Origin of the sequence: Terrirhizobium terrae (genome assembly GCF_030323265.1) — a bacterium.
Classification (GTDB): Bacteria; Pseudomonadota; Alphaproteobacteria; order Rhizobiales; family Rhizobiaceae; genus Neorhizobium.
The window spans coordinates 3868690-3984032 of record NZ_CP104992.1 but is presented as its reverse complement, the minus strand read 5'-3'; the positions used below and the strand labels follow the sequence as shown (position 1 = coordinate 3984032).

82 protein-coding genes, 1 tRNA gene, 2 other RNA genes and 28 pseudogenes (2 of these 113 only partly in view) are annotated in these 115343 nt (G+C 61.5%); 73 read left to right on the top strand and 40 right to left on the bottom strand.

Going from position 1 to position 115343, the window contains the following annotated elements; all coding sequences use genetic code 11:
• Positions 1 to 349, bottom strand: partial view of a BtaA family protein gene (locus N7E02_RS27685; protein WP_286581052.1) — the beginning only. 917 nt of this gene lie to the left of the window's left edge; 349 of the gene's 1266 nt are visible here — the first part of the coding sequence; it begins with the start codon at positions 347 to 349; its stop codon lies beyond the left edge, outside the window.
• Positions 350 to 1686: 1337 nt separating this feature from the next.
• On the opposite strand from N7E02_RS27685, the gene N7E02_RS27680 reads away from it, so the two are divergent.
• Positions 1687 to 3027, top strand: a complete 1341-nt coding sequence (locus tag N7E02_RS27680) for a serine hydrolase domain-containing protein (RefSeq protein WP_286581051.1) — start codon at positions 1687 to 1689, stop codon at positions 3025 to 3027.
• Here N7E02_RS27680 and N7E02_RS27675 read toward each other — a convergent pair whose 3' ends face one another.
• The 3 genes and pseudogenes from N7E02_RS27675 to N7E02_RS27665 all read right to left on the bottom strand — a co-directional run bounded on the left by N7E02_RS27675 (position 3028) and on the right by N7E02_RS27665 (position 6099).
• The gene (locus N7E02_RS27675; RefSeq protein ID WP_286581050.1) at positions 3028 to 4086 is read right to left on the bottom strand and encodes a transglycosylase SLT domain-containing protein; all 1059 of its coding nucleotides are present in this window, start codon (positions 4084 to 4086) and stop codon (positions 3028 to 3030) included.
• A gap of 112 nt (positions 4087 to 4198) precedes the next feature.
• Positions 4199 to 4834 (bottom strand): hypothetical protein, encoded by a 636-nt coding sequence (locus N7E02_RS27670; protein WP_286581049.1) that lies wholly within the window; start codon positions 4832 to 4834, stop codon positions 4199 to 4201.
• 54 nt (positions 4835 to 4888) lie between these two features.
• A pseudogene (locus N7E02_RS27665) lies at positions 4889 to 6099 on the bottom strand (pyrophosphate--fructose-6-phosphate 1-phosphotransferase).
• Positions 6100 to 6491: 392 nt separating this feature from the next.
• On the opposite strand from N7E02_RS27665, the gene N7E02_RS27660 reads away from it, so the two are divergent.
• The 17 genes and pseudogenes from N7E02_RS27660 (at position 6492) to N7E02_RS27580 (ending at position 24763) form a co-directional block, all read left to right on the top strand.
• Positions 6492 to 7235 carry a J domain-containing protein gene (locus tag N7E02_RS27660; protein ID WP_286581047.1) on the top strand — a complete coding sequence of 248 codons (744 nt, stop codon included), beginning with the start codon at positions 6492 to 6494 and terminating at the stop codon, positions 7233 to 7235.
• Entirely contained in the window at positions 7232 to 7996 is a 765-nt protein-coding gene (locus N7E02_RS27655) for an N-acetylmuramoyl-L-alanine amidase (protein WP_286581045.1), read from the top strand. Before N7E02_RS27660 ends, N7E02_RS27655 begins: the two co-directional genes overlap by 4 nt.
• A 264-nt stretch (positions 7997 to 8260) precedes the next feature.
• Positions 8261 to 8896, top strand: a complete 636-nt coding sequence (locus N7E02_RS27650) for a lytic transglycosylase domain-containing protein (RefSeq protein ID WP_286581043.1) — start codon at positions 8261 to 8263, stop codon at positions 8894 to 8896.
• An 89-nt stretch (positions 8897 to 8985) separates the two neighbouring features.
• Positions 8986 to 10176 carry an FAD-dependent oxidoreductase gene (locus N7E02_RS27645; RefSeq protein ID WP_286581041.1) on the top strand — a complete coding sequence of 397 codons (1191 nt, stop codon included), beginning with the start codon at positions 8986 to 8988 and terminating at the stop codon, positions 10174 to 10176.
• Between the two features lie 61 nt (positions 10177 to 10237).
• Positions 10238 to 10639: RNase P RNA component class A (gene rnpB, locus N7E02_RS27640), an RNA gene on the top strand.
• 451 nt (positions 10640 to 11090) lie between these two features.
• Positions 11091 to 12115 (top strand): annotated as a pseudogene (gene rsmH, locus N7E02_RS27635) (16S rRNA (cytosine(1402)-N(4))-methyltransferase RsmH).
• 1 nt (position 12116) lies between these two features.
• Positions 12117 to 12581, top strand: a complete 465-nt coding sequence (gene ftsL, locus N7E02_RS27630) for a cell division protein FtsL (RefSeq protein ID WP_286581039.1) — start codon at positions 12117 to 12119, stop codon at positions 12579 to 12581.
• Positions 12581 to 14329, top strand: coding sequence for a peptidoglycan D,D-transpeptidase FtsI family protein (locus tag N7E02_RS27625; protein ID WP_286581037.1), 1749 nt, complete (start codon positions 12581 to 12583; stop codon positions 14327 to 14329). The genes ftsL and N7E02_RS27625 overlap by 1 nt, the downstream gene beginning before the upstream one ends.
• A gap of 57 nt (positions 14330 to 14386) precedes the next feature.
• The gene (locus N7E02_RS27620) at positions 14387 to 15847 is read left to right on the top strand and encodes a UDP-N-acetylmuramoyl-L-alanyl-D-glutamate--2,6-diaminopimelate ligase (RefSeq protein WP_286581035.1); all 1461 of its coding nucleotides are present in this window, start codon (positions 14387 to 14389) and stop codon (positions 15845 to 15847) included.
• Positions 15844 to 17277, top strand: a complete 1434-nt coding sequence (locus tag N7E02_RS27615) for a UDP-N-acetylmuramoylalanyl-D-glutamyl-2,6-diaminopimelate--D-alanyl-D-alanine ligase (RefSeq protein ID WP_286581033.1) — start codon at positions 15844 to 15846, stop codon at positions 17275 to 17277. The genes N7E02_RS27620 and N7E02_RS27615 overlap by 4 nt, the downstream gene beginning before the upstream one ends.
• Before the next feature lie 31 nt (positions 17278 to 17308).
• A pseudogene (mraY, locus tag N7E02_RS27610) lies at positions 17309 to 18410 on the top strand (phospho-N-acetylmuramoyl-pentapeptide-transferase).
• Between the two features lie 7 nt (positions 18411 to 18417).
• Positions 18418 to 19823, top strand: a pseudogene (gene murD, locus N7E02_RS27605) (UDP-N-acetylmuramoyl-L-alanine--D-glutamate ligase).
• Positions 19824 to 19826: 3 nt separating this feature from the next.
• Positions 19827 to 20981, top strand: coding sequence for a putative lipid II flippase FtsW (gene ftsW / locus N7E02_RS27600; RefSeq protein WP_286581032.1), 1155 nt, complete (start codon positions 19827 to 19829; stop codon positions 20979 to 20981).
• 6 nt (positions 20982 to 20987) lie between these two features.
• Entirely contained in the window at positions 20988 to 22127 is a 1140-nt protein-coding gene (gene murG, locus N7E02_RS27595; RefSeq protein WP_286581031.1) for an undecaprenyldiphospho-muramoylpentapeptide beta-N-acetylglucosaminyltransferase, read from the top strand.
• Positions 22124 to 23532 (top strand): annotated as a pseudogene (gene murC / locus N7E02_RS27590) (UDP-N-acetylmuramate--L-alanine ligase). The gene murG and the pseudogene murC overlap by 4 nt, the downstream one beginning before the upstream one ends.
• 2 nt (positions 23533 to 23534) lie before the next feature.
• Positions 23535 to 24509, top strand: a complete 975-nt coding sequence (gene murB / locus N7E02_RS27585) for a UDP-N-acetylmuramate dehydrogenase (RefSeq protein WP_286581029.1) — start codon at positions 23535 to 23537, stop codon at positions 24507 to 24509.
• Complete coding sequence (locus N7E02_RS27580) at positions 24509 to 24763, top strand: hypothetical protein (RefSeq protein WP_286581026.1); 255 nt, start codon at positions 24509 to 24511, stop codon at positions 24761 to 24763. The genes murB and N7E02_RS27580 overlap by 1 nt, the downstream gene beginning before the upstream one ends.
• A 187-nt stretch (positions 24764 to 24950) precedes the next feature.
• On the opposite strand, the gene N7E02_RS27575 is transcribed toward N7E02_RS27580, so the two are convergent.
• The gene (locus tag N7E02_RS27575) at positions 24951 to 26255 is read right to left on the bottom strand and encodes an MFS transporter (protein ID WP_286581024.1); all 1305 of its coding nucleotides are present in this window, start codon (positions 26253 to 26255) and stop codon (positions 24951 to 24953) included.
• Between the two features lie 388 nt (positions 26256 to 26643).
• Between N7E02_RS27575 and N7E02_RS27570 the strand changes: the two genes are divergently transcribed.
• From N7E02_RS27570 to recN, 7 genes and pseudogenes are all read left to right on the top strand, one after another.
• The gene (locus N7E02_RS27570; RefSeq protein WP_286581022.1) at positions 26644 to 27570 is read left to right on the top strand and encodes a D-alanine--D-alanine ligase; all 927 of its coding nucleotides are present in this window, start codon (positions 26644 to 26646) and stop codon (positions 27568 to 27570) included.
• On the top strand, positions 27567 to 28481 hold the full coding sequence (locus tag N7E02_RS27565; protein ID WP_286584063.1) for a cell division protein FtsQ/DivIB: 915 nt from the start codon (positions 27567 to 27569) through the stop codon (positions 28479 to 28481). The genes N7E02_RS27570 and N7E02_RS27565 overlap by 4 nt, the downstream gene beginning before the upstream one ends.
• Positions 28478 to 29810, top strand: a pseudogene (ftsA, locus tag N7E02_RS27560) (cell division protein FtsA). Before N7E02_RS27565 ends, ftsA begins: the two are co-directional and overlap by 4 nt.
• Before the next feature lie 87 nt (positions 29811 to 29897).
• Positions 29898 to 31639 (top strand): annotated as a pseudogene (gene ftsZ, locus N7E02_RS27555) (cell division protein FtsZ).
• 320 nt (positions 31640 to 31959) lie between these two features.
• Positions 31960 to 32921 (top strand): annotated as a pseudogene (gene lpxC, locus N7E02_RS27550) (UDP-3-O-acyl-N-acetylglucosamine deacetylase).
• A 214-nt stretch (positions 32922 to 33135) separates the two neighbouring features.
• Positions 33136 to 33981: pseudogene (locus tag N7E02_RS27545) on the top strand (outer membrane protein assembly factor BamD).
• A gap of 40 nt (positions 33982 to 34021) precedes the next feature.
• Entirely contained in the window at positions 34022 to 35695 is a 1674-nt protein-coding gene (gene recN, locus N7E02_RS27540; RefSeq protein ID WP_286581021.1) for a DNA repair protein RecN, read from the top strand.
• A gap of 24 nt (positions 35696 to 35719) precedes the next feature.
• Here the strand turns inward: recN and N7E02_RS27535 are convergent, their stop codons facing one another.
• Positions 35720 to 36289 (bottom strand): cytochrome b, encoded by a 570-nt coding sequence (locus tag N7E02_RS27535; protein ID WP_286581018.1) that lies wholly within the window; start codon positions 36287 to 36289, stop codon positions 35720 to 35722.
• Positions 36290 to 36494: 205 nt separating this feature from the next.
• On the opposite strand from N7E02_RS27535, the pseudogene ligA reads away from it, so the two are divergent.
• Positions 36495 to 38661 (top strand): annotated as a pseudogene (gene ligA / locus N7E02_RS27530) (NAD-dependent DNA ligase LigA).
• Positions 38662 to 38664: 3 nt separating this feature from the next.
• On the opposite strand, the gene N7E02_RS27525 reads toward ligA, so the two are convergent.
• The 3 genes from N7E02_RS27525 to N7E02_RS27515 form a co-directional block, all read right to left on the bottom strand.
• The gene (locus N7E02_RS27525) at positions 38665 to 39207 is read right to left on the bottom strand and encodes a GNAT family N-acetyltransferase (protein ID WP_286581015.1); all 543 of its coding nucleotides are present in this window, start codon (positions 39205 to 39207) and stop codon (positions 38665 to 38667) included.
• Between the two features lie 220 nt (positions 39208 to 39427).
• On the bottom strand, positions 39428 to 39862 hold the full coding sequence (locus N7E02_RS27520; protein WP_286581012.1) for a type II toxin-antitoxin system VapC family toxin: 435 nt from the start codon (positions 39860 to 39862) through the stop codon (positions 39428 to 39430).
• A gap of 8 nt (positions 39863 to 39870) precedes the next feature.
• On the bottom strand, positions 39871 to 40128 hold the full coding sequence (locus N7E02_RS27515) for a type II toxin-antitoxin system Phd/YefM family antitoxin (RefSeq protein WP_286581009.1): 258 nt from the start codon (positions 40126 to 40128) through the stop codon (positions 39871 to 39873).
• 143 nt (positions 40129 to 40271) lie between these two features.
• Here N7E02_RS27515 and N7E02_RS27510 point away from each other — a divergent pair, with 143 nt between their 5' ends.
• Together N7E02_RS27510 and N7E02_RS27505 are read left to right on the top strand one after the other, a co-directional pair.
• Positions 40272 to 40862: a 3'-5' exonuclease gene (locus N7E02_RS27510; RefSeq protein ID WP_286581007.1), complete on the top strand. Its 591-nt coding sequence runs from the start codon at positions 40272 to 40274 to the stop codon at positions 40860 to 40862.
• A gap of 84 nt (positions 40863 to 40946) precedes the next feature.
• Positions 40947 to 41450, top strand: a complete 504-nt coding sequence (locus N7E02_RS27505; RefSeq protein WP_286581005.1) for a CreA family protein — start codon at positions 40947 to 40949, stop codon at positions 41448 to 41450.
• Between the two features lie 111 nt (positions 41451 to 41561).
• Here N7E02_RS27505 and N7E02_RS27500 read toward each other — a convergent pair whose 3' ends face one another.
• On the bottom strand, positions 41562 to 41786 hold the full coding sequence (locus N7E02_RS27500; RefSeq protein ID WP_286581004.1) for a hypothetical protein: 225 nt from the start codon (positions 41784 to 41786) through the stop codon (positions 41562 to 41564).
• 196 nt (positions 41787 to 41982) lie between these two features.
• Positions 41983 to 42450: a chemotaxis protein CheW gene (locus N7E02_RS27495; RefSeq protein ID WP_093001154.1), complete on the bottom strand. Its 468-nt coding sequence runs from the start codon at positions 42448 to 42450 to the stop codon at positions 41983 to 41985.
• A gap of 188 nt (positions 42451 to 42638) precedes the next feature.
• Here N7E02_RS27495 and N7E02_RS27490 point away from each other — a divergent pair, with 188 nt between their 5' ends.
• From N7E02_RS27490 to N7E02_RS27480, 3 genes and pseudogenes are all read left to right on the top strand, one after another.
• On the top strand, positions 42639 to 42797 hold the full coding sequence (locus N7E02_RS27490) for a hypothetical protein (RefSeq protein WP_286580998.1): 159 nt from the start codon (positions 42639 to 42641) through the stop codon (positions 42795 to 42797).
• A gap of 123 nt (positions 42798 to 42920) precedes the next feature.
• Complete coding sequence (locus N7E02_RS27485; RefSeq protein WP_286580996.1) at positions 42921 to 43520, top strand: SCO family protein; 600 nt, start codon at positions 42921 to 42923, stop codon at positions 43518 to 43520.
• 74 nt (positions 43521 to 43594) lie between these two features.
• Positions 43595 to 44472, top strand: a pseudogene (locus tag N7E02_RS27480) (50S ribosomal protein L11 methyltransferase).
• Between the two features lie 181 nt (positions 44473 to 44653).
• On the opposite strand, the gene N7E02_RS27475 reads toward N7E02_RS27480, so the two are convergent.
• On the bottom strand, positions 44654 to 44827 hold the full coding sequence (locus N7E02_RS27475) for a hypothetical protein (protein ID WP_286580994.1): 174 nt from the start codon (positions 44825 to 44827) through the stop codon (positions 44654 to 44656).
• A 262-nt stretch (positions 44828 to 45089) separates the two neighbouring features.
• Between N7E02_RS27475 and N7E02_RS27470 the strand changes: the two genes are divergently transcribed.
• Positions 45090 to 46925 (top strand): aminopeptidase P family protein, encoded by a 1836-nt coding sequence (locus N7E02_RS27470; RefSeq protein ID WP_286580992.1) that lies wholly within the window; start codon positions 45090 to 45092, stop codon positions 46923 to 46925.
• A 6-nt stretch (positions 46926 to 46931) separates the two neighbouring features.
• Here N7E02_RS27470 and N7E02_RS27465 read toward each other — a convergent pair whose 3' ends face one another.
• The 3 genes and pseudogenes from N7E02_RS27465 to pncA all read right to left on the bottom strand — a co-directional run bounded on the left by N7E02_RS27465 (position 46932) and on the right by pncA (position 48808).
• Positions 46932 to 47267, bottom strand: a complete 336-nt coding sequence (locus tag N7E02_RS27465; RefSeq protein WP_286580991.1) for a branched-chain amino acid transport AzlD family protein — start codon at positions 47265 to 47267, stop codon at positions 46932 to 46934.
• Positions 47267 to 47997, bottom strand: a pseudogene (locus N7E02_RS27460) (AzlC family ABC transporter permease). Before N7E02_RS27460 ends, N7E02_RS27465 begins: the two are co-directional and overlap by 1 nt.
• Before the next feature lie 184 nt (positions 47998 to 48181).
• A complete protein-coding gene (pncA, locus tag N7E02_RS27455; RefSeq protein WP_286580988.1) occupies positions 48182 to 48808 on the bottom strand; it encodes a bifunctional nicotinamidase/pyrazinamidase in 627 nt (208 codons plus the stop codon).
• A gap of 169 nt (positions 48809 to 48977) precedes the next feature.
• On the opposite strand from pncA, the gene N7E02_RS27450 reads away from it, so the two are divergent.
• From N7E02_RS27450 to N7E02_RS27435, 4 genes are all read left to right on the top strand, one after another.
• Positions 48978 to 49325, top strand: a complete 348-nt coding sequence (locus N7E02_RS27450; protein WP_286580986.1) for a hypothetical protein — start codon at positions 48978 to 48980, stop codon at positions 49323 to 49325.
• Complete coding sequence (locus tag N7E02_RS27445) at positions 49256 to 50440, top strand: hypothetical protein (protein ID WP_286580984.1); 1185 nt, start codon at positions 49256 to 49258, stop codon at positions 50438 to 50440. Before N7E02_RS27450 ends, N7E02_RS27445 begins: the two co-directional genes overlap by 70 nt.
• Positions 50441 to 50662: 222 nt before the next feature.
• The gene (locus tag N7E02_RS27440; protein ID WP_286580982.1) at positions 50663 to 51886 is read left to right on the top strand and encodes a YeeE/YedE family protein; all 1224 of its coding nucleotides are present in this window, start codon (positions 50663 to 50665) and stop codon (positions 51884 to 51886) included.
• Positions 51887 to 52316: 430 nt separating this feature from the next.
• Positions 52317 to 53702 (top strand): DUF2778 domain-containing protein, encoded by a 1386-nt coding sequence (locus N7E02_RS27435; protein ID WP_286580981.1) that lies wholly within the window; start codon positions 52317 to 52319, stop codon positions 53700 to 53702.
• Positions 53703 to 53733: 31 nt separating this feature from the next.
• Here the strand turns inward: N7E02_RS27435 and N7E02_RS27430 are convergent.
• The 3 genes and pseudogenes from N7E02_RS27430 to N7E02_RS27420 form a co-directional block, all read right to left on the bottom strand.
• A pseudogene (locus N7E02_RS27430) lies at positions 53734 to 54880 on the bottom strand (amidohydrolase).
• Between the two features lie 23 nt (positions 54881 to 54903).
• Positions 54904 to 55236, bottom strand: coding sequence for a putative quinol monooxygenase (locus tag N7E02_RS27425; protein WP_286580980.1), 333 nt, complete (start codon positions 55234 to 55236; stop codon positions 54904 to 54906).
• Positions 55233 to 56048, bottom strand: a complete 816-nt coding sequence (locus N7E02_RS27420) for a helix-turn-helix domain-containing protein (RefSeq protein ID WP_286580978.1) — start codon at positions 56046 to 56048, stop codon at positions 55233 to 55235. Before N7E02_RS27420 ends, N7E02_RS27425 begins: the two co-directional genes overlap by 4 nt.
• A 180-nt stretch (positions 56049 to 56228) precedes the next feature.
• Between N7E02_RS27420 and N7E02_RS27415 the strand changes: the two genes are divergently transcribed.
• Positions 56229 to 57269, top strand: a complete 1041-nt coding sequence (locus tag N7E02_RS27415) for an alpha/beta hydrolase fold domain-containing protein (protein WP_286580976.1) — start codon at positions 56229 to 56231, stop codon at positions 57267 to 57269.
• 47 nt (positions 57270 to 57316) lie between these two features.
• Here the strand turns inward: N7E02_RS27415 and N7E02_RS27410 are convergent, their stop codons facing one another.
• Positions 57317 to 59854 (bottom strand): ATP-dependent helicase, encoded by a 2538-nt coding sequence (locus N7E02_RS27410; RefSeq protein ID WP_286580974.1) that lies wholly within the window; start codon positions 59852 to 59854, stop codon positions 57317 to 57319.
• Positions 59855 to 60093: 239 nt separating this feature from the next.
• Between N7E02_RS27410 and N7E02_RS27405 the strand changes: the two genes are divergently transcribed.
• The 6 genes from N7E02_RS27405 to N7E02_RS27380 all read left to right on the top strand — a co-directional run bounded on the left by N7E02_RS27405 (position 60094) and on the right by N7E02_RS27380 (position 69820).
• A complete protein-coding gene (locus N7E02_RS27405; protein WP_286580973.1) occupies positions 60094 to 61269 on the top strand; it encodes an efflux RND transporter periplasmic adaptor subunit in 1176 nt (391 codons plus the stop codon).
• 23 nt (positions 61270 to 61292) lie between these two features.
• On the top strand, positions 61293 to 64442 hold the full coding sequence (locus N7E02_RS27400; RefSeq protein ID WP_286584062.1) for an efflux RND transporter permease subunit: 3150 nt from the start codon (positions 61293 to 61295) through the stop codon (positions 64440 to 64442).
• A 223-nt stretch (positions 64443 to 64665) separates the two neighbouring features.
• Positions 64666 to 66084 (top strand): FAD-binding oxidoreductase, encoded by a 1419-nt coding sequence (locus N7E02_RS27395; protein WP_286580971.1) that lies wholly within the window; start codon positions 64666 to 64668, stop codon positions 66082 to 66084.
• Between the two features lie 69 nt (positions 66085 to 66153).
• Positions 66154 to 66903, top strand: coding sequence for an AsmA family protein (locus N7E02_RS27390; protein WP_286580969.1), 750 nt, complete (start codon positions 66154 to 66156; stop codon positions 66901 to 66903).
• A 272-nt stretch (positions 66904 to 67175) separates the two neighbouring features.
• Positions 67176 to 69488, top strand: coding sequence for an AsmA family protein (locus N7E02_RS29950; protein ID WP_353622931.1), 2313 nt, complete (start codon positions 67176 to 67178; stop codon positions 69486 to 69488).
• Positions 69485 to 69820, top strand: coding sequence for a hypothetical protein (locus N7E02_RS27380; RefSeq protein WP_286580968.1), 336 nt, complete (start codon positions 69485 to 69487; stop codon positions 69818 to 69820). The genes N7E02_RS29950 and N7E02_RS27380 overlap by 4 nt, the downstream gene beginning before the upstream one ends.
• A gap of 214 nt (positions 69821 to 70034) precedes the next feature.
• Here N7E02_RS27380 and N7E02_RS27375 read toward each other — a convergent pair whose 3' ends face one another.
• From N7E02_RS27375 to ssrA, 4 genes are all read right to left on the bottom strand, one after another.
• Positions 70035 to 70280 carry a ribbon-helix-helix domain-containing protein gene (locus tag N7E02_RS27375; protein WP_286580965.1) on the bottom strand — a complete coding sequence of 82 codons (246 nt, stop codon included), beginning with the start codon at positions 70278 to 70280 and terminating at the stop codon, positions 70035 to 70037.
• Between the two features lie 104 nt (positions 70281 to 70384).
• The gene (locus tag N7E02_RS27370; RefSeq protein WP_286580963.1) at positions 70385 to 70579 is read right to left on the bottom strand and encodes a DUF4169 family protein; all 195 of its coding nucleotides are present in this window, start codon (positions 70577 to 70579) and stop codon (positions 70385 to 70387) included.
• 9 nt (positions 70580 to 70588) lie between these two features.
• Positions 70589 to 71092, bottom strand: coding sequence for an SspB family protein (locus tag N7E02_RS27365; RefSeq protein WP_286580961.1), 504 nt, complete (start codon positions 71090 to 71092; stop codon positions 70589 to 70591).
• 117 nt (positions 71093 to 71209) lie between these two features.
• Positions 71210 to 71574: a transfer-messenger RNA gene (gene ssrA / locus N7E02_RS27360) on the bottom strand.
• Positions 71575 to 71715: 141 nt separating this feature from the next.
• Between ssrA and N7E02_RS27355 the strand changes: the two genes are divergently transcribed.
• The 5 genes and pseudogenes from N7E02_RS27355 (at position 71716) to N7E02_RS27335 (ending at position 77393) form a co-directional block, all read left to right on the top strand.
• Positions 71716 to 72510, top strand: coding sequence for a thymidylate synthase (locus tag N7E02_RS27355; protein WP_286584060.1), 795 nt, complete (start codon positions 71716 to 71718; stop codon positions 72508 to 72510).
• Between the two features lie 104 nt (positions 72511 to 72614).
• Entirely contained in the window at positions 72615 to 73292 is a 678-nt protein-coding gene (locus tag N7E02_RS27350; RefSeq protein ID WP_286580959.1) for a dihydrofolate reductase, read from the top strand.
• Between the two features lie 201 nt (positions 73293 to 73493).
• Positions 73494 to 74608 (top strand): annotated as a pseudogene (gene hflK / locus N7E02_RS27345) (FtsH protease activity modulator HflK).
• Positions 74605 to 75541, top strand: a pseudogene (hflC, locus tag N7E02_RS27340) (protease modulator HflC). The pseudogenes hflK and hflC overlap by 4 nt, the downstream one beginning before the upstream one ends.
• 202 nt (positions 75542 to 75743) lie before the next feature.
• A complete protein-coding gene (locus tag N7E02_RS27335) occupies positions 75744 to 77393 on the top strand; it encodes a Do family serine endopeptidase (protein WP_286580957.1) in 1650 nt (549 codons plus the stop codon).
• Between the two features lie 30 nt (positions 77394 to 77423).
• On the opposite strand, the gene N7E02_RS27330 is transcribed toward N7E02_RS27335, so the two are convergent.
• A complete protein-coding gene (locus tag N7E02_RS27330) occupies positions 77424 to 78008 on the bottom strand; it encodes a GNAT family N-acetyltransferase (RefSeq protein ID WP_286580956.1) in 585 nt (194 codons plus the stop codon).
• Positions 78005 to 78897 (bottom strand): annotated as a pseudogene (serB, locus tag N7E02_RS27325) (phosphoserine phosphatase SerB). Before serB ends, N7E02_RS27330 begins: the two are co-directional and overlap by 4 nt.
• Here serB and miaA point away from each other — a divergent pair.
• A pseudogene (gene miaA / locus N7E02_RS27320) lies at positions 78898 to 79817 on the top strand (tRNA (adenosine(37)-N6)-dimethylallyltransferase MiaA). It abuts the pseudogene before it with no gap.
• Positions 79818 to 80180: 363 nt separating this feature from the next.
• Here miaA and N7E02_RS27315 read toward each other — a convergent pair.
• Positions 80181 to 81878: pseudogene (locus tag N7E02_RS27315) on the bottom strand (ATP-binding protein); the annotation flags it as partial.
• A 386-nt stretch (positions 81879 to 82264) separates the two neighbouring features.
• Between N7E02_RS27315 and N7E02_RS27310 the strand changes: the two are divergent.
• The 3 genes and pseudogenes from N7E02_RS27310 (at position 82265) to N7E02_RS27300 (ending at position 85792) form a co-directional block, all read left to right on the top strand.
• Positions 82265 to 84059: pseudogene (locus N7E02_RS27310) on the top strand (acetolactate synthase 3 large subunit).
• 49 nt (positions 84060 to 84108) lie between these two features.
• Complete coding sequence (ilvN, locus tag N7E02_RS27305) at positions 84109 to 84681, top strand: acetolactate synthase small subunit (protein ID WP_093001181.1); 573 nt, start codon at positions 84109 to 84111, stop codon at positions 84679 to 84681.
• An 85-nt stretch (positions 84682 to 84766) separates the two neighbouring features.
• Positions 84767 to 85792 (top strand): capsular polysaccharide export protein, LipB/KpsS family, encoded by a 1026-nt coding sequence (locus N7E02_RS27300; RefSeq protein WP_286580953.1) that lies wholly within the window; start codon positions 84767 to 84769, stop codon positions 85790 to 85792.
• Here the strand turns inward: N7E02_RS27300 and N7E02_RS27295 are convergent.
• The 3 genes and pseudogenes from N7E02_RS27295 to N7E02_RS27285 form a co-directional block, all read right to left on the bottom strand.
• On the bottom strand, positions 85787 to 86626 hold the full coding sequence (locus N7E02_RS27295) for an aldo/keto reductase (protein ID WP_286580950.1): 840 nt from the start codon (positions 86624 to 86626) through the stop codon (positions 85787 to 85789). The two genes, N7E02_RS27300 and N7E02_RS27295, sit on opposite strands and share 6 nt — an antisense overlap.
• A gap of 66 nt (positions 86627 to 86692) precedes the next feature.
• Positions 86693 to 87175 (bottom strand): DUF2269 family protein, encoded by a 483-nt coding sequence (locus N7E02_RS27290; protein WP_286580948.1) that lies wholly within the window; start codon positions 87173 to 87175, stop codon positions 86693 to 86695.
• 11 nt (positions 87176 to 87186) lie between these two features.
• Positions 87187 to 88466: pseudogene (locus tag N7E02_RS27285) on the bottom strand (SDR family oxidoreductase).
• A 113-nt stretch (positions 88467 to 88579) separates the two neighbouring features.
• Between N7E02_RS27285 and N7E02_RS27280 the strand changes: the two are divergent.
• The 3 genes and pseudogenes from N7E02_RS27280 to N7E02_RS27270 all read left to right on the top strand — a co-directional run bounded on the left by N7E02_RS27280 (position 88580) and on the right by N7E02_RS27270 (position 90292).
• Positions 88580 to 89703 (top strand): annotated as a pseudogene (locus N7E02_RS27280) (ATP-dependent DNA helicase).
• 176 nt (positions 89704 to 89879) lie between these two features.
• Positions 89880 to 90185 carry an ETC complex I subunit gene (locus N7E02_RS27275; RefSeq protein WP_286580943.1) on the top strand — a complete coding sequence of 102 codons (306 nt, stop codon included), beginning with the start codon at positions 89880 to 89882 and terminating at the stop codon, positions 90183 to 90185.
• Between the two features lie 30 nt (positions 90186 to 90215).
• Positions 90216 to 90292 (top strand) — tRNA-Arg (locus tag N7E02_RS27270).
• Between the two features lie 38 nt (positions 90293 to 90330).
• Here the strand turns inward: N7E02_RS27270 and N7E02_RS27265 are convergent.
• The gene (locus N7E02_RS27265; RefSeq protein ID WP_286580942.1) at positions 90331 to 90630 is read right to left on the bottom strand and encodes a hypothetical protein; all 300 of its coding nucleotides are present in this window, start codon (positions 90628 to 90630) and stop codon (positions 90331 to 90333) included.
• Positions 90631 to 90984: 354 nt separating this feature from the next.
• Between N7E02_RS27265 and N7E02_RS27260 the strand changes: the two genes are divergently transcribed.
• On the top strand, positions 90985 to 91593 hold the full coding sequence (locus tag N7E02_RS27260; RefSeq protein ID WP_286580940.1) for a hypothetical protein: 609 nt from the start codon (positions 90985 to 90987) through the stop codon (positions 91591 to 91593).
• A 68-nt stretch (positions 91594 to 91661) separates the two neighbouring features.
• Here N7E02_RS27260 and N7E02_RS27255 read toward each other — a convergent pair whose 3' ends face one another.
• From N7E02_RS27255 to N7E02_RS27240, 4 genes and pseudogenes are all read right to left on the bottom strand, one after another.
• Positions 91662 to 92432, bottom strand: coding sequence for an amino acid ABC transporter ATP-binding protein (locus tag N7E02_RS27255; protein WP_286580939.1), 771 nt, complete (start codon positions 92430 to 92432; stop codon positions 91662 to 91664).
• Between the two features lie 14 nt (positions 92433 to 92446).
• Positions 92447 to 93610, bottom strand: a complete 1164-nt coding sequence (locus N7E02_RS27250; protein WP_374730750.1) for an amino acid ABC transporter permease — start codon at positions 93608 to 93610, stop codon at positions 92447 to 92449.
• Positions 93607 to 94802 (bottom strand): annotated as a pseudogene (locus N7E02_RS27245) (amino acid ABC transporter permease). The gene N7E02_RS27250 and the pseudogene N7E02_RS27245 overlap by 4 nt, the downstream one beginning before the upstream one ends.
• A 102-nt stretch (positions 94803 to 94904) precedes the next feature.
• Positions 94905 to 95928: pseudogene (locus N7E02_RS27240) on the bottom strand (amino acid ABC transporter substrate-binding protein).
• Positions 95929 to 96360: 432 nt separating this feature from the next.
• Here N7E02_RS27240 and N7E02_RS27235 point away from each other — a divergent pair.
• On the top strand, positions 96361 to 97491 hold the full coding sequence (locus tag N7E02_RS27235) for a cystathionine beta-lyase (RefSeq protein ID WP_286580935.1): 1131 nt from the start codon (positions 96361 to 96363) through the stop codon (positions 97489 to 97491).
• Here N7E02_RS27235 and N7E02_RS27230 read toward each other — a convergent pair whose 3' ends face one another.
• Both N7E02_RS27230 and N7E02_RS27225 read right to left on the bottom strand, forming a co-directional pair.
• Complete coding sequence (locus tag N7E02_RS27230; protein ID WP_286580933.1) at positions 97492 to 98655, bottom strand: FAD-dependent monooxygenase; 1164 nt, start codon at positions 98653 to 98655, stop codon at positions 97492 to 97494. It lies immediately after the preceding gene.
• A gap of 24 nt (positions 98656 to 98679) precedes the next feature.
• Positions 98680 to 98925: a zinc-finger domain-containing protein gene (locus N7E02_RS27225; protein WP_286580931.1), complete on the bottom strand. Its 246-nt coding sequence runs from the start codon at positions 98923 to 98925 to the stop codon at positions 98680 to 98682.
• Between the two features lie 195 nt (positions 98926 to 99120).
• On the opposite strand from N7E02_RS27225, the gene N7E02_RS27220 reads away from it, so the two are divergent.
• From N7E02_RS27220 to N7E02_RS27190, 7 genes and pseudogenes are all read left to right on the top strand, one after another.
• A complete protein-coding gene (locus N7E02_RS27220) occupies positions 99121 to 99906 on the top strand; it encodes an alpha/beta fold hydrolase (protein WP_286580930.1) in 786 nt (261 codons plus the stop codon).
• A gap of 138 nt (positions 99907 to 100044) precedes the next feature.
• Entirely contained in the window at positions 100045 to 100869 is an 825-nt protein-coding gene (gene cysE / locus N7E02_RS27215) for a serine O-acetyltransferase (protein WP_286580928.1), read from the top strand.
• Between the two features lie 118 nt (positions 100870 to 100987).
• Positions 100988 to 101197, top strand: a complete 210-nt coding sequence (locus N7E02_RS27210) for a DUF3126 family protein (RefSeq protein WP_093001197.1) — start codon at positions 100988 to 100990, stop codon at positions 101195 to 101197.
• 420 nt (positions 101198 to 101617) lie between these two features.
• A complete protein-coding gene (gene clpS, locus N7E02_RS27205) occupies positions 101618 to 101971 on the top strand; it encodes an ATP-dependent Clp protease adapter ClpS (protein ID WP_286584058.1) in 354 nt (117 codons plus the stop codon).
• A 10-nt stretch (positions 101972 to 101981) separates the two neighbouring features.
• A pseudogene (clpA, locus tag N7E02_RS27200) lies at positions 101982 to 104518 on the top strand (ATP-dependent Clp protease ATP-binding subunit ClpA).
• Positions 104519 to 104611: 93 nt separating this feature from the next.
• A complete protein-coding gene (locus tag N7E02_RS27195; protein ID WP_286580925.1) occupies positions 104612 to 105361 on the top strand; it encodes an AzlC family ABC transporter permease in 750 nt (249 codons plus the stop codon).
• Positions 105361 to 105700 (top strand): annotated as a pseudogene (locus tag N7E02_RS27190) (AzlD domain-containing protein). The gene N7E02_RS27195 and the pseudogene N7E02_RS27190 overlap by 1 nt, the downstream one beginning before the upstream one ends.
• Here N7E02_RS27190 and N7E02_RS27185 read toward each other — a convergent pair.
• The 4 genes and pseudogenes from N7E02_RS27185 to N7E02_RS27170 form a co-directional block, all read right to left on the bottom strand.
• The gene (locus N7E02_RS27185; protein ID WP_286580923.1) at positions 105701 to 106123 is read right to left on the bottom strand and encodes an HIT family protein; all 423 of its coding nucleotides are present in this window, start codon (positions 106121 to 106123) and stop codon (positions 105701 to 105703) included.
• 26 nt (positions 106124 to 106149) lie between these two features.
• Positions 106150 to 107344: pseudogene (locus N7E02_RS27180) on the bottom strand (GNAT family N-acetyltransferase).
• A gap of 112 nt (positions 107345 to 107456) precedes the next feature.
• The gene (locus N7E02_RS27175; protein ID WP_286580921.1) at positions 107457 to 108197 is read right to left on the bottom strand and encodes a glycerophosphodiester phosphodiesterase; all 741 of its coding nucleotides are present in this window, start codon (positions 108195 to 108197) and stop codon (positions 107457 to 107459) included.
• Positions 108194 to 108664: a RidA family protein gene (locus N7E02_RS27170; protein WP_286580918.1), complete on the bottom strand. Its 471-nt coding sequence runs from the start codon at positions 108662 to 108664 to the stop codon at positions 108194 to 108196. The genes N7E02_RS27175 and N7E02_RS27170 overlap by 4 nt, the downstream gene beginning before the upstream one ends.
• Positions 108665 to 108774: 110 nt before the next feature.
• On the opposite strand from N7E02_RS27170, the gene N7E02_RS27165 reads away from it, so the two are divergent.
• From N7E02_RS27165 to rseP, 9 genes and pseudogenes are all read left to right on the top strand, one after another.
• Positions 108775 to 109632 (top strand): cell envelope integrity EipB family protein, encoded by an 858-nt coding sequence (locus N7E02_RS27165; RefSeq protein ID WP_286580917.1) that lies wholly within the window; start codon positions 108775 to 108777, stop codon positions 109630 to 109632.
• Positions 109633 to 109721: 89 nt separating this feature from the next.
• A complete protein-coding gene (locus N7E02_RS27160) occupies positions 109722 to 109916 on the top strand; it encodes a hypothetical protein (RefSeq protein ID WP_286580914.1) in 195 nt (64 codons plus the stop codon).
• 193 nt (positions 109917 to 110109) lie between these two features.
• Positions 110110 to 110883, top strand: coding sequence for a 30S ribosomal protein S2 (rpsB, locus tag N7E02_RS27155; RefSeq protein WP_286580911.1), 774 nt, complete (start codon positions 110110 to 110112; stop codon positions 110881 to 110883).
• Between the two features lie 242 nt (positions 110884 to 111125).
• Positions 111126 to 112053 (top strand): annotated as a pseudogene (tsf, locus tag N7E02_RS27150) (translation elongation factor Ts).
• 120 nt (positions 112054 to 112173) lie between these two features.
• On the top strand, positions 112174 to 112896 hold the full coding sequence (gene pyrH / locus N7E02_RS27145) for a UMP kinase (RefSeq protein ID WP_286580909.1): 723 nt from the start codon (positions 112174 to 112176) through the stop codon (positions 112894 to 112896).
• A gap of 59 nt (positions 112897 to 112955) precedes the next feature.
• Positions 112956 to 113510, top strand: a complete 555-nt coding sequence (gene frr, locus N7E02_RS27140) for a ribosome recycling factor (protein ID WP_093001210.1) — start codon at positions 112956 to 112958, stop codon at positions 113508 to 113510.
• Positions 113511 to 113558: 48 nt separating this feature from the next.
• Complete coding sequence (locus tag N7E02_RS27135) at positions 113559 to 114302, top strand: isoprenyl transferase (protein WP_286580905.1); 744 nt, start codon at positions 113559 to 113561, stop codon at positions 114300 to 114302.
• Positions 114302 to 115135: a phosphatidate cytidylyltransferase gene (locus tag N7E02_RS27130; RefSeq protein ID WP_286580904.1), complete on the top strand. Its 834-nt coding sequence runs from the start codon at positions 114302 to 114304 to the stop codon at positions 115133 to 115135. The genes N7E02_RS27135 and N7E02_RS27130 overlap by 1 nt, the downstream gene beginning before the upstream one ends.
• Positions 115136 to 115175: 40 nt before the next feature.
• Positions 115176 to 115343: pseudogene (rseP, locus tag N7E02_RS27125) on the top strand (RIP metalloprotease RseP) (it continues 953 nt past the right edge of the window).

The following is a 115343-nucleotide window of genomic DNA, read 5'->3' as shown; positions in this document are numbered from 1 at the left end:
CATCGGCATGGGAGGGCAGGTGCTTGAACGCGGCGAGCTTCAGCCGGTTCAGTGCGATGTGGTGGCGGTTGAGGTCGACGACGTCGATCTGCTTCGGGGAGCGGGAGAGGTAGGCCAGCATGTTGCAGCCGCCGGAGCCGATGGTGACGATCGAATGGCCTTCCGAAAGCTCCATCGCTTCCATGTCGACCGCCGGATCCTCCCAGATCTGCGGATAGACAAGGCCGGAGAAGAGGAGGCCGAACAGGCGCTCCGAGAGGCCGTGGGCGGAGAGGGCCTTGTGCTGGAGGAGGGCGTCTTTCAGCTTGCGATTACGCTGCAAACCACGATCTTCGACGATATCTGCCATGACCAATCCTGCCTCATCATGAGTTCGAAGGCGTTTAGCCGCTTCGTGCTACAGCTTCGTGACGCTTGCTGTGACTTGGCTGAGTAAGGGCTGTCGGCGGCCTTTGGTTTAGGGTGATCGTGCCCTGTCATTGTCGCTCCCTTCTGTAGCCGGTTAGCGCAGGACGGAGTCCGCCCTTGGCGATCTTTGGCATTTTCATTTCGGACTTGATCCGAAGTCGGCCGGGGCGCTGAAAGCTGCCTCGTAAGTTTAGTTTAAAGTGACACCTCTCAGCGCCCCGTTCGGCAGTTTTTATCCGTGAACTCCGGTTGCTCTGCGGTGAGCGGGACAGTGGGCACGGGGGCGTGTCTCATTTACGAGTGTCATGCACGCCCTTTTACGGAACCCGGCCCGGGCCATGACGACCTTGAGCCACGTCATCCACCTGCGCCACGGTTTCCGAACATCCGAGAATGTTCGCGAACGCCCCATGGCACCATCCCGCCACCCTCTAATGCCTCACAGGCACGCCCGACGCGCCATCAGGGAAGTGATGCGGGATGTCGGTCCGACTTTCATCCCGCGCCTCCCGGTCGTCGGAGGGCAACCATTTTCTCACGGACCCCGATGAGGAAGGTTCACGTCGTCCCTTCATCACCGATGCCGGCCCCGCCTCGCCGGAACGCCTTCCGGTGTATCCGCGACGGGACGGGGGAATTGTAGGCAGAGTTCGAAAAGACGGGGATGAAGTTTGTTGTAAGGGATTGAAATTGCTCAAAAGGGGTGCCGGAACGTCCCCGGCCTTTCGCTTGGGCTCAAGGCGTTCGTCCTTCGAAACGATTCACTGGATCGTTTCGTCGGCTTCGCCGACCAGTCCTCACCCCGATGCGGGAGAGGAAGAAAAATCAGCATCTTAGCTGACAAGCTAAGTGCTAGATTTTTCAGGAGAGGGGCAAGATCGTCCCCGCCGGCATCAACCCCCTCTCTTGGAGTTTCTAGCACTTAGCCTTTGGCTAAGATGCTGAAATTCCATTCTCCCCCGCCGAGGGGGAGAAAGTGCCAGCCGCACCCTCGGCGCTTTCCCAACCGGCCTTTCGCTTGGGCTCAAGGCGTTCGTCCTTCGAAACGATTCACTGGATCGTTTCGTCGGCTTCGCCGACCGGTCCTCACCCCGTTGGGGGAGAGGTTACAAAATCATGATCTTAGCCTCAGCGAATTCTTAGATTTTGTTGGTGAGGGGCATGGAGGCGGCATTCGACCTCAAGGGAGGAAAACGCGATAACGCGGGATGTGAAAACTACGGGCTTTTCCTCGCGATCGGATTTTGCTTGCATGCGCGCCGAAAGATGGAGGCGTTTGTGGTCAGGCGGATTTCTCGTGTTCTCGTCGTCATCGTGTTGGTGCTGCTGGTCGGTGCCGGGGGCTGGCTCTATTTCGTGCCGCCCGGTCTGCTTCGTGTCGGCAGCGGCTATACCGCCAAGATCGTCTGCTCGAATGTCTTTATTGCCCATCGGGATCCGCAGGAGGTGCTTTCGCTCGACGTGCAGGCGCCGGGCAATCCGCTGTTGCGGCTGATGCGGGTCGATGTGGACCGGGAGACGCAGCATGTCCGGGCGGGGCTGCTCGGCCAAATCGCGCCGAGCGAAGCCATCTATCGCGAGGGCACGGGATGTACGCTGGTGCCGGATGGCACGGCGGCCATCGCCCAGAGGCAATTGCGAGCGCCCGACCTGGATGTGCCGGATGCCTTGTGGCCCGAGGGGCAGAAAATCGAGTCTGCCGAATCCTTTGCGGGCGTGCTTTCAGACGCAACTTTAACCGGTCCGGGCATGCGCGGAGTCGTGATCGTCCACAAGGGCGGCATTGCAGGAGAAACCTATGGCAACGGATTTTCCAAGGATACGCCGCTGCTCGGCTGGTCGATGACCAAGACGGTCAATGCCGCGATCATCGGCCGTTTGCTGGCCGAGGGCCGGATGCGGCTGGACGAGACGGGGCTTTTTCCGGAATGGCAGAATGACGGGCGGGCGCAGATCAGCGTCGCGGATCTTCTCGGGATGGAGAGCGGGCTCGCCTTCAACGAGGATTACGGCACGGTGGCGGACGTGACCCGCATGCTGTTCCTCGAGCCGGACATGGCGCGTTTCGTCGCCAGCCTGCCGCTGGAGGGTAAGGTGGGCGAGGCATTCAAGTATTCGTCGGGGACTGCCATGCTCCTCTCACGGATCTGGATGAACCATGCCGGCAGTCAGTCGGAGGCGATCGCCTATCCGCGCAAGGCCTTGTTCAAGCCGCTCGGCATGACGAGTGCCGTGCTGGAGACAGATGCCGCCGGAACCTATGCCGGTAGCTCCTACATGTATGCCACGGCGCGGGACTGGGCGCGGTTCGGGCTGCTGCTGGCGCAGGATGGTGTGTGGAATGGCGAGAGGCTGTTGCCGGAGGGGTTCGTTGCGCAGATGCATGAACCCGACAGGAGCTCGAACGGTCGCTATTCGAAGATGCAGACCTGGATCCCGAACCCGCGCGAGGGGCTTCCGGGCGACACATTCATCATCGACGGGCATGACGGGCAGAAGCTCTATGTCGTTCCGTCGCTGGATCTCGTCGTGCTGCGCATGGGGCTGACACCACGGCCCATGGGATATCAGGCGATACCGCTGTTGAAGGCGGTCATCGCGAAACTGGAAGCCGGCTGATTATTTCTGCAGGACGTGGAGCATGTCCTTGCGCTTGGCATCATAGTAATAGCCGCGCGCGTAGAGCCGGATCGCGTTGTCGTTCTGGTTGTCTGCGACGAGCCAGGCGCCGCGCAGATATTTTATCGCGTATTTGAGGTTGGTCTCGGCGTCGAGCAGGCCTTCCGGCGGACCTTCGTAGCCCATCGACTTGGCGGTCGAATACTTGATCTGCATGAGGCCCCAATAGCCGTTCTTGTGATAGGCCTTGGGGTCGTATTTGCTTTCGCGGTGGACGACGCGGTGGACCAGCGATTCCGGCACGCCATAAAGGCCGGCATAGCGGTGGATCAGCTTTTTCAGATCGGAAGGCGCACCGTCAGCGGTTTCCGGCATCGGCTCGCCCGGTGCCGGCGGGAATTCCATGCGGTTGTCGATGGCCGAGACGGCAGCGACGGCCTTGGGCTGGGCGGCATAGGCGAGCGTGGTGGTTCCCGAGGACATGCCCGGTACGGCGGGGCGAGGCGTCGGAATAACCGACTGCAGTGCTACCATGTCCGGCGTCAGTTCGGGTTCGTCGAGTGCGATCGCCTGGGCTGCTGCGGGCTGGATCTGGCCGGTCTGGACGGCTGCCGCAACGGGCGGCGATACGAGGCGTCCGGCCTTGGCGGTCGTATGCGGTGCGGTCTGGGCGGAGGCGAGGAGTGTGGACGTGGTTGCCGTCTGAGGGGCAACCGCCGTTATCGCTGGAGCCGAGGGCTGCATGGCGACGAAGGGCGCCATTGTCGTCGATGCCATGGCGACCGTCTGGACTGAGGTCGCTTCGGTTGCGGTGGGAACCGGAATGGGGAGGCGGCTGGTCTTGACGAGGGTGACGGTATTGTCGGCGCCGGCCTGGATGGCGGTGCCGTCTGTCGGCTGGCCTGCAACGGCAACCTGTTCGCCGGCGGTTGCCTCGGTCGATGTCGTGCCGTTCGAGGCCACATTGCCTTCACGATCCACGCTCGAACATGCGGCCAAAGCAGAGGACATGGCAAGAACCACGGCTGCCTTGCGGCCGACAAAACGCATCATCGCCATTGGGTCGCTTTCACTAAAAATCGTTGCCCAGAACGTTAACAAGACCGCCCGGAAATCGCGGAATGTCGATTTCCATTAACCTATCCGGATCGTGCCGACAAGCGGCCACGCATCACGCGGCAATGCGCCGGTATCCGGCGGTGACGGCGCGTCTTGCGATATATAGGGTTTTGGGCTTGTGCGAGGCTTTCCCCGAGGCGGGGCGGCGGCGTCGTTTCCATGTGGAAAGCTTAGGAACGAGCGCATAGGCAAGGGTGGAGGCGAAGGCCGAGGCAGCGAGAATGGCGAGGATCGTGGCGGAGAATGCCAACTGGTCGGTGCCGGGATTGGCGAACTGGCCGATGATGGCGGCGAGAAGGAAGATGTAGCGGCCGCTCCCGAACGTCACCCGGAGGAAATGGGCGAAAACGCGGAGAGGCCGGGTCTCGGGGAGATTGTCGTTGTCGGCGACGCCGCCGCGCAGACGCGGATCCTGCAGGGCATAAAGGCCGTAGATCATCAGGAAAGAGAGGCCGAGCCACGACGCCGCGTCATCGATTGCCGGCATGACGGCGATCAGACAGACGACCGCCGCCGTTGCGATGGCGGAGGCGAGAATGATCGCCACCATGGCCGCCGGGACGGTGAGGAGGGCGCTCTTGCGCCCCCAGGACCGCGCATAGGTGGCGACGGAAATGGCAAGCGGGTGAGGAAGCAGCAGCAGCGCCGATGCGGTCGCGCCTAGAGCCAGCCATGCCTCAATGGTCATCATCACCCTCCCGGACGCCCACAGCGCCCGTCATTGCCAAGAAAAGGACGAAAGTCAGGCCGCCTTGAAGGGCTGCCCGATCGTGTCCATCATGTCACCAAACCATTTTGCCGACATATCGAAAGGTTTTCCACCCTTGATGCGCGGAAATTCGATCGTGCGGAGCCTGCCCCCATGATCCTCGTCATGGCCGGTGACGCCGGATACCTTGTTCAACGCGCTTTCCACGGCCAGATCGACCATGCCCTGGATCAATCTCAAATCATCGGCATTGGCCGGTGCGGAGCGGGCGAAATAACCGGATTTCTGTACCATCGAGCGTTCCGCGTCGAGTAGTGCGGCGAACTGTTTCTGGAACCAGTTGCCGACATTGATCGTGTCGAGCTTGACGTGGCCGAAGGCATCGCGCTTCACCGTCTCGCCGGCGGCTTCGCGCTCTGCGACAATCGCGTCGAGGCAGGCGCCTTCCGAGACGAACAGCGTGACATGGCCGCTTTTGTCCATGATCTTCTTCAGGCGCGCCGCTTCCTTCTGGGCGTCGAAAGCCATTTCCGGCAGGTAGAGGCCGTCTATGCCTTTCATCTCCCTGCTCATCATGAAGCCTTCGACATATTCGTTGGCGTTGGTCTTCTGCATGTAGGCGCGCGCGGTCGCAGCCGTCAGCCAGCCGCAATGACGGCCCATGACCTCGTGGATGACAAGGGTACGAGGCGCGGCGGTCTGTTCGTTGGAGACGTTGTCGAAGAAGGTGGCGCCGACTTCGGCGGCCGTCCAGGCGCCGAGCGACTGGCGGATCGGCACGACGTCGTTGTCGACCGTTTTCGGCAGGCCGACGACGGTGAGGTTATAGCCGTTGGCGCCGAGATAGGCGGCGAGATCGGCTGCGGTCGTGTTCGTATCGTCACCGCCGATCGTGTGGAGAATCGTCACGCCGTCGGCGGCAAGGCGCTCTGCGGCCACCGCCAGCGGGTTCTGGCCTTCCTTGACCAGTCCGCGCTTGACGCAGTCGGCGGCGTTGGTGAGCTTGACGCGGCTGTTGCCGATCGGCGAGCCGCCATAGCGATGCAGAAGATGGGCCTTTTCGCGCATCTGCGGGGTGATTTCGATTCGATCCTGGAGCAGCACGCCCTGGTAGCCCGAGCGGTAGGCGATGAGTTCGGCATCGGGTGCGATGTCGGTATATCGGCTGATCAGTCCGCCGACTGCGGATGACAGGCAGGGGCGAGACCGCCCGCGGTCAGCATTGCAACTTTCTGTTTGGCCATGGATCCTCCGTCGCGCCGATGCGCTCACTATGGACAAGTCATCGAAATGGATGCGTCAGCATATAGGGCGTGTAAAGTGAATTTCTCAAGAAAGCGCGCCGTTGTGTCAATCTGTCTCGCAAGCGCTTAAAGTCGAGCATTTTCAGTTGGTTATTGCGGTGTGCGAAAAGTCTTTCGCACAAGCCGGCAGGCGATTATGATCGGAACATCCAAACTCTGCGATACGATCTTCGCTATCGTGATCGTGGGAACAGGCGATATGTCAGGACGATCCGGAACGCTTGTCGCTTTCATGAATTGGACCGATTGTTCGGATTAGATGAACATAGTTTAATCCGGCGGCGACCCTTCGCCACATTGCAATCAGGCGCGTTATCTGGTCATTTACGGACATGATTTTCGATTTTTCCTGCCTGCATATTTCCTCTCTCTGGGAGCGCCTCGTGAGCGCCGTCGGCGATGTCGCCGGCAGTGCGCTCAGCCGTGTCGTGGAAGCGATCCGCACATTGTTCGAGGGTGACCCGGAGACGCGCAGGCAGGTTTCCTTCTCGGTGGCGATCATCGCGCTGTCGGCCAAGATGGCCAAGGCGGACGGAATCGTCACGGAGGCCGAGGTTCGCGCCTTCCAGCAGATCTTCGATTTTCCCGACGAGGAAGCCCGCCATGTGGCGCGGCTCTACAATCTCGCGCGCCAGGATGTCGCCGGCTACGAGGCCTATGCGACGAAGCTTGCCGGGCTCTGCGGATCCGGTGCCACGGAAAACTGCCCGATGCTCGAGAATGTCATCGACGGGCTGTTCCATATCGCCAAGGCGGATGGGCTGGTGCATGAGAAGGAACTGCTGTTCCTCGGCCGCATCGCCGAGATCTTCCATATCAGCGAGGATCACTTCCGCCGCATCATGGCGCGTCACGTCCATCTCGACGGGCGCGATCCCTATCTCGTGCTCGGCGTTTCGCCGGAGGACGATTTTGCAGCGATCCGCAAGCAGTATCGCCTGCTGGTCTCCGAGCATCATCCCGACCGCCTGATCGCCCGCGGCGTGCCGGCCTCGCTGCATGCGGCGGCCAATGAGCGGATGGCGGCACTCAACGCCGCCTATGAGGCGATCGAGAAAGAGCGCCAGGCGGCATGACCTCCGATTTCGTCGCGGACCATGCGGCAGCCTCGGTCCAGCCGTCTCCGAACCATGGAGAGCGCGTGGGGCGGATGGCGCCCGATACGATCATCCTGCACTATACCGGAATGCCGAGTGCCGATCAGGCGCTGAGCTGGCTTTGCAATCCGGAAAGCCAGGTCTCAAGCCACTATTTCATCCATGAGGACGGCCGTGTGATCCAACTCGTGCCGGAGACGCGGCGGGCCTGGCATGCGGGCAAGAGCGCCTGGGCGGGCGAAGCCGACATCAATTCCTGTTCCATCGGCATCGAGATCGCCAATCCTGGGCATCCCGGCGGGCTGCCGCCGTTTCCGAAGGTGCAAATGGATGCGGTGATCCAATTGTGTCTGGATTGCGGCCAGCGGTGGTCTATTTCGCCCGAACGGGTGCTTGGACACTCGGATGTGGCCCCCATCCGCAAGGTCGATCCGGGCGAAAATTTTGCCTGGGATATTTTGTATGCAGCCGGTGTCGGCCATTGGGTCGAGCCAACGCAGATCTCGAGCGGTCGTTTCTTCCAGATGGGCGAAAGCGGCCAGCCGGTGGAGGCTTTGCAGTCGATGCTGTCGCTCTACGGTTACGACCTTGAGATTACAGGTAATTTCTGCGAGCGCACGAAAGGCGTAGTCGAAGCATTCCAGCGCCATTTCCGCCCGGCTCTGGTGGACGGGATCGCGGATGCCTCGACAATCGACACGCTGCATCGGCTGCTCAAAGCATTGCCGAAATACAGCTAGAAGCAAGGTTCCAGGCGTTGCTTGGATACGGCAAAAGTTAGCGATTGCTGCATTGCCACATACTTTCCCCATTCTCCGGCTTTAACCAGACAGTTCGCGCAGTCACCAGTGTAGGCGGGGATTGCTTAGAAAAACGATCAGGTCGTGTGGCGCGCCGTCTTTCCGGCGACGCGTCCGATGGATGTGCGTATCTTTCATCCTCTTACCTGCCGGGACGATCCCCAATGATGACGGGACGCCCGTATCCGGAGACTGACTGAATTCATGAAAAGACTGGCTGTTGCAGCCGCTGTGGGCATTGCCATGCTCGCCGCGGGTACTGGTTTCGTGCGTGCCGAGGACGGCGGAGAAACGATCACTTACGTCAAGAAGCAGGTCCTCAAACCCTGGGAAACACGCGAGACCGACGCGATGGCTAAGACGCCGGAAGACCGGCTTGCCATTCGGCGCAGCCACTATGAGGCGCTGATCCAGAAATACGCGAATGAATACGATGTGCCGACCGAGCTTGCTCTCGCCGTCGTGCAGATCGAAAGCAGCTTCCGCCCGACCGTGAAGGGTAGCGCGGGCGAGATCGGCCTGATGCAGATCAAGCCGGCGACCGCCAAGCTGATGGGTTATGACGGCAAGGCAACCGGGCTCTACGATCCGGAAACCAACATCCGCTTCGGCATGAAATATCTCGCCGGTGCGAATGACCTCGGTGACGGCAAGATCTGTCGGACGATCCTGAAGTATAATGCGGGCCACGGTGCCAAGCGGATGAACCCTGTGTCGCAGCGCTACTGCAACAAGGTGCAGACGGTCATTGCGACGATGGATCCCCCGGCGCCGGTCGCTACAGCGTCGATCGCCACCGTCTCGCTGGTCTATGATCGGAACTTTCCGCTGCTTTACTGACCTCCTGCCTCTGGTGTTTTGATTCCGGAAACGGCTACAAGTGCTTATCACCACAAAGCATTCAGCCGTCGGAATCAGAGGGGCAGGGCATGGCGCAGCGGTTCAAGTATATCGTCGTCGGGCGGGGCATGATGGGGGCGGCGGCAGCCCGCCACCTTTCGCAATGGGCCGATGGCGTGGCGCTGATCGGGCCTGATGAGCCGGCCGATCCCGTGAGCCACAAGGGTGTGTTCGGCAGCCACTACGATGAAGCGCGCATCACGCGAACCATCGATCCGAACGAGGTCTGGGCGCGTCTCGCCAATCGGTCGATTGCCCGCTACGGCGAGATCGAAGCACAAAGCGGCGTGAAATTCTATCATCCCGTCGGTTGCCTGATGGTCGGGCCGGCGCGCAGTACCGGCCATTCCTATCTGATCGGGACCTGCAACGCCGCTGCCGAACTCGGTGTCGATATCGAGATGCTGGATGATCGCCAGCTGGCCGACAGGTTTCCCTACTTCGGTTTCGAGCCGGGATGTGAAGGCGTCTATCAGGCGAGCGATGCCGGCTACGTCAATCCGCGCGCGCTGGTCGCCGCCCAATCCGTCATCGCTGAAAAACAGGGTGTCAGCCGGATCGGCGAAGTCGTCGTCTCGGTGCGCGAAGGGCAGGGCGGGGCTGTGGTGACCACGGCCGAAGGCAATGTCTACGAGGCGGACCGCGTGCTTTTGGCCGCCGGCGGGTTCTCGACGGCGGAAGGCCTGCTGCCGCGCCGGGTGGAGATGTCCGTCTATGCGCGGACCGTCACCTTCTTCCACATTCCGGATGAGGAACTTGAAAAGTTCTCCGGCATGCCGTCGCTGATCTACGAACCCCGTGATCCGAGCAACCACATCTATCTGTTGCCGCCGGTGCGCTATCCGGACGGCAAGGTCTATCTGAAGATCGGTGGCGACAATAGCGACAAGCTCGTCACGTCCGAAGAGGAGATGCGGGCCTGGTTCCGGTCGGGCGGCCGCGAGACGGTGCGCGATCATCATGCCGGGATCATCGAGACGCTGGTTCCGGGCATCGACCGCAGCCGGATCTCGACCGGCGCCTGTGTCGTCTCCAAGACCGAGACGGGTTACCCGTCCATCGCCTTTACCGATTCTCCGAATATCGCAGTGCTGACCGGCGGATGCGGTACTGCCGCCAAGAGCTCTGACGAGATCGGGCGGCTTGGCGCGGAACTGATCTTCCACGGAGAAATCCAGGACGAGGCCTATAACGTTCCGTTCTCGGCGCGCTTTGCCTGAGGATCGCGCGGCGGATTCTTTGCTGTGGCCTTTGCCGATCAAACCGTCTATGCAGCCGATGCCAGTTGGCCGGGCAGCCGCGCTTTACCAATGCCGAAAGGCGGTAGGGTGAGGAAAGTCCGGGCTCCACGGAAACACGGTGCCGGATAACGTCCGGCGAGGGCGACCTCAGGGAAAGTGCCACAGAAAGCAAACCGCCTCGCTTCACGCGGGGTAAGGGTGAAAGGGTGGGGTAAGAGCCCACCGCGCTTCTGGTGACAGCGGCGGCAAGGTAAACCCCACCGGGAGCAAGACCGAATAGGGATGACGCGGGGCGCGCAAGCGCCTACAGCCTGTTTCTGGGCCAGTCATCCGGGTGGGTTGCGCGAGGCGATGTGCAAGCATCGTCCCAGATGAATGGCTGCCACGTTCCGGTGTTCGCATCGGGGCCATACAGAACCCGGCTTACAGGCCAACTGGCGAATCTCACTTTGATCCAATGGGGAAAGCACTCGGCAAGCGGCCGGGTGTTAACGGCCGCGTGCCGAGTGCTTTTGAAAAGAACTGCCGTGCGGCAATGGGGCCGTTGTTTCAACAGATTGAAAACAAGGCGGAAATCGCAATTCGTTGATGTCTCCGTGATGTCCCCGCGAGTGGCCTTGGTAACGCTTTGTTAAACTTAACGGGTCATAAATAAATGCTGTCTGGGATGGGCTAGCGGAGCCTGTCCCGCCGATGTCCCTGTGGTCCAATGTCGTTCCATTCTTTCGCTGCGCCTGGGCGGTCTTCCGCCTCACAATCGAATGCTTCGATCGGGCGGCGTTTTGTTCGGGTCTCTGCCGGCGATTTGGCTGGTCGGTGATCGAAGGGTCTGAGGTTTCACGGCGACAGGAATGGAGCGCGGGCCTGCGCTCCGATGGCGGCAGGAGTGCAGTATGGTGACGAAATCGGATGGTGCTGACGTCGAGGCCGAAGGCGGCCCGGTGCGCCATATTCCGGTTCTTCTGAACGAAGTCGTCCATGCGCTTCAGCCCGAGGCGGGCAAGGTCATCCTCGATGGTACCTTCGGCGCGGGCGGCTATACGTCCGCGATCCTTTCTGCGGGGGCTTCGGTGATCGCGATCGATCGCGACCCGACCGCCATTGCTGCGGGTCAGGCGCTGGTCAAGCAGCATCAGGGGCGCCTGTCGCTCGTTCATTCACGTTTTTCGCAGCTTGCTGAATTTGCGCCCGAGGGCGGGCTCGATGGCGTCGTGCTCGATATCGGTGTTTCCTCTATGCAGATCGATGAGGCGGAGCGCGGTTTCTCCTTCCAGCGCAACGGCCCCCTCGACATGCGCATGTCGGCCGATGGTGTTTCTGCGGCGGATGTCGTCAATCGCGCCAAGGTCGGTGATCTGATCCGCATCTTCGGTTTTCTGGGCGAGGAAAAGCATGCCGGCCGTATCGCGCGCGCCATCGAGAAGCGCCGCGCCAGTGAGCCGTTCAAGACAACCCGCGATCTCGTCAATCTGATCGAGACGGTCAATCCGCGCCGCGCCAAGGACAAGATCCATCCGTCGACCCGCGTCTTCCAGGCGCTGCGCATCTTCGTCAATGACGAGCTGGGCGAGCTTGCCCGTGCGCTGTTTGCGGCTGAGCGGTCGCTGAAGCCCGGGGGCGTCTTGTCGTCGTCACTTTCCATTCGCTGGAAGACCGGATCGTCAAGCAGTTCTTCTCCGACCGTTCGGGCAAGGCATCCGGCTCTCGGCACATGCCGGCCGTCGATGTTCGCCCCGCGGTTTTCGATTTTCCGGGCAAGCAGATGGTGGCCGCCAGCGAGGCCGAGGCGGAGATCAATCCGCGCGCCCGTTCGGCAAAGCTTCGCATGGGCGTTCGTACCACCGCTGCCCCCGGTGCCGCAGACCTTTCGATCTTCGCGCTGCCCGATCTGGCCAGCCTCGCGACCATGGGAGCCTGAGATGCTGAGGAGTTTCGATCTCGTGCTGATCGGCGTGATGACCGCGATGGCGGTCGTCACCTACAGCATCAAGCATCGTGCCGACGAGAAGCTGACCGAAGTCCGCCGCCTGGAATCGGAGATCAAGCTGGAGCGCGACACGATCGACCTGCTGCGGGCCGACTGGGCGCTTCTGACCCAGCCCAATCGTCTGCAGCCGCTTTCCAAGGTCTATGACGCCGAGCTCGGTCTCATCCCGACCGACCCGACGCAGCTCGCAATGCCGAAGGAACTGCCGATGCTGAAATCGCAGCTGCCGCAGCCGGAAACGACGATCGAAGACATCATTGCCGGCAAGTCGGGCGAAGTGGCTGCGGCGCTGAAGGGCGTCGAAGCCGCCAAGGCCACTCCGGCGCCGAAAATTCCCCTGCCGCTGCCGCGCGGCTGGTCTCCCGACGCAATCTCCACTGGTTCGGTGAATCGCTAATGACTTTTCTTTCTCGGATAATGGTGGTCAAGCGCAGGGCGCATTTCTCCTCCGACCGCAAGGGCAGGGCGATCGTCCCGGGCGCTGCGTTTGAAGGCACCCGCAAGCGGAAATCCTCCCAGGCGCGCAACCGCGTCGGTCTGCTGATCGCGGGCTTTACGGTTTTCTACTGCGTGATCGGCGGCCGTATGGTGCAATACGGGATGGCGATGCCGGAGACGACATCGAGCATTCTGCCCGCCGACCGGCTGATGGCGTCGCGCCCCGATATCGTCGACCGCAATGGCGAATTGCTGGCGACCGACATCCGCACCGTCTCGCTGTTTGCCGAGCCGCACAAGATCGTCGATGCCGACGAGGTGGTCGAGAAACTCTCGACCGTGCTGACGGACCTCGACATCCGCTCCACCTATTCCAGGCTCAAGTCCAATTCGCGTTTCCAGTGGCTGCGTCGTCAGCTGACGCCGAAGCAGCAGAGCCAGATCCTGGCGCTCGGCATTCCCGGCATCGGTTTCCGACCGGAAAAGCGCCGCTTCTATCCGGGTGGTCGGACCGCTGCGCATATCATCGGCTACGTGAATATCGACAACCGCGGTGTTGCCGGCATGGAGCGCTATATCGACACGCAGGGGCTTGCGGACCTCGCAGCCGTCGGCATGACGTCGAACCAGCCGCTCGAGCCGGTGAAGCTGTCCATCGACCTTCGCGTGCAGGCGATCGTTCACGATGTCGTTGCCTCGTCGATCGGTAAATACAATTCGATCGGCGCGGGTGCTGCCGTCATCGACGTGCGCACCGGCGAAATCCTCGGGCTGGCTTCGGCGCCGGATTTCGATCCGAACGACCCTAACGGTGTGGATGCCGAAAAGGGCTGGATGAACCGCATGACGAACAGCACATTCGAAATGGGCTCCACCTTCAAGTCCTTCACCATCGCCATGGGTCTTAACGAAAACAAGATCAACCTGTCCTCAAGTATCGATGCGCGCTTTCCAATCCGCATGGGCGGGTTCACGGTCAAGGACTTTCATGGCAAGGGCCGGTTCCTGAGCGTTCCTGAAGTCTTCCAGTATTCCTCTAACATCGGTACTGCAAAGATCGCAGATATGGTGGGGATACCGGGGCACAAGGAATTCCTGACCAAGCTCGGCCTGCTCACGAAAATGAAGACCGAGCTTCCGGAAATCGCGCAACCGAGCCAGCCGCGTGAGTGGAAGAAGATCAACCAGGTGACGATCTCCTTTGGTCACGGTGTGGCAACCACGCCGTTGCAGACCGCTGTTGCGGGTGCTGCGCTGATGAACGGCGGCAAGCTGATTGAGCCGACCTTCCTGCCGAGAACGAAAGAGCAGGCCGACCTCGTCGCGACGCAGGTACTAACGGCGACCGCCAGCCGCGACATGCGCTATCTGTTCGAATGGAACGGTGCCAATGGTTCGGGTCGCAACGCGCGCGTCGCCGGCTTCGACGTCGGTGGCAAGACGGGTACGGCGGACAAGATCGTCAACGGACGCTATGTTCACGACAAGAACTTCAACGCGTTCCTGTCCGCATTCCCGATGGGCGACCCGCAATATGTGGTGTTGAGCTTCAGCGACGAGCCGAAGACCGACAAGGGCAATGGCGCGGCACTGGCTGCGACATCGGCCGCGCCGATGGTCAAGGAGATCATCAGCCGGGCAGCCCCCATTCTCGGTGTAAAGCCGAAATTCGGCAATGACGGTTCTGCCCTGCTTGTGTCTTATTGAGCGATAACAACTCGGGCAACGATTCGTGATCGTTGCCCGATAAATGGAATACACCCTATGAAGCTGCGTGATCTTGCCGGTCCGGACTTTCCGGAAGTGAATGATGTTCTTGCGGGTCCCGTCGGCGACCTGGAGATCACGGGGCTTTCCTCGGACAGCCGCAAGATCAAGCCGGGCATGCTGTTTGCCGCACTTTCCGGGTCAAAGGCCGACGGGCTCAGCTTTATCGGCGATGCTGCAGCCAAGGGCGCGGTGGTGGCGATTACCGCCGACCCGGTAAAGGCTGGTATTCCGGTTCTGCCCGTATCCAATCCACGGCGTTTCGTTGCCATTGCCGCCGCCCGCTTTTTCGGCCGGCAGCCGGAGACCATGGTGGCGGTGACCGGCACGGCCGGCAAGACCTCGGTCGCGTCGTTCACCCGTCAGATCTGGGCCAAGGCGGGGCTGAATGCGGCGCAGATCGGCACGACGGGCGTCGTGTCTCCGACGCGCAACGATTACGGTTCGCTGACCACGCCTGATCCGGTCGACCTGCAGCAGCTGCTCGCCGAGCTTGCCGACGAGGGCGTCACCCATGCGGCGATGGAGGCGTCGAGCCACGGTCTCGACCAGTCGCGTCTCGACGGCGTGAAGCTTTCGGCCGCTGCCTTTACCAATCTCGGCCGCGATCATATGGACTACCACCCGACGATCGAAGACTACATGGCCGCCAAGATGCGGCTGTTCGATACGCTGATGCCGAAGGGCGCACCGGCAACTATCTTCGCCGACGATGCGTGGTCGGACGAGGCAATTCGTGTCGCGAAGGCATCCGGTCTCGATGTGCGGACTGTGGGGCGCAAGGGGGACTATCTCTGCGTCAAGCGGGTCGAGCATTTCCGCCACAAGCAGATGGCGGAAGTTCATTTCAACGGCGAGATCCACGAGATCGATATTCCGCTGGCCGGCGACTTCCAGCTGGCCAATGCGCTCGTATCAGCCGGTCTGGCGCTGTCGACCGGGGCTGAGACGAAGGCCGTGTTCAAGGCGCTGGAGACCCTGACGGGCGCTTCGGGGCGTCTCGAACTCGTCGGCCATACGAAGGATGGCGCGCTCGCCTATGTCGACTATGCCCATAAGCCGGATGCCTTGGAAAAGGTGCTGACGGCGGTCAGGCCGTTCACCAGCGGCCGCGTCATGGTCGTGTTCGGCTGCGGCGGCGACCGCGACAAGGGCAAGCGGCCGATCATGGGCGAGATCGCCACGCGGCTGGCCGACGTCGTTGTCGTGACCGACGACAATCCGCGCTCGGAAGTGCCGGAGGCGATCCGTTCGGAAATCATGGCTGCGGCGCCGGGGGCGATTGAGATCGGGGACAGGGCCAAGGCCATCAGGCATGCAGTCGGCATGCTGGCGTCGGGGGATACGCTGATCGTTGCCGGCAAGGGACATGAGGAAGGCCAGACGGTCGGGACGACCGTGCTGCCGTTCTCGGACCATGTGGAACTGCGCAAGGCGCTGGAGGAGCGGGTATCTTGAGCATTCTTTGGACATCTGAGGAAATGACGGCCGTCATGGACGGTCGTCCGGTCGGGGCACTGCCGGAAGGCATTACCGGCATTTCGATCGACAGCCGTTCCATCGGTGCGGGCGAGGCGTTCTTCGCCATCAAGGGTGACCGTGTCGACGGGCATGACTATGCGAGCATCGCAGTCGCCAACGGTGCGGCGCTGATCGTCGTTGCCGAAGGAAAGCTGCCGGCGATGGGACGGCTGACCGTGCCGATGATCGTGGTCGAGGATGTGCTCGTGGCTCTCGGCAAGCTGGCGGTGGCTGCTCGCGCGCGCAGCAACGCCCGGATCGTTGCGGTGACCGGATCGGTTGGCAAGACGACGACGAAGGAAATGCTGCGCCAGGTGCTGGCGCCTTCAGGCAAGGTGCATGCCGCCGTTGCCTCGTTCAACAATCACTGGGGCGTGCCGCTGACGCTTGCGCGCATGCCGGCGGATGTCGATTACGGCGTGTTCGAGATCGGCATGAATCATGCCGGAGAGATCACGCCGCTCGTTCAGATGGTGCAGCCGCATGTGGCGATCATCACCACGATTGCCGCCGCCCATCTCGGTCATTTCAAGGACCTGGAAGAGATCGCCGCCGCCAAGGCCGAGATTTTCGATGGTCTCGTCGAGGGCGGTGCCGCGATCCTCAACCGTGACATCAAGCAGTTCGAGTTTCTGGAAGAACGCGCGCAGGAAGCGGGTGTCAAAAAAATCTACACGTTCGGCCAGCACGCCAAGGCGGATTTCCGGCTTGCGGATTTCGAGGGTGACGCGGAGAGCTCGACCATCTGGGCGGTTCTCAACGGCGAGACCCGCGAAGTCAGGATCGGGTCGCCCGGCCGCCATATCGCGGAGAACGCCATGGCAGCGCTCGGGACATGCCTGCTGGTCGGTGCCAATATGGATCTCGCCGCCGAGGCGCTTTCCGGATTGAAGCCGGTCAAGGGCAGGGGCGAGCGCCATCGTCTGGGCATCGGCGAGGGCCACCTGACCCTGATCGACGAAAGCTACAATGCCAACCCGGCCTCGATGCGTGCCGCTATTGCACTGCTTGCCTCGGCCACACCGGAACTAACTGGACGGCGGATCGCCGTGCTCGGCGACATGCTGGAAATGGGCGAGTTTTCTGCCGAGGTGCATGAGGAGCTGGCCGGCGCACTGCTGGCAGCGGGCATCGAGCATGTCTGGCTTGCCGGCGCGGAAATGGCCGTGCTGCGGGATGCTTTGCCCGACAGCGTGCAGGTCGAGTATCGCGAACAGACCGCGGAACTGGTCGACTATGCCGTCCGCTCAGTGAAGCCCGGCGATGTGGTGATGGTGAAATCGTCCCTCGGTCTCGGCTTCGGCAAGATCGTAGCGGCCCTGCTTGACAACTATCCGGCATTCTCCGACACGGACCACCAACTTTGAATTTTAGAAGCGGCTTCGGGAAAGGGCCTTCATGCTGATCTGGCTTGTCGAACTATCGGACGAATTGCAATTCTTCAATTTGTTCCGGTACATCACCTTTCGGACCGGCGCCGCCCTGTTCACCTCCGCCCTGATCGTCTTCCTCTTCGGTCCCAGGATGATCGATCTCGCTGCGTGTGCGTCAGGGCAAGGGTCAGCCGATCCGCGCAGACGGGCCGCAGACCCATTTCAAGAAGGCCGGTACGCCGACCATGGGCGGGTTGATGATCCTCGCCGGCATCGTCGGCGGCTCGCTGCTCTGGGCCGACCTTTCCAACGTCTACGTCGTGGCGACGCTGCTGGTGACGCTCGGTTTCGGTGCGATCGGCTTCTATGACGACTATCTCAAGGTGACGAAACAGTCCGACAAAGGCTTTTCCGGCAAGGCGCGTCTCGGCATCGAGTTCGTCATTGCCGGCATTGCAGTCTTCTTCATGATGCGCATGGCCATGCATGCGCAGACGTCCAATCCGGCGCTCGCGACCTCGATTGCCTTTCCCTTCGTCAAGGAATTCGTCGTCAATATCGGCTTCTTCTTCATCTTGTTCGGCGGTTTCGTCATCGTCGCGGCCGGCAATGCGGTGAACCTGACGGATGGTCTCGATGGTCTCGCCATCGTGCCGGTAATGATCGCGGCCGCCTCCTTCGGCATCATCGCCTATCTCGCCGGCAACGCCGTCTTTGCCAATTACCTGCAGATCAATTTCGTGCCCGGCACCGGTGAACTTGCCGTCATTCTGGGTGCCGTGATCGGGGCAGGCCTCGGCTTCCTCTGGTTCAACGCGCCGCCGGCGGCAATCTTCATGGGCGATACGGGGTCTCTGGCGCTCGGCGGCCTGATCGGTTCGGTTGCCGTTGCCACCAAGCACGAGATCGTCATGGCGATCATCGGCGGCCTGTTCGTCATGGAAACGCTGTCGGTGATCATCCAGGTCGGTTTCTTCAAGATGACCGGCAAGCGGGTGTTCCTGATGGCGCCGATCCACCATCATTTCGAAAAGCTCGGGTGGAGCGAAAGCCAGGTCGTGGTCCGCTTCTGGATCATCGCCGTCGGCCTTGCCATGCTCGGCCTTTCGACGCTCAAGCTGCGGTAGGAACGCGATGATCCCGGTCACGACCTTCAAGGGAAAAGATGTCGCGCTGTTCGGCCTCGGCGGCTCGGGGCTGGCGACCGCGCAGGCGCTGGTCGCCGGTGGCGCGAACGTTACCGCCTGGGACGACAATCCCGACAGCGTGACCAAGGCATCCGAGGCCGGCGTTACCGTTTCCGACCTGCGCTCGATCGACTGGTCGAAACAGGCCGCCTTCGTTCTTTCCCCGGCGTGCCGCTGACCCATCCGAAGCCGCACTGGACAGTCGATCTGGCCAAGGCTGCCGGTGTCGAGATCATCGGCGATGTCGAGCTTTTCGTGCGCGAGCGCCGCGCCCATGCGCCCGATTGCCCGTTCATCGCGATCACCGGCACCAATGGCAAGTCGACGACGACGGCGCTGATCGCTCATATCCTGCGCGAAAGCGGCCGGGATACCCAGCTTGGCGGTAATATCGGCACGGCGGTGCTGACGCTCGACGAGCCGAAAGATGGACGCTTCTATGTCGTCGAATGCTCGTCCTACCAGATCGATCTGGCACCGACGCTCAATCCAACGGCCGGCATCCTGCTCAACCTGACGCCCGATCATCTCGATCGTCACGGCACGATGCAGCATTATGCCGATATCAAGGAACGGCTGGTCGCCGGCAGCCGCACGGCCGTCATCGGCATCGACGACAGCTATTGTGCCCTGATCGCCGACCGCGTCGAGCGGGCCGGCGTGACGGTCGAGAGAATTTCGAAGCGCAGCCCCGTCGCCAATGGCATCTATGCGGATGGCATGAAGCTGATGCGGGCAAGCGTCGGCGCAGCGAGCGAGATCGCCGATCTCGACGGTATCCAGACGCTGAAGGGCGCTCATAATGCGCAGAACGCTGCGGCGGCCGTTGCGGCCTGCCTGGCGGTCGGGCTTGCCGCCGATGAAATCCGTTCCGGCCTGAAATCCTTCCCGGGGCTGAAGCATCGCATGCAACCCGTTGGACGCCGCAGTCAGGTGGTGTTCGTCAACGATTCCAAGGCCACCAATGCAGAGGCTGCGGCTCCCGCACTTTCGAGCTATGAGCGGATCTACTGGATCGCCGGCGGTCTTCCCAAGGAAGGCGGCATCGCAAGCCTCGCACCACTTTTCCCGCGTATCGTCAAAGCCTATCTGATTGGAGAGGCCGCGCCGGCATTTGCGGCCACCCTTGGCGATGGTGTGCGATACGAGATCTCAGGGACCCTGGATCAGGCCGTCGCCCACGCTGCCGCAGACGCCGAAAGCGATGCAGTCGCATCGGCCGTTATGCTTTCGCCGGCATGTGCAAGCTTCGATCAGTTCAAGAATTTCGAGGTCCGCGGGGATGCCTTCGTGCAGCTCGTGGCCGGCTTGCAGGACGTGACGATGCTGGTCGAGACCGGAAAGAGGAGCTAAACGATGGTAAGCCGCGCAGACCGAGGGCCGCTCGCAGACTGGTTCTGGACGATTGACCGCTTCTTCCTTGCGGCCTTTATCCTCTTGATGGGGATCGGCTTCATGCTGTCCTTTGCCGCGTCTCCCGCGGTGGCGGAACGCATCGGCCTCAACAGCTTCCACTTCGTCGAGCGCCACGCGATGTTCATCATCCCGTCGCTCGTCGTGATGATCGGCTTGTCCTTCCTGACGCCGCGGCAGGTGCGCCGGACCGCGATCATCCTTCTCGCCGTCTCGCTGGCGATGATGGTCCTGGCGCTGTTTATCGGCGTCGAGGTGAAGGGTGCACGGCGCTGGATCGGCGTCGGCGCCTTCTCCATCCAACCGTCCGAATTCATGAAGCCGGCCTTCGTGGTCGTCTGCGCCTGGCTGTTCTCCGAACATGCGCGCCAGCCGGAAATTCCCGGCAATCTCTTCGCCATCATCCTGTTCGGCATCGTGGCGGCATTGCTCGTCGCCCAGCCCGACCTTGGCCAGACCATTCTCACCAGCGTCGTCTGGGGCGGCATGTTCTTCATGGCCGGCATGCCGTGGCTGTGGATCGTGCTGCTCGGCGGTTTTGGCGCGGGCGGCCTTGTGGCGGCCTATTACATGCTGCCGCACGTCACGGCACGCTTCGACAAGTTTTTGACCGGTGAGGGTGACCGTTTCCAGATCGAGACTGCCCATGAGGCGATCGTGCGCGGCGGCTGGTTCGGCCAGGGGCCGGGCGAGGGCATGGTGAAGCGCATCCTGCCGGACAGCCATACCGATTTCATCTTCTCGGTTGCAGCGGAAGAATTCGGCATCATATTCTGCATGGCGCTAGTACTGATCTTCGCCTTCATCGTGCTTCGCGGACTCAACCACGCCTTCAAGGAGCGCAACGACTTCAACCGTTTTGCCGTCGCGGGCCTCGTCCTGCAGATCGGCATACAGTCGATGATCAATATCGGCGTCAATCTCGAACTGATGCCCGCCAAGGGCATGACGCTACCGCTGATTTCCTATGGTGGTTCATCACAGATCGCGATCTGCATCACGGCCGGATTCATCCTGGCGCTGACCCGCCACCGGCCCGAAAAGCGGGCACAGGAGCGCAGCCTGTTCCGGCACGCCCATGGTGTTCCGGCGGAGTAAGATGGAATGAGCAAGGGTACGATCGTTCTGGCCGCCGGGGGAACCGGTGGCCATCTGTTTCCAGCCGAAGCGCTTGGCCATGAGCTGAGGCGCCGCGGCTTTTCCGTGCATCTGGTGACGGACAGCCGGGCGGAACGGTTCGCCGGCAAGTTTCCGGCCGACGAAATCCATGTCGTGCCGTCGGCGACGTTTGCGTCGAAGAACCCGATCGCGATGGCCAAGACCGCGTGGAAGCTGTGGGTGGGGCTGCGTTCGGCGCGCCGGCTGCTGACGCGGCTTCGGCCGCTCGCCGTCGTCGGTTTCGGTGGCTACCCGACCGTGCCGCCGCTGATGGCTTCGACGGGGCTCGGCATTCCGACGCTGATCCACGAGCAGAATGCCGTGATGGGCCGCGCCAACAAGGCGCTCGCCAGGCGCGTCCAGGCGATTGCCGGCGGGTTCCTGCCGGAAGGCCGTGGCGAATATGCAGGCAAGACGGTGGTGACGGGTAATCCTGTCAGGCCGCCTGTGCTCGATGCGGCGAAGATCGCTTATGTGGCCTCGCGCGGGCAGGAGCCGTTCAAGCTCGTCGTCTTCGGCGGCAGCCAGGGGGCACAGTTCTTTTCCTCGGCTGTGCCGACGGCGCTCAGCCTTCTCGAACCCGGCCAGCGCGAACGCCTGGTCGTGACGCAGCAGGCGCGGCCGGAAGACAGGGACCGTGTCACGTCCTGCTTTGCCAAGCTGAAGTCCCCGGCCGATATCGCGCCTTTCTTCACCAACATGGCCGACAGGCTGGCGGAGGCGCATCTCGTCATCTGCCGCTCGGGTGCCTCGACGGTGAGCGAGCTTGCGGTGATCGGCCGGCCGTCGATCCTCGTGCCATACCCTTACGCGCTCGACCATGACCAGGCGGCCAATGCGGCGGCGCTGGTTGCGGAAGGCGGAGCGCAGGTGGTGCCGCAATCGGAACTTTCGCCGGAAAAACTGTCGGGAATGATCGCGGCGGCGATGAACGAGCCGGATCGGCTGGAAGCCATGGCGGCTGCCGCCAAGAAGGCCGGCAAGCCGGATGCGACGGAAAGACTGGCGGATCTCGTGACGGCGGTTGCCGAAAAGCGGCCGATCGCCGAATACAAGAAGAATAATATGAGTGGAGTTCAGGCATGAAGATGCCCAAGGCCATCGGCCTCGTACATTTCATCGGTATCGGCGGTATCGGCATGAGCGGCATTGCCGAAGTGCTGCACAATCTAGGTCATCGCGTCCAGGGTTCCGACCAGTCGGACAGCGCCAATGTGCAGCGCCTGCGCGACAAGGGCATCGAGGTTTTCGTCGGTCATCAGGCCGAGAATCTCGGTGACGCCGAAGTGGTGGTCGTCTCGACCGCGATCAAGAAGAGCAATCCGGAACTGATCGCCGCGCGTGAAAAATCGCTGCCGATCGTGCGCCGCGCCGAAATGCTGGCCGAGCTGATGCGCTTCCGCAATGCGATCGCGATCGGCGGCACGCATGGCAAGACGACGACGACGTCGATGGTCGCGACGCTTTTGAAGCCGGCAATCTCGACCCGACGGTCATCAATGGCGGCATCATCAATGCCTATGGCACTAATGCCCGCATGGGCGAGGGCGAGTGGATGGTGGTGGAGGCCGACGAATCGGACGGCACCTTCCTGAAACTGCCTGCCGAAGTGGCGGTCGTGACCAATATCGACCCGGAACATCTCGACCACTACGGCAATTTCGATGCGGTGCGGGCTGCCTTCCGGCAGTTCGTCGAGAACGTGCCGTTCTACGGTTTCGGCGTTTTATGCATCGATCATCCGGAAGTGCAGGCGTTGGTCGGCAAGATCGAGGACCGCAAGATCGTCACCTATGGGGAAAACCCACAGGCCGATGCTCGCTTTTCCAACATCCGCATGGACGGGACGAAGGCGACTTTCGACGTGGAAATCCGCCGTCGGCGCACCGGCCGCGTGTTCTCGTTCAAGGATCTGACGCTGCCGATGCCCGGCCGTCACAACATTTCCAATGCGACCGCGGCGATTGCGGTCGCCAATCGTCTGGGCATTTCCGAGGACGATATCCGCAAGGGGCTCGCGGCCTTCGGTGGCGTCAAGCGCCGCTTCACGCTGACCGGAACCTGGAACGGCGTTCAGGTGTTCGACGACTACGGACACCACCCGGTCGAGATCAAGGCGGTGCTGAGAGCTGCGCGCGAGGCCTGCAAGGGCCGCATCATCGCGGTTCATCAGCCGCATCGCTATTCGCGCCTGGCGAGCCTGTTCGAGGATTTCGCGACCTGCTTCAACGACGCGGACAGCATTATCCTTGCGCCGGTCTATGCGGCGGGCGAAGATCCGATCGAGGGCGTGAATTCCGAAGCGTTGGTTTCGCGCATCCGCGCCGGAGGTCATCGCGACGCGCGCTACATGACGACGCCTGCAGAATTGGCCCCCATCGTTTCAGGCATTGCGAAACCGGGTGATTTCGTGGTTCTTCTGGGGGCTGGCAATATCACGCAATGGGCGGCGGTCTTGCCGAAGGAATTGGAAAGCATATCGGGAACGTGAGAATGAAGCAGGTGAATGGGGATAAGCTGCTGGCCTCGCTCGGGGATGGGGTCAAGGAACTGCGCGGCCGTCTGACGCCGGATGCGCCGATGGATCGCGTCACGTGGTTCCAGGCCGGCGGTCTGGCCGAACTGATGTTCCAGCCGCATGACATCGACGATCTGGTGACATTTTTGAAATTGCTGCCGGAAGAGGTGCCGCTGACGGTGGTCGGCGTGGGTTCGAACCTTTTGGTGCGCGATGGCGGCATCCCGGGCGTCGTCGTGCGTCTTTCCGCCAAAGGGTTCGGTCAGGTGGATCTGATCGGCGACAACCGCATCCGTGCGGGCGCCATCTGCCCGGACAAGCATATTGCGGCCATGGCGATGGACAACGGGATCGGCGGGTTCGCCTTCTATTACGGCATTCCCGGCTCGATCGGCGGTGCGCTGCGGATGAACGCGGGTGCCAATGGCGGCGAGACGGCGGAGCGGCTGGTCGAGGTGCATGCCGTCGATCGCCAGGGCAACCAGCATGTGCTGAGCAAGGCCGACATGGGCTACAGCTACCGCCATTCGTCGGCGGCCAAGGATCTGATCTTCACCCACGCTGTCTTCGAGGGCTATCCGGAAGACAGGGCGAAGATCCGTGCCGATATGGACGCCGTGCGCCAGCATCGCGAGACGGTGCAGCCGGTGAAGGAAAAGACCGGCGGTTCGACCTTCAAGAACCCGCCCGGCCATTCCGCCTGGAAGGTGATCGACGATGCAGGTTGCCGCGGCCTGATGAACGGCGGCGCGCAGATGTCGTCGCTTCACTGCAACTTCATGATCAATATCGGCCATGCGACCGGCTACGATCTCGAATATCTCGGCGAGATGGTGCGCCAGCGCGTATTCGAGGATTCGGGCGTCAAGCTGGAATGGGAGATCAAGCGGCTCGGTATATTCATGCCGGGACGGGAAGTGAAGCCGTTCCAGGGGGCGACTACGGAGTGATGAGCGAAGCCGAATTTTCCAGAGAGGATCGAATTCGGCTTGTTCTGATCAATAACGAGCGGCGAAAGCTTCTGGCTGGCGCTCTCGATCGTTTGTCGACCGCTTTCATCGCTGTGGGCGTTCTCGGGCAGGTTCTTTCTCTCAGTCCATCCTCTGCTAGCCTGAATTCGGCGACGATCATGCTGGGTTGGATTTTTGGCGCTGTCATACTACATTGGATGGCACAACGCGTCCTTGGAGGACTGAAGGCATGAGCTCGCAGGAATTCTTTTGGTACGTATTCCCGTGGATCGTTTCCGCGTTTGGCGGTGCGTGGCTCGTCTACGACTATTATAAAAATCCCCACCATCGCTGATGGCGTCAGTTTGGGGTTGAACATAAAAAAAGCCCGCGAGGCCAATGGCTTCGCGGGCTTTTCTTATGACTTGATTCCGGCTGGGATCAGACCTCGTCCTTGCCCGACAGGAAGATGCAGGCGAGTGTGACGAGGGCGGCTACGAAGAGGTAGTAGCCGACATAGGTCATGCCGTAATTCGCCTGCAGGTAGGTGGCGATGTAAGGGGCCAGCGACGCGCCGAAGATACCGGCGAAGTTGAAGGTGATCGACGAGCCCGTGTAACGCACGGAGGTCGGGAACAGGGCGGCAAGCGCCGTGCCGATCAGGCCGTAGGTCATGCCCATCAGCACCATGGCGAGCACCACGAACAGGAAGATCATGCCTTCGCCGTTGGTCATCAGGTAGGGAAGGAAGAAGGAGAATGCGGCGATCAGCGCGGTCGTGACGATCAGCATTTCCCGGCGGCCGTATTTTTCGGCCAGCTTGCCGATGACCACGATGAAGATGCCGAAGACGACGGAGCCGAGGAGCTGCACTTCCAGCGCATCCAGGAACGGCATCTTCAGGACCTTGACGTTGTAGGACAGAAGATAGGCCGAGCCGATGTAGAACAGCACGAATGTGGCGAGCGCCACGAAGGTGCCGAGCACGAGGCTGCGCTTGTGCTTGCGGAACAGTTCGGCAACCGGAACTTCGACGCGCTCATGGCTGTCGATGGCCTTCTGGAAGGCCGGGGTTTCGGTGATCGAGAGGCGGACCCAGAGGCCGATGGCGATCAGCGCGATCGAGGCGATGAACGGCACGCGCCATCCCCAGGAGAGAAGAGCTTCCTGGGACATGAAGTGCAGGAGTATCCAGAAGACGCCGGAGGAGAGGAACAGGCCGAGCGGTGCGCCGAGCTGCGGGAACATGCCGTACCAGCTCTTCTTGCCCGGAGGTGCGTTCTCGGTTGCCAGCAGAACCGCGCCGCCCCATTCGCCGCCGAGGCCGAAGCCCTGGCCGAAACGGCAAAGCGCCAGAAGCAGCGGTGCGAGAACGCCGATCTGCTCATAGGTCGGCAGGAGGCCGATCACGACCGTGGAAATACCCATGGTCAGAAGGGCTGCGACGAGCGTCGTCTTACGGCCGATACGGTCACCGTAGTGGCCGAACACGATGGCACCGAGCGGACGGGCGAAGAAGGCGATAGAGAAGGTCGCGAAAGAAGCCAGAAGCGCGCTTGTCGGATCCGAACCCGGGAAGAACAGGGTCGGGAACACCAGGACGGCTGCGGTGGCGTAAACGTAGAAATCGAAGAATTCGATCGTCGTGCCGACCACGCTGGCCGTCAGGACTTGTGCAGGCGAGTTCGTTGCAACAGGCGCTAACGGCTCAGCAGACGGCGAAGCGGACTGCGTCGCGTTTGTCATACTGATTCCAATTCAGAAAATGAGTGTCCAATAGGCTCTTGGGAGGGCCGCGTCGGGCAGTATCGTAATTTTATGGCCGCGAAAACCCTGTTTCGGGTAACAAATGCAAAATAATCGACGATTTCGCAGAATCAAAGAATCGGCGAGTCGGACAACAGATTCTGCCGGCGCCTACGCTTAATCAGTCTTCTTGATAAATGACGTTAACCATTTCGCGACGAAAATTATCGTTTTAAGTCAGTGCTTTGGCTTGTCTCGTTAAGCAAAGTAAACGATTTGTTAACCATTTTGCTGCACCAATAGCGAACAGGTTTTGAAGGAGTCGCAGGGCGCAAGGTTGGCGCAAGTGCGATCACCCAGAGTAGGACTATTTTTCAAGGAGTGGTGGATGAGTGGCAAGCACGTGGCTGTTTTGATGGGAGGATTTTCTTCCGAGCGGCCTGTCAGCCTGTCGTCCGGTACGGCGTGCGCTGAGGCGCTGGAAGGCGAAGGCTATCGCGTGACCCGTGTGGATGTGGGTCGTGATGTTGCTGCCGTTCTTTCAGATCTGCGCCCAGACGTTGCCTTCAATGCACTTCACGGACCGTTTGGTGAAGACGGCACCATTCAGGGTGTCCTCGAATATCTCGAAATTCCCTACACGCATTCCGGCGTACTGGCGTCTGCGCTTGCCATGGACAAGGGCCAGGCGAAGCACGTCGCCAAGGCTGCCGGCATTCCTGTGGCCGAGGCTTTGGTCATGGATCGCCACGAGTTCAAGTCTGTTCATCCGATGCCGGCGCCATATGTGGTGAAGCCGGTCAAGGAGGGCTCGTCCTTTGGCGTCGTCATCGTCGGCGAAGACCAGTCGCATCCGCCGCAGATCATCACGTCTTCCGAATGGCGCTACGGCGATCAGGTGATGGTCGAGCGTTATATCCACGGTCGCGAATTGACCTGCGGTGTGATGGCCGGCAAGGCGCTTGGGGTGACCGAGGTCATTCCGACGGGGCCCGGCTTCTACGACTACGATGCCAAGTACGCGGCGGGTGGCTCCAGGCATGTCATCCCGGCACAGATTTCACCGAATATTTACCAAAAAATACAAGAATTGGCGGTCAAGGCGCACGACGCGATCGGCTGCCGTGGCGTGAGTCGCTCGGATTTCCGTTTTGACGACCGCTTCTCGGAAGACGGCGAACTCATCTGGCTGGAGGTCAATACCCAGCCTGGAATGACGCCAACGTCGCTCGTGCCCGAAATGGCGGTTCACGCAGGATATTCCTTCGGTGAGCTGGTTCGCTGGATGGTGGAGGACGCGTCGTGTCTGCGTTGATCGGGAAAATCACGGGTGGCTCTGATCGCCGTTCCGGCGCCGCTATCGGCGATGAACGCCGCGTTCTGCCACGCCCCCTGCGACGGGTCGTCCGCTTCGCGGTCAGCCTCGCGACAGGCCGTATCGATATTCCGCGCCATACCGGTACCTTTGCGACCTTCGGCTTCTTTGCCGCCGTCGGTCTCTACGGCATGTCGCTCGGCGGTCATGGTCATGAGGTTGCCCAGGCGACGACGGCTGCCGTCGGTTTTGCGATCGAGGACGTTCGCGTCTCCGGCAACGACCAGACGTCGGAAATCGACATCCTGCAGCTGCTTGGTCTCGACGGCACGACGTCGCTCGTCGCCCTCGACGTGGATGCCGCCCGCCGCAAGCTCTCGGAACTGCCGTGGGTCGAATATGCGGAAGTGCGCAAGGTCTACCCGCGCACGATCGAGGTCATGCTGAAGGAGCGCGCCGCTTTCGCGATCTGGCAGCACGGCTCGGAGCTTTCGCTGATCGAGAAGAACGGTTCGGTGATCGCGCCGCTGAAGGACAACAAGTTCGCCTCGCTGCCGCTTTTCGTCGGACGTGATGCGGAGAAGACGGCGGCACAGCTTGCCGAAGAGATGAACGGCTGGCCTGAACTGGCGAGCCGGGTTCGTGCCTATGTGCGGGTGTCAAGCCGCCGCTGGGACCTGCATCTCGACAACGGCATCGTCCTGAAGCTGCCGGAAGAAGGAATTTCCAAGGCGCTGGCGCTCGTCGCTCGCCTGGAAAAAGAAGAGCGCGTTCTGGAGCGGGATATCGCCGCCGTGGACCTGCGCCTCAACGACAGAACCACGATCCAGCTGACCAGCGCTGCTGCAGAGCGGCGCCAGGAAGCAGTCGAAGAGCGGACCAAGGCATTGAAGAAGGCAGGGCAGTCGTGAGCGTATTTGGTTCCTCCCATTTCGGTTTGCCGCGGATGAAGCCGCTTTCGTCCAAGCGCAGCCACGTCGTCTCGGTGCTCGACATCGGCTCGACGAAGGTCGTCTGCATGATCGCCCGCCTGACCCCGCGTCAGGAAAGCCAGATCCTGCCGGGCCGCACGCACCATATCGAGATCATCGGCATCGGCCACCAGCGTTCGCGCGGCGTGAAATCCGGTGTCATCGCCGATCTCGACGCAGCGGAAAGCGTCGTACGCCTCGCCGTCGATGCGGCCGAGCGCATGGCTGGCCTCACCGTCGACAGCCTGATCGTCAACGTTTCCGCGGGCCGCCTTGCCAGCGACGTCTATACCGCGACCATCGATCTCGGTGGCCAGGAAGTCGAAACCACGGACCTGCGCCGCGTTCTCGTCGCCGCCAGCCAGCAGTCGCAGCGCCAGGATCGTGCGATCCTGCATTCACTGCCGACGGGCTTCTCGCTCGATGGCGAGCGCGGCATCCGCGACCCGCTGTCCATGTATGGTGACGAACTCGGCGTCGACATGCATGTCGTCACCTCGGAGCGCGTGACGCTGAAGAACCTCGAGCTTTGCGTCAACCGTGCGCATCTCTCGGTCGAAGGCATCGTTGCCACGCCCTACGCAAGCGGCCTTGCGGCCCTGGTCGACGACGAAGTCGAACTCGGCTGTGCTGCGATCGACATGGGTGGCGGCACCACGACGATCTCCGTCTTCTGCGAAGGCAAGCTCGTTCATACGGACGCGATCAGCCTCGGCGGCCATCACGTCACCACCGACCTTGCACGCGGCCTATCCACCCGCATCGAAGATGCAGAGCGGATGAAGGTGGTTCACGGTTCGGCTCTGGCCAACGGCGCCGACGAGCGCGACGTGATCTCGGTTCCGCCGATCGGCGAAGACGATCGCGACCAGCCGACCCAGGTGCCGCGTTCGCTCATTACCCGGATCGTCAGCGCCCGCATCGAGGAGACGCTCGAACTGATCCGTGACCGCATCCAGCGCTCGGGTTTCAGCCCGATCGTCGGCAAGCGGGTCGTGCTCACCGGCGGCGCAAGCCAGCTGACGGGCCTGCCGGAAACCGCGCGGCGCATCCTCGCCCGCAACGTACAGAATCGGGCGCCCGATGGGCGTCTCGGGTCTGCCGACCGCTGCCAAGGGGCCGGCTTTCTCCACTGCTGTCGGCCTGATCATCTACCCGCAGGTCGCGGACATGGAGACACACGCTTCCCAGGGCGGCCTGATCGCCTCCCTCGGCAATGGAAACGGCAGGCTGGCCCGCGTTGGCCAGTGGCTCAAAGAGAGTTTTTGACGGGGAGTCAGCCCTCCCTTGTCAGAGTGACATAGAAATGAATTTGGCCAGCTCGGCGATGCGGCCAGGAGAAGAAGGAAAGGTACAATGACGATCAAGCTCGCAAAGCCTGATATTACCGAGCTGAAGCCTCGGATCACCGTATTTGGCGTCGGCGGTGGCGGCGGTAACGCTGTCAACAACATGATCACGGCCGGTCTCGAAGGCGTCGATTTCGTCGTTGCCAATACCGATGCCCAGGCACTGACCATGACCAAGTCCTCGCGCATCATCCAGATGGGCGTGCAGGTCACCGAGGGTCTCGGCGCCGGTTCGCAGCCGGAAGTCGGCCGCGCGGCCGCTGAAGAGTGCCTCGATGAAATCATCGACCATCTGAACGGCACGCATATGTGCTTCGTCACCGCCGGCATGGGCGGCGGCACCGGCACGGGTGCAGCTCCCGTCGTTGCACAGGCAGCCCGCAACAAGGGCATCCTGACGGTCGGCGTCGTTACCAAGCCGTTCCACTTCGAAGGCGCGCGTCGCATGCGTCTCGCCGAACAGGGCATCGAGGAACTGCAGAAGTCGGTCGACACCCTCATCGTTATCCCGAACCAGAACCTGTTCCGTATCGCCAATGACAAGACGACCTTCGCGGACGCCTTCGCCATGGCCGACCAGGTTCTCTACTCGGGTGTTGCCTGCATCACCGACCTGATGGTCAAGGAAGGCCTGATCAACCTCGACTTCGCCGACGTTCGCTCGGTGATGCGCGAGATGGGCCGTGCGATGATGGGTACCGGCGAAGCGTCCGGCCAGGGCCGCGCTATGCAGGCTGCCGAAGCTGCAATTGCCAACCCGCTGCTCGACGAAACCTCGATGAAGGGCGCCCAGGGCCTGCTGATCTCCATCACCGGCGGTCGCGACCTGACCCTGTTCGAAGTCGACGAAGCTGCGACCCGCATCCGCGAAGAAGTCGATCCGGACGCCAACATCATCCTCGGCGCGACCTTCGACGAAGCGCTCGAAGGCCTGATCCGCGTGTCCGTCGTTGCCACCGGCATCGACCGCGCTCACGGTGAAGTCGACCTGCGTGCCGCTGAAATGCGCGCTGCCCAGAAGCCGATTATCCGTCCTTCGGCGGCCGTTGCTCCGGCTCCGGCCGCACAGCAGCCTGCGATAATGCAGGCCCCCAGGCAGCTCAGGCTGCCAAGCCGGTCGATCCGATCGCAGACACCATCCGCCAGGCCGAAGCCGAAATGGAACAGGTTCTTGCAATCCCGACGCCTGCTCCGCAGCCGGTCGCCCCGCAGCCGCAGGACGATTTCCGCCCGCAGAGCCGTCTCTTCGCAGCCGCTCCGACCGAAGCTCCGGCTCCGGTCATGGCTCGTCCGGCCCAGCCTGCTCCGCAGCCGGCACCGGTTCAGCACCAGCCCGCTCCGGCGCCGGTCATGAGCCAGCCTGCACCGCGGCTCGCCCAGCCGGCTTACCAGGAGCCGGTCATGGAACCGGTCCGCATGCCGAAGGTCGAAGACTTTCCGCCGGTCGTGAAGGCCGAGATGGAACATCGCACGCAGCCGGTACAGCACGTACAGGAAGAGCGTGGTCCGATGGGTCTCCTGAAGCGGATCACCAACTCGCTTGGTCGCCGTGAGGAAGAAGAGCATGTCCAGGCTGACATGACTTCGTCCGCCCCGGCTCCGCAGCAGCGTCGTCCGCTGTCTCCGGAAGCGAGCCTCTATGCTCCGCGTCGCGGCAATCTCGACGATCACGGCCGCGCCGTTCCGCAGTCGCATCACGAAGACGACCAGCTGGAAATTCCGGCCTTCCTGCGCCGCCAGTCGAACTAAGTTAACGGCCGACAACAAAGTTGAAAGGGCCCGGATCATCCGATCCGGGCCCTTATTCGTTTGTTATGTACGCGTATATGAGCGGCGGCCTAAAATGTAGTTTTCCAGCAGTGGCTTAGCGGCCAGAGCAGGGGCGCATGCAATGGTACGCAAAGAATGTCGTGGAACCGTAACAATCCGAAACGAACAGTGATTTGGAAAGCGACCGGTCGGTGCGTATTTAGAACGCTGAGAGTGCTGGAACATTTGATTCATATCCCTCCAGCTAAGACTACGGATCCGCAGGATGCGGAGACGACGATAAGAAGAAGGCATATGTAATGACTATTGGATTGCTCGGGTTTCAGGCAACGATCGCTGCTCCGGTTACGTTGAGCGGCATCGGCGTGCATTCTGGAGCTCCGGTCTCCATCACGTTCCAGCCGGCTGAAGCCGGCACGGGCATCGTTTTCAGCCGCAACCTCGAAGACGGCACGTCGGTCGAATACCGCGCCGTTTCCTCGCAGGTCGGCCCGACGGATCTCTGCACGGTTCTCGGCGTCTCGCCGGCCAAGTGGGTCGCGACGATCGAGCACGTCATGGCGGCGCTCTATGCGATGGGCATCGACAATGTCGTCGTCGAAGTCGACGGTGCCGAAATGCCGATCATGGACGGCAGCTCCTATCCTTTCATCGAGGCGATCGAACAGGTCGGCATCGTCAACCTCGGCATCAAGCGCCGTTACATCCGCGTCGTGAAGCCGGTGCGAGATCGATTCCGGTGCGTCCTGGTCGGAGTTCCGCCCGTATGACGGCACGCGATCTCGAAGTCGAGATCGATTTCGCCTCTTCGCTGATCGGCCGCCAGAGCTGGAAGGGTGACCTGACGGCCGCGACCTTCAAGAGCGAGCTTTCCCGCGCCCGTACCTTCGGCTTCATGCGTGACGTCGAGCGTCTCTGGGCCGCAGGTTATGCGCTCGGTTCCTCGCTGGAAAATTCGGTCGTCATCTCGGATGACGAAACTGTCGTCAACGTCGAAGGCCTGCGCTACGCCAAGGACGAGTTCGTCCGTCACAAGACGCTCGATGCCGTCGGCGATCTGGCGCTTGCCGGTGCGCAGTTCATCGGCTGCTACCGCTCCTATCGCGGCGGTCACAAGATGAATGCCAACGCGCTGAAGGCTCTTTTGAGCGATCCGACGGCCTACGAAGTCGTCGAGGCTCCGACCTCGGTCGGGACACGCGTGCGGGCCGGCGAATTCGTTCCGGTCAGCATTGCAGAATACGCCCCCTGGGCCGGTTGAGTATTATTACCTCCGTCTGACTGGCCGCTTCGAAAGAAGCGGCCTTTTTCTTTGATTTGAGGCAATTAGGCGCAGTCCTTGCCACAAAAATGCATTAATGCCGAACCATTGCGTTGCCCTTACCTTGCTTTTATGGCTAGTACGCCGCGGGGCATGGAAGATTTACGCGGGGACGAGCAGGGACTATCGGATGGCTGATGGAAAGTCTGTAGGAATGCGTAGCTTGACGAGGGCCGGTCTATTGTCGCTTGCTCTCATCGGTATCGGTTTTGGTGTGACGGCATGCCAGTCCGACAAGGACATCGATATCACCAAGCTCGGCTTCGAGAGCAGAATCACCTGAAATGCTCTATAATCAGGGTCTCGCCAACATGAAGGCGGGCAACATGGTTGAAGCCAGCCGCAAGTTCGACAGCATCGAGCGCCAGAACCCGTTCACCGAATGGGGCCGCAAGGCCCTGGTGATGAGCACTTTCGCCAAATACCGGATGGGCCGCAACGATGATGCGATCGCGACCGGCAACCGCTACCTGAACCAGTATCCGCGCAGCCAGGATCTCGGCTTACGTGCAGTATCTGGTGGGGCTGAGCTATTCCAAGCAGGTCGCCGACGTGACCCAGGACCAGAAGGCTGCCCGCAATACGATCGATGCGATGACCAAGGTGGTCAACGACTATCCCGATCTCGGAATATGTCGAGGACGCGCAGGCCAAGATCCGTTTCGCCCGAGACCAGCTTGCCGGCAAGGAAATGCAGATCGGCCGCTATTATCTCGAGCGCAAGGAATATCTTGCCGCCATCCAGCGCTTCCGTACCGTCGTCGAGCAGTATTCCAACACCAACCAGGTCGAGGAAGCGCTGGCGCGCCTGACGGAAACCTATTACCGCATGGGCATTGTGGAAGAGGCGCAGACCGCTGCTGCGGTTCTCGGTCGCAATTATCCCGACAGCCAGTGGTATGACGATTCCTACAAGCTCCTGCAGTCGAGCGGCGTCGAGCCGCGCGAGAACAAGGGCTCGTGGATTTCCCGCGCCGGGGCCAAGCTGATCGGCGCCTGATTAATGCAATTTATCTGCCTGACTTGATGGGCGAGGCCGCATGCTGATCCAGCTTTCGATCCGCGATATCGTTCTGATCGAGAAGCTGGACCTTGCCTTCGAGGCGGGCCTTTCCGTGCTGACCGGCGAGACGGGTGCGGGCAAATCGATCCTTCTCGACAGCCTTTCGCTTGCGCTCGGCGGCCGCGGTGATGGCGGCCTGGTGCGTCATGGCGAGGACAAGGGGCAGGTGACGGCCGTGTTCGATGTGCCGATGAGCCATGCGGCCCGCAAGCTTCTGCGCGACAACGGTATCGACGACGACGGCGACCTGATCTTCCGGCGCATCCAGTCCGCAGATGGGCGTACGCGCGCTTCCATCAATGACCAGCCGGTGAGCGTGCAGCTGATGCGCCAGGCGGGGCAGGTGCTGGTCGAGATCCACGGGCAGCACGACGACCGCGCGCTGATCGATACCGATGCCCACCGCACGCTGCTCGATGCCTTTGCCGGCCTCGGCGACGAGGTGCTTCAGGTGAGCGGGCTCTACAAGTCCTGGCGGGATGCCGATCGGACGCTCAAGACCCACCGCGCCAAGGTGGAGGCCGCTGCCCGCGAGGCGGATTACATCCGCGCTTCGGTCGAAGAACTCGAAGCCCTTTCGCCGCGTGATGGCGAAGAGGACGAGCTCGCCGAACAGCGCTCGAAGATGCAGAAGTCGGAGCGGATAGCCGGTGATATTTCTGAGGCCTCCGAGTTTCTCAACGGCAATGCCTCGCCCGTGCCGCTGATCGCTTCGATGGTGCGCCGGCTGGAGCGCAAGAGCCACGAGGCGCCGGGCCTGCTGGAAGAGACCGTCGAACTGCTGGATCAGGCGCTGAACCATCTATCGAATGCGCAGATGGAAGTGGAAGCGGCGCTACGACGCACCGAGTTCGATCCGCGCGAACTGGAACGCGTCGAGGAGCGACTGTTTGCGCTCCGCGCTGCCGGTCGCAAATATTCGGTTGCCGTCGTCGACCTGCCGGCGCTGGCCGAGAAGATGGTCGCGGATCTCGCTGATCTCGATGCGGGCGAGGAGCGGCTTGCCGAGCTTGAAAAGATCGCCGCTGCGGCGAAGGATGAATTCGATCGTGCTGCGGCGGCTCTCTCCGAAAAGCGCAAAGTCGGCGCTGAAGCACTGGCTGCAGCCGTCATGGCCGAGCTTCCGGCGCTGAAGCTGGAGCGTGCCCGCTTCATGGTCGATGTCACGGCCGATCCTGATTCTGCGGCTGCCGGGGGTATCGATACGGTCGAGTTCCACGTCCAGACCAATCCGGGCACGCGTCCCGGGCCGATCATGAAGGTCGCGTCGGGCGGCGAACTGTCCCGCTTTCTGCTGGCGCTCAAGGTGGCGCTAGCCGATCGCGGTTCGGCTCCGACGCTGGTGTTCGACGAAATCGATACGGGCGTTGGTGGTGCGGTGGCCGATGCGATCGGTCAGCGGCTGAAGCGCCTGTCTGCCAATGTGCAGGTTCTCTCCGTCACCCATGCGCCGCAGGTTGCGGCCCGTGCGGCGACGCATCTGTTGATCTCCAAGGGGCCGGCGAGCGACGGTTCGGAGAAGATCGCCACGCGGGTTGCGACCATGGAGCCCGAACACCGGGCCGAAGAGATTGCCCGCATGCTGTCGGGTGCTTCCGTCACCGACGAGGCGAGGGCGGCTGCGGCAGCATTGTTGTCGGGTAACGGCTGACCAGCCGCATCCCGGGCGGTTTCTCTACTCAGCGGCCTGCGGTAATCTAGCCGGTCCTGCCATACGACGCAGAACCTCATCCTTCCAGACGAAACGATGGATCAGCACCATGGCGATGTGGCCGGCAATCATGGCGAGCAGCGTCCAGGCGAGCGCGCCGTGGAGCAGGTTGGCGGGTGCCACCATCCATTCCACCCGCTCGTTGCCGCGCGGCACGAGCTGGAAGCCGAAAAGGGCGAGACCCCATTCGGAACCGGTGGCGCGCAGGAGTGCCAACGCTGGTATCGCCAGCATCAGCAGATAGAGAAGGGCATGGCCGGCGCGGGCGGCAAGGCCCAAGGCACCCTGTTCATGGGGCGGCCGGTTTCTGAGATTGTAGAAGCCCCAGAGCGCTCTCAGCGCCGCAAGCATGAGGATCGTGGCTCCGAGTTCGCCGTGGGTCATGTTGAGCAGGTCGGTGAGTGCCGATCGTCCGAACAGCCGGTTGATGACGATCCCGGAGAACTGCCAACAGATGATGAAGGCCATGCTCCAGTGGAAGATGCGTGTGACGAGGCCGTAGCGCAGTCCGTTGTCTCTCCAGCGATGCGCCATGCTGTAGCTCTCCTTGCACGTCTTCTGAACCTGAGTGGTTGGTGCAGGTATTACGATGGGGTGCTGTGTCACGTCCAGCGGGTGTCGGCACCGTTTCAGCCGTTGGCGCCCAACATCTTCGTGAGTTTTGAATGACCCTCGAACTGACGCTTCTTCCAATCCTCAAGGATTGCACTAGAAAAGCGGTGAAGATGGAGATTCCCGCATGGCCGCCGATCAGACACCCGTCGAGACACTCAACGAGCAGACCGCAGCCACCGAGCTGGAACGGCTGGCAAAGGAACTGGCGCATCATGACGAGCTGTATCATGCCAAGGATGCGCCCGAGATTTCCGACGCGGATTATGACGCGCTGAAGCGCCGCAACGGCGCGATCGAGGAACGCTTTCCGCAACTGATCCGCGCCGACTCGCCCTCGATCAAGGTGGGAGCTGCGCCGCTCGCCACCTTTGCGCCGATCACCCATTCGCGGCCGATGCTGTCGCTCGACAATACGTTTTCCGACGAGGACGTGCGCGACTTCGTCAATTCCGTCTACCGTTTCCTCGGTCAGTTGCCGGACAATTCGATCGCCTTTACCGCGGAGCCGAAGATCGACGGTCTTTCCATGTCGATCCGTTACGAGGACGGCGTGCTGGTCAATGCCGCGACGCGCGGCGACGGCACGACGGGCGAGAACGTGACCGCCAACGTCAAGACGATCAAGGAGATCCCCAACCGCCTGCCGAAGGGCGTGCCAGCGGTCGTCGAAGTGCGCGGCGAGGTCTATATGGCCAAGAGCGATTTCCTGGCGCTCAATGCCGAGATGGAAGCGCAGGGCAAGCAGCTATACGTCAATCCGCGCAACACCGCGGCCGGATCGCTGCGCCAGCTCGACGCCAAGGTGACGGAGAGCCGCAAGCTCAAATTCTTCGCCTATGCCTGGGGCGAGATTTCCGAGCCGAACGACCTGCCGAAGACGCAATACGAGATGGTGCAGACCTTCAAGGACTGGGGCTTTCCGGTGAACCCGCTGATGAAGCGGCTGAATTCGCTGGAGGACATTCTGGCCCACTATCACGAGATCGGTCTTGCCCGGCCGGATCTCGACTATGATATCGACGGTGTCGTATACAAGGTCGACAGGCTGGACCTGCAGGCGCGGCTCGGTTTCCGCTCGCGCTCGCCGCGTTGGGCGACGGCGCACAAGTTCCCCGCCGAGCAGGCGTTCACGACGGTGGAGAATATCGACATCCAGGTGGGGCGCACCGGTGCGCTGACACCGGTGGCGCGGCTGACGCCGATCACGGTCGGCGGCGTCGTTGTCACCAATGCGACGCTGCACAATGCCGACTATATCGAGGGGATCGGCAATTCCGGCGAGCGCATCCGCGAGGACGACCACGATATCCGCATCGGCGATACTGTGATCGTGCAGCGGGCAGGGGACGTCATTCCGCAGGTGCTGGATGTCGTCATGGAAAAGCGGCCGGCCGATGCGAGGAAATACGAATTCCCGACCAAATGCCCGGTCTGCGGCAGTCATGCGGTGCGGGAGAAGAACGAGAAGACCGGCAAGCTCGATCTCGGTCACCCGCTGCACCGGCGGTTTCGTATGCCGCGCGCAGGCGACGGAGCACCTGAAGCATTTCGTCTCCCGCAATGCCTTCGATATCGAAGGATTCGGCACCAAGCAGGTCGACTTCTTCTTCGAGGCGGAAGACCCGTCGCTGCAGATCCGTACTGCGCCCGACATCTTCACGCTGAAGAAGCGGCAGGACGCGTCGCCGCTGATGAAGCTCGAAAACATCGACGGCTTCGGAAAGGTCAGCGTCAAGAAGCTGTTCGATGCGATCGACGAGCGCCGTTCGATTGCGCTCAACCGCTTCATCTATGCGCTCGGCATCCGCCATGTCGGCGAGACGACGGCCAAGCTGCTTGCCCGCCACTATGGCAGCTACGAGGCCTTCGACAAGGCGATGAAGGAGGCGGCGTCACTTGCCGGTGACGCCTGGGAGGACCTGAACAATATCGAGGGTATCGGCGAGATCGTCGCCCGCGCCATCGTCGAGTTCTTCAAGGAGCCGCGCAATCTGGAGGTGATCGAGCGGCTGCTTGCGGAAGTGACGCCGCAGGAGGCCGAACAGATCGCCGCCTCCAGCAGCCCGGTCGCCGGCAAGACGGTGGTCTTTACCGGCAGCCTGGAAAAATTCACCCGCGACGAGGCCAAGGCCCGAGCGGAAGGGCTCGGCGCCAAGGTGGCCGGATCGGTCTCCAAGAAGACCGACTATGTCGTGGCCGGGCCCGGCGCCGGCTCCAAGCTCGACAAGGCGAGGGAGCTCGGCGTCGAGGTGATGGACGAGGACGAGTGGCTGGCCTTCATCGGCGGCTGAGTTTCAGGTTCTGAGCCTCGCCATCGAATAGGCGTCGACATAGCGGCCGTCGCGGAAGGCGAAGTCGCGGAGATGGCCTTCGGTGACGAAACCGTTCTTTTCATAGAGACGGATGGCATCGTCATTGTCGGTGAAGACCGTGAGTTCCACGCGGCGGATGTCGAGCCAGTTGTCGGCAAGGTCGAGTGCAGCCTTCATCAATGCCGAGCCGACGCCGCGGCCTCTGAAATCGTCGTGAACGCCCATGCCGATCGAAGCGACGTGGCGACGCCGGCCATTGGCTGCCGGGCTGAGGCCGATATTGCCAATGACAAGACCATCTGCACAAGCGACGAGCTGTCTGTCGCCGGGAGCCGGATTTTCCAGCCACTTCCGGATCTCCGCCGGAGTGTGAAACGGGATACGCAAGGTGCCGTAGCGATAGCCGGGCAGGTTGTGGAGCGCGGCCATCTGCTCGGCGTCAGACGGACCGGCCGCGCGGATCACGAAGCCTTCCAGCCTGTCGGCTCGCGGCGGCTTTTCCCGGATCTCTTCCTCGGATTTCATCTTCGCTTTCCTTGGTTTTGCCAAAGGCAGAGCGGACGCACCGGACCCTGCCATCATTCGGCAGGGTGGTGGACGGATGATCGACTAGCGCGCCAAACCCGCCACGCGCCCTGCAGGGCGAATGGTCATGGTGAGATGGGTATGGGCGAGCGCGTTGATCATGAGAGCATAACAGCAGACACACCGGTGGCCGTCAACATAAGGTGGCCGGTGAGGATGTTCACACGGAGACGTCCAATGGCGAAATGACGTCTATCTCTAACGGCTTAAAATGCCTGAGATTCCTCGTCACTACGGTCAAGCCGTTCAGCTTTGCTGTTGCAGCGATCATAGCGTCGGCCATTCCCGGCCCAAACCCGCGCGAAAGTGCATCCGCCTCCAGTTCTCCGGCCACGATGGCGCTTTCGGCATCAAAAGGGATAAGCCTGTCGCTGAAATTCGTTTTCACCGTATCGAGCCAGAGCCCGAGACGATCGGCTTTTGCATTTGCACCTTTGCGTTTGAGCAGAGTTATGCCTTTGGAAATCTCATGAATTGTGACGACCGAAAGAAACAGTTTGTCCTGCTCACTCTGCACACGAAGCCATCGCGCGAGACCATCGCTCATGTCGCCGGATACCGGCGATAAGCTGGAGACAACATTGGTGTCCAGCAAGAAGCCGCTCAAAATTCGGCATCCCGAGATGGTGAAACGTTGCGTTGGAAGACATCATCTTCAACTTCGGGAAAAGCGAGCAGGTGATCCGCAAAGCTTTCCTTCGTCCGCCGGACGGCGCGTCTCGCCACCTCTGCCGCGTCTACGCTGACGAGCACAGCGGTCGGCTTGCCATGGCGGGTAATGGTAACGAATTCGCCGGCGCTCGCCTTGTCCACCATCGCGGAGAGTTCGGCTTTCGCATTCTTCAGAGAGATCGTCGCCATAGCGAACTCCGAAAGTGGTCACCTGTGACCAAACTTAATATTTCGCAGGTCCGCCGACAAGACAGGCGATGAGGTCATCCGTCTTTGCCGAATCACGTCATCGCGCCTAAAAGTCGCTTGGAAAACGCCATCGGAAGCCTATCGTGAAAACCATCGCCATCGATTTCGAAACCGCCAACGAGCAGCGCGGCAGTGCCTGTTCGGTCGGGCTTGCCTGGATCGAGGATGGCCGGGTGGTGCGGGTCGAGGAGCGGATGATCCGGCCGAAGGACATGCGGTTTTCCTCCTTCAACATCGCGATCCACGGCATCCGTCCGGAGCATGTCGAGGATGCCGGCGAGTTTCCCGAGGTGATGGACGAATTCGCCGACGACTTTGCCGGCGCGACGATGATCGCCCATAACGCGGCCTTCGATTTTTCGGTCTGGCGGGCCTGTCTCGATCAGTATCGACAATCCTATCCGGAACTGTCCTATCTCTGCAGCGTGAAGATGGCGCAGAGGGTCTGGCCGCATCTGATCTCGCACAAGCTGAATGTCCTGGCGCAGCATCTCGGCCTGTCCTTCATGCACCACAATGCGGCGGAAGATGCTGCTATCTGCGCCAAGGCGTCGATCGCGATTGCGCGGTCGCTCAACGTGTCCCGTGTCGGTGACATTGCGCCGGCGATCGACATGCGGGCAGGGCGGTTGTTTGCCGGCGGCTACGACGCCTGCACCCTGCGCAAGCAGTAATCTTCGGAGCTTTTGCGGCATTGTCTTGCAAGCCGGCGGCCTAGCCTTATTTCCAGTCGCGGATCATCGATCGGAGATTTTTTCATGCCTCGCTTCAACCGCCGTCTCGTCACCCTTGCTTCCGCTGCCACCGTTCTTGTCGGCGTCGTTTCTGTGCCCGCGCTTGCCGAAGTGGTCGGCAAAGTCGGGGTCGACTGGATCGGCAACGACATCATCGTCGAGGCGGTGCCGGACCCTCAGGTGAAGGGCGTGACCTGCCACGTCACCTATTTCGACCGCAGCGTCATCGACCGGCTGAAGAACGGCAACTGGTTCGAGGATCCGTCCAACAACTCGATCGCCTGCCGCCAGACCGGCCCGGTCGAGATCGGCGATATCGAACTGAACGAGGGCGGCGAAGAGGTGTTCCGGCAGGGACGTTCGCTGATCTGGAAGGACCTGCTGGTCAAGCGCATCTACGACAAGACGAACGATACGCTGATCTACCTCGCCCATTCGCGGCAGGTGGTGAACGGCTCGGCCAAGATGGCGATTTCGACAGTGCCGCTTTATGGCCAGCAGGTCACCTGGACCAAGGGCAAGCCTTGATCCGGCTCCGGTCTCCAGCCGGAGACTTTGCGGGTCAGCGCATGTAGACGGTCCAGCGGCCGTTACGGCCCTCGTCTACGGCGATGACATTCCTGAGTTGGATATTGCGTCTCAATAGCTCGTTTCGCAGGGCTGCGTTGCTGCGAATTTCACCCTGGGCGCGGGCGATGCGAGCCGGCGTGGAGGGAAGCTCTCGTGCTTGGCAACGCCGTTGAGCGATGGGTTCGTATAGACGATCATCACGCGGTTCTGGCCGGATGGCCTTGATGTCTGAGCCTCGGCGGCGTCGGCCGAGACGAGGGCAATCAATGCTGCAAAAGAGAACACTCTCACCATCGCCATTCTCCCCATATCAGGCGCCAGCATAAGTCTCCTTCGGCCGTAAGCGCTTGTATGGTCCGGCTGTCTCGGGACTGGCAGAACTCTGATCGGAGAATGATGCCCCGGCAAGGTGGCTGTGCGTCAAATAAAGTTTACCCTCCGGCGGAAGTCCGCCGGAGGGTATAGGAAATCCGTACTTGCCTGATGACGATCAGGCTGCTTCGCGCGAAAGCTCTTCGGCGATGACGGTGTCGAGGTTGAGGAAGCAGACCATGGTCTTTTCCAGTGCGACGATGCCGCGGCAGAAGTCGCGCTGGGTTTCCGGAATGATTTCCGGAGCAGGCTGCAGGTCTTCGCTCTTGATCGTCATCATGTCGGAAACCTGTTCGACCAGGAGGCCGACCAGCTTGCCGGCGATGTCGGTAACGATGATGGCGGAACGTTCGGACGGTTCGGTCATCTTCATGCCGAGGCGGCAGGCCATGTCGATGACCGGGATCACTGCGCCACGCAGGTTGATGAGGCCGAGAACGTAAGGCGGGGTGTGGGGCATCGGGGTGACCGGGGCCCAGCCGCGGATTTCACGGATCGCCATGATGTCGATGCAGAATTCCTGGTCACCGAGGTGAAAGGAGACAATCTCGAGATAGGCGCCGGACTGCTTGATCGCATTGCTCATGTGAAATCTCTTCCGTTGGTCTGGAGCCCGGGACACGGGGCGTCGTGAATCATCTGTTGACCGATCATTGACCGCGAGAAGTGAAAAACAAGTGAATCTCCAAGTGAAACGGGAGAGTTGGGACCAGCTTGCAAAGAACAGTTGTCCGGTTCTGTTCAGGTGAGGAAAGCTGCTGTAGAGTTTCGCGCATGGAGCATAACCCGAGCCGAAACCTCGCGCTGCCTGCCTCTGTTCTTCTCTGCCTCGCGGCAGCGGCCGTTTCGGCATGGGCATTCTGGGGGTGGGTGACGTTCGGCTCGTCCATTCTTCTCTCGGCCGGCGAAACCGCCCTGTCGTGGTGCTTCTGATCCGCAGCCCCTAATCTTGGGGCATAAGCGCGCGGGCATCCTTCTGAACGCTCTGTTGAATTGCGCGGCGTAGCCGATGGGGCTATCCATGCATCCATCGATTTCGGGAATACGAGACACGCGATGAAGAGCATTCGGATTGCACTATGGGTGGCGGCGTTCGCGCTGGCGGGTGTGCTGGTATGGTTGACGCTCGAAGTCACCCGCCAGAAGCAGGATATCGCGGAAGGGCCGTTCGGCGTTCCGTTCACGCTCGTCGCGCAGGATGGCAAGCCGATTACCGAACAGGCGTTCCGCGACAAGCCGACCGCCGTTTTCTTCGGCTTCACCCATTGCCCGGAAGTCTGCCCGACGACGCTGTTCGAGCTCAATGGCTGGATGCACAAGGTCGATCCGGACGGTACCAAGCTCAATGCCTATCTCGTCAGCGTCGATCCGGAACGGGATACGCCGGAAATCCTCGGCCAGTATGTTTCCAATGTCAGCGATCGTATCAAGGGCATTTCGGGTGATCCCGCCGCCGTCAACGCGATGATCAAGGGGTTCAAGGTCTATGCCAAGAAGGTGCCGGTCGACGAGGCCGATCCGAATGGCGAATACACTATGGATCACACGGCTTCTGTCTTTCTTCTCGACAATGGCGGCCGCTTCGCCGGCACAATCGCCTATGGGGAAAATGCCGAGGCGGCGGAGAAGAAGCTGTCCAACCTGATCAAGGGCTGATCGCCTTCGCGGTTGAATGCTGACGCCAATCTGTGGCAATGCTCTGCGCAACCATCAGCAGAGAGAAAAAGACCGTGGCCGAAATTCGCCTCTATGTGACCGCGACCGAAGAAACGGCGGGCATCATTCTCGATATCCTTTCCGACGAGTTCGGCGAGGAGGATTACGCCATCGCCACCACCGAAGTGGACGAGAAGCGCGATCTCTGGGAAGCCTCGGTCTATCTCATGGCGGACGAGGAGGATGTGATCCGCGAGCGGGTCGCGTCAGCCTTGAAGGCAGAGTTCCCCGAAAAAGCGATCGAGCGTGAAGTCATTCCGGACGTGGACTGGATTGCCAAGTCGCTTGAAGGGCTGAAGCCTGTGCGCGCCGGGCGCTACCTCGTGCACGGCTCCCATGACCGCGACAAGATCCGGCCCAATGATATCGCGATCGAGATCGATGCGGGCCAGGCTTTCGGCACCGGCCATCACGGCACGACGGCCGGTTGCCTCGAAGTGATCGACAAGGTGCTGCGCGCCCGCCCGGTCAACAATGCGCTCGATCTCGGTACCGGCAGCGGCGTGCTGGCGATTGCCGTGCGCAAGGTCAAGAAGATTCCGGTTCTCGCGACCGATATCGATCCGATCGCCGTTCGGGTCGCGCGCGAAAACGCGAGGCGCAACGGCATCGTTGCCGGCATGCGGATGGAGACGGCGCCGGGCTTCCACTCGGTGGCATTTCGGGAAGAGGGCCCTTCGACCTCATCATCGCCAACATCTTAGCCCGGCCGCTGATGAAGATGGCGCCGGAGCTCGCCCATCATCTCACGCCCGGTGGTTCCGTCATTCTCTCCGGCATTCTGGCGGCGCAGCGCTGGAAGGTGATCGCGGCCTACAAGGGGGCCGGCATCCGCCACCTGTCGACCATCTGGCGCAATGGCTGGGTAACGATGCATCTCACCAATGGCTGATTGTGCGACGCACAATTGCATCTGGTGCATGTCGGATGCGGATTACGGGTGCTGAAAACAAAAAGAGGCGGCATTTGCATGCCACCTCTTGCCGACCTGATGTCGGCCTTCCCGCGAGTCTGGGAGGATATGCTCGAGCGGGAGACTTTCCTGCGGTGAGCGGTCTTGCCGCTCGGCCAGCTTAGAAGATGTAGTTGGTAGCGCCCTTGCGACGGAGTTCTTCGCGGCTGGTCCCGAGGCTCTTCAGTGTCTGCTCGTCAAGGCCCATCAGGGCGCCATTGACGTAGCGGGCGACCTGGCGCTCGCGAGCAACGACGACGCGGTTGAGGGCGTTGCGGAAGAAGGAATTGGCCATTGATCTCGTCCTTTGGTCTGAGTGTTTCGTCACTCTGTCTGGGCTTGAATAAGCTGTTCCACAATGCCTAGTGAGTAGGCTTGCATCATTGGTGTTATGCGCTGTGCGCATGATGCGGCGCTCTGTGCGTCATTTTCTTTTCGCGCCTGCACAAATATCGGCCGATATGCCCAGCGGTCGTCCTTTCACTGGCGGTCGCGGGTGTAATTCTATTAAGTGCGGTCATTAACTTTCCTGATTCAGATCACTTGGAATGTCCGCCATGTTTCAATCCTTCGACAGCACTTCCACGCCCCAATTCGGACGCGAGCGCGTCAACGCCATCCGCGCCCGGTTCGATGACCTCGGCATAGACGGCTTCCTCGTGCCGCGCGCCGACGAGTATCAAGGGGAGTACGTGCCGAAGTCCGCGGAGCGACTTTCCTGGCTGACCGGCTTCACCGGGTCGGCGGGCGTGGCGCTGGTCACCCGTTCGCAGGCGATCGTCTTTGTCGACGGGCGCTATGTGACGCAGTTGGCGGAGCAGGTGGATGGCAGCGTGTTCACCGGCGGTGACCTCGTCAACGAGCCGCCGCATCTCTGGCTGCCCGCGCATGCGCCGAAGGCGTTCCGTCTCGGCGTCGATCCGTGGCTGCATGGTGGGACGGAGCTGAAGCGTCTGGCGAAGGCGCTGGCGGAGATTGGTGGCTCGATTGTGCTGCTGGATGAAAATCCGCTCGACAAGGCATGGAGCGACCGTCCTGCCGAACCGCTCGGCGCCGTTGCCGTGCAGCAGGATGCCCATGCGGGCAAGCCGGCAGCCGAGAAAATCGCCGAGATCGCCAGCGCCCTGAAGGCGAAAGATATTGCTGCCGCGCTGATCGCCGATCCGTCTTCGGTCGCATGGATCTTCAACATCCGCGGTGCCGACGTGCCGCATACGCCGCATCCGCTATCGCGCGCGCTGATTACTGCTGACGGCAAGGCGGAGATTTTCATCGACGAGCGCAAGCTCGGGACAGAGGCCAGGGCGCATCTGCAGCCGCTGGTAGCGATCCAGGCACCGGCGGCGCTGACCGAGCGCATCGGTGTTCGTGCCGCCAATGGCGGCCGCATCCTGGTCGATCCGGAACTGACGGCGCTGGCGCTGATCGGGGCGATCGAAAGCGCCGGTGGGGTCGTGGTCGAGGGTACGGACCCCGCCCGCCTGCCGCGCGCGATCAAGAATGCGGTGGAGCTGAAGGGCTCGGCGGATGCGCATGTGCAGGATGGCGTTGCCATGGTCGAGTTCCTCTACTGGCTCGATCAGGCGGAGCCGGGTTCGCTCACCGAAATCCGGGCGGTGGAGGCTCTGGAGGCTGCACGCGCTCGCGTCGGGCAGAACATGCAGAACCCGCTGCGCGACGTCTCCTTCGACAGCATTGCGGGTGCCGGCGAGCATGGCGCCATCATGCATTACCGCGTGACCAGCGAAAGCGACCGCAAGATCGAGGCGGGCGAGCTTTTCCTGATCGATTCAGGCGCGCAATATATCAACGGCACGACGGATATTACCCGCACGGTCGCGATCGGCGAGGTGCCGGAGGATCGCAAGCGATTCTTCACGCTGGTGCTGAAGGGCATGATCGCGATCAGCACGGCGCGTTTCCCCAAGGGCACGCGCGGCTGCGACCTCGATCCGCTGGCGCGTATCGCGCTGTGGAAGGCCGGCGGCGATTTCGCCCATGGCACGGGTCATGGCGTCGGATCGTATCTCTCGGTGCATGAGGGGCCGCAGCGGATCTCGCGGCTCGCGACCCAGGAACTGCTGCCCGGCATGATCCTGTCGAACGAGCCCGGCTATTATCGCCCCGGCCATTACGGCATCCGTATCGAGAACCTGATCTTCGTGCGCGATGCTATGGAAGTGGAAGGCGGCGACATGCCGATGCGCTCCTTCGAGACGCTGACCTGGTGCCCGATCGACCGTCGCCTTGTCGTCGCGTCGCTGATGACGGCGGAGGAACTCGGTTGGCTGAATGCCTATCATGCGACCGTTCGCGAGAAACTCATGCCGCTTCTGACCGATAGCGGCGTGCAGGCCTGGCTCGAGGCCGCGACGGCGCCGATCGAGGGCTGATCTGGGTTAGATGCCCAGACCGAAACCGTAGCGGGCGGCCATCACGGCCGCCCATCCGGCGGCGAGAATGGTAAGGCCCGGGAAGCGCAGGCAGACGATGAGCGCCACCACCATGGCGATCTTGATGTCCCAGCCGCCATTGAAGAAGGGCGGGGCGACAAGCGTCGTCAGAACCGCTGCCGGCACGGCGTTGAGCGCCGATTCGACCCGCGGCGGGATGCGCTTCATGCTCGACATCAGCACATAACCGCCGATGCGCGTCAGGTAGGTGGCGATGCCTGCCATGACGATCAGGAAGAGCGTGGTCGAATCGACCGCAAAGGCGCTGGTATTGGCTTCCATCACACGGCCTCGCTTTCGGTCACTGCCGCATCCTGATCGAGACTGCTGGAAGCTGGCGGGGGCAGAATGGCGGCGACGACAATGCCGAGCACGGCGCCGACACTGATATGCCAGGGCGAGCCGACAATGTGATAGGCGGCGACCGAGCCGATGCCGCCGGCCAGCATGACCGGCAGGAAATTGTGCCGCTTGCGGAAGCCCATCACGAGCCCAAGGAAATAGACCGGCAGCAGGACATCGATGCCGAGTGCCTTCGGATCGCCGATCATCCGGCCGAAAAAGGCGCCGATCACGGTATTGATCACCCAGCCGCACCAGACGATGGAGCCCATCGCCATATACCATTGAAAACTCACTGGGTTGCCGGCATCGCCGCGCTTCACGGCCTCGGCAAATTGCGGGTCGACCAGCAGGAAGAAGGCGAGCCAGCGCTCGGCGTGTGGGTATCGGCCGATGACCGGCGCAAGAGCTGCCGAGTAAAGGACATGGCGGAAGTTGACCGCCAGAACCGAGAGCACGATCACCCAGGCGGCGACATGCTGGCCGAAAAGCTCGATGCCGACGAGCTGGCTTGCTCCGCCATAGACGAGCGCGCTCATCAGCGCGGCTTCGGTCAGGCTGAAACCGTTATCGACGGCGATCGCGCCGAAGAGAATGCCGAAGGGGGCGGAAGAGAGGCGACGACGAGGCCGTTCTTGAAGCCGTCTCTGACCTGATCGCTCTTATCCATGCGGTCTTTTCCAAGCTGTCCATCCGCAGCGGCGGATGTCTCCTCTGGGGCGTGCATCTGCATGCATGCCGGTCTTGCCCGGCGTTTACGGGCAGACGTTGCTGCTGACAAACGAATTGCGCTTATTCAATCATCTATTTCGATGAACTGTGGGGCTGGCGGCTCTGCGGTTCGGCGCGCGCGCTCAGTCGGCGAGGATTTCCTTGCTGGTGACGATGCTGATGCCTTTATACCGCATCTCGTCGATCGCATCGGCGACGCCCTTCGGGTCGATGCCGCGGCTGGCGTCGGAGACAAAGCGCACCTTGACGTCTGGCAGCATGTCGCGGGCGTCGAGGGCCGAGAATTTTACGCAATAGTCTGTCGCAAGGCCGCAGACATCGAGTTCGGTGATCTGCTGCGCCTTTAAGTAGCCGGCGAGCCCGGTCAGGGCGGCGCGGTCATTGTCGCGGAAGGCTGAATAGCTGTCGACGGCCGGGTTTTCGCCCTTCTGCTGGATATAGTCGATCTCGTCGGTTTCGAGATCGGGATGAAATTCGGCGTCGGGCGTTCCCTGAACACAATGGTCCGGCCACATGACCTGGGGCTGACCGGAAAGCTCTCCCATGTCGAAAGGTTTCTTGCCGGGGTGCTGCGAGGCGAAGCTTCCATGATCGGCCGGATGCCAGTCCTGGGAGGCGGTGATCACGTCATAACCACCGTCGCGGATCAGCCGGTTTACCACCGGAACGATGGTGTCACCATCCGCCACGGGCAGGTTTCCGCCGGGGCAGAATCCGTTCTGAATGTCGACCAACAACAGCGCTTTCATCGTCACTCTCCCGCTTTCAGACCATTGTGACGCGCTCCCGATGTCGGGGCAAGCGAAATTGCTCAATCAATTCAGAGCTCTCATCGAAATTATATAGCCCATCTAAATTAGAAATAGCTTATTAAGCATATTAGAAAATGATAATTCTTACCGGAGTTGGAGAGTTGTCATGAAAAGGCCTGCAGTCACCGCTTTTTCCCTAATGCCCATTGCCCTTGTCGCCATGCTGAACAGCACCGCAGCCTATGCCCAATCGGCACCATTGGTGGATGTCTGTTCCGGCCTCAGCGTCGATCTTCCCATCATTGCTCCAGTGGCTTCGGGCCTCGACGCTCTGCTTCAGCCGCTGGCCAGCCTCGTGGATCTTAATATCCGCGGGGCGCTAAGCGGTCAGAATATCGGTCTGACCGTGCTGGATACGAACGGACAGGCGGTCAATACATCCGATTGCGGACTGGCGGCCAACCAGATCGCCATCGATGCGCCGACCGGAATTTCGATGGGGGAGGGACGCTGAACGGTCTCGGCGGTGCGGCAAACCCGACATCGGTCGCCGGCGAAGTCAATTCCATCGCCATCGGCAACGGCGCCAATACGAGCGTGACCGCCGCGAATGCCGTAGCGCTCGGCCTTCGCGGCACGGTGACGGCTGCCAACGGCGTGGCGCTCGGGGCGGATGCGAATGTCAGTGCCGTCGGTGGTGTCGCGCTCGGCGCAAACTCGGTCGCCAGCCGGGCCGGTATGAATGGTGCTGCCGAACTCTTCTCCGGCACGGCCGTCACGTCGACCGCGGGAGCGGTCTCGATCGGATCGGCAGGCGGCGAGCGGCAGATCACCAATGTCGCCGGTGGCACGGCGGATACGGATGCGGTCAATGTCCGCCAGTTGCGCGCCGTTCAGACGTCGGTTTCCACCAGCCTGGAGGACGTCGCCGATGCCCTCGGCGGCGGATCCACCTACAATGCGACGACCAACGTTTTCAATGGGCCGAGTTACACTTTGCGCGGCAATACCTATAACGACGTCGGAACGGCAATTGCAGCGCTCAACTCCTTCATCGGCGGTGCCGGCACCAACGGAGCGCTGGCCGCCAACAATACGAGCGGTCTGCCGGATGCAGTCGCGACCGGAGCAGATGCCACGGCGGTCGGTTACGGTTCGAACGCCGCCCATGCCAACAGCACCGCCATCGGCGGCGGCGCGACCACGACGCGGGCCGGGCAGGTGATGATCGGCACATCGTCCAATACTTATACGATGCCGGGCGTGACCTCGGCGGCAAGCCGGGCAGCGCAGAGTGGTCCGACCCAGGTGCTGACGACCGATGCGGCCGGCAATATCGCGACGGCCAATATCGACCTAAACCGGGTGAATTCCGATATTTCCGGCCTGCGCAAGGAATCGCGGAAGGGCATCGCCGCGGCCATGGCGATGACGCCGGCTCCCAAACCATCGGCACCGGGCAAGACATCCTGGGGCACGAATGTCGCCACTTATCACGGCGAGGTCGCGACCAGTTTCGCAGTGGCGCATATGTTCGACACGAACTACCCGGTCATACTGGATGCCTCGGTCGGCTATTCGCCGGGCGGTGACGCCGGTGTCAGGGTCGGTCTGGCCGGCGAGTTCTGACCGTTCCTATAAGTTTCCCCGCCGATCGGGTCCCCCATCCCGTCGGCACATTCCACCCCGCGCTCCCCACGCGGGGTGGAATTTTTACGAACATAGATTCGTTTGCTGTCGGAGTGGAAATTTGCGCAATCGGTTTTCTTCAGGTCATCGCTTGTTGGATTTGGATACCTCGCGAGTCATCGGTTCGGCCATTACTTAAAGCCCAATTCTAGGAGTATCCGAATGTCCATTTCTTCTTCCGTCGGTTCGCGCGCCGAAGCGCTGCCGCCGCTGGGGACGCCCGGCCTCGTGTCGCTCGTCATCCTCGTGCTCGGCACCATCGCGCTTGGCGCAATCTACGGGCCCGCCCATGGGGCGCTGTTCCTCATCGGCGGCGCGCTCGGCATTTCGCTTTATCACGCGGCCTTCGGCTTCACCTCCGCATGGCGCGTCTTTATCGCCGAGGGCAGGGGACGTGGCCTGCGCGTGCAGATGATCCTGCTGGCGCTCGCCGTGATCCTGTTCTTCCCGGCGCTGTCCAGCGGCGTGCTGTTCGGCACCGAAGTGCGCGGCAATATCTCGCCGGCCGGTATCGGCGTCATCGTCGGGGCGTTCATGTTCGGTCTCGGCATGCAGCTCGGCGGTGGTTGCGCTTCCGGCACGCTGTTCACCGCCGGTGGCGGCAATGCCCGCATGCTGATCACGCTGTTCTTCTTCGTCGTCGGCTCGGTTCTGGCGACCATCAATTTCGACTGGTGGGTCAGCCTGCCGTCGCTGCCGCCGACCGCACTCTTCCAGACCTTTGGCGCCTTTGGTGGCATTGCAGTGTCGCTGGCGATCTTCGGAGCCATCGCGGCAATCACCGTCGCCGTCGAGAAGAAGCGCAATGGGGCGCTGGAGCAGGCACCGCCGTCGGCGCGTCATGGCCTTGCCCGCTACCTGCGTGGCCCCTGGCCGCTGGTCTTCGGCGCAATCGCACTGGTCATCCTGAACTTCGCGACGCTGGCGATCGCCGGCCGTCCGTGGGGCGTGACCTCGGCATTCGCGCTGTGGGGTGCCAAGGGCGCACAGCTGATCGGCATCGATCCGACGGCATGGGCCTACTGGCAGCAGCCGGGCAATGCGAAGGCGCTGGCGCAGAGCGTGTTTGCAGACGTGACCTCGGTCATGGACTTCGGTATCATCGCCGGTGCGATGCTGGCCGCAGCGCTGGCCGGCAAGTTTGCGCCGAACTTCAACATTCCCCGCCGGTCCATTCTTGCGGCCGTCGTCGGTGGCCTGCTCCTGGGCTATGGCGCGCGCATCGCCTATGGCTGCAATATCGGGGCCTATTTCTCCGGCATCGCTTCGGGCAGCCTGCATGGTTATCTCTGGGCCGTTGCCGCCTTCGCCGGCAATATTATCGGTGTTCGCCTGCGGCCGTGGTTCTTCGATGAAGGCCGTGCCATCCGCCGGATCGACGGCTAAACAAAGTCGCTCTCCATGCAAAAAGGGCCGTCCGCGAATTTACGGGCGGCCTTTTCTTTTGTCTGCCGCTGAATGTTCTTGGTCTATACCAAAGGGCGGTTGGTAAAATTAACCCTGTTGCCTTGAACTAAGGGCGTTTTGTCGCTAAAGAGCAACAGTCGCGGGGTTGACGTGCCTTAATCTGAAATGACCAGAAACACAGGCTTGCCGCATTTCGGTTAAACTTCCGGCGACTTGGGCTTTTATCAGCACCACCGAAAACTGATCGGGGCGGCGTAAAGACATTGGTTACCATAATCGTTCATTCTCTTACCCATTCGCATGGCGGTTCGGCGCGGCTTGGCTCCGTTTTCATCGACCGCTTGAGTCTGGCAGGTGAGGCCCGCATGGCGGTGTCCACCCTGAAGAGTAACGGTTCGGGTAACGAGTGATGGTGCGTAGGGTCGAAGCCTCCACGAAACGCAATCAGGTGTCGAAGCGGCCGGTCAAGCGCAAGCGCGGCCGTTCCGTTGTGGCGAACATGATGATCGGTGTCGGGCTGACCGCCGCGGCGCTGTTCGGTGCTTCGGTCGTGACCGTTGCCACCGCCGTCAAGCCGGTGAAGGAAGTCCGTTTCCAGACCGCGCTGCTCGCGCCGGTTGTGACAGGCGACCATTTTTCCAAGACGGCTGATGCCCCGTCACTCGATATTTCCAAATTCTCCAGGCTGCCGGGCAGTGCTGCGGCCGAGCCGAAGAAGGGTCGCCTCGAAGGCGCCGAGACGGCTGCACTGGAAGCGCTTCGTCCGCACAATTCCGATGTACGCCAGGCGCTGCATCATGCCATGGCCAAGGCCGCGCGGCGTGCCGAGACCGAACAGCGGTTCGCGGCACTCGCCAAGGCAAGACCTGCAGACGGCGATATCCGCACCGCTCTCGCATCCGCGATGGAAGACCTCGTTATCGTTGCTCCGCGTGGCGACGGCGCGCTTCCGGACCTGATCCAGGATGCCGAGACAGTCACCAAGGTTGCGGAGCTCAAGGACATGAAGCCTGTCGAGATGGCTTCGCTTGAAGATCAGCCTGCGATCGAAGACGCGTCGGCCGACGACGCAGCGATCGACATCCAGGAAGAGACCGTGGCGCTCGCGCCGACACCGGATTACGCACTGCCGCAGGCCGGCCCGATGCCGGTTCTTCGCCCGGGTGCCGGAACCCGCGGCGACGGCGCAAAGCCGAATGCGCTTGCTGCCATCGCAGCGGTCGCGCCGCAGAAGCCGGGCCGCGCCGATGACGAAGACAAGCCGACCGCGCTCGCCTTCGCAAAGCCGAACAATCCGATGCGCGAGGAGCCCATTTCCCCTTCGCCGACGCCGAAGGTTCCCGGCATCGGCAGCAAGGTTGCGATCTACGACATCACCAATGGCGTCGTGCACATGCCGAATGGCACCAAGCTTGAAGCCCATTCCGGCATCGGCAGCATGCGCGACAATCCGAAATTCACCCATGTGAAGATGCGTGGTCCGACGCCTCCCGGCACCTACAAGCTTTCCATGCGCGAAAAGCTTTTCCACGGTGTTGCGGCGATCCGTTTGACCTCCGTTGACGGCAAGCACCCGCAGAACCGTACCGGACTTCTCGCACATAGCTACCTGCTGCGCGTTCGCGGCGATTCCCACGGCTGCGTTGCCTTCGCCGAATATGACCGTTTCCTGAAGGCGTTCCAGCGCGGCGAAATCACCCACATGATCATCGTGCCGAAGTGGGACGGCAAGCGTCCGGGCGCAGGCTCGAACGGCAATTTCCTCGCAAAGCTCTTCGGCAACAACGACGCCTGAGGCAGGATAGGGGACGGAGCGTAGAGCTCCGTCAACCCAACGTGTTCCTGATCGCCCGCAGGAAGATTTTCGAGCCGATCGGGATCAGGTCATCCGGAAAGTCATAATTCGGGTTGTGCGGGGCCGGGTGATTTTCGCCCGCTCCGAGGAAGAGCATCGCGGACTTCGAAACTGCGCCAAAGCGGCCGAAATCTTCCGAAGCGCGAAAGCCCTCGCCGGGTTCATAGGTCACGCTTTCCGCATCCATCGCAGCGCGAAGGATGGTCGCCGCTTCCGGGTCGTTGACGCAATGGCCGAAGACGTCCTGATAATCCACGCTCAGCACCAGTCCGTTCGTCTCTGCGGCTTCGCGCGCCATGGTCTCGGCCTTGTCGACGAGGGCTGCCATCTGGTCGTCGGTTGAGGTGCGCAATGTCACCCAGATCTCGCCATGGCCCGGAGCCACGCCGACCGTCGGTTCGCCGATCGAGGCATGGGTGACGGTGGCGCGCACGAGGTTGCCTTCGGATACCGTGCCGACGGACAAGGCATTCAGCGCCGGCATCAGTTGCGCGACGGCGCTGACGGGGAGGTGCCGGTTTCCGGATAGGCTGCATGGGCCGTCTTGCCGGTCAGCACGATCTTCATGCCGCGCGAAGCGCAATTGGCCGGGCCGTCCTTCAGCCAGACATGGCCGAAGCGGACACCCGGCATGTTGTGCAGCGACAGGCTGTAATCCGGTGTCAGGGCGTCGAATTTTTCGTCGGCGATGACGGCGGCTGCACCGGCGCCGTTTTCCTCTGCCGGCTGGAAGAGCAGGATGGCGCGGCCGGTCTTCGGCCGCTCGCGACCGAGCGCACGACCGACACCGGCTAGCGTTGCCATGTGACCGTCATGGCCGCACATATGGCTCTTGCCGGCGATCTTCGACTTGTATTCAGGATCTCCCAGTTCCTCGATCGGCAGGGCATCGAGTTCGGCGCGGATCATCACGCTCGGGCCGGGCACTCCGCTGTCATAGATGACGGCGACGCCCGTGCCGCCCAGCTTCTCCACGATCGCATCCGGCCCGGTTTGCTTGAGGAAGCGCACGACTTCCTTGCAGTCTCCACTTCTTCGCCGGAGACTTCCGGCATCGTGTGCAGCATGCGGCGCCAGGCGGTGAGTTCGATGATGTCGTGATTGCTGAGGCTTGTCATTGTCGCTTCTTGAACGTTGTCGTCTAGGACATCCTAGCGTCATGATCGCCGCGGCGGCAATCGTGTTGAAGTGGCCGCCAGACGGAAATCTTGCGCTCGCCCACCAGAAGATCTGGCAGGGCCGCGTGCCATTCGTCGCGATATGGCCGGGTGATCTGGTTTGAGATGACGTCTTCGTGGCTGACCCAGGTTTCGTGCAGCAGGAAATGGTTCGGATCATTGGGATCGGCATTCAGCGTGGCGGTGATGAACATCGGTTCCTCACGCATGGCATCGAGTACGGCGGTGAGCAGGTGCGCGAACCGATCCCGTTCCTCAGGCCTGACATCGAATTCGATCACGTAGGTAACGCTCATGGGATTTCCTCCGCTCCGGTTAGTGCCGCCCGCGTCGCCTCGTCGGCCGGGTAGAAGCATTCCAGCGACAGTTCCGAGAGCGTGACGCTGGTGGCGGTGCTAAAAACGGTCGTCGTCGATATGAAGCGCAGGACGCGGTCGCTGCGAAGGTCCCGCAGTTCCAGCGGGACGGCGATGGACGGGTGCGTTCGGCCGGTCGTGGCGGTGGGCAGGGATGGTGCGGGATAGGCTGTCAACTCATCATGGAGCGTGGCGAGAAAGCCGTCGCCGCTACTGTCCATCTGCGCGTGCAACCGCTCCAGTACATGGTGGCGCCATTCGCCGAGGTTGGCGATCCTTGATGCCAGGCCTTCGGGATGCAGGCTCAGGCGCAGGACATTGACCGGTGGCGTCAGGAGAGCTGGATCGATGCCGTCGAACAGGGATGCGGCGGCGGCATTCGCTTCAAGCAGCGTCCAGCGCCCGTCGATGGCGATTGCCGGGAAGGGCATGTGGCCGACAAGGATCGCTCGTACCATGTCCCGGATATGGGCGAGGTCGGCGCCATCGAAATTCGTTTCGGAATGGGCGGGTGCATAGCCGGCGGACAGCATCAGGCGATTGCGGGCGCGCAGCGGCATGGACAGGCGTTCCGCCAAGTTCGCCAGCACATCGCGGCTGGGAGAAGCACGGCCGCTCTCGACGAAGCTCAGATGGCGCGCCGAGATATCCGCCTCGAGCGCCAGTTCCAACTGGCTCAAGCGGCGGCGCTTACGCCATTCGCGCAGCACGTCGCCGGTCGTCTCTCGGGTGATGGTGTCTACTTGGGTCATGCGCGGACCCTAGCAGAGGAGGGGCGGAAAGCGATTACCTCGCAGGTAATCGTCTGGGAATTGCAATCGTCCGCCCGGATGGAACCGAAGGGGGCACAAACGCTTCCGCTCCTGAAATACGCCGGCAACAATTGGGGTCGCAAATGCGGCTCTGCCAAACTGACTGCGAATGGAACTTCCATGCATATTCTTAGTCACCTTTCCCGTCGCTCGATGCGCAATGCATTGATGCTGACTGCGGGGCTGGTTGCCATTGCCATCTCGCCTGCCGCGGCACAGCAGATGAATGCCGGCCCGGTGTTCAAAGCCTGCCGCGCCGATTTTCGCGCCCTTTGCGCCGGTACCGTTCCCGGCGGCGGGCGTATCCTGCGCTGCCTTGCCGAGCACGAGGCGGAGCTTTCCAATGGTTGCCGGATGGCGCTTGCTGCGGGGCAGCCTTCAGGCGGACCGAGCCGCGATGTTCCTTCGGGCGTAAAGGTCGAGCGGGATGTCGCCTATGGTGCCGCGCCGGAGCAGCGCATGGACGTCTATCTGCCGCCGAAGGCAAAGAATGCGCCTGTTATCGTCATGGTGCATGGTGGCGCGTGGAGAGCCGGCTCGAAATCGGCAGCCAGGGTGGTGGACAACAAGGTGGCCCATTGGCTGCCAAAGGGCTTCATCTTCGTCTCTGTCGAGACGCGCCTCGTGCCGAAGGCCGATCCGCTGGAGCAGGCGCGCGATGTCGCGGCCGCACTCGCAAGCGTGCAGCGGAAGGCCGCGGGCTGGGGAGGCGACGCCTCGAAACTCGTGCTGATGGGGCATTCGGCCGGGGCGCATCTGGTGGCGCTGGTTTCCGCCGATCGCTCGCTTGCCGCTGAGGCCGGCGTCAAGCCGTGGGCGGGCACGATCGCGCTCGACAGCGCAGCCTATGACATGACGGTGATCATGAAACAGCGCCATGCGAAATTCTATGACGATGCCTTCGGCGCCGATCCCGCGTTCTGGGCCAGGGTTTCTCCCAGCCTGCAGGTGAAGGGCAATAGCCCGCCGATGCTGCTCGTCTGCTCCAGCCTGCGCAGCAATTCCTGCCCGCAGGCGGAAGGGTTTGCCTCCAAAGCGGGAAGAGGCGCCAAGGTGCTTCCCATCGCGCTCCGCCACGGCCCGATCAATGCCGAACTCGGCAAGGACAGCGCCTATACGAGGCAGGTCGATGCGTTTCTCGCTTCGGTGGGGCTGCGCTAGGTCTCATCTGAGCCGGATAGGTCCCAATGGACCTGCCCGTCGAGCAATCAGCCGCTCTTCTCTACGAACCCGTCCAGTACGCGCTTCTGGCCGGCGCGGTCGAATTCGATCGTCAGCTTGTTGCCTTCGATGGCAGAGATGTTGCCGTTGCCGAACTTGATGTGGAAGACGCGGTCGCCGACTTTGAATTTCGACGGCGTGTCGGCCACCGATTTCGCCACCAGTTCACCGTCGATCGTGCGCCCGCGCGGGCCGCTTTCGCCGTAGCCGATGCGTTCGACAGCGTGACCGGAGCGGCTGCCCCAGTTGTCGCGGGTGGCATCGGTCTTGTTTTGCTGGGCGCGTTTCCAGCCGGGGGTGGAATATGTGTTTGCGAAGGGATCGGCCTTATCGAAGCGTGACTGGCCGTAGCCGCCGCGTCCGCCATAGCCGCCGTAACTGTTGGACGAATCCGACGCGGCGACATCGACATGGCTCGGCGGCAGTTCATCGAGGAAGCGCGACGGCATGGTCGATTGCCAGAGGCCGTGGATGCGGCGGTTGGAGACGAACCAGATGTGGCAGCGGCGTTTCGCACGGGTGATGCCGACATAGGCGAGGCGGCGTTCTTCCTCGAGGCCGGAGCGGCCGCCTTCGTCGAGCGCGCGCTGATGCGGGAACAGGCCTTCCTCCCAGCCGGGCAGGAAGACGGTGTCGAATTCCAGACCCTTGGCCGAGTGGAGCGTCATGATCGAGACCGCGTCGAGGTTCTCGTTCTGCTCGGCATCCATGACCAGCGAGACGTGTTCGAGGAAGCCGCGCATGGACTCGAAGGCTTCCATCGAGCGGATCAGTTCCTTCAGGTTGTCGAGACGACCGGGCGCTTCCGCCGACTTGTCGTTCTTCCACATGTCGGTGTAGCCCGACTCTTCGAGGATCTGTTCGGCAAGCTCGGTATGTTCCGTCGTTTCAAGTCGTTCCTGCCAGTTCCTGAAGCTCTGCACGACATCGTAGAGCGCCTTGCGCGCCTTCGGCTTCAGCTCGTCGGTCTCGACCATCTCGCCTGCCGCCTGCAGCATCGGGATGTCGCGAGCGCGGGCGCTGTCATGCAGGTAGCGGACGGTCGTATCGCCGAGGCCGCGCTTCGGGGTGTTGACGATGCGCTCGAAGGCGAGGTCGTCGGCCGGCTGGCAGACGAGGCGAAAGTAAGCCATCGCATCGCGGATCTCGAGCCGCTCGTAGAAGCGCGGGCCGCCGATGACGCGGTAGTTGAGGCCGAGCGTGACGAAACGGTCTTCGAACTCGCGCATCTGGAAGGAGGCGCGCACGAGGATCGCCATGTCGTTCAGCGCATGCTTCTTGCCGTCGCCGTCACCACGCTGCAGCCGCTCGATCTCTTCGCCGACGGCGCGGGCTTCCTCTTCACTGTCCCAGGCGGCGTGGACGATCACCTTCTCATCATCGGGATCGACGCGGTCGGTGAACAGCGTCTTGCCGAGGCGGCCCTCGTTATGGGCGATCAGATGGCCGGCGGCGCCGAGAATGTGTTCGGTGGAGCGGTAGTTGCGCTCCAGCTTGATCACTTTTGCGCCGGGAAAATCCTTCTCGAAGCGCAGGATATTGTCCACTTCCGCCCCACGCCAGCCATAGATCGACTGGTCGTCGTCGCCGACACAGCAAACATTCTGCGGCACGTCCTTGGGACGCTGGGCGAGCAGGCGCAGCCACATATACTGGGCGGTGTTGGTGTCCTGATACTCGTCGACCAGGATATAGCGGAAGCGCTGGTGGTATTCCTTGAGCAGGTCCGGCGTCTTGCGGAAGATCGCGATCGGATGCAGCAGGAGATCGCCGAAATCGCAGGCATTGAGCGTGCGCAGGCGCGCCTGATAGGCAGCGTAAAGCTCGCGGCCCTTGCCGTTGGCAAAGGCGCGGGCGTCGCCTTCCGGGATGTCGTGGGGCAGGAGGCCCTTGTTCTTCCAGCCGTCGATCATGCCGGCGAACTGCTTTGCCGGCCAGCGCTTGTCGTCCAGACCTTCCGCCTGGATGAGCTGCTTGATGAGGCGCACCACGTCATCGGTATCGAGAATGGTGAAGTCCGAGCGCAGGCCGACGAGTTCCGCGTGGCGGCGCAGGATCTTGACGCCGATCGAGTGGAAGGTGCCGAGCCACGGCATGCCCTCGACGGCGCCGCCGACGAGGACGCCGATGCGCTCCTTCATCTCGCGGGCGGCCTTGTTGGTGAAGGTCACGGCGAGGATCTGGCTGGGATAGGCGCGGTTCGTTTCGAGGATATGGGCAATGCGCGTCGTCAGTACGCGGGTTTTGCCGGTGCCGGCGCCGGCCAGCACCAGAACCGGGCCGTCGAGCGTCTCGACCGCCTCGCGTTGCTCGGCATTCAAACCGGACAGATAGTCAGGTGCGGCGCGGTTTCCATCGCGCGCGGCCATGGCGCGTGCTGCAATTCCCAATCCACCAGCTTGGCCACCCTTCGGGCCGCCCTGTTGTTCGCCGGTCACCTGCTGGCGATCCGCAGACTTCTGCTTGCGGGGCTCGTGGTCCGGTTCCTCGTCGAAGAACGGAATATCATCGAAACTATTACTCATGCGGCCAATGTAGTGATTCGAGCCTGAAAGACCAGAACATGTTCACTTTTCATTCCTGTCTTTGTGTGGGGCAAGGGAAAGGTGAATTGATGGCGGTCCCGGATTTTATCCCCAGACGCTGACATGTGCGTGAAATCGCGTGATGTTACAAATCAGTAAGGTGTCAGCACGGGCATTGCTTGTTGCACCTGAAACAGGGATACTTCTGCCCATATTTTTCAATCATTACGAGGGAATGCATGCGGATCTGGAACCAGCTCCTCCTTTCGGTGGCCGTTTTGCTCGCGGGCCTCTGTCTGTGGGTCTACATGTCGGCCGATGCCGGCCGCACGCTGGTTTCCATGGGCGCACCCGAAAGCGTTGTCGCGGCAGTCAATCCGCAGGTCAGGGAGCCCGCAGGCGCCGTGGCGTCTGGCAACGGCGATAAGGCGACGGAACAGGCGCGGGGCAATGGCGCTTCCCAAGCGGTACTTGTTGCCACCCGGCCGGTCACAACCGGCATCGTCAACGACCAGCTGTCGGCCATCGGCAGCGGCGAGGCGATCCAGTCCGTCATCGTCATGCCGCAGGCCACCGGCACGATCAACGAGATCCATGTCGCTTCGGGCGACCGGGTGAAGAAGGGGCAGGTTCTCGTCCAACTCGACGATGACGAACAGGTGATCCTGCGTGATCAGGCGCAGGTGCTCCTTCGCAGCGCGCGCGAAAAGGCTGACAGCTACGCGACGCTGAAAAGCTTCTCGCGGCTCGAGGTACTGGACGCGCAGATCGCCAAGGAGACGGCGGAGCTGGCGCTCACCAATGCCGAACTTGCCTTGAAGCGCCGCTCCGTCGTCGCGCCGATCGACGGCATCGTCGGCATCGTCGCGGTCAATATCGGCGATAACGTCACCACAACCAGCAATGTCGTGCAGCTCGACAACCGGTCCGAACTGCTGGTCGATTTCTGGGCGCCGGAACGCTTCGCCGTCCAGGTCAATGTCGGCATGCCGGTCGAGGCGACCTCGGCCTCGCGTCCCGGCCGCGTCTTTGCAGGTTCGATTGAGGCCGTCGACAACCGCGTCGATCCGGCAAGCCGCACGATCCGCATTCGAGCCAAGATCGAAAACCAGGACGATATGCTGCGCGCCGGCATGTCCTTCGGCGTCACCATGCGCTTCCCCGGCGAGACCTATGCCTCGGTCGATCCGCTGGCCGTGCAGTGGGATTCGAAGGGATCCTTCGTCTGGCAGGTCGTCGACCACAAGTCGGTGAAGAGCCGCGTGCGCATCATCCAGCGCAATCCCGACGCCATCCTCGTCTCCGGTGATGTGAAGGAAGGCGATGTGGTCGCGACCGAAGGCCTGCAGCGCGTCCGTGAAAACGGCCCTGTCCGCATTGCCGGCGAAAAGCCGCCGGAGGTCGCCAGCCGATGAGCGCAAACGAATCCGGTGACAGCATGAATTCAAGCCACGGCGCGCAAGGCCAGAAGAGCTTTACGGCGCTGTTCGTGCGCCGCCCGGTTCTCGCTGCGGTCCTCAACACACTGCTCGTCGTTGCGGGTCTCGCAGCGCTTGTTGGCATCGAGGTGCGCGAGCTGCCTGATGTCGACCAGCCGGTCATCAGCGTGCGCACCACCTATGACGGTGCCTCGGCTCAGACCATGGACCAGGAAGTCACCGACATCATCGAAGGGGCCGTCGCGCGTGTCAGCGGGCTCAAGTCGATCTCGTCGATCTCCGATTTTGGCCAGAGCCGCGTGACGCTCGAATTCAGCGATACCGCAGACCTTGCCGTTGCCGCGAACGACGTGCGCGATGCGCTCGGCCGCGTCACCGACCAGCTGCCCGACGATGCCGATGAGCCGCGCATCATCAAGGCGGACAGCGACAGCCAGCCGATCATGCGTCTTGCCGTCACCTCCACGACGCTCTCGATGGAAGACCTGACGCTGCTGGTCGAAAACGAGATTTCCGACCGTTTGGCCGCCGTCGATGGCGTCGCTGACGTCGAACTCTACGGCGACCAGGAAAAGGTTTTTCGCGTCGATGTCGATCAGGAGGCACTTGCCGGCCGTGGACTGACGATCGCCGATCTTTCCGCCGCGCTTTCGACGGCCGCTATGGACGTGCCGGCGGGATCGCTGGAATCGTCGACCCAGGACATCATCGTCCGCGCCACGGCAAACCTGACGAAGCCGGAGGATTTCGAGAATATCCTGATCGGCGACAATGTCCGTCTGCGCGATGTGGCGACCGTCATGCTCGGCCCGGACGACGGCACGACGGCGCTGCGTTCGAACGGCGTTCCCGGCGTCGGCCTCGGCGTTTTGCGTCAGGCGCAGTCGAATACGCTCAGCATTTCGGAAGGCGTCAAGGCAGCCGTCGCCAATCTGAGGGACAGCTTGCCGGAAGGCACGCGGATTGCAATCACCAGCGACGATGCCGTCTTCATCGAGGGCGCGCTGCACGAGGTGGAGATCGCGCTCGGTCTTTCCAGCCTCATCGTCGTCGTGGTCATCTACCTCTTCCTGCGTGACTGGAAGGCGACCCTGATCCCGGCGCTGACCATTCCGGTGGCGCTGATCGGTACGTTGGTGGCGATCTATCTGGTCGGCTTCTCGATCAACATCCTGACGCTGCTTGCGATCGTTCTGGCGACGGGTCTCGTCGTCGACGATGCGATCGTGGTGCTCGAAAACATCGTGCGCCGGCGCGCCGAGGGCATGGGGCCGCGTGCGGCCGCCGTTCTCGGCACCCAGGAAGTGTTCTTCGCGGTTCTGGCGACAACGGCGACGCTTGCCGCTGTGTTCATTCCTCTGTCGTTCCTGCCGGGCCAGATGGGCGGCCTGTTCCGCGAATTCGGCTTCGTGCTCGCTTTTGCCGTCGGCCTTTCTTCGATCACGGCACTGACGCTCTGCCCGATGATGGCATCGCGCATGCTGACCAAGCCGATGCGCGAGGACCACGGTGTTCTCGGGCGTTTCGGCGGCTTTCTCGCGGGCCTCTATGCCAGCAGTCTGCGAGCCTGCCTGAATACGCCGCTTGCCGTCATCATCGTCGGTCTGCTGCTTGGCGCCGCCGCCTATGTCACCTTCGGTCAGGTCCATAGCGAACTGACGCCGCAGGAAGACCGGGCCATGGTCATGCTGCGCGCCACCGCGCCGGAAGGTGTCAGCCTGCAATATACCCGCGACAAGCTGCAACTGATCGAGGAGAAATTGAAGCCGCTGCGCGATTCCGGTGAAATCCAGAACGTGTTCTCGATCTCGGGGCAGGGCGGTGCATCCAATAGCGGCTTCATGGTTCTGACGCTGGCGCCCTGGTCCGAACGCGAGCGGAGCCAGGCCGAGATCGTCAAGGATATCAACACTGCCGTTGCCGCGGTGCCGGCGCTGCGCGGCAATGCCGTGCAGCAGAACAGCCTGCGTATCCGCGGCGCCGGTAACGGCCTGCAGATGGCTCTCGTCGGCACCGACCACGAGCAACTGACGCAGTCGGCGATCCAGCTGGTCGAGGCATTGCGCCAGACCAATCTCTTCGACACCCCGCGTCTCAACGACGAGCCGAACCAGGCGCAGATCTTCGTCACGGTGAACCGCGAACGCGCCTCCGACCTCGGCATCGACATCAACGCGCTCGGGACGTCGATCCAGTCGCTGCTCGAAGGCCGCTCCGTCGTCGACGTCTTCGTCAACGGCGAGGCTATTCCGGTCAAGCTCAAGTCGACGACGAGGCCGATCGACGATCCGACAGATCTCGAAAACATTTACCTCAAGGCCAAGGATGGTCGCATGGTGCCGATGTCGACGGTAGCGACGCTGGAGGAAAAGGCTGTCGCTCCGACGCTTCGCCGTGAACAGCAGCTTGCCTCCGTCTCCTTCTCGGCCAACCTGAAGGAGGGCGTCTCGCTCGGCCAGGCCGTGCAGGTCGCGACCGAGCTGGCAAAGCCGATCATGCCGCAGGGCACACGTCTCATCCCGCTCGCGGAAGCCGCGACGCTGGAGGAGAATTCCAGCGGCATGGCGCTGACCTTCGGCTTTGCCATCGCCATCATTTTCCTGGTTTTGGCGGCTCAGTTCGAAAGCGTTTTGTCGTCGATCATCATCATGTCGACGGTGCCGCTCGGTCTCGCCTGCGCCGTCTTCGCGCTGGTGCTGACCGGATCGAGCCTCAATGTCTACAGTCAGATCGGTCTCGTGCTCCTGATCGGCGTGATGGCGAAGAACGGTATCCTGATCGTCGAGTTCGCCAACCATCTGCGCGATGCGGGCGCGTCCTGCCGTGAGGCGATCGAGAAGGCCTGCAGCATGCGTCTGCGCCCGGTTATGATGACGATGATTGCGGCGGTGCTCGGCGGCGTGCCTTTGGTACTGGCGCAGGGTGCCGGTGCTGAAGCCCGTATCGCGCTCGGCTGGGTCATCGTCGGCGGTCTCGGCATGGCGACGCTCGTGACGCTTTACATCACGCCTGTCGCCTATCTGCTGCTCGCACGCTTCGGCAAGCCGCATGCCCAGGAGGCTCAGCGCCTGCATGACGAGCTCGAGAACGCCAAGAACGGCCGGGCCAACGACTCGAAAAAGCAGCCCCCGTTGATGGCGGCGGAATAGCAGATCGAAGGATGCCGGCGGATAACGCGCCGGCATGTCCTCCGCGGTGCCTTGCTGCTGGACAAACAAGGCCTTGTCCCATAACCAGAACCCTGCCTAAAGCGCTGCGCGCCGAACCGGATGTGCAAGAGCGCGACAACACTTTATGACTGACGCATCCCGGCCTTTGAAAGCCGGATCAGACTTGAAAGGTCGATGCGCCGGCACGCAGGAGAATTTGAGAATGGCCGTCAAGGATGTCCAGGCAGCGCCCCGTAACGAGGAGGGCATTGCGGCCGTTCTCGGTATTTTGAAGCAGGCATTCGGCGAGCGTTTTCATACCGGCCAGTCGTTCCGCGAACAGCATGCCCATACGACCACCTATCTGCCGGCCCAGCTGCCGGATGGTGTCGTCTTTGTCGAGACGAGCGAGGACGTGCAGTCGGTGGTGAAGATCTGCGTGGAGCATCGCGTGCCGCTCATTCCGTTCGGTGTCGGCTCCTCGCTTGAGGGCCAGGTCAATGCGGCGGCGGGTGGCATTTCCGTCGATTTTTCGCGGATGAACAAGGTTCTCCGCATCAGCCCCGAGGATCTCGATGTTACCGTCGAGCCCGGCATCACCCGCGAGGAACTGAACCGCGAGCTGCGCGATACGGGCCTGTTCTTCTCGATCGATCCCGGCGCCAATGCGACGATCGGCGGCATGGCTTCGACGCGCGCTTCCGGCACCAATGCCGTTCGCTACGGGACGATGAAGGACAATGTCCTGGCACTTACCGTCGTGACGGCCGATGGCGAGGAAATCCGTACGGCGCGGCGGGCCAAGAAGTCTTCGGCCGGCTATGACCTCACCCGCCTCTTCATCGGCGCCGAGGGCACGCTCGGCGTGATCACCTCGGTGACGCTGAAGCTGCAGGGTATTCCGGAAAAAATCGGCGGCGGCGTCTGCGCCTTCCCGGATGTCGAAACTGCCTGCAATGCCGTGATCATGACTATCCAGATGGGCATTCCGGTGGCGCGGATCGAGCTGCTCGACGACGTTCAGATCAAGGCATGCAATGCCTATTCCGGGTTAACCTATCCAGAGAAGCCGACGCTGTTCCTCGAATTCCACGGCACCGAGGAGACGGTACGCATTCAGTCTGAACAGTTTGCGGAGATCGCAGCCGAATGCGGTGGCGACGAGTTTCACTGGACGGCGAATGCCGAGGAGAGGACCAAGCTGTGGAACGCGCGCCACAACGCCTATTGGGCTGGCCGTGCGCTCGACCCGTCCCTGAACGGTCTTTCCACCGATGTCTGTGTGCCGATCTCGCGGCTTGCCGAATGCGTGGCAGAGACCCAGGCCGATATTCGCGATGCGGGGCTGCTTGCGCCCATCGTCGGTCATGCGGGTGACGGAAACTTCCACGTTCTCGTTCTCTTCGACGACAAGGATCCGGCGTCTGTCGCCAATGTCGAGGCCTTCACGGCACGGCTCAGCCGCCGGGCGCTGGCGATGGACGGCACCTGCACGGGAGAGCATGGCGTGGGTCAGGGCAAGATGTCCTATCTCGACGAGGAGCTGGGCGGCGCTGTCGATATCATGCGGTCGGTCAAGCGAAGCCTCGACCCGGACAATATCTTCAATCCGGGCAAGATCTTCCGAATGGCGCAGGCGTGACTTGAACCGGTGGGCCGATGGTCTAATCTTTAGGCGACAAAGGGAGATCGGACGGTGCTCGGACGGGTAATGTTGGCCATAGGGGGCGCTGTCGTCCTCGTGCTGTTCACGGCATTGCTGGCGCCGTTCTTCGTCGAATGGTCGAGTTTTCGCGTTGAATTCGAACAGCAGGCCAGCCGGTTGCTCGGCAAGAAGGTTGCGGTACATGGCGAGGTCGACGCCCGCATCCTGCCGTTTCCCTCGGTCACGTTGCATGATGTGCGCATCGGCCAGGATCTCGATGGTCAGCCGCAGGTCCAGGTCGCCCGGTTCTCCATGGACATGGAGCTTGCGCCGTTTCTCTCCGGCGAGGCGCGCATCTTCGACATGCGCATCGAGGAACCGAAGGCGCGTCTGCGTATCTTGAAAGACGGAACGCTCGACTGGATGCGCGGTAGCCGTCCGTCGATCCCGACGCGCGTCGTGGTCATCGAGGACGTCCATGTCGTCGGCGGTGAGGTGGCTATCATCGACGAGCAGTCCGGCCGGTCGCGCTCGATCACCGGGCTGACGGCGGCCATGTCTGCCGCATCGCTCGCCGGACCATGGCGCGGCGAGGGGATGCGGTGCTCGACGGCCAGGCAGCCCGGTTCAGCGTCAATACCGGCGCGGCGAATGTCGAGGCCCGGCGGCTTCCGTTGCGCTTGCGGCTGTGGCCGGATGCCGAGCCGCTGGAGGTCAATCTCGACGGCGAACTGGCGCTTTCCGAAAGCGTGCCGACCTATAGCGGCGGGTTTACCGCTAATGTCTTGCAGGAGGAGGATGAGAGCGAGCCGGTGACCGCACCGCCGCCGGGGCCGCGCGTCAAGGGCACGTTCGAACTGACCAATGACCGAATCCGGGTTGCGGACTATCGGCTGGAAGTCGGCAAGCTGGATGATCCTTATGTCGTGACCGGCGAGGCGACGCTCGACACCGGCAGCAATTCCGAATTCCTTCTGACGGCCGAAGGGCAGCAGATCGACGTCAATCATCTGGCCGAAAACCCCAGTGGCAAGACCGGCCGGGACGCGGCAGCGTCCGCCCAGCGCCGGTTGCAGGCTTTCATCGAAATGGCGGCATCGATCCCGATCCCGCAGGTGCCGGGTCGTGCCAGCCTCAAGCTGCCGGCCGTGGTGCTGAACGACACGACGATCCGCGATATTCAGCTGGACGTGCAGCCGGCAGGCGAGGGCTGGACCGTGGACAAGGCAGTGGCGACGCTGCCGGGGCGGACCCGGATGGAGGCGAGCGGTGCGCTCGTCCTCGAAGGCCAGCCGTCGTTTGCGGGCGACATGCTGTTTGCCTCCACGCAGCCCTCCGGCCTCGCTGACTGGCTGTCGGGCCATGTCGATCCCGCCATTCGCCAACTTCGCACGGCCGGTTTTTCGGCCAGGGTGAACCTGACGGAAGAGCAGCAGCGTTTCGACGATCTCGAGCTTGCTATCGGTACCGCAACCCTGGAAGGGCGTGTCGAACGCCAGTCGCGGTGGATGCCGCCGCAGGGCAGGCAAGCGGCAGGGCTCTCGGTGGATCTGAGCGGCGACGAGATCGATCTCGATGCCATGCGGGCGCTGGCATCGCTGATCACCGGCGAGGATGCCGGCATGGACGTGCTCGATCACCGACTTAACGCGAAGCTCAAGGCACAGCGTTTTACCGCGCTCGGCGTCACTGCAAGCGACGTTGATACCGACTTCACCATGGATGGCGGCGTGCTGTCGCTGAAGCGGCTTTCCGTCGGTGATCTGGCGGGCGCCAGTCTGTCGGGTGAGGGTAAGGTGGAGGGTTCGCTGCTCGACTATCACGGCACGGCGAGTGTCCGGCTGAAGTCGGCCGATCTCACGCCCTTCCTCGCCATGCTGAAGCAGCAGCTTCCGGTCCATCCGGTCCTCGATCGCCTTGCCGGCAACGCTGCGTATTATTCCGACGCCGACCTGACGGCGGACGTGACGATCGGCAACGGTTCGGCGGGAGCGCAGGCCAAGGTCGCAGGCTCGATCAATGGCAGCACGGTTACCGCAGATATCGATCTGCCGACCCTGTTCGACCTCACGGGTGGCAATGCCATGGTGGTCACGGCATCGCTTGAAAACCCGCAATCGGAAATCCTTCTCGGCCAGGCGGGCTTTGAAATCCTGCCCTTCGGCGGTGACGGGCCGGGTAAGCTTTCGCTTGCGCTCCGGCAGCCTGCTGATGGTGCGGCAGAGAGCCAGCTTGATTTCAAGACGGAGCGGACGGCGTTTTCGGCGAAGGGCGATATCTCCCTTCTTCCGGGCAATTTCGCGGAAGGGCAGGGGCATGTCTCGCTGCGCAGCCAGGATATCGAGCCTTACCTACTGCTCGCCGGCATCGGCATCCCTCAGTTCGGTGGCGGTCTGCCCTTGAACCTCGAGACGGACTTCACGATCAGTCCGCAGGCTTTCGAACTGGCGACGCTCCGCGGTGACGCGGACGGGAATGGCTTTGACGGCAAGCTCTCAATTGACCGTGGTGTTCCGGGCTTCAAGGGGCAGGGTGCGGTCAGTGTCGATTCACTCGATCTTGCCTGGCTGGGTGAGGCCGTCTTCGGGCCGCTCACCGATCCCGCCAACGGCCAGCCGTCGAAGACACCGTTTGCGCTGCCGGTCTTCGGTAACAGCGAACTCGCGCTTGATCTCAAGGCACGGCGTTTCGATGCCGGCGAATTCGGACGCGTCGACAACCTGTCCGCCAAATTCGCCCATCGCGGCGGCGGCATTTCTCTCGACGAGGTTGTGGGGGACTGGCGGGGTGGCAAGCTGACAGGCCGTCTGCTGATGTCGAGCGGCAGCGGCACAGGTATTCTGCAGACCAAGCTCCATGCGGAAAATGCCGACCTTGCGTCGCTTGTCTGGAACAATGGCGAGCGCCCGGTGGCCGAGGGTAAGGTCACGATCGATGCTTCAGCCGAGGCGAGCGGCGCGAGCGCCAGCGATCTCGTTGCAGCACTCACCGGCTCCGGCGAAGTGCGGCTGTCCGGCCTGACGGTCGAGGGCATCAATACGGACCTTCTCGCATCGCTGATGAAGGCGGCCGATCAGTCCAAGGACGAGGTTACCGAAAAGCGGATCGGCGCAATCGTCGCGCAGCAGGTGCATCGGGGTGGTGTGTCGCTCGGCGATGTGAAAATGCCCTTCACCATTACTGGGGGCGAAATTCGTGTGCAGGAAGTCAGGGGACAGGCTGCGGGCGTCAATCTTGTCGCCGAAGGCAGCGCCAGTCTGACCAGCGGAGATATCGGTGCAGCGCTGTCCGTCACGTATGGTGCGGGCGACGAGGCGATCGCCGGCGGTGACCCGACGGTGCGTCTTCTTTATTCCGGGAGCGCGATGCGCCGCGCGAGACGATCGACGTTTCGGCTGTGACGAATTTCCTCTCCATGCGCGCCTATGAGCAGGAGCGGCGCCGGGTGGAAATGCTGCAATCGAGCGTCCTGGAAAAGCAGAGGCTTCGCCGCGAAGTCGCGCTCTATAATTTTCTCGCGAGCGAGCGGGCTGCGGAAAAGGCCCGACGCGCGGCGGAAGAGGAGAAGGCGCGTCAGGCAATCATCGAAGCGGCCAAAGCCGCCGAACAGCAGCGGCAGAGCGAAGGAACCGTGCTCGACCTGCAGGTGCCGCCGACCGACGACAATCTCGGATCGGGCGATCAGCCGATGGCGCCTTTCGGCTCCGACACGTTGCCGGGCGTCGGTCAGTAGCTCGTCGACCACATCGGGCGCGCGGACCGGCTTAGCTCTGCTGAGGCGGTCGCGTTTCGATATGAAGACGTAGATGGAAGCTATCGTGATCGAATAGGTGCTGGACGCCGAGGCCAGCAAGCTGACCGCAGAACCGGCATCGACCGTTGAGAGAATTTTCTAGGGCGCGGCAGACGCAACCCTAGAAGCAGAACCGATGTAGGGTTAATTTTTATTAGGAGATTATTTCTTTTTCCGAATTTTCAATTTTGTCTGATTGTTTGAGATAGCGAAGAACATAGACCCGCAAGGCGGAAGACAGGTTGCTTCCAGAGGCTCGCTGGTCGTCAATATCGGTAATAAGGCCGGCCAGGCTCATGCCTCTGGCCCTGGCGATCGTCTTCAATTCCGACCAGAATTCGTCCTCGAGGGAGAAGCTGGTGCGGTGTCCGTGAAGGGTCGCAGAATGCTTGTGAATCAAGTGGGGCTCCGTGATCATCATGACCAATGGGCCCTATACAGGCGGCGGAACGAAATGGGTCAAGCGTCGCCAAATAGGACGGGTAACGGGCCCTTAATGTCCACTTACTCTGGATCTTTTTGGGACTTTTCCAGGCGTCCCTGATCCAGTTTCTTCTCGGCCTTCTCGTTCAGGGCCGTCGTCAGAGATTTTTCGTCCTTGGTACGGCCGTGGCTCAGGCGGTTCTGCTCGGCCTGTTTTTCCTTCTCGGAACGGGCCTTCGTCTTGCGGAACTGCCGGAGGTTGACGACGTCACCCATGGCTCTCGCCTATTGTTTCTTGCGGAAGGAATCGAGCGAGACGACGGAGCCTTCCTTTTTCTCCTCGGCCCCTTCCTTCTTTTCCTCGGCGGGCTTGGAAACCGCATCGACCGGGATCGCGGTGATCTCGGCGGAGGCTTCCTCCTCCTCGACGAGCGGCACTTCGAATTCCAGTTCGAAGTTCACCGAGGGGTCGTAGAAGCCACGGATGGCGTTGAAAGGAATGACGAGACGCTCCGGCGTATCGGAGAAGGAAAGGCCGATTTCGAACTGCGTGTCGGTAACCTTGAGGTCCCAGAACTGGTGCTGGACGACGATGGTCATCTGCTCGGTGTATTTCGCCTTGAGATGCTGCGAAATGCGCACGCCCGGCGCGCCGGTGAGGAAGGTGATGAAGAAGTGGTGATCACCCGGCAAGCGGCCAGTGGCCGCAACTTCCGTAAGAACCTTGCGAATGACGCCACGCAGCGCATCCTGAGCCAGAATATCGTAACGGATGTGATCCTGAGCCATACGGTCCTGTCTTTCCCTGTTCGTCTTTCATTTAAGACGGCTTATGCCATGCCATCCCGGCGGACGGTAGTCCCGTCCTGTCGAGTCATTGGGCGATTGTATTCCAGTGAGGGGGAAGGTGAAGGCTTCTGTTGCCAGGTGCCTTCGGACCCCGCCTTAAGGGGCTAACCCTAAGGACTTAGAGCGGAATTCCCGCACCGCCATTAGGCAGCGAGAGCGTATTCCTTAGCGTTGTTGTCGTTTGCAACTACACTTGTGACCCGATAACGGCGGTATCATGCCGAGCAAAAGTTCGATCTTTACACCCTTGTCGATCCTATTTCGCCCCCATCATAAACCGGCCTGATCATGCCAGTTTGTGGTGGAGGCGCCGGGTACCGCCCCCGGGTCCAATAGGTTTATTACACCGACCGTTTATCGCCATATCCGGACCGAAGTCCGGCATGGGTGATATAGGTGTTTGCGAGCCGATTGAAAAGAGGCCCCGTCACATAAGCATCGCAATCCAGCGTGCGTGTTACGCGAAAGGTCTGGATAAGCGGCGGTCGTCACCGGCAGGTGATTGGTCTTGGCCGTCCGTGCTATTATGTAGGTCTCGATTTCAGGAATCGGTGGCCAGACCCATGAAGCAATATCTCGATCTTCTCCGGCATGTGATGGAAACCGGCACCGACCGCGGCGACCGCACGGGGACCGGTACGCGTTCCGTGTTCGGCTATCAGATGCGCTTCGACCTTTCGGAAGGTTTTCCGGCGCTCACCACCAAGAAGCTGCACCTGCGCTCGATCATCATCGAGCTTCTGTGGTTCCTGCGTGGCGACACCAATATCGCCTATCTCAAGGAAAACGGCGTTTCCATCTGGGACGAATGGGCCGACGAAAACGGCGATCTCGGCCCGGTCTATGGTTATCAGTGGCGCTCCTGGCCGCGGCCGGAAGGCGGGCATGTCGACCAGATCGCCCAGCTGATCGAGGGGCTGAAGACCAATCCGAATTCCCGCCGTCATATCGTCTCGGCCTGGAACCCGGCGCAGGTCGACGACATGGCGCTGCCGCCCTGCCATTGCCTGTTCCAGTTCTATGTCGCCGACGGCAAGCTTTCCTGCCAGCTTTACCAGCGCTCGGCCGACATTTTCCTCGGCGTGCCGTTCAACATCGCCTCCTACGCGCTCTTCACCATGATGGTGGCGCAGGTGACCGGGCTGAAGCTCGGCGATTTCGTCCACACGTTCGGCGACGCGCATATCTATTCAAACCATGTCGAGCAGGCGAAGCTGCAGATGACGCGGGAGCCGAAGGCGCTACCGACAATGAAGATCAATCCTGACGTGAAGGACATCTTCTCCTTCAAGTTCGAGGATTTCGAACTGGTGGACTATGTCGCCGATCCGCATATCAAAGCGCCGGTGGCGGTGTGAGATTGGCCTTGATAGTTGCTTGTTAAGATAATAACCCGAGCGACACGTTGAGAGAGTACGCGTTGGGTTCATGACTCTATGAAAAAAATCCTACTAAGGTCAGAATGCCTTCGGTCGCATCAATAGTGGCAAGAAGTTATCCTGACAAAATTATTGGTATTGAGAACCAATTGCCATGGCATTTGGGGACTGATCTCCAGTTATTTAAAAAACGTACCCAAGGAAATGCTGTGATCATGGGCCGGAAGACTTTCGAGTCTATCGGTCGACCGCTGCCCAATAGAAAGAACATAATTCTATCACGGACTGAGCCAGATTATCTCAACGATCACAAAGATCTCGTGTGGGCGCCAGATCCTTCGACTGCCTTTTTGATCGCAGATATGGCGTCGATAATTTCCGGTAAGATGGAATTTTTTGTTATTGGCGGAGAGCAGATATACAAGACGTTCCACACATATCTAAATCGCATATTCGTCACGGATGTATTTTGCGGTCACATCAACGGTGACGCAAAATACGAAGTGGACTTCGACGCTAAAACGCGTGGCACAAAATCAGAATGGATTATTGAGGACGAAGAGGAATTCCCCAAGTCTGATAAGGACGAATTCCCATTCCGCATTACCGAATATCGCAGACGAGTGCCATATCACAGATATCGCGTGAAGGAGGAGCTCATGGGGCGCTCGCCTGATATCGACGTTTACTGGCAGCAGTACGAGCTCAAACTCCATCGACTTGAGGAGGAGGCTGGCGAACAGCTGGACTTCTTCGCGTAACTTTTTTGGCTCGTGAGTTAGGCGCTTTGCCATTTACCACAGGAAAACTGCGGCAAACTGAAACATTTCGTTACCGTTGACTTGGAAGTTATTGAACGCGCGTTGAAAGCCGTCTCTCGCATACCTATAACGGGCGATAACCCCGCGGTTCTTCGATGAGTTGCGCCGTGCGGGAAGGGAGACACTTACAAAGAGGTTTTGATGCCCTGGAGCAATCAGAATGGCGGCGGCGGCCCGTGGGGCGGCGGCGGCGGTGGCGGTAACAATCAAGGACCCTGGGGTCAGGGACCTAACCGCCCACGCGGTGGCGGCGGCGGTGGCAATGGCGGCCCGCCCGATCTCGAGGACATCATCCGCAAGAGCCAGGATCGCCTGAAGGGCTTCATGCCCGGCGGTTTCAACGGTGGCGCACTCGTCATCGTGGCTCTGGTTATCGCGGCCTTCCTCGTTTTCCAGTCGGTCTATACGGTGCAGCCGGACGAGCGCGGCGTCGAGCTGCGGTTCGGCAAGCCCAAGGAAGAAATTTCCATGCCGGGCCTGCATTTCCATCTCTGGCCGCTGGAATCGGTCGAGATCGTCAAGGTCACCGAGCAGCAGCAGAATATCGGCGCTCCGAGGGGTCGAATTCGAATGTCGGCTGGATGCTGACCGGCGACCAGAACATCGTCAACGTACAGTTCTCGGTTCTGTTCACGGTTACCGATCCGAAGGCCTATCTCTTCAACCTGGAAACGCCGGCATCGACATTGCAGCAGGTCGCCGAAAGCGCCATGCGCGAAGTCGTCGGTCGCCGCCCGGCACAGGACATTTTCCGCGACAACCGCGAAGAAATGTCGACCGAGGTGCGCAACATCATCCAGGGCACGATGGACACCTACGGCTCGGGCATTGCCATCAACGCAGTTCCGATCGAGGATGCGGCTCCGCCGCGCGAAGTCGCCGACGCCTTCGAAGAAGTGCAGCGCGCCGAGCAGGACGAAGATCGCTTCGTCGAGGAAGCCAACCAGTATGCCAACCAGAAGCTCGGTCAGGCACGCGGTCAGGCAGCCCAGGTTCGCGAAGAAGCATCCGCCTACAAGGATCGCGTCGTCAACGAGGCGACCGGTGAAGCCCAGCGCTTCGTCTCGATCTACAACGAATATGCCAATGCGCCCGATGTCACCCGTCGCCGCATCTTCCTCGAAACGATGGAAACGGTGCTGAAGTCGTCCAACAAGATCATCATGGATGGTCAGCAGCAGGGAGCGGTTCCCTATCTTCCGCTCAATGAAATGATCCGTAATCCGAATGCAGCGCAGCAGGGAGGCAGCCGATGAATTCCAACCGACTCCCCGCCTTCCTCATCGGTCTGGCTGTCATATTGTTTCTCGTCTACTCGTCGGTCTTCGTCGTGAACGAGCGTGAACAGGCCATCGTCGTCCGCTTCGGTGAGATCCAGTCCGTCAAGCAGGAGCCCGGCATCTACTTCAAGCTGCCGTTCGCCTTCATGGATGCCGATCGCGTCCAGTATCTCGAAGACCGCGCGCTGCGCTTCGACCTCGACAATATCCGTGTCCAGGTCCGCGGCGGCGCCTTCTACGAAGTCGATGCCTTCGTCGTCTACGCGATCACCGATCCGCGGCGTTTCCGCGAAACGGTTTCGGGCGACCGGGATCGGCAGAATCGCGCCTCAGCACTCGTCTCGATGCTGCTCTGCGTCGCGTCTATGGTCTTCGTGACTTCAGCGCCGCGCTGTCTGACGAACGCGTCTCGATGATGCAGGAAGTCCGTGACGATCTGAACGGTGCAGCCGAAACGCTGGGTCTTTCGATCCGCGATGTTCGTATCCGTCGTACCGACCTGACGCAGGAAGTCTCGCAGCAGACCTTCCAGCGCATGCGCGCCGAGCGTCTGGCGGAAGCCGAGCTCATCCGCGCCCGCGGTAACGAGCAGGGCCAACGTCGCCGCGCGATCGCCGATCGCCAGGTCGTGGAGCTGGTCTCGGAAGCCCAGAGGATTCCGAAATCCTCCGAGGTGAAGGCGATGCCGAGCGCAACCGCATCTTCGCCGAAGCCTTCCAGCGCGATCCGAGCTTCTTCGAGTTCTATCGATCGATGCGGGCCTATGTCGCGTCGCTGGCTGATAACGGGACCACGATGGTGCTTTCGCCGGATTCGGAGTTCTTCAAGTTCTTCGAAACGCCGGACGGAAAGGCTCCGGCAACGCCGCCGGCCCCTCCGGCAGGTGGCGCCCCGGCACCGGCAAACTGATACAGGAGATGAAAGAGCGGCTTAGGCCGCTCTTTCTTTTCCGCGTCTTTGCACGGCTATCTCACGAAAAGGTAATTTCGCGTCGCTGCATTCCGCCTTATTGTTTGCCGAAACTCTGCCCGATTCAGTCGTTCGAATAGGCGGCAGCTGAAAGCCCTTGTTCCTGGGCTCTACGAATACGTCCAAAATGCTAGGAGGCCAGATGGCTCAGCAGGTTCGATCGCCCTGGAAGCGCGTTGCCATCGGAGGCCTTGCAGCCGCGATTGCTGCGGCACCAATGTCCGCATGGGCACAAACCCAGGCTCAGGCGCCTGCTCCCGCGGCACCGTCGCAAGCTCAGCCCAGCGCGCCCGGCACGATGCCGCCGGCGCCGCCACCGCCATCCTCCTCCATCAATCCGCCGCCGGCTCCAGGCGCTGCCACTGCTCCGGCCGGGCCCGCGTCGATCGCCGACCTGTCCGAAGGCCTGCTCGATGCGGTGGTCAACATCTCGACCTCCCAGAGCGTCAAGAGCGACGGCAACGGGCCGCAGCAGCCGCAGATCCAAGACGGCTCGCCTTTCCAAGAATTCTTCGACGACTTCTTCGACGGCGAGGGTGGCCAGCAGGGCAACCAGAAGGTTTCTTCGCTCGGCTCCGGCTTCGTCATCGACCCAGCCGGTTACGTCGTGACCAACAACCACGTCATCGAGGGGGCCGACGATATCGAAGTCGTCTTCCCGAACGGGTCGAAGCTGAAGGCGACGCTGATCGGCACCGATACAAAGACCGACCTCTCGGTGCTCAAGGTGGAGCCGAAGGCGCCGCTGAAGGCTGTGCCGTTCGGCGATTCCCGCCGCATGCGCATCGGCGACTGGGTGATGGCGATCGGCAACCCGTTCGGCCTCGGCGGCTCGGTGACGCTCGGCATCATCTCGGCCCGCGGCCGCAACATCAATGCCGGCCCCTATGACAACTTCATCCAGACGGATGCGGCGATCAACAAGGGCAATTCCGGTGGCCCGCTGTTCAACATGCGCGGCGAGGTCATCGGCATCAACACGGCGATCATCTCGCCGTCGGGTGGTTCGATCGGCATCGGCTTCGCCGTGCCGACGGAGATCGCGGAAAACGTCGTGCGCCAGCTGATCGAGTTCGGCGAGACCCGCCGCGGCTGGCTCGGCGTGCGCATCCAGCCGGTGACGGACGAGGTGGCCGACAGCCTCGGCCTCGACCGGGCGCGCGGCGCGCTGGTGTCGGGCATCATCAATGACGGCCCGATCAAGAACGGCGAGATCAAGGCCGGCGACGTGATCACCAGCTTCGACGGATCGCCGGTGAACGAGATGCGTGATCTGCCGCGCATCGTGGCCGAAAGCCCGGTCGGCAAGGCCGTCGACGTTGTCATCATGCGCGACGGCAAGGAGCAGACCGTCAAAGTGACGCTCGGGCGCCTGGAAGACAGCGCACAGTCCGCTTCTGCCGATGACAGTGACGAACCGGATAGCGCCGATGAGCCCGATGCCAACAATGGCGACCAGGGCAACAATCAGGGCGCCGAGCAGAGCAAGGAGCCGGTCACGGCCTATGGCATGACGATTGCGCCGCTCGGCGAAGAGCAGCGCAAGAGTTTTGGCATTGCCGAAAGCGTCGAAGGTGTCGTGATCACCGAAGTCGCTGCTGGTTCGCTTGCAGCCGAAAAGGGCGTCAAACCGGGCGAGGTCATCGTCGAGGTGGCGCAGGACTTCGTCGAGACGCCGAAGGATGTCACGACCCGCATGGAAGCGTTGAAGGCCGAAGGACGCCGCAATGCCCATATCATGATTGCCGACAAGACAGGCAACCTGCGCTTCGTCGCCATTCCGCTGGATTAACACCGGATTGCTGATCGGTTCGGCCGGGCCTCAGGCCCGGCTGAGCATCCGGCGTTTCCATTCGTCCCGCGTGACCGCGTAGACGACATGCCGTTTCAGGTGTGGATGGGTGTCGGGCACGCGCGGATGGTCGAAATCCAGCCCCTCGATCCGATGCAGGCCAATACGCTTCATCACGCCCGTCGAGCGATGGTTGGCCTCGACCGCGAAGGAAACGACCGCATCGAGGTTCTTGGTGACGAAAGCCCAGTCGAGAATACCTTTGGCCGCCTCTGTGGCATAGCCGTTGCCCCAATAGCGCGTGGCGAGACGCCAGCCGATCTCGACCATCTGTTCGGGAAAGACACCCAGGAGGTTGGGCCGTGACAGGCCGCAGAAACCCATCGGTTCCAGCGTCTCCTTCGACACGACTGCATAGAAGCCGAGGCCGTCCTCCGTCGCCATGCCGTTCAGCTTGGCGAGAAACGTGTCGGCCTCCTCGTGGCTGCGACGGAAGGGGAAGAATTCCATCACCTTGGGATCGGCGTTGATCTCGCGAAACAGGTCACGGTCCGACGGCAGCCATGTGCCGAGGATCAGGCGCGGCGTTTCGACGATGACACCGCGTTCGCTCATGGGGTGACGAAATCGCTCTTCCGGTAGCCCTGAATGTAGAGCAGCGCCGTCAGGTCGCCGTGATCGATCCGCATCTTCGCCTGGGCGGCAACGGTCGGCTTGGCATGAAGAGCGACGCCCGAACCGGCGACACCGAGCATGCCGAGATCGTTAGCGCCGTCACCGACGGCGATGGCATCCTCGGGCGTGATGCCGAGCCTTGCCGAGATCTCTTCCAGCGCATCGACCTTGGCCTGCTTGCCGAGGATCGGCTCGGCGACTTCGCCGGTGAGGATGCCGTCCTTCTCGATCAGGATGTTGGCGCGGTTCTCGTCGAAGCCGAGCGTGGCGCCGATCTCGGCTGGTGAAGACGGTGAAGCCGCCGGAGACGAGAGCGGCGTAGAAGCCTTTGGCCTTCATTGTGGCAATCAGTTCCGGGCCGCCGGAGGTCAGCGTGATGCGCTTGGCGATGACTTCATCGACCACGGTGATCGGCAGGCCTTTCAGCAGGGCGACGCGCTCGCGCAGCGCCGGTTCGAAGGCGATCTCGCCGTTCATGGCGCGCGCGGTGATGGTGGCCACCTTGTCCTTCAGGCCAACGACATCGGCGAGTTCATCAATACATTCCTGGCCGATCATGGTCGAGATCCATGTCGGCGATCAGAAACTGCTTGCGGCGGGTCTCCGCCTGCTGCACGACGACATCGATAGGAGCGCTGCCCATGACGGCGCGCAGCTTGGCTTCCGCAGATTCAGGATCCTCGTCGTCATGCAGGGCGATATCGCAGGCGATGCCGTCAGCCAGCCAGTAGAGGCCGGAGCTTTTCACCGCGCCTTCCGCTTGTTCTGCGAGCGCCGGTGTGAGAACCGGGTTTGACGGATGGGCAATGAGCGTGGCAACGAAAGCCATATGGAAAACCTTGTGCAGAATTTCGACGCGATCCTGATAACCGGGCCGACCGCCAGCGGCAAGTCGGCACTCGCCGTACAGCTGGCGCAGGACTGCGATGGCGTCGTCATCAATGCCGACAGCATGCAGGTTTACGATACGCTTCGCGTGCTCAGCGCCCGCCCGGCCGAAGACGAGATGGAAGGTGTCCCGCATCACCTCTACGGCCATGTCCCGGCGACAACGGCCTATTCGACAGGTGAATGGCTGCGCGATGTGACGGCACTGCTGCCGACGGTTCGCGCTGCCGGAAAGGTGCCGGTTTTCGTCGGCGGGACGGGGCTCTATTTCAAGGCGCTGACGGGCGGTCTTTCGGACATGCCGGAGATCCCGCAGGAGATCCGCTGCGAAGTGCGGCTGAGGCTGAAGGAAGAGGGCCGGAGGCCCTGCATGCTGAGCTTTCCGGCAAGGATGCAGCCGTCGCCGAGACGCTTGAGATCCGGGACGGGCAGAGGATCGTCAGGGCGCTGGAAGTGTTCCAGGCGACCGGCCGCTCGATCTCGGAATTCCAGGGGAAGCAGGGACCGATGATCGTCGATCCAGAGCGGTCGCTCAAATTCGTCGTGCTGCCCGAGCGTGCGCTTCTGCATGAGCGGATCAACCAGCGCTTCGAGAAGATGCTGAGGCAGGGTGCGATCGAAGAGGTACGGGCGCTGATGGCGCAAAATCCTGCGGCCGATCTTCCCGTCATGAAGGCGATCGGCGTTCGCGAGATCGCCGACATGCTCGACGGCGGGATGTCGCGAGCGGACGTAGTCGAACGCGCGTCGGCGCTGACCCGGCAATATGCGAAGCGGCAGATGACCTGGTTCCGCAACCAGATGAACGAGACCTGGCGCCGCATCGACGGCTCGCCCGCCTCGCTTCAGTCCTTGTCGTAGAGGCTGCTCAGCGGCTTCTTTAAAGGCTTTCACGGAACGAGCCTTCACGCTTGACGAAGGGATTGGGCCGCGCAGCGGGCGCGTCGCTCGCCGTCCCGCCGGGTACCGCCGAGCGGTCGCGCCAGATTGTGCGGGATTGTTGCGCCGGTGCTTCGGCGGTCTGGGCGAAGCCGGGCAGCATGTCCGGGCGGTAGGGCGTCAGCGGCTCGCGCGGCAATTCGGCCGATGGAGTGGAGGAGCAGCTCGCCGTTCGGAACGGATTTCGCGGCGCCATTCCTCGACCTCTCGATCGCTGGCCGGTGGGAAATCAGCGCCGAGCGCAGGTGCCGAAGGAGCCGACGCGCTTGGATAATTCGATTCGGCGGCCAAGTAGCTCTGCTGGAAGGCGCTGATATCGGGGCCGCTGACAGAGCGCATTCGGGACACGATGGTCCTCAGGTCGACGGTGTCCGGTGTACCATCCATGCCCTTGTCGGCAATGCCGCGGGCTTTTGGCAGATATTTGCTCTCGACTTGGGTGAATTTCATGCGCATCGGAACGGCGATTGCCTCACCGAAGGCGATCGCCTCGCCATTGCCGATCGAAGAGAGGAAACTCGTCGTCGAGATCGAGGAGTTGGGAATGGCCGACTTGATGATCTCCTGGTCTCGATCATTCGAAAGGCGCATGGCAAACAGGGTCGAGCATTGCGACAGAATCGTCTGGTCGAGTTCGCCCGGCCGCTGGGTGATCACGCCGAGCGAGACGCCGTATTTGCGGCCTTCCTTGGCGATACGCGAGATCGCCTGAACCGTCGGGACAAAACCCATTTCGCGGTCGGCCGGAACGTAACGATGCGCTTCCTCACAGACGACGAGCATATGGATCGCTCCATTGCTCCACAGCGCCAGTTCGAAGGCCATGCGGCAAAGGATCGATGCGACGGAATTGACCACTTCCGACGGGATGCCTGACAGCTGGAAGGTGGAGATCGGCCGGTCGTCTCCCGGGATGCGGAAGATATGCGCGATGGTCTCCATGATCGTGTCGTTGATCGTGTTGTTGGAGAACATGAAGTGGTAGCGCGGGTCGTTGATGGCGGAGATGACGCGCATCTTCAGTGACCGCAATGCCGGCTTCTCGGCACGACCTTCGAGACGGCCGATGCGGTCATCGATCAGGGCGAGTAGATCGGCCATGCGATAGGGCACCGGCGTGTCTGCCGTTACCGAGCTTTTTTCCGTCGTGCGGCGGGTCAGGCTCGAATCGCTGCCGCGAAAGGCGCGTTTTGCCTCCGGAATGAGATCGCGGAGAATATCCAGTTCTTCCGGTATCGCCGGGCGGCCGCGGAATACGACTTCGGCGAACTCCTCCAGGCGCATCAGCCAGAAGGGCAGGTCGAGCGTATCGGTGTCGATGACGACCGCATGGTTCGGGAAAGCGGCCGCGAACTCGTTATGCGGATCGAGGATCAGCACGCGCAGTTTCGGATCGGCCTCGATCGCCTGATGCAGAAGCAGTGACACTGCGGTGGACTTGCCGACGCCAGTCGAGCCGACGATGGCGAAATGCTTCGACAGCATGGAGGGAATGTGGATCGCGGCATCGATGCTCTCATCCTGGCTGAGCTTGCCGATGACGCATGTCTCTTTCTTGCCGGGATCGTAGATGCGCACGAGGTCGGCGGCGCGGATACGGTGGGCGATCGCGCCGAGATAGGGATAGCGCGAGATGCCGGTCGAGAACTGTTCAGTGCCGTCGTCCGCAACGCGCACCTCGCCGAGGAGTTCGACCTCGATCTGAAACCTTGTATCTTCGCCTTCGGCCCAGTCCTGGGTTGCCGTCTCCATGGAGTATGCCAGCGCGACAACTCGGTTCGACCCGACGCTGATCGAGACCAGGCGGCCGACGGACCAGAGTTCCGTCAGTTCGGTCTCGCCCTGTTCGGCAACGGCCGCAATCGTGGCGTGGGAGCCGTTGCAGGCGACGACCCGGCCGAGGAAGCGGTTGCCGCGCTTCTGCGTGTCGCGACGTTCTGTTTCTCCGGCTTGCGCCGGGCGAGGGATGTCGTCATTCAGCAAGAGGCGCCCCTTCGATTGGGGTGTGAGACTCGATGACCCCGATCGCTCGAAGCCAGAACTGGCGAGTGGCCAGATTATCGGGCCTGGCTTAACAACAAGTATAATATGGGAAATCGACGAAGACGGATGTTGTTCCGGATTCGTGCGGTTGCGCATTTTGTCCGATCTCGCGTTGACGAATGATATTTATGTGGCTAACACTCGCTGCCATGAAAATCTCGAAGGTACTTATTGTGGTGGGAACGCGCATGGGCAGGACGGTGTAACCGTCCGGCGGTAGCCACCCATGCGCGGAAAGACAGGCTCCTCAAGGGGCCTTTTTTTATGCCCTTAATCCGGCTCGGAGGAGCCGCCGGTAACAATCCAGCAGTGAACGGACCAAGATGATGACGGACACCAATAATCAGAACCCCGACAACCAGATGACTGGTGCGGAGATCGTTCTGAGGGCGCTGAAGGACAATGGCGTCGAGCATATTTTCGGCTATCCCGGAGGAGCGGTGCTGCCGATCTACGACGAGATCTTCCAGCAGGAGGATATCCAGCACATCCTCGTCCGCCACGAGCAGGGCGCCGGCCACGCGGCTGAAGGCTATGCGCGCTCCACCGGCAAGGTCGGTGTCATGCTGGTCACCTCCGGTCCGGGTGCCACCAATGCCGTCACGCCGCTGCAGGATGCCCTGATGGATTCTGATCCCGCTCGTCTGCCTGACCGGTCAGGTACCGACGACGCTGATTGGTTCGGATGCCTTCCAGGAAGCCGATACGGTCGGTATCACGCGCCCCTGCACCAAGCACAACTGGCTGGTCAAGGACGTCAACGATCTGGCCGGCATCATCCATGAAGCCTTCCGCATCGCGCAGACCGGCCGCCCGGGTCCTGTCGTCGTAGATATTCCGAAGGACGTGCAGTTCGCTACCGGCACCTACACGCCGCCGTCCGAGACTGCGATCAACAAGAGCTACAAGCCGAAGGTCGACGGCGACATGGCAGCAATCCAGGCGGCAGTGGAACTGATGGCGACGGCCAGAAGGCCTATTCTCTATACCGGCGGTGGTGTCATCAATTCCGGTCCCGAAGCGTCCAAGCTGCTGCGCGAACTGGTCGAGCTCTCCGGTTTTCCGATCACTTCAACCCTGATGGGCCTCGGCGCCTATCCGGCTTCGGGCAGGAACTGGCTCGGCATGCTGGGCATGCACGGTTCCTATGAAGCGAACATGGCTATGCATGATTGCGACGTCATGGTCTGTATCGGCGCGCGCTTCGACGACCGCATCACCGGTCGCATCAACGCGTTTTCGCCGGATTCCAAGAAGATCCATATCGACATCGACCCGTCGTCGATCAACAAGAACGTCCGCGTCGATGTTCCGATCATCGGCGATGTCGGCCGCGTCCTGGAGGATATGGTTCGTCTGTGGCGGGCAATGCCTAAGAAGCCTGAAAAGGCGCAGACCGCCGACTGGTGGTCGCAGATCGAGGGTTGGCGGGCGCGCAAGTCGTTCTCCTACAAGAATTCCAACGACGTCATCATGCCGCAATACGCCCTGGAGCGTCTGTATGAGGCATCGAAGGGACGCGAGACCTTCATCACCACGGAAGTCGGCCAGCACCAGATGTGGGCGGCGCAGTTCTTCGGTTTCGAGGAGCCGAACCACTGGATGACCTCCGGCGGCCTCGGCACGATGGGCTACGGCTTGCCGGCCGCACTCGGCGTGCAGGTCGCCCATCCCGATGCTCTGGTCATCGACATCGCCGGCGACGCATCGATCCAGATGTGCATCCAGGAAATGTCCTGCGCCATCCAGTATAACCTGCCGGTCAAGATCTTCATTCTGAACAACCAGTATATGGGCATGGTGCGCCAGTGGCAGCAGCTGCTGCATGGCAACCGCCTGTCGAATTCGTACACGGAAGCGATGCCGGACTTCGTCAAGTTGGCGGAAGCCTATGGCGCCATCGGCATGTATTGCGACGATCCGAAGGAACTGGACGACAAGATCGCCGAGATGATCGCGGTGAAGAAGCCGGTCATCTTCGATTGCCGCGTCGCCAACCTCGCCAACTGCTTCCCGATGATCCCGTCCGGCAAGGCACATAACGAAATGCTGCTTCCCGACGACGCGACCGACGAAGCCGTTGCGACCGCAATCGATGCCAAGGGCCGTCAGCTCGTTTGATACGCGCTGCTGTTCTTAAGACAATACTTGAGGAAACGGACCCAAGACCATGAATGCACATCAGCAGCCTACTGGATCGGCCTACTTCATCAACCCGGAGACAGCAAAACCGGAGAACCATACGCTGTCGGTTCTCGTCAGCAACGAACCGGGCGTGCTCGCCCGCGTCATCGGCCTGTTTTCCGGCCGCGGCTACAATATTGAAAGCCTGACGGTTTCGGAAACCGAGCACGAAGCGCATCTATCCCGCATCACGATCGTCACCAACGGCACGCCGCTCGTGCTGGAGCAGATCAAGGCGCAGCTCGAACGCATCGTGCCGGTGCATCGGGTCGTTGACCTGACGGTGCGCGCTCGCGATTTTGGCCAGGAGCGGCCGATCGAGCGCGAAGTGGCATTGATCAAGGTCGTTGGTGAGGGCGAGCGCCGGGCGGAAACGCTGCGTCTTGCCGATGCCTTCCAGGCCAAGGTGGTGGATGCGACCGTCGAGCATTTCATCTTTGAGATCACCGGCAAGTCGTCGAAGATCGACCAGTTCGTGGCGATCCTGAAGCCGCTCGGCCTGATCGAAATCTGCCGCACCGGCATTGCCGCGATGAACCGCGGCCCGCAGGGCATGTAACATGCCGATCGATCCGGCGGGCATCGACAAAACCTGTCCGCCGGGTTAGGCGAGAGCAACTCGATTGTGAGGGGATGCTCAAGTCTTGAAATCCGATAACCCGCAAAGGATCGGCGGCAAGCCGTGGTTGCCGCCCGTCGGCACGCCGCTCGGCGCCATGCACTGGCTCCGGGACGATCTGCCGTGGGTGAAGGATTATCTCGGGCTCGACGAGATCCGTACCTGCTTCACGCCGGGCATTGCCGGCACGATGGCCTGGGGCGGGCGGATCGGCTCGAAGATCACGAAGGCAATCGCGACAGCCCGCCTGCTGCCGCACTGGCGGCTGGAGGACGGGTTTCTGCGCTCCGTCGGTCTCGGTAAATCCGGCAGCCTGCCGCTGTCCATCGTGGCCGACGATCTCGGTCTGTCGACCGACGCATCTGTCGCATCCCGGCTCGAACGCCTGATCATCGAGGCGGATGATGCCGATGCGGGCCTCGGTGCCAGCGTGCGCGAGGCGATCGTCCATCACGGGCTTTCCAAATACAATCACCTGCCGCATGACGAGCCGACATTCGTCGGCAACGGCAAGCGCCGTGTGCTGCTAGTCGACCAGGTAAGGGGTGACGTCTCGGTTCCCCGGTCGCTCGGATCGGAAGAATCCTTCGAAACGATGTTGAACGATGCGCTCGCCAGTGGCGCCCATTGCATCGTCCGCACCCATCCGGATGTGATCGCCGGTTATCGCAGGGGCTATCTCACGGAGATGGCGGCCGGGAAGCCGGGCGTGACGCTTTCCGCCGAGCCTGTTTCGGCAGCCGCCATCCTCAAGGTCGTGGACGAGGTGTGGACCGTCGCCAGCCAGTTCGGCTTCGATGCCCTGCTGAGAGGTGTTCCCGTCCGCTGCTACGCCGCGCCCTTCTATTCCGGCTGGGGGCTGACCGAGGACCGGATGAGCGAAAGAGCCCGCCGTATCATCGCTGGTCGCAGGACGGTCACGCGCAGCGTCGATCACTTGGCGGCGGCTGCCTTCGTGCACTATCCGATCTACCGGAATCCTGAGACCTGGGCGGTGACCGATGTCTTCCAGACCATCGACGCGATCGTAGCCGGCCGCAAGCTCTTATAGCATTTCAAGCGGGCGCTTGCCCTTCGGAGCGGGGAATGCCGCATCGAGCGCTGCCCAGTCTGCGTCACTGATCTCAAGCCCGATCGCGCCGGCATTCTCCTCGATCCTTTCGGGGCTCGAGGATTTCGGGATGGCGATGACGCCGCGTTTGATGAGGAAGGCGAGAGCGACCTGCGCCGGTGTCGCCTGATTGGCCTTGGCGATCTGGATTAGTTCGGCATTGCGCACGATCCGGCCCTGTTCGATCGGCGAATAGGCCATGATCGGGATCTTGCGTCCTTGGCACCAGGGCAGGAGATCATGTTCAATGCCGCGCCGGGAGAGATTGTAGAGCACCTGGTTGGCGGCGCAATTTTCGCCGCCCGGCACGTCCATCAGCTCCTCCATGTCATCGACGTCGAAATTGGAAACGCCCCAGGCGCCGATCTTCCCGGCTGCCTGCAACTCCTCGAAACCGGCAACCGTTTCCTCAAGCGGATGCGGGCCACGCCAATGGAGCAGGTAGAGGTCGATCCGGTCCGTCTTGAGGCGTCTCAGGCTGCGCTCGCAGGCTTCGATGACGCCGCGGTGGCTGGCATTGTGCGGATAGACCTTGCTGACGAGAAACACCTCGTCGCGGCGTCCGGCGATCGCTTCGCCGGTGATCACCTCGGCGCCGCCCTCGGCATACATTTCCGCCGTGTCGATCAACGTCAGGCCGAGATCCAGGCCTCGCTTCAGGCTGGCAATTTCCCGATCAGCCTGCCTCCGATCCTCGCCCATCTTCCAGGTGCCGAGCCCGAGCGCGGGCACGGATGGTCCGTAGGGAAGGGTGACGGTGGGCAATTCGGTCATGGCGCTGAACCTCGATCGGAATGGATCGGGACAGTCTAATGCAGCATGTGGGAATGCCAAGCGGCTTCACTGGAAGAGCGGAATATCCGGCTTGGTCAGCATCAGGAAGAAGATGGCGAGGACGGCGAAGAAGGCCGGGAAGCCGCAGGCGAACCAGATGCGATAGAGCCGGAACCAGATGGCCGGCAAAGGCTCGGACTTGGCGTCAGCGATGCGCGCAAGATCGCGAAGACGGATCTGGATCCAGACGACGGGCAGCCAGAACAGGCCGGTCACGACGTAGAGGACGAGCGACAGGACAATCCAGCTCTCCGTCATAGGCCAGCCCAGTCGGCTCGCCAGCAGATAGCCGGTGACCGGCTGCAGCACGACGGCTGTTGCGGTGAAGACGGTATCCGCGAGGACCACGGTGTTGGCGGTATGGGCAATCAGCTTGGGGTCCTCGGTGCCTCTGGCGATCACCATGAAGAAGGCAATGCCGGCGCCGGTACCGAACAGGACGGTAGCGCCGATGACATGCAGCAGGAGAAGGATGTTCTCGATATTCACCAGCCCGTCCATCAACGTTCATCCAGTATGGCAAGCGTCATCAAGGTCAGCGTGAGAGACGGCAGGACCTTTACCAGCGGGCCGAGCGGATCGAGCCACAGATGCGGCTCCAGAACCGTGCCGCCGGCCAGATAGGCGAGACTGACCGCAATCATGCCGAGCATCGCCTTGCGGGCGGTCGGTCGGAAGGCGACTGCAAGCCCGAGCAGGATATCAAGGAGACAGGTGCCGAGCGTCAGTGCCATCGCGGCCGGTGCCGGCATGAAGGAAGGAAATGTGCGGCGGCCGCGTGGATGTCCGTGAGCGGTATCAGACCGGAAAGCAGCCAGAAGATGGACAGCGTCAGGATGGCAACCGGCTTGAGGAGATAAAGCCGGGCAAACCAGAGATCCTGCACGCCGCTTGGATTTTGCGCGAGAACCGTGGCAGCATCGGACATGCTCAGGCCGTCCGGCCCCGGCCTGGTGCTGACCACGCCTTCGGTCATCACCGTCATTGCCGTTGTGCGCAGCGGCGAGCGCCAGCCGAGCCTGCCGGCCATATCCGCAACAAGGGCCACGGGCCTCGCCAGCAAAGCGGGCAGGGCGATCTGTCTTGCCGGCGCAAGACCGAGCCAGGCACGGTGCAGCCGCACCAGTTCGGAAAGTGTCACGCTGTCTTTCGCGGCGAGATCGACATCGCTGCCGGATGGGATGGCGCCGCTCACCGCAAGCGCGACAGCGTCGGCAACGTCATCAACGGCAACCGTCTGGATCGGATTTTCTGCGTGAACCAGTGGGCTGACACCGGGGAGGCTTGCAAGCGCACGGATGAGCGCGGTGCCTCCATGGGCATTGCGGCCGATGACGAGCGCAGGGCGCAGGATGACGAAGGGAAGGCCGCGTGCGGCAAGTGCTTCGTCGGCCCGACGCTTTGTCGCGAGAAAGGGCAGGTCGGCGGCAGCACCACCCGTGCGTGCCGAAATTTGGATGATCAGTCGGCCACCGACAGCCTTTGCCGCATCGTATAGCGACGTCATAGCCTTCTCTTGAGTTGCCACAAGATCGTCGGACCAACCGTCCTGTAGGGCACCGGCGCAGTTGACGACCGCATTGCAATCCTCAATCAGCGGCTGCCAGTCGGAGGCGGACAGCTTGCCGATATCCGCGCCGATCCATCGGGCAGCGGGCATCTTCTCTCTTGCGCGACCGGGCGCCCGACCGATGCCGGTGACATCGTGCCCATCTGTCAGCAGTTTCTGGAGGATCGCCTGCCCGATGAAGCCGGTGGCGCCGAGAATGAGGATCTTCATGCGTCGATTTTAGCCAAGCCATATGAATGATGCGTATCCATCTTTCACCGCTTTGATTCATCTTTCGTTCTTTCCTGTTGCGCTTTGCAGGAGAATCCTGCCAAGTCGCGGCCATGCAATTTTCACCGCAACAGGACGAGGCCCTCAAGGCCGTTTCCCGCTGGCTGAAAGAGGGCGCAGCCCGGTATTTCGCCTGTTCGGCTATGCCGGAACCGGCAAGACGACGCTTGCCAAGCATTTCGCCGAGCATGTCGATGGCGAGGTGCTGTTTGCGGCCTTTACCGGCAAGGCCGCGCAGGTTCTGAGGTCCCGTGGCGCCCGCAATGCCAAGACGATCCATTCGCTGATCTATCGCCCGCGCGGCGAAGAAGCGGTCGAGGATGAGGAGACCGGCAAGACGTCCGTCTCGCCGATGTTCGCCATCAATCGGCAGAGCCCGGTCGCCAAGGCGGCGCTTATCGTCATCGACGAGTGCTCGATGGTCGACGAGGCGCTGGGCCGTGACCTGATGAGTTTCGGCACGCCGATCCTGGTTCTCGGAGATCCCGGTCAGTTGCCGCCGGTGTCTGGCGGCGGGTTCTTTACCGAGCAGGAGCCCGACTATCTGCTGACCGATATCCACCGCCAGGCGCAGGACAATCCGATCATCCAGCTCGCCATGAATGTGCGCGAGGGCAAGGAGATCATGCATGGCGACTATGGCAAGGCACAGGTGATCTCGCGCAACGAGGTTACCCAGGAACTCGTGCTTGAAGCCGACCAGGTTCTCGTCGGCACCAACCGCACCCGCAAGCGCTATAACCAGCGTCTGCGCGAGCTGAAGGGCTTTACTACCGACTACCCGCAATCCGGCGACAAGCTCGTCTGCCTGCGCAACGACCAGGTGAAGGGCCTGCTGAACGGCTCACTCTGGCAGGTGATGAGCTCGTCCCGCGAGACCGTCAAGCCCGGCATCAACCTGATGATCCGCCCGGAAGACGACGACATGGATCGCGGTGCGGCCAAGATCAAGCTCTTGAAGGCCGCCTTCGAGAGCGAAGAAGAAATCCCGTGGTCGACGCGCAAGCGCTATGACGAGTTCGATTTCGGCTATGCGCTCACTGTGCATAAGGCGCAGGGTTCCCAGTGGAACAATGTCGTCCTGTTCGACGAAAGCTTCGCCTTCCGTGACAGCCGCGAGCGTTGGCTCTACACCGCGATTACCCGCGCCGCCGAGACGCTGACGATCGTCCGGTAAGCTACCGCCGATCCATGTTGGGTAGGGGCTCTGATGGCGGACGCGATCGTTGACAATGAACCTTGGACGCGGCAAAAGCGTTCTAGCCGCTGGAGTGCGGTCCGTGCGAGTCAGAACACCTTGCAACAGGCGCAAGGGCGGGCTCTCCGGACAGGAATTATGGGGTGATTGGCCTAATGACCGCGAAGATTTACCGTCCCGCCAAGACTGCGATGCAATCGGGCAAGGCGAAGACCCATCTCTGGGTGCTGGAATTCGATCCGGAAACGCCGCGCCGCATCGATCCCATTCTCGGCTACACTTCTTCGTCAGACATGAACCAGCAGGTTCGCCTGACCTTCGAAAGCCAGGAACTGGCCGAGGCCTACGCCAAGCGCGAGGGCATTGAATACCGGGTTATCCAGCCCAAGGAAGTCGCGCGTCAGACCGTATCCTACACGGATAACTTCCGGTTCACCCGGACCCAGCCCTGGACGCACTGACGATCTAGCGGCAGCCCTGCTGCCGCCTTCGGCCCCTTAGCTCAACTGGATAGAGCAACTGCCTTCTAAGCAGTAGGTCGCAGGTTCGAGTCCTGCAGGGGTCGCCATTCTCTTTTATTGGTTCAAAGAAAATTTCGCATATCCGCTATCGCACCACAGTCGGCTGCCCATAAAGCGGCACCGGGTACACATGGCTGCCGTCGCCGAAAAAGCCCTGGCGGTAGAGGCAGGATTTGAGCGCGATCCGGTAATAAAAGTTCTCCATGCGCGGCGTGCCTCGGATCGGCGTCGATGCCTCGACCATGCAGAGCTCCCGGGCGGCCTGTAAGCGCAGGTCCATATCCGAGCCTTCCACGATCGGCACGCCGCCATAGGTGAAGGTCGCCGCATGGGCGGCCGGGCTAAGCGCTACGGCAAGAAGAAGTGAGGCGAAAGCGGCTTTCATGCGTCGGCTCCGTGAATCTGCTGCGCAGCAACGGCGAAGGCGGCGATTTGTTCCCATGCCACCTAGAAGAATTCATATATGCGTGTTCGCATCTGCGAAATGGGCTTTCGGGATTCCAATTTTGGGTCATTTGCGATAGAGTCTCTGTCATCGGTTCCGTTGCATCACGCAGGGGAAGGTAGATTTGGCGTCGGGAGCAGGAGTTCCCGGATGGCGCTTTCAATACATTGAAAATGGTTTTTACGGGTCGCGCGGGGCGGCCCGGACCCTTGCATTGTCTTTGAGCCTTCGAGTGGGGATACATATGAACAGACATTTGCTCGCGGCCGCGGGGCCGCCTTTGCGTTTGTCGCCATGTCGGGCATTGCCCGAAGCGACGAGAGGCCGCTGATCTGGCAGCCGATCAAGAATTCCAACACCAGTTATGCAGTCAAGCTTGGCCTGCGTTTGCCGACGCGCCTGGAGCCGGAGGCGGGCTTCAATCTCGGCGTCAATACCACGGAAAAGGGTGGCAGGATCGTCGATACGCCGCTCGTGTTCTGGAGCAGGATCAAAGCCGCGAGCATCACACGCCCGGCCTACGAGATGAGCCGCGACATCGGTATCAATCTGGACGGCATGGCCGGCAGCGCGACGATTTCGATGAACTACTACGAGAAGCAGATCGCCACGCCTTCGTTCAATGTCGAGCGGCACAGCACCTATTCCATGCACTATAGCGGCGAGCAGGGGGACTGGACGGGACTGGAGGCCAGTCAGTCGATCAAGCTCAGGCGCACGGCCACCGGTACCGCTTTCAGCGCTTCGGCCAATAGTGCAGGGGGATTCGATACGTTCGGCGCAGGCCTGGGGATCGAGCAGAAGCTTGGCGAGAACATCACGCTTTCCGGCAATCTGAACCGGAATTTCTCCGATGCCGATACGGTTGCCAGCGTGAATGCCAATTATTCGTTCAGGTGGTAGCGAGAGCGAGATAGCAGCATCAAAAAGGGCGCCATCGGCGCCCTTTCTTGTTTCCGTTCCTGCAGATCCTAGTGAAGGATCTGGCTGAGGAAGAGTCGGGTGCGCTCGTGCTGCGGATTGTCGAAGAACTCGGCCGGCGAGTTCTGTTCGACGATCTGGCCCTGGTCCATGAAGATGACGCGGTTTGCGACCTGGCGGGCAAAGCCCATTTCGTGGGTCACGCACATCATGGTCATGCCTTCTTCGGCAAGGCTGACCATCGTGTCGAGCACTTCCTTGACCATTTCCGGGTCGAGAGCCGAGGTCGGCTCGTCGAACAGCATGATCTTCGGCTTCATGCAGAGCGAGCGGGCAATCGCCACGCGCTGCTGCTGGCCGCCGGAGAGCTGGCCGGGATACTTGTGGGCCTGTTCCGGGATCTTGACGCGCTTCAGGTAGTGCATCGCGATCTCTTCGGCTTCCTTCTTCGGCATCTTGCGGACCCAGATCGGCGCAAGCGTGCAGTTTTCCAGGATCGTCAGATGCGGGAAGAGGTTGAAGTGCTGGAACACCATGCCGACTTCGCGGCGCACTTCATCGATCTTCTTCAGATCGTTGGTGAGCTCGATATTATCGACGATGATGTTTCCGGACTGGTGTTCTTCCAGCCGGTTGATGCAGCGGATCATCGTCGACTTGCCGGAACCCGACGGGCCGGCGATGACGATGCGTTCGCCCTTCATCACTTTCAGGTTGATGTCGCGCAGGACGTGGAAGTCGCCATACCACTTGTTCATGCCGATGATTTCGACGGCAGTGTCGGTGGTGGAGACGGTCATTTTGGGTTGGGCTTCAGCCATTGTTTTTCCCCTTATTATCGCTTGTGGCCGGTGTCCATGTGCCGTTCCATGAAGACGGAATAGCGAGACATGCCGAAGCAGAAGATCCAGTAGATGAAACCGGCAAAGATAAGGCCGGTGATGGGAGTGACCGGAGTGATCCAGGTCGTGTCGGTAAAGTTCAGGCGGATGATGTTGAGCAGGTCGAACATGCCGATGATCGAAACCAGCGACGTATCCTTGAACAGACCGATGAAGGTGTTGACGATGCCGGGAATGACCAGCTTGATCGCCTGCGGCAGGATGATCAGGCGCATCTTCTGCCAGTAGCTGAGGCCGAGCAGATCGGCGCCCTCTGCCTGGCCCTTCGGAATGGCCTGCAGGCCGCCGCGGATGACTTCCGCCATATAGGCGGAGGCAAACAGGGCGACGCCGACGACGGCACGCAGGAAGTTGTCGATCGTCCAGCCGGTAGGCAGGAAGAGCGGCAGCATGACGTTGGCCATGAACAGAACCATGACGAGCGGAACGCCGCGGATCACCTCGATGAAGATGACGCAGAATGTCTTGATCACCGGCATGTCGGAGCGCCTTCCGAGCGCCAGCAGGATGCCGACCGGGAAGGACACGGCGATGCCGACGAAGGAGAGGATCAGCGTTACCGTCATGCCGCCCCAGAGCGAGGTCTGGACCGTCTGAAGTCCGAAGACGCCGCCATGCAGCAGGAAGAAGGCGACGACCGGGAAGATGATGAACAGAAGAAGAGCGTTCAGCGCCTTGTGCGGTGCCTTGGGGATCAGCAGCGGTACGAGCAGTACGACGAACATGATGCCGACGAGGACGACGCGCCAGCGTTCATCGAGCGGATAGCGTCCGAACATGAACTGCAGGAAGCGGTCCTCGACGAAGGCCCAGCAGGCGCCCTTCCAACCGTCCGGCTGGATGCCACCCTGGGCCACGGTGGCGCAGGCGGTGCGGTCTGCACCAACCCAGGCCGCCTGGACGAAGAGCCAGTTCAGGGCGCCGGGAATGACGGCTAGCAGCAGCAGTACGGCGAGGATCGTCAAGACGACATCCTTCGGCGTAGCCAGGAGATTGGCGCGGATCCAGCCCCCGACACTGCGTTCGCTGAGCGGCGGCGGTTCTGCCGAAAGCATTTCGCCGCGGACATAGGAGAGATTTTTGTCGACATGGCTTATCTCTCCACCAGGGCCATCTTGGCGTTGAACCAGTTCATGAACAGCGACGTTGCGATCGAGATCGACAGGTAGATCGTCAGCATGATCGAAATCATCTCGACGGCCTGGCCGGTCTGGTTGAGCGACGTGCTGCCGGTCGAGAACAGCTCCGGAAAACCGATCGCCACGCCGAGCGAAGAGTTCTTCGTGAGGTTCAGGTACTGGCTTGTCAGCGGCGGAATGATGATACGGAATGCCTGCGGCACCACGACGAGCTGCGTCGTCTTTGCCGGCTGCAGGCCGAGCGCCGAAGCGGCTTCCGTCTGTCCCTTGCCGACGCCCTTGATGCCTGCACGGATAATCTCCGCGATGAAGGCGGCGGTGTAGAGGAGAGGGCGAGATAGAGAGCCACGAATTCGGGGCGAATGGTGCCACCGCCGGACAGGTTGAAACGGCCCTCGACGGGATAGTCGAAGGTCAGCGGCGCCCCCATGACCAGAAAGGTGATGATCGGCAAGCCGATGATGATGGCGGCCGCGATCCAGCCAGTCGGCAACTGTTTGCCGGTGGCCATCTGGCGCTTCTTGGTCCAGATGCCGAAAGCGATCGCGGCAATGATGCCGACCAAGAAGGCGACCGGAATGGCTGACGCGCCTTCACCCCATACGGGGTAGGGGAATGTCAGGCCGCGGTTCGACAGGAAAGTCGAGAGTGGCAAGACGATCGCATCCCGCGGCTGCGGCAGGATGGCGAGAACGCCGGAATACCAGAAGAAGATGACCAGAAGCGGCGGAATGTTGCGGAACACTTCCACATAGACCGTGCACAGCTTGGCGATCAGCCAGTTATGCGACAGTCGGCCGATGCCGATGATGAAGCCGACGATCGTCGCGGTGACGATGCCGGTCGCGGCGATGAGGAGTGTGTTCAGGAAGCCGACGAGGATCGCGCGGCCGTAGGTCGAATCGCTCGTATAGGCGATGAGCGACTGTCCGATGTCGAAGCCGGAGCGGCCTCTCAAAAAGCCGTAGCCGGAGGCCGTATTGCTGCGCGCGAGGTTCTCGGCGACGTTGTGGCTGATGGCCCAGATCAAGAGGACGACGATCACCGCCGTCAGGATCTGGAAGAAAATGCTGCGCACCTTCGGATCGTAGAGAGGCGAGGCCTTTCCACTTGCCCGGGGCGCCGCGTCGTTCAGGGCGTGGTCCGTCATACGTTGTGCCAATTTTCCCGTTGGCCCTGATGGGCCTTATATTCTGATTGTTGGCTAAAACGAACAAGGCGGCCGCAGCCGCCTTGTCCCGGTGCGTATGGATTAGCGGATCGGCGGTGCGTACTGCAGTCCGCCCTTGGTCCACAGGGCGTTCAGGCCGCGCTCGATCTTGAGCGGGGTGTTGGCGCCGATGTTGCGCTCGAAGACTTCGCCGTAGTTACCGACGCCCTTGATTACGTTGTAGGCCCACTCGTTGGTCAGGCCGAGGTCGGTACCGATCTTGGTATCAGCTTCGGTGCCGAGGAAACGCTTGACGTCCGGGTTGGTCGAGTTCTTCTGCTCGTCGAGATTGGCCTGGGTGATGCCGAATTCTTCGGCCTGCACCAGCGCGTAGCCGACCCAGGTCACGATGTCGAACCACTTGTCGTCACCCTGGCGAACGGCCGGAGCGAGCGGCTCCTTGGAGATGATTTCCGGCAGGATCATATGATCGTCCGGGTTGGACAGGGCGAGGCGGGTCGAATACAGGCCCGACTGGTCGGTCGTGTAGACGTCGCAACGGCCGGCCTGGTAGGCGGCGTTTACTTCTTCGAGCTTTTCGAAGACGACCGGGTTGTACTGCAGGTTGTTGGCGCGGAAGTAGTCGGCGAGGTTCAATTCGGTCGTGGTGCCGGACTGGACGCAGACGGCAGCGCCGGAGAGTTCGAGAGCTGACTTCACGTTCAGCGACTTCGGAACCATGAAGCCCTGGCCGTCATAGTAGTTGACGTAGCGGAAGTTGAAGCCGAGCGCGGTGTCGCGGCTGATGGTCCAGGTGGTGTTACGAACCAGAACGTCGACTTCGCCCGACTGGAGAGCGGTGAAACGGCTCTGGGCGGTGGTCGGCGTGAAGCGAACCTTCGTCGCGTCACCGAAGACGGCGGCAGCGATGGCCTTGCAATAGTCGACGTCGAAGCCAGTCCAATTACCGGCGGAGTCGGGCTGCGCGAGATCCTGCGAGACCCGTGTTGACGCCGCACTGTACGAAGCCCTTGGCCTTCACATCGTCGAGCGTGGCTGCAGAAGCGGCCGTCCCGAGGCCGAATACCGCTGCGCCAATCGCGGCAGACAGAAGCGTCTTTTTCATTTTCCCAACCTTTATCTATGTTTTTGAACTGTTGAAACGAGACCGTTGCTTCGGCGTGTTACGAATTCGGCCCCCTCCCGCCAACCTCCCGGATGCGGGTGAGGCCTATCTCATGCACAAATGGAGGCAGGGTCAAGTCTCGCCGTTCGGAATTGTGGTTGAATTGAGGTAAATTCCTTAATTTCGCCCACGCGTTGAGCAATTGCTTCAAGTGTAGTCAATTCTGCTAGGTTTTTGCCGAGTGATTGTGCATTTGAAATCAATGCGATGGGAGGCTTTAGCCTATCTATTTGGCTGATTGCGGCATTGGCGGTTGACCGAGCCGCTTTGAGCGGCAAAAACTGCCTGCGTCCCGCCACATTCGAGTAAGCGATCCCCAATGAGTAAAAAGAATTTATCAGCGCTGCCGGTCCAAACACCCGACTGGCGCATATGGGCAACGATCCCTTGGCCTTTCACGGTTTCGTCAATCCTCCGATCGTGCGCGGATCGACCGTGCTGTTTCCGGATTCGGGGACCATGGACAAACGCAGCCAGCCTTACACCTATGGAACGCGCGCCACGCCCACCACGGATGCTCTATGCGCGGCATTCGATGAGCTTGAAGGTTCGGCGGGAACCGTGCTTGTGCCGTCAGGGCTCGCTGCGATCTCGGTTCCGTTCCTTGCTTTTCTTTCCGCCGGCGACCACGCGCTGATCGTCGATTCGGTCTACACGCCATGCCGGAATTTCTGCAACGCTATGCTGACGCGTCTCGGTGTCGAGGTGGAATATTACGATCCGGATATCGGGGCAGGGATCGAGGCTCTGATCCGGCCGAACACAAAGCTCGTGCATACCGAAGCTCCGGGCTCCAACACGTTCGAAATGCAGGATATTCGCGCGATCGCGGATGCCGCGCACAAGCATGATATCGTCGTGACGCTGGACAATACCTGGGCGACGCCGCTCTATTTCCGCCCACTCGATTTCGGCGCCGACGTCTCGATCCACGCGACAACCAAATACCCGTCCGGTCATTCCGATATCGTCATGGGATCGGTCTCTGCCAACGCCAAATGGTGGCCGAAGCTGGAGGAAGCCCGTCTGCTGATGGGGATCTGCGGCTCGCCGGACGATTCCTATCTCATTCTCCGCGGCCTGCGGACGATGGGGGTTCGACTCGATCACCATCAGAAGAGCGCGCTCACGATCGCGCAGTGGCTGGAAAGCCGCGACGACGTAGCTCGCGTGTTGCATCCGGCGCTGCCGAGCTTTCCGGGCCACGAGATCTGGAAGCGCGACTTCAAGGGCTCCAGCGGCATCTTCTCCTTCGTGCTGAAGGCCGAGCCGGATCAGGCCAAGGCGAAGGCGCATGCCTTCCTCGATGCGCTCACCTATTTCGGCCTCGGCTATTCATGGGGCGGATACGAAAGCCTGGCGGTTCATGTGAACCTGTCGGATCGTACGATCCGCAAGCAGCCGACGGAAGGACCGGTCATCCGCCTGCAGATCGGCCTGGAAGACACGGCGGATCTGCAGAAGGATCTGGAGCAGGGCTTTGTCGCGGCTGCGGTCGTCTGATCAGCCGGCGCGGAAGCCGTAGAGCCAATCGAAGTCCGCCGCGAGCGATTGCGGCGGACGCATCGAAAGAACGATGTCCCGCCCGATGCGCAACGGGCCGCGGGCGTGATAGGCGAAGCGGTTGAATGCACCGCGAGCCCGTACCTTGGCAGCGCGTGCTGCCCGCACCGTCTCGAAATTCGATAAGGCTGCCGGAAGCGACGTTGCCTTTTGCACTTCAAGTGCCAGGACGAAGGCATCTTCGATCGCCATTGCAGCACCTTGCGCGGCGAACGGCATCATGGCGTGTGCCGCATCGCCGATCAGTACAATATCGCTGCCATTGTGCCAGCGACCGGCCGTGACCTGGTGCAGCGGCCAGAAGGTGGGCTGGCCTGTAGTCGAGAGCAGCTTTGTGACCTCAGGGCTCCAGGCGCGGAACTGCTGGATCAGGATGCGTCTCTGGCTCTCGCTTGCCTCTGCATCCCATGTCTCGCCGGGACTGATGCCGGAGGCGATCGCCACGACATTGATGACGCCCATTTCGGAAAGCGGGTAGGCGACCATGTGGGTCGAGGGGCCAAGCAGGGCAGTGACGCTGTCGCGTGGCAGCCAGTCAGGCGCTTCGGAAAGCGGCAGGGTAAATCGCCAGGCGATGTTTCCGGAAAAGTCGGGTTGCGGCGCTTTGGCGACTGAAGCCCGCACATTCGACCAGACGCCATCGGCGCCGATCACCAGCGGATAGGAGATGCCGGTAAGTTCGTAAAGAGCATGACGGGGATTGCCGCGGACAGGCGTGCCGAGCCTGACGGTGCAGAGCGGGTCAGCTTCAACGGCTTTCAGCAGAGCCTGCTGCAGCGTGGCCCTGTGCAATACGCCATAGGGTGCGCCCCAGCGCTTGCGGGCGAACTCTCCGGCCGGGACCGATGCCAGACGGCGCAATGAGCGCCCGGACGCGAGCGCTATCTCGCGCGGCTCGGTCCAGACGCGCTCAAGCTCGTTCAGGACGCCGAATTCGCGCAGGATGGCCGAGGCATTGGGCGACATCTGCAGGCCGGCGCCGACTTCGACGAGCGCTTCGGCCTCCTCGAATATGTCGCAGGCGATGCCCAGTCGGGAAAAGCTCAGCGCGGCCGCGAGGCCGGCCATGCCGGCGCCCACGATCGCAACCTTGTCGAGATGCATCAGTTCACTGCCCGAACGATGTCGTTACGCGGCCTTGACGTGGAACACACAGCCCGGCGGGTCGGTCTGTTCGGCCTTGAGGCCCGGATTGTAGCGGAACAGCGTCGAACAGTAGGAGCAGACCTTTTCGTTGTCGTCGCCGAGGTCGATGAAGATATGCGGATGATCGTAGGGCACGGATGCGCCGGTGCACATGAATTCCTTCACGCCGATCTGGATGACCGGATATCCGCCGTCGTTCTGGAAGTGAGGAATGTTGTGGCCAGCCATGATCGTCTCCATGCATCTGATTTGCGGCGGACATTATCGCCCCTCGCGCGGAATGTGTAGAGGGTATTGCGCCACACCCGCACTTCTATGCGGCTATGCAAGATTGCGCAGGCATCCATTCATCATCGTGGCGACGGGATGGTTTTCATCCGGGCACAAAACGCTTAGAGGTCTGCAGGAATAAGAGGATTTCCGATGAACCTGAACGCTCCTGCCTTTTCATCTTTCGTCCATGACGGCCTGAACCTCCGTTATTTCGACGAGGGCGATCCGTCGGGTGATCCGGTGCTGATGATCCATGGGTTTGCGTCGAGTGCACTGGTCAACTGGGTGCATCCGGGCTGGCTGAAGACGCTCGGCGATGCCGGCTACCGGGTGATCGCGATCGACAATCGCGGCCATGGCGGCAGCGACAAGCCGCTCGATGCGGAAGCCTATCGCCCCTGGGTCATGGCGGAGGACGCGATCGCGCTGCTCGATCACCTGCGCATTCCCGAGGCGCATCTGTTCGGCTATTCCATGGGCGCGCGGATCTCGGTATTCGCGGCGCTTGCGCATCCTGAACGGGTTCGCTCGCTGGTTCTCGGTGGCCTCGGCATCGGCATGACCGACGGGGTGGGGGATTGGGATCCGATCGCCGATGCGCTGCTGGCTCCCGATCCGGCTGCCATCACCCATGAGCGCGGAAAGATGTTCCGGGCCTTTGCCGACCAGACAAAGAGCGACAAGGAAGCGCTGTCTGCCTGTATCCGCGGATCGCGCGATCTCGTCGCCCGCGCGGATATGGGGCGTATCGACGCGCCGACCTTGATCGGCGTCGGTACCAAGGACGATATTGCCGGATCAGCGCAGGAACTGGCCGACCTGATGCCGAATGCGAAAGCGCTCGATATACCCGGTCGCGACCATATGCTCGCCGTTGGCGACAAGGTGTTCAAGCAGGCGGTTCTGGAGTTTTACGCGGGACTTTCCGAGCGCTGAAATGGAAGATTGGGCCGCCTTCTTGGCAAGGTCTCAGGTTTTCTGATCATCACGATCAACGCAATGCGATTTCATCCGCGTTGGTAATGTTGTAATTGTAATCTATATAATGCGCCTCACGCAAACGAGGAGACGGCCATGGCCGCTAGAACCGAAGTTCGCCAGACCGAGACCGTCGCAAGCGTTGATCCGATCTGGGATACGCTGAGACAGGAAGCCCGCGCGGCGATAGAGCAGGATCCGCTGCTTGCTGCATTCCTCTATTCGACGGTGCTCAATCACCGCTCGCTCGAGGAATGCGTGGTGCATCGTATCTGCGAACGGCTGGACCATCCGGATCTGCAGGCCGTGCTTCTGCGCCAGACCTTCATGGAGATGCTCGCCGAGTGGCCCGAATGGGGCTCGATCCTGCGCGTCGATATCCAGGCCGTCTATGACCGCGATCCCGCCTGCCTGCGTTTCCTGGAGCCCGTGCTCTATTTCAAGGGTTTTCACGCGATCCAGACCCATCGGCTTGCCCACTGGCTCTATGCCCGTGGCCGTCGCGACTTCGCGCTCTACCTGCAGAGCCGTTCGTCGAGCGTCTTCCAGACCGACATCAATCCGGCCGCACAGATCGGCAAGGGTATCTTCCTCGATCACGCGACCGGCCTCGTCGTCGGCGAAACGGCCGTGATCGGCGACAATGTCTCGATCCTGCACGGCGTCACGCTCGGCGGCACCGGCAAGGAAGGCGCCGACCGTCACCCGAAGATCGGCAACGGCGTGTTGATCGGCGCGGGCGCAAAAATTCTTGGCAATATCGAAATCGGTTCCTGCTCGCGCGTGGCGGCCGGCTCGGTCGTGCTGAAACCGGTACCCTCGAAATCCACAGTCGCCGGCGTTCCGGCCAAGGTGGTCGGCGAGGCGGGCTGTTCCGAGCCCGCGCGGGTGATGGACCAGTTGCTGATGTCCGAGGATTGACGGCGACTTTTTGAGCGCCACTTCATGAGCCGGCGGACATCTCGTCTGTCGGCTTTACTTTTGCCGCGCAGCCATGCCACAAGCGGCGCAAATCAAGACTACGAGACGGAGAATTGTCGTGAAGCCCGACGAAATCAAAAAGATCGACGCCTATTTCAAGCGCCTTCTGAACCCGCAGATCATCGTCAAGGCGCGTCCGCGCAAGAACGACTCGGCTGAGGTCTATCTCGGTGAAGAATTCCTCGGCGTCGTCTATGTCGACGATGAAGACGGCGAGCGCTCCTACAATTTCTCGATGGCGATCCTCGACGTCGATCTCGACGCCTGAGATTATCGGGTCGCGGATTTGCGCAGGTGAGGCGGGCCTTTAGGGCCCGCTTTTGATTCCGGTATACGGCTCGGCAGGTCGGGTGAACCTCGCCCGTACTGTCGTTACTCTTGAACCGGCCTCGCGCGCTCCCCATTAATAGGGAGCGGTCGCAGAAAGGACCGCCAGCGCTTGTTTCGGCCGCCCATTGCCTGCTGCGTGTCCGCAGAAAGGTGTTCGTATCCGCACAGAGCCCGGTTTTGTTACTCTGAGTTCACGCCGGGTGCGCTGGAATGTGTAAATTTTCGTCGTTGGACGCCGCTCTAGCGGAATAGTGATTGCGCCGCCGCAAAGGGGCTTAAAATCCGTGTCCAATGAACTAAGTTAGGAAGACTGGTTCGGCGCAACGTGATGGTCGTCGGCACCGGGGGATGATAGATGATGATCGCACTGCCGATCTCGATGCAAAAAGAAAAAGGTGATGACGGGGACGGCGCCGGTCGCGGAACCTCGGTAATCACGCGCACGAAGCCCAAGACGAAACGCCCCAACGTTTATCGCGTACTGATCTTGAATGACGATTACACCCCGATGGATTTCGTCATCCATATCCTGGAGCGTTTCTTCCAGAAGGACAGGGAGGCTGCCACGCGCATTATGCTCCATGTACACAATCACGGCGTGGGCGAGTGCGGCATTTATACCTACGAAGTAGCGGAGACCAAGGTGAGCCAGGTCATGGATTTCGCCCGTCAGCATCAGCATCCGCTACAGTGTGTCATGGAAAAGAAGTGAGGAACCCGACGTGCCCACATTTTCGCCTAGTCTCGAAAAGGCGCTGCATCAGGCACTGACCTTCGCTAACGAGCGGCATCATGAATATGCCACGCTCGAACACCTGCTTCTGGCATTGATAGACGATGCCGATGCAGCTGCGGTCATGGGCGCTTGTAACGTCAATCTTGAAAACCTGCGCAAGACGGTGACCGACTATGTCGACAACGAACTTGCCAACCTTGTCACCGGCTATGACGAAGATTCGAAGCCGACGTCCGGCTTCCAGCGCGTCATCCAGCGAGCCGTCATTCATGTCCAGTCCTCCGGCCGCGAAGAAGTAACCGGTGCCAACGTGCTCGTCGCCATCTTTGCCGAGCGCGAGAGCCATGCCGCCTTCTTCCTGCAGGAGCAGGAAATGACCCGCTACGACGCAGTAAACTACATTTCCCACGGTATCGGAAAACGCCCGGGTTCCTCCCAGACCCGTTCGCCGCGCGGTGCCGAGGAGCCGGATTCCGACGCCAAGCCAACCCGTGGCGGCGAGCCGGAGGATGGTTCCAGCAAGAAGCCCGCCGATGCGCTCAAGGCCTATTGCGTCAACCTGAACGACAAGGCCAAGGACGGCCGCATCGATCCTCTGATCGGGCGTCACTCCGAGGTCAACCGGACGATCCAGGTCCTGTGCCGCCGCTCCAAGAACAACCCGCTCTATGTGGGGGATCCGGGCGTCGGCAAGACGGCGATTGCCGAGGGTCTTGCCAAGCGCATCGTCGAAGGCAAGGTGCCGGAAGCGCTGGCCGATGCCACGATCTTCTCGCTCGACATGGGCACGCTGCTTGCCGGTACCCGCTATCGCGGTGACTTCGAGGAGCGTCTGAAACAGGTCGTCAAGGAACTGGAAGATTTTCCGGGTGCCGTGCTGTTCATCGACGAGATCCACACCGTCATCGGTGCGGGTGCCACGTCCGGTGGCGCCATGGATGCGTCCAACCTTTGAAGCCGGCCCTGTCTTCCGGGCAGATCCGCTGCATCGGTTCGACCACCTACAAGGAATATCGCCAGTTCTTCGAAAAGGACAGGGCTCTGGTCCGTCGGTTCCAGAAGATCGATGTCAACGAGCCGTCGATCGATGATGCGATCGAGATCATGAAGGGCTTGAAGCCTTACTTCGAGGACTATCACAAGCTGCGCTACACCAACGACGCCATCAAGTCGGCGGTGGAACTGTCGGCCCGCTACATCTCCGACCGCAAGCTGCCGGACAAGGCGATCGACGTGATCGACGAGACCGGCGCGGCGCAGATGCTGCTGCCGGCCTCCAAGCGCCGCAAGCTGATCACCGAGAAGGAAATCGAAGCAACTATCGCAACGATGGCCCGCATTCCGGCAAAGACGGTTTCCAAGGATGACGAGCAGGTTCTCGCCAACCTGGAGAAGGAACTGCGTTCGGTGGTCTACGGTCAGGATGCCGCGATCGAAGCATTGTCGACCGCGATCAAGCTGGCTCGTGCCGGCCTTCGCGAACCGAACAAGCCGATTGGTTCCTACGTCTTCTCCGGCCCCACGGGTGTCGGCAAGACGGAAGTCGCCAAGCAGCTTGCTGCCTCGCTCGGGGTCGAACTTCTGCGCTTCGACATGTCGGAATACATGGAACGCCACACGGTCTCGCGGCTGCTCGGCGCACCTCCCGGCTATGTCGGCTTCGATCAGGGCGGTCTTCTGACCGACCAGGTGGACCAGCATCCGCACAGCGTGGTTCTGCTCGACGAAATCGAGAAGGCGCATCCGGATATCTACAATATTCTGTTGCAGGTCATGGACCATGGTTCGCTGACCGACCACAACGGCAAGAAGATCGACTTCCGCAACGTCATCCTGATTATGACGACCAATGCGGGCGCTTCGGAAATGGCCAAGGCCGCGATCGGCTTCGGTTCGTCCAAGCGCACCGGTGAAGACGAAGAGGCGTTGAACCGCCTGTTCACGCCGGAATTCCGCAACCGTCTCGACGCGACGATCCCGTTTGCGCCGCTGCCGACGGAAGTCATCCATCAGGTCGTGCAGAAGTTCGTCATGCAACTGGAAACGCAGCTGTCCGAGCGCAACGTCACTTTCGACCTGCACGAGGACGCGATCGCCTGGCTGGCCGACAAGGGTTACGACGAGAGAATGGGCGCACGCCCGCTCTCTCGCGTCATCCAGGAACACATCAAGAAGCCGCTTGCCAACGAGATCCTGTTCGGGGCTCTGCGTAAGGGTGGTGTGGTCCGCGTCACGGTTGGCAAGGGCGAAGACGGCAAGGACAAGCTGGTGCTCGATTCCATTCCGGAAGCCGTGCCGGTGAAGCCGAAGCCGGAAGCCGAGGTCGAGGAAGCCGTCGAGGAGGCCAAGGCCAAGACGGCGAAGCCGAAGACCGCCAAGAAGTCCGCGCCCAAGGGCAAGGACGGTGGTAAAGGCGCTGCCAAGGCCAAGGCGGAAGACGACGGCGACGTGATCGCCGAGGACGCGCCGAAGCCTGCCGCCCGCAAGGGCAGCACGGTGCCGCGGGTGCCGAAAGCTAAGTAATCGCTCTCATATCGATTGAAAGAAAGAGGCCGGGCTTGTCCCGGCTTCTTTGTGTTTGTAGGCATGGACTGGTCAACAACAGATGGAATGCCGATGTCCGCAGAGCAGCGCGCCGAGCGCGGCAGCTTGAACTGGTTCCTGACGGGCATGCGCGGCGTGCTATCGCTTCCGGCCATCATCCTCATGACCTCCTATGTCGGTTTCAGCGCCTTCGCCCTGCAGGCGGGACTGACGCGCGCCGAAGCGGTGACGATGACGCTTGGGGTTTGGGCACTGCCGTCGCAGATGATTCTCGTCGGCTCGATGCTCGGTGGTGCGAATATCGCCGCTTCCTTCCTGGCGGTGACGCTTTCGGCGATCCGCATGATGCCGATGGTCGCTTCGATCGTGCCGGAGATGCGTACACAGAAGACGCCGGTCTGGATCCTGCTGTTCCTCTCACATTTCATCGCGATCACGTCCTGGGTCTTCGCCTCGACGCATCTTCGCGATGTCCCGCGGGAGCATCGCGTGGCCTTTTTCGCAGGCTTCGGCATCACTCTGACCTGCACCAATGCGGCGATTGTCGGCATCAGCTATGGCATCGTCTCGCAGTTTCCGCCGCTCGTCGCCGGCGCGCTTTTCATGCTGACGCCGGTCTATTTCGTCTCGTCGATCTGGGCGAGCGCCAAGCAGGTCGTGGTGAAGTTGGCCTTCATCATCGGCGTCGTGCTCGGTCCGCTCATGGCGCTGGTGGCACCGCAGTTCGACGTGCTGATTGCCGGCATCGGCGGCGGCACGGTGGCCTATCTCATCGATCGCTACCGCCGCCGGCGGCGGGCCATACCGCAGGAGGGCGCGTGATGCTGGAGGAATATTGGGTCTACGTGCTGATCGCGGTTGCAGGCTTTATCGCCACGGATTTCTGGCGCTGGCTCGGCGTTCTCGCCGGTAACCGGCTGAACGAGGAGTCGGAAGCGCTGAACTGGGTAAGGGCGGTTGCGACTGCGCTGGTCATGGCCGTCACTGCCAAGCTGATCGTCTTCCCGACCGGCACTCTTGCCGATTCTGCCGCTCTGGCTGCGGCTTGCGGCGGCCGGCATCGGCTTTGCCATCTTCCTCGCCAGCGGAAAGAAGGTGGCGGTCGGCGTCGCCGCGCCGATCGCCATTCTCGTCATCGGGCTTCTCGCCCTGCAGTCCTGATCAGCTGCCGAGCTCGCCGATGACCTTCTCGGCATTTGCGGCCAGGACGGCATTGTCTTCCATCTGACCCGTATGGGGTTTCAGACCAGCGCCTTCATAGCGCGGGATGACGTGAAAATGCAGGTGAAACACGGTCTGGCCCGCAGCCGGCTCGTTGAATTGCGTTACCGTGATGCCGTCAGCATCGAACGCATCCTTGGCGGCCTTGGCAAGCTTCTGCACGATCGGCATCAGTTTCGAGAGCACGGCTGGGTCAGCGTCGAGAATGTTGCGCGACGGCGTCTTCGGTATCACCAGCAGGTGACCCGGCGATTGCGGCATGACGTCCATGAAAGCCAGCGTGTCGGCATCCTCGTAGACGCGATGGCACGGGATCTCGCCGCGCAGGATCTTGCCGAAGATATTGTTCGGATCGTAGCTCATCGAATGTCCTCTCCAGATTTTGTTGATCAGTCTTCCTGTTGCCGCTCGCCCTTGCGGAATGGGCTGTGCTCGGACAGGTATTCGTTCATGTGCTCCACATCCTCCGCTCGCGCTCCAGATAATCGGCAACGGCGTGGCGCAGGCCCGGATGGGCGATGTAGTGCATGGAATGGGTGGTGACGGGCAGGTAGCCGCGGGCAAGCTTGTGTTCCCCTGCGCACCGGCCTCGACGCGTTTGAGGCCCTTGGCCAGCGCGAAGTCGATAGCCTGATGATAGCAGACCTCGAAATGCAGAAAGGGGTGATCCTCGATACAGCCCCAGTGGCGGCCGTAGAGCGTGTCGCCGCCGATGAAGTTGATCGCGCCGGCGATATAACGACCGCCGCGCTTGGCCATGACGAGCAGCACGTCTTCGGGCATACGCTCGCCGATCAAAGAATAGAAGCCGCGCGTCAGGTAAGGGCGGCCCCATTTTCGGCCGCCGGTATCCATGTAGAAGTCGAAAAACTGATCCCAGATATCCTCGGTCAGGTCCTTGCCGGTCAGCCAGTCTATGGTGATGCCGTTTTCCAGTGCCGCGCGGCGTTCCTTCTTCAGCGCCTTGCGCTTGCGGGACGCCAGCGTCTCGAGGAAGGCATTGTGATCGGCATAACCTTCGTTGATGAAGTGGAACTGCTTGTCGGTGCGGTGAAGATAATCTGCGTCCGTGAAGATTTCGACCTCGTCGTCCGGCACGAAGGTGACATGCGCCGACGAGATGCCGAGCTGGCGTGTCACTTCCTGGAGACCAGCGGCAAGTGTCGCCTGCATCGTCTCGCGGTCATAGCCGTCCGCGACCAGAAGGCGAGGGCCGGTTGCGGGGGTGAACGGGATCGAGCACTGCAGCTTCGGATAATAACGCCCGCCAGCCCGCTCAAAAGCGTCCGCCCAGCCGTGGTCGAAGACGTATTCGCCCTGGCTGTGGCTTTTCAGATAGGCGGGAATGGCACCGACCAGCGTTCCTGCCTCGTTTTCCAGCAGGACATGGTGCCCGAGCCATCCGCTCTTGGCATTGGCCGAGCGGGATTCTTCGAGCGCGGATAGGAAGGCGTGGGAGAGGAACGGATTGTAGGGCATTTCCTCGGAGGCGCTGGCCTTCGACGCGCCTGAAAGCCGCGACCAGCTTTGCGGGCTGATCGCGGCGAAGGACTTTTCGATGCGGATCGTCAGGTTTGCGGTCATTCCCGAATATTCATGACTTCCTGAGACGCCCCGCAGGATACGGGACGCGATATCAATTAAGTATCCACGCTTGCTACCCTGAAGATCGGTGGACGATCTTCGAACCAGTAGGCTAGCGGGCGGTAACCTCGCGCGGGTCGAACCCTTCGAAGGTTATCTGGTCGCCATGAAGATAGCTATGCACAAGCGCGTTTTCATCCCTGACAGTCCAGGTAATCACCGGCATGCCGGCACGTCTCTGGGCGGTGATGAAGGAATTCGGCAGATGCGGCCAGTGGTAGGAGATGAAGTCGAGACCGAGCTGCATCGCTTCGTCATGCTGGAAGAACTCTTCCGGCTTGTCGCCCATGGCGGTGAGGCCGATCGGGTAGGGCGCGCCGACCCTCTTCAGATCGCGGAGGATATGGTGGTCGAAGCTCATCAGCGCGACCTTGCCCTGATAGCCTTCGAGCACTTCCAAAACATCCTCGACAAAGCCGTCATCCTCTTCCGCCGCGCGTCCCTTGATCTCGATGACCAGGGGAACGCGGCCGGCGACGAGCGTCAGCATCTGCTTCAGCGTCGGGATCTTGTCGGCCGTGCCACCGATCGCCAGCATGCCGAGCTCGGAGGCCGTGCGTTCGCGCACGTCGCCCTGGATGCCGCAGAGGCGTTCCAGCTTGTCGTCATGAAAGACCATCGGAATGCTGTCGGCCGAAAGCTGGATATCGCATTCGATGGCGAACCCGGCCTCGATGGCACGTGAAAAGGCCGAGAGAGAATTCTCCCAGACCTTGCCGTTCATGTCATGGTAGCCACGATGGGCGACGGGCACATCCTTGATCCAGGATGCGCCAGAATGTTGCGTCGTCATGCGTCGATCTCGATGATGGCCTCGACTTCGACCGCCGCATTGAACGGCAGGCCTGCCATGCCGACGGCCGAGCGGGCATGCTTGCCGGCATCGCCGAAGACGGTGGCGATCAGGTTCGATGCACCGTTGGTGACAAGGTGCTGCTCGGTGAAGCCGGGAGCCGACGCAACGAAGCTCGTCAGCTTGACGAACTGGCGGATGCGGGAAAGGTCGCCGCCGAGGGCAGCCTTGGCCTGGGCGATCACGTTGATGGCGCAGAGTTCAGCGGCGCGCTGACCGGCGGCGACGTCGATCTCGGCGCCGAGAAGGCCGAGCGCGGCGATCTTGCCACCTTCGAGAGGCAGCTGGCCGGAGACATAGAGCGTGTTGCCGCTGATGCGCGTCGGCAGGTAGTTTGCAGCGGGGGCGGCGGCCTCGGGAAGGGTGTATCCCAGTTCCTTCAGGCGGCTTTCGATAGCATCTGACATTTCGGTCTCCGGTTTTGTTGTCAAGTCTTCAAAAATCCTGCATCAAGGTCATAACCTCGGCGAATGGCGTTCTTATAACACCTGACTTCGAGTCCAACAGGAGAATGTGAATGCTGCGCACGAGCCTCGCGCTGTTCCTTGTCGCTGGTACCGCCTCGTCGGGTGCCGGTGTCGCCATGGCGTCGCCCCTGACTGCCGACAGTGCCGCGCGCCTGCTCGTCCCGCATCGGGCGGTCTATGACCTGAAGCTCAAGGATGCGTCCGAGCGCTCCGGCATCGAGGGCATGTTCGGCCGCATGGTCTATGAGTTCAACGGCTCCGCCTGCACCGGTTTCACCACCAATTTCCGCCTCGTGACCAAGATCAGCACCGGCGAGGAAACGCGTGTCAGCGACCAGCAGACGAAGACGTTCGAGGATCTTTCCGCCGGCCAGTTCCATTTCGAGACCAAGTCCTTCACCGACGAACAGCCGGACAAGGCGCTCACCGGCGATGCCAGCCAGGGCGAGGGCGGCGTGAAGGTGGAACTGCAGGGCCAGAACGGCCGCGAGATCGATCTTCCCGCTAGCGATTTCCCGACCAGCCACATGCTCGACATCATCCGCAATGCCAAGGAAGACAAGCGCATCTTCGAAACGCGGGTCTTCGACGGTTCGGAAGATGGCGACCAGTCGCTCCTGACTTCGACAGTGATCGGAAAGGCCGAGACGCCGGAAAAGGGTGACGCGGATGCCGGCAATGCCGGTGAATTCTCGCAGACCCAATACTGGCCGGTGACGATAGCCTATTTCAACGACGGTGCCGCCGGTGATCCGACACCGGTCTACAATATGTCGTTCAAGCTCTACGAAAACGGCATCACCCGCGACCTCACCATGGATTACGGCGACTTCGCCCTGCAGGGCAGTCTGGTGAAGCTGGAAGTGCTGAAGAAGCAGCAGGACCCTTGCCCTGTTGCGCCGCAATAGCGACGCAGCTGCGACGGGTACTTGCTCCGTCGATACTCGACATGATGTCAGATCCATGCCTGTATCACCGCCATGAGCAGGAGTGATTCATGGCATTGATCGGTTTCAAGAGTACCCACAATCAGGACATCTATATCAATCCGGCGCAGATCCTCTATCTCATGCCGTTCGAGGAAGGGGTGACGATCATCACCTTCGCTGCGGCCGGCAGCAGCGGCCAGCCGCATGCGGTCTATGTCCGTGGCCATGTCGATCAGGTTCGCCAGAAGATCGGTACGAGCTAGGGCAGGGAAGTGCCGTCCTGCCGCGAAATGTGACAAAGCGCTTGCATTTCCGGCCAATGGCCTGTATGGCCCCCGCATTCCACACGTAAGGCATGGGATCGACCGGGAGAAATCCGGAAGGTTCCGCCGGTGGCCGGCCCGACGGGTCTGCTGTTCGCCTTGCGGAGGTTCAACCGGAAAAGGATAACAAGGCATGGCATTGCCCGATTTCTCTATGCGCCAGCTCCTCGAAGCAGGCGTTCACTTCGGCCACCAGACGCACCGCTGGAACCCGAAGATGAAGCCGTACATCTTCGGCGACCGTAACAACATCCACATCATCGACCTGGCTCAGACCGTTCCGATGCTGTCGCGCGCCCTTCAGGTCGTGTCCGACACCGTTGCTCGTGGCGGCCGCGTTCTCTTCGTCGGCACCAAGCGTCAGGCTTCCGAGCTGATCGCCGATTCGGCAAAGCGTTCCGCCCAGTACTACGTCAACTCCCGTTGGCTCGGCGGCATGATGACCAACTGGAAGACCATTTCGAACTCGATCGCCCGTCTGCGCAAGCTCGACGAGATCCTCGGTTCGGAAGCTTCCGGCTACTCCAAGAAGGAGCGCCTGAACCTTGAGCGCGAACGCGAGAAGCTTGAGAAGGCTCTCGGCGGTATCCGCGACATGGGCGGCGTTCCGGACCTGATGTTCATCATCGACACGAACAAGGAAAAGATCGCAATCGACGAAGCCAAGCGCCTGGGCATCCCGGTCGTCGCTATCATCGACTCGAACTGCGATCCGGACCAGATCGACTACGCGATCCCGGGCAACGACGACGCTTCGCGCGCCATCGCTCTGTACTGCGACCTGATCGCTCGCGCTGCCATCGACGGCATCGCCCGCCAGCAGGGCGCTTCGGGCCGTGACCTCGGCGCTTCCGCTGAAGCTCCGGTCGAGCCGGCTCTCGAAGGCGAAGCCGAAGCCCAGGCTTAATCGCCGGGTTGGAGCGGCAGGTCCGCTCCCCATCCAGGTAAAGCCCAAGGCCAGAGATATCCATCCCTGGCCTTGGTCGTTTAAGGCCCGACGTCTTGCCGGTCACTTGCCGACGATCGAGACGAGGGCCATAGGGCTGATCTTCATCACCCTGTCATACTTCCGGGTACATTCGTTCCCAAAACCTTGAGTTCGCCGAGGTTTTCCGGCGACACGCAACAAGAACCGACAAGAGGCTCACAATGGCTGAAATCACCGCTGCACTGGTCAAGGAACTGCGCGAAAAGTCCGGCGCAGGCATGATGGACTGCAAGAAGGCGCTGACCGAAAACAACGGCGACATCGAAGCAGCGATCGACTGGCTGCGCGCCAAGGGTATCGCCAAGGCCGACAAGAAGTCGGGCCGTACGGCTGCTGAAGGCCTGATCGGCGTTGCTTCGGCCGGCACCAAGGCTGTCGTCGTCGAAGTCAACTCCGAGACCGACTTCGTTGCCCGTAACGACGCCTTCCAGGGCATCGTTCGCGGCGTAGCCGACGTCGCGCTGACCACCGACGGTACCGTTGAAGCCGTTGGCGCTGCCATCTACCCGGCTACCGGCAAGACCGTTACCGACACGATCAAGGACGCTGTCGCCACGATCGGCGAAAACATGAACCTGCGCCGTTCGGCTGCTCTGGAAGTAGAAGACGGCGTTGTTGCCACCTACATCCACAATGCTGCCGCTGACCGTCTCGGCAAGCTCGGCGTTCTCGTCGCGCTGAAGTCGACCGGCAACAAGGATGCGCTGAACGCGATCGGCCGCCAGGTCGCCATGCACATTGCTGCAACGGCTCCGCTCGCCGTCCGTGCCGAAGAAGTCGATGCTGCCGTCGCCGAGCGCGAACGCAACGTCTTCATCGAGCAGTCGCGCGAGATCCGGCAAGCCGGAAGCCATCATCGAGAAGATGGTCGAAGGCCGCATGCGCAAGTTCTTCGAAGAAGTCGCCCTTCTGTCGCAGGCTTTCGTCATCAACCCGGACCTGACCGTCGGCGAAGCTGTCAAGGCTGCCGAGAAGGAAGTCGGCGCGCCGATCGAAGTTACCGGCATGGCTCGCCTGCTGCTGGGCGAAGGCGTCGAGAAGGAAGAGACCGACTTCGCCGCTGAAGTGGCTGCGGCCGCAAAGGGCTGATTTTCGTCGGCTATATGCACTGAAAACGTTGAGGGCACCGGTGACAAGCCGGTGCCCTTCGTGTATCCGCAACCCGTTTGATCTCTCCGCAGACCCCGTTTCGCTTTCCAAGGAGCCGTCATGTCGCCTCAGCCGATCTACAAGCGTGTTCTTCTCAAAGCCTCCGGTGAGGCTCTCATGGGCAGCCAGGGCTTCGGTATCGATGTCGCCGTCGCCGACCGTATCGCCTCGGATATTGCCGAAGCCCGCCGGATGGGCGTCGAAGTCGGCGTCGTCGTCGGTGGCGGCAATATTTTTCGCGGCGTAGCCGTTGCGTCGAAGGGTGGCGATCGTGTCACCGGCGACCACATGGGCATGCTGGCGACCGTCATCAACGCGCTGGCGCTCGCGACCTCGCTGCGCAAGCTTCAGATCGACACCGTCGTCCTTTCGGCCATCGCCATGCCGGAAATCTGTGAAAGCTTCTCGCAGCGCCAGGCACTCCATCATATGTCCCAGGGCCGCGTGGTAATCTTCGCCGGCGGCACCGGCAACCCGTTCTTTACCACCGACTCGGCCGCAGCATTGCGCGCCGCCGAAATCGGTGCCCAGGCGATCTTCAAGGGCACGCAGGTCGACGGCATCTATTCGGCCGATCCGAAGAAGGATCCGAATGCCACCCGCTTCGACAGCCTGACGCATAGCGAAGTGCTCGAAAAGGGCCTCGCCGTCATGGACGTCGCAGCCGTGGCACTCGCCCGCGAGAACCATATCCCGATCGTCGTATTCTCGATCCACGAGGCCGGCGGTTTCGCCCAAATCTTGACCGGCGGCGGACTGAAGACCATCGTATCCGATAACTGACAGTGGCCCGGGCTCTTCCGAGCCGGCCGCCAATAACAACATCACGGGAGTTCCGACCGATGACAACCGATCTCAACGATATCAAGCGCCGCATGGAAGGCGCAGTCAACGCCTTCAAGAGCGACATCGCCTCGTTGCGGACGGGCCGCGCTTCGGCGAACGTCCTCGATCCTGTGACGGTCGAAGCCTACGGCTCGCGCGTGCCGCTCAACCAGGTTGCCAACATCACGGTTCCGGAGCCCCGCATGCTGGGTGTCTCGATCTGGGACAAGTCGATGGTCGGCGCCGTCGAGCGCGCCATCCGCGAGTCGAATCTCGGCCTCAACCCGATCGTCGATGGCCAGAACCTGCGCATTCCGCTGCCGGAACTGAACGAGGAACGCCGTAAGTCGCTCGTCAAGGTAGCGCATGACTACGCCGAAAAAGCCAAGGTCGCAGCGCGCCATGTTCGTCGTGACGGCATGGAAGGCCTGAAAAAAGCCGAAAAGGACGGCGTAATCGGCCAGGACGACAGCCGTTCGCAGTCTGACAAGGTTCAGAAGATGACTGACGATACGATTTCTGAAGTCGACCGCTTGCTTGCGGATAAGGAAAAGGAAATCATGCAGGTCTAGGCCGGGCTCCTTCGCCCTCCCTCGGCTGCTGAAGGAATTGCATAAGATATGCTGACGCCAGAAATAGCGATCATCCCGGAGCATGTTGCCATCATCATGGATGGCAACGGCCGCTGGGCAAACAAGCGCGGACTGGCGCGAACCATGGGCCACAGCAAGGGCGTCGAGGCGGTCAAGGAGACCGTCAGGGCCGCCGCTGAGATCGGCGTCAAATATCTGACGCTGTTTGCCTTCTCGTCCGAGAACTGGAACCGCCCGCAGACCGAGGTCAACGATCTTCTCGGGCTTCTGAAGCGCTTCATCCGCCGCGACCTCGCCGAACTGCACCGCGAAAACGTGCGCATCAAGGTGATCGGCGAGCGCGAACGGCTGCGCGGCGACATCCTGCCGCTGCTTCTCGAAGCTGAAGAAACGACGCAGGACAATACCGGCCTGACCGTCATCATCGCCTTCAACTACGGCTCGCGTGACGAAATCGCGCGGGCAATGAACAAGATCGCGGCCAAGGTTGCTGCCGGGCTGATCAAGCCCGGCGCTGTCGACAGTGACATGATCTCCGATCATCTCGATACGGCTGGCATACCCGATCCGGATCTCATCATCCGAACCAGCGGGGAGGAAAGACTGTCGAACTTCCTGCTCTGGCAGGCGGCATACGCCGAGTTCGTCTTCCTTCCCGACTTCTGGCCTGACTTTGATCGCAATCTATTCCTCGAGGCGCTGAAGATCTACGCTGCGCGTGACAGGCGTTTCGGAGGGCTGTCGGCAGAGCCGGCCGCTGTCGTCGGCTGATGGGGCGCGAGCTCAAGCTTCGCATCATATCGGCGATCGTGCTCGCTGCCGTCGTGCTTGCCGCGACGCTGGTCGGTGGAACGGCGTTTCATGCGGTCGCCGGCGCGATTGCTCTTCTGATCTACTATGAATGGTCGACCATAACCGGGCTGGCGGACGTCAACTTCAAGACGAATGCCTTCGGCTGGCTGATCATCGCGCTCATCGCGTTGAACATCGTGGTGGGCGAGGGTGATCTTTCCGTGCCGCTGCTGTGTGGCGGTGTCATCACGACGGTTCTGCTGGTTCTTCTCGGTCGCGGCTCCTGGTGGCTGCCCGGCGGCGTCGTTTATGCCGGCCTGAGCGGCATTTCTCTTGCCGCTATCCGGGGCGACAACCAGGCGGGATTTGTCGCGACGCTGTTCATCTTTGCCGTGGTCTGGGGAACAGACATCCTCGCCTATTTCGTCGGCCGTGCGATCGGTGGGCCGAAGCTTGCTCCGCGCATCTCCCCCGGCAAGACCTGGTCGGGCGCGATTGGTGGAGCGGTGGCGGGTGTTATCGCGAGTGCCGTGCTGACGCTCGGCGTATTCTCGCGCCTGTCGCTCTGGACGATGGCGCTGGCATTCCTGCTTTCTGTCGCCAGCCAGATCGGCGACCTGTTCGAATCCTTCATCAAGCGGCGCTTCGCGGTCAAGGATTCCAGCCATCTCATCCCCGGACACGGGGGTGTGATGGATCGTGTGGATGGATTGGTGTTCGCCTGCTTCCTGGCATTCCTGCTGACGCTTGTGGATGCGTCGCTTAAGGGCCATGTTAGCAGCTCGGTTGCAGCCTTTCTCTTCGGTCTCTGAGGCGAACTCCAAAGCCGATGGAATATTGAGCGGTATCACAATGGCAGTCTTGAGCTTCATTACGGGTTACATCGTCCCGTTCATCCTCGTTCTCTCGCTTCTCGTGTTTGTGCATGAGATGGGCCATTATCTGGTCGGCAGATGGAGTGGGATCCGCGTCACGGCTTTCTCGGTGGGCTTCGGGCCCGAACTGATCGGCTTTACCGAC

What these genes read in the sequence shown, in the direction of transcription:
- N7E02_RS27675 (WP_286581050.1), bottom strand. Translation starts at nt 4,086, where the DNA reads ATGGCGATGATGCGTTTTGTCGGCCGCAAGGCAGCCGTGGTTCTTGCC.
- N7E02_RS27670 (WP_286581049.1), bottom strand. Translation starts at nt 4,834, where the DNA reads ATGACCATTGAGGCATGGCTGGCTCTAGGCGCGACCGCATCGGCGCTG.
- N7E02_RS27660 (WP_286581047.1), top strand. Translation starts at nt 6,492, where the DNA reads ATGATTTTCGATTTTTCCTGCCTGCATATTTCCTCTCTCTGGGAGCGC.
- N7E02_RS27655 (WP_286581045.1), top strand. Translation starts at nt 7,232, where the DNA reads ATGACCTCCGATTTCGTCGCGGACCATGCGGCAGCCTCGGTCCAGCCG.
- N7E02_RS27650 (WP_286581043.1), top strand. Translation starts at nt 8,261, where the DNA reads ATGAAAAGACTGGCTGTTGCAGCCGCTGTGGGCATTGCCATGCTCGCC.
- N7E02_RS27645 (WP_286581041.1), top strand. Translation starts at nt 8,986, where the DNA reads ATGGCGCAGCGGTTCAAGTATATCGTCGTCGGGCGGGGCATGATGGGG.
- ftsL (WP_286581039.1), top strand. Translation starts at nt 12,117, where the DNA reads ATGCTGAGGAGTTTCGATCTCGTGCTGATCGGCGTGATGACCGCGATG.
- N7E02_RS27625 (WP_286581037.1), top strand. Translation starts at nt 12,581, where the DNA reads ATGACTTTTCTTTCTCGGATAATGGTGGTCAAGCGCAGGGCGCATTTC.
- N7E02_RS27620 (WP_286581035.1), top strand. Translation starts at nt 14,387, where the DNA reads ATGAAGCTGCGTGATCTTGCCGGTCCGGACTTTCCGGAAGTGAATGAT.
- ftsW (WP_286581032.1), top strand. Translation starts at nt 19,827, where the DNA reads ATGGTAAGCCGCGCAGACCGAGGGCCGCTCGCAGACTGGTTCTGGACG.
- murG (WP_286581031.1), top strand. Translation starts at nt 20,988, where the DNA reads ATGAGCAAGGGTACGATCGTTCTGGCCGCCGGGGGAACCGGTGGCCAT.
- murB (WP_286581029.1), top strand. Translation starts at nt 23,535, where the DNA reads ATGAAGCAGGTGAATGGGGATAAGCTGCTGGCCTCGCTCGGGGATGGG.
- N7E02_RS27580 (WP_286581026.1), top strand. Translation starts at nt 24,509, where the DNA reads ATGAGCGAAGCCGAATTTTCCAGAGAGGATCGAATTCGGCTTGTTCTG.
- N7E02_RS27575 (WP_286581024.1), bottom strand. Translation starts at nt 26,255, where the DNA reads ATGACAAACGCGACGCAGTCCGCTTCGCCGTCTGCTGAGCCGTTAGCG.
- N7E02_RS27570 (WP_286581022.1), top strand. Translation starts at nt 26,644, where the DNA reads ATGAGTGGCAAGCACGTGGCTGTTTTGATGGGAGGATTTTCTTCCGAG.
- recN (WP_286581021.1), top strand. Translation starts at nt 34,022, where the DNA reads ATGCTGATCCAGCTTTCGATCCGCGATATCGTTCTGATCGAGAAGCTG.
- N7E02_RS27535 (WP_286581018.1), bottom strand. Translation starts at nt 36,289, where the DNA reads ATGGCGCATCGCTGGAGAGACAACGGACTGCGCTACGGCCTCGTCACA.
- N7E02_RS27525 (WP_286581015.1), bottom strand. Translation starts at nt 39,207, where the DNA reads ATGAAATCCGAGGAAGAGATCCGGGAAAAGCCGCCGCGAGCCGACAGG.
- N7E02_RS27515 (WP_286581009.1), bottom strand. Translation starts at nt 40,128, where the DNA reads ATGGCGACGATCTCTCTGAAGAATGCGAAAGCCGAACTCTCCGCGATG.
- N7E02_RS27505 (WP_286581005.1), top strand. Translation starts at nt 40,947, where the DNA reads ATGCCTCGCTTCAACCGCCGTCTCGTCACCCTTGCTTCCGCTGCCACC.
- N7E02_RS27500 (WP_286581004.1), bottom strand. Translation starts at nt 41,786, where the DNA reads ATGGTGAGAGTGTTCTCTTTTGCAGCATTGATTGCCCTCGTCTCGGCC.
- N7E02_RS27495 (WP_093001154.1), bottom strand. Translation starts at nt 42,450, where the DNA reads ATGAGCAATGCGATCAAGCAGTCCGGCGCCTATCTCGAGATTGTCTCC.
- N7E02_RS27490 (WP_286580998.1), top strand. Translation starts at nt 42,639, where the DNA reads ATGGAGCATAACCCGAGCCGAAACCTCGCGCTGCCTGCCTCTGTTCTT.
- N7E02_RS27485 (WP_286580996.1), top strand. Translation starts at nt 42,921, where the DNA reads ATGAAGAGCATTCGGATTGCACTATGGGTGGCGGCGTTCGCGCTGGCG.
- N7E02_RS27475 (WP_286580994.1), bottom strand. Translation starts at nt 44,827, where the DNA reads ATGGCCAATTCCTTCTTCCGCAACGCCCTCAACCGCGTCGTCGTTGCT.
- N7E02_RS27470 (WP_286580992.1), top strand. Translation starts at nt 45,090, where the DNA reads ATGTTTCAATCCTTCGACAGCACTTCCACGCCCCAATTCGGACGCGAG.
- N7E02_RS27465 (WP_286580991.1), bottom strand. Translation starts at nt 47,267, where the DNA reads ATGGAAGCCAATACCAGCGCCTTTGCGGTCGATTCGACCACGCTCTTC.
- pncA (WP_286580988.1), bottom strand. Translation starts at nt 48,808, where the DNA reads ATGAAAGCGCTGTTGTTGGTCGACATTCAGAACGGATTCTGCCCCGGC.
- N7E02_RS27450 (WP_286580986.1), top strand. Translation starts at nt 48,978, where the DNA reads ATGAAAAGGCCTGCAGTCACCGCTTTTTCCCTAATGCCCATTGCCCTT.
- N7E02_RS27440 (WP_286580982.1), top strand. Translation starts at nt 50,663, where the DNA reads ATGTCCATTTCTTCTTCCGTCGGTTCGCGCGCCGAAGCGCTGCCGCCG.
- N7E02_RS27435 (WP_286580981.1), top strand. Translation starts at nt 52,317, where the DNA reads ATGGTGCGTAGGGTCGAAGCCTCCACGAAACGCAATCAGGTGTCGAAG.
- N7E02_RS27425 (WP_286580980.1), bottom strand. Translation starts at nt 55,236, where the DNA reads ATGAGCGTTACCTACGTGATCGAATTCGATGTCAGGCCTGAGGAACGG.
- N7E02_RS27420 (WP_286580978.1), bottom strand. Translation starts at nt 56,048, where the DNA reads ATGACCCAAGTAGACACCATCACCCGAGAGACGACCGGCGACGTGCTG.
- N7E02_RS27415 (WP_286580976.1), top strand. Translation starts at nt 56,229, where the DNA reads ATGCATATTCTTAGTCACCTTTCCCGTCGCTCGATGCGCAATGCATTG.
- N7E02_RS27410 (WP_286580974.1), bottom strand. Translation starts at nt 59,854, where the DNA reads ATGAGTAATAGTTTCGATGATATTCCGTTCTTCGACGAGGAACCGGAC.
- N7E02_RS27405 (WP_286580973.1), top strand. Translation starts at nt 60,094, where the DNA reads ATGCGGATCTGGAACCAGCTCCTCCTTTCGGTGGCCGTTTTGCTCGCG.
- N7E02_RS27400 (WP_286584062.1), top strand. Translation starts at nt 61,293, where the DNA reads ATGAATTCAAGCCACGGCGCGCAAGGCCAGAAGAGCTTTACGGCGCTG.
- N7E02_RS27395 (WP_286580971.1), top strand. Translation starts at nt 64,666, where the DNA reads ATGGCCGTCAAGGATGTCCAGGCAGCGCCCCGTAACGAGGAGGGCATT.
- N7E02_RS27390 (WP_286580969.1), top strand. Translation starts at nt 66,154, where the DNA reads ATGTTGGCCATAGGGGGCGCTGTCGTCCTCGTGCTGTTCACGGCATTG.
- N7E02_RS29950 (WP_353622931.1), top strand. Translation starts at nt 67,176, where the DNA reads ATGGCGGCATCGATCCCGATCCCGCAGGTGCCGGGTCGTGCCAGCCTC.
- N7E02_RS27370 (WP_286580963.1), bottom strand. Translation starts at nt 70,579, where the DNA reads ATGGGTGACGTCGTCAACCTCCGGCAGTTCCGCAAGACGAAGGCCCGT.
- N7E02_RS27365 (WP_286580961.1), bottom strand. Translation starts at nt 71,092, where the DNA reads ATGGCTCAGGATCACATCCGTTACGATATTCTGGCTCAGGATGCGCTG.
- N7E02_RS27355 (WP_286584060.1), top strand. Translation starts at nt 71,716, where the DNA reads ATGAAGCAATATCTCGATCTTCTCCGGCATGTGATGGAAACCGGCACC.
- N7E02_RS27350 (WP_286580959.1), top strand. Translation starts at nt 72,615, where the DNA reads ATGCCTTCGGTCGCATCAATAGTGGCAAGAAGTTATCCTGACAAAATT.
- N7E02_RS27335 (WP_286580957.1), top strand. Translation starts at nt 75,744, where the DNA reads ATGGCTCAGCAGGTTCGATCGCCCTGGAAGCGCGTTGCCATCGGAGGC.
- N7E02_RS27330 (WP_286580956.1), bottom strand. Translation starts at nt 78,008, where the DNA reads ATGAGCGAACGCGGTGTCATCGTCGAAACGCCGCGCCTGATCCTCGGC.
- ilvN (WP_093001181.1), top strand. Translation starts at nt 84,109, where the DNA reads ATGAATGCACATCAGCAGCCTACTGGATCGGCCTACTTCATCAACCCG.
- N7E02_RS27295 (WP_286580950.1), bottom strand. Translation starts at nt 86,626, where the DNA reads ATGACCGAATTGCCCACCGTCACCCTTCCCTACGGACCATCCGTGCCC.
- N7E02_RS27275 (WP_286580943.1), top strand. Translation starts at nt 89,880, where the DNA reads ATGACCGCGAAGATTTACCGTCCCGCCAAGACTGCGATGCAATCGGGC.
- N7E02_RS27265 (WP_286580942.1), bottom strand. Translation starts at nt 90,630, where the DNA reads ATGAAAGCCGCTTTCGCCTCACTTCTTCTTGCCGTAGCGCTTAGCCCG.
- N7E02_RS27260 (WP_286580940.1), top strand. Translation starts at nt 90,985, where the DNA reads ATGTCGGGCATTGCCCGAAGCGACGAGAGGCCGCTGATCTGGCAGCCG.
- N7E02_RS27255 (WP_286580939.1), bottom strand. Translation starts at nt 92,432, where the DNA reads ATGGCTGAAGCCCAACCCAAAATGACCGTCTCCACCACCGACACTGCC.
- N7E02_RS27235 (WP_286580935.1), top strand. Translation starts at nt 96,361, where the DNA reads ATGGGCAACGATCCCTTGGCCTTTCACGGTTTCGTCAATCCTCCGATC.
- N7E02_RS27230 (WP_286580933.1), bottom strand. Translation starts at nt 98,655, where the DNA reads ATGCATCTCGACAAGGTTGCGATCGTGGGCGCCGGCATGGCCGGCCTC.
- N7E02_RS27225 (WP_286580931.1), bottom strand. Translation starts at nt 98,925, where the DNA reads ATGGCTGGCCACAACATTCCTCACTTCCAGAACGACGGCGGATATCCG.
- N7E02_RS27220 (WP_286580930.1), top strand. Translation starts at nt 99,121, where the DNA reads ATGAACCTGAACGCTCCTGCCTTTTCATCTTTCGTCCATGACGGCCTG.
- cysE (WP_286580928.1), top strand. Translation starts at nt 100,045, where the DNA reads ATGGCCGCTAGAACCGAAGTTCGCCAGACCGAGACCGTCGCAAGCGTT.
- clpS (WP_286584058.1), top strand. Translation starts at nt 101,618, where the DNA reads ATGATCGCACTGCCGATCTCGATGCAAAAAGAAAAAGGTGATGACGGG.
- N7E02_RS27195 (WP_286580925.1), top strand. Translation starts at nt 104,612, where the DNA reads ATGTCCGCAGAGCAGCGCGCCGAGCGCGGCAGCTTGAACTGGTTCCTG.
- N7E02_RS27185 (WP_286580923.1), bottom strand. Translation starts at nt 106,123, where the DNA reads ATGAGCTACGATCCGAACAATATCTTCGGCAAGATCCTGCGCGGCGAG.
- N7E02_RS27175 (WP_286580921.1), bottom strand. Translation starts at nt 108,197, where the DNA reads ATGACGACGCAACATTCTGGCGCATCCTGGATCAAGGATGTGCCCGTC.
- N7E02_RS27170 (WP_286580918.1), bottom strand. Translation starts at nt 108,664, where the DNA reads ATGTCAGATGCTATCGAAAGCCGCCTGAAGGAACTGGGATACACCCTT.
- N7E02_RS27165 (WP_286580917.1), top strand. Translation starts at nt 108,775, where the DNA reads ATGCTGCGCACGAGCCTCGCGCTGTTCCTTGTCGCTGGTACCGCCTCG.
- N7E02_RS27160 (WP_286580914.1), top strand. Translation starts at nt 109,722, where the DNA reads ATGGCATTGATCGGTTTCAAGAGTACCCACAATCAGGACATCTATATC.
- rpsB (WP_286580911.1), top strand. Translation starts at nt 110,110, where the DNA reads ATGGCATTGCCCGATTTCTCTATGCGCCAGCTCCTCGAAGCAGGCGTT.
- pyrH (WP_286580909.1), top strand. Translation starts at nt 112,174, where the DNA reads ATGTCGCCTCAGCCGATCTACAAGCGTGTTCTTCTCAAAGCCTCCGGT.
- frr (WP_093001210.1), top strand. Translation starts at nt 112,956, where the DNA reads ATGACAACCGATCTCAACGATATCAAGCGCCGCATGGAAGGCGCAGTC.
- N7E02_RS27135 (WP_286580905.1), top strand. Translation starts at nt 113,559, where the DNA reads ATGCTGACGCCAGAAATAGCGATCATCCCGGAGCATGTTGCCATCATC.
- N7E02_RS27130 (WP_286580904.1), top strand. Translation starts at nt 114,302, where the DNA reads ATGGGGCGCGAGCTCAAGCTTCGCATCATATCGGCGATCGTGCTCGCT.